This is a genomic window from Asticcacaulis currens (genome assembly GCF_028550395.1).
Classification (GTDB): Bacteria; Pseudomonadota; Alphaproteobacteria; order Caulobacterales; family Caulobacteraceae; genus Asticcacaulis; species Asticcacaulis currens.
In genome coordinates, this window is record NZ_JAQQKW010000001.1 from 1 (window position 1) to 115,343 (window position 115,343).

A 115,343-nucleotide genomic window follows, 5' to 3' on the forward strand; every position below is an offset into this window, starting at 1 on the left:
CCCGCATTCTTGCTGTCAAACGCCTGACTTGCGTTCGTTACGCTGTCAGAGCCCTTCAGACCCGTGACACTAACCGTGCCAGACGAGGCCGTCGTCGCATCATAGGTCTTTTGATCCGATCCCGCCGTCAGCGTCAGAGCCGCCTTATCGATCTGACCTGAAGCGGTCTGAGTGGTCACCGTGTAGTTGCCACCATTATTGCCGTCGTTCAGCGTATAGCCCGTCACGGTGAGTGTGCGGCCACCCGCATTCTTGCTGTCAAACGCCTGACTTGCGTTCGTTACGCTGTCAGAGCCCTTCAGACCCGTGACACTAACCGTGCCAGACGAGGCCGTCGTCGCATCATAGGTCTTTTGATCCGACCCCGCCGTCAGCGTCAGAGCCGCCTTATCGATCTGACCCGAAGCGGTCTGAGTGGTCACCGTGTAGTTGCCACCATTATTGCCGTCGTTCAGGGTGTAGCCCGTCACGGTGAGTGTGCGGCCACCCGCATTCTTGCTGTCAAACGCCTGACTTGCGTTCGTTACACTGTCAGAGCCCTTCAGACCCGTGACACTAACCGTGCCAGACGAGGCCGTCGTCGCATCATAGGTCTTTTGATCCGACCCCGCCGTCAGCGTCAGAGCCGCCTTATCGATCTGTCCGACTTGAGCCGTCGCCGTGGTTGCAATCAGTCTGTAGTTGTTGGGGTTCGAAGTGAGGGTTATCCCAGTGGCGGTCACCCCTTTCGAAACGCCGGCGTTCTGATCGTCAAATTCTGCGCCCGAGAAAGAGAGTGAGACCGTATCATTTTGCGAAAGAAGCGTGCCCCCGCTCACCGAAAGGTTCGAAATATCCGCCGCCACACCCGCGTCATAGGTTTTGCGAGCGCTACCGGAGAGCGTTGGGGTTAACGTGGCCTCATAGGCAAAAACAAAGTGGTTGCCCGTGGGGACGACGCTCGCAAATGTCGCCTGAGTAAAATCAAAGGCATCGTTATAATAGTTTACGGCGCTAAGGCCGTTGTAGGTGTTAATGGGCAATTGCCCTAAGCGATCCGATGGATCTTGGGTATAGACAATAAATGACGTGCCAGCAGACAGCGCTGACGCACCCGCGGTATTCAAAAGACGACCATTAGCGGCCAGCAGAATGGATTGCGTAGTCGAAATGGGAGCGTTCAGATTGATGTCGCCGTTGGTGGCGATCGCACGCACCTGGCTAAGCGGACTGATACCCCCTATCGGCGCATTTATTGTGAGGGCCGCTCCGCGAACGGTCAGACTGTGGGCGCCATCAATACGTCCGTTGAAGGTAAGCGTTCCCACGCCCGAATTAATCGAGGCGTCAGAGGCGAGCGTGATGGGACTGGAAAAGGTTGTGTCACCGTTTGCCACAACATCGCTCGCCACCGTAATGCCGGAGGATGCTAAAACGCTCAAGCCGCCGCCAAAAGAGCTGGCGGTATCGAAACGGAACGCGCCAGTTGATGTGATTTTCGTAAGGACGCCGTCGGTCTGGGTGACAGCCGGCGCATTTGCACCGAAGACGCTTTGAAGGAATGAGGACAGCCCGCTAAACGTCGTTTGGCTCGTTGTCAGATTGGAAACGCCGGCTTCAACACTTCCGCCTTGTACCCGATTTCCCGTAACCGAGGGGTTGGTCGTATAGGCATACCCCGTGGCCACCTGCTGACCGGCGCCAGACTGAGATAGCCCGAGAGCAGAAAGCCCGTTGAGCGATGAAGGGCTCACCTGTATATAGAACTGACCATCGGCACCTACCGAGCCGGAGCCCAGGATGTTTCCTCCGGCGAAGGCATTCACCGTCGAACCCTTAGCTCCCGCTGCGCCAGGAGTGCTTACAGACCCCGTGATTGCTTTCACGCCCGTCGGATTGAGCGAACGAAGGTAAGGATAAAGCCCGCTACCCGTCCCCCATACGGCTCCGTCGAAGCCTGAGAACAAAGCTCCACTTTGAAGCGTGCCTCGGTTGAGCCCCATAATAGCGATCATGCTCCAGGGATTGTAAGTCGCACCAATGGCCTGGTTCGTCCCGGAGTTCGTCACGTCCCAGTAGGAATCGACAATGCCAAGCGTGTTGTCGTAACTACCGAACAGGCCGCCCACCATATCGTTACCGGAAACATAACCGGTTGCGTAGACACCCTTGATAAAGCCAAATCCCCAGAATAAGTCACCGACCAGACCGCCTACTCGTGACGACCCAAACACGGCACCGGTGGCATAGGAGTTTGCCATTGGAATCCGGAAAATGCGACCGATCAGGCCGCCAACGGCGGATCCAGACGCATAGACAGAGCCTGTCGCGTAGGTTCGGTTTATGTCTGTGAAGCTCGAATAACCGATGAGGCCACCAACGTCGCTATTTGCGCCATAGATATTGCCTGTAGCAAAGCTGTCTTTGACTTCGCCTCCGTTTGTATAGCCTACCAAGCCACCAATCTGAACGCCGTTTGCGTTCGAGGTGACGCTACCGGTTGCATAGCTAAAACTCACCGCGCCGAAGGTGCTATATCCGGCTAATCCACCAAGCGTATGACGGCCAGTTACATTCCCGGAAGCGTGGGAGTAACCGATCCACCCGCCGTTACTTCCGACCAGTCCTCCCACACCGTCGAGACCAGTTACATCGATCGTGCTTGTCACCCCCCAAATGACCCCAGAATTTTGAGACACAAGGCTGCCCACTGTCGTCAGATCTGGCATGTAAATGCGGCCAGAGATGCTGAGATCGCGAATGACGCCTGTATTGACCTGGAATATCGCACGCGAATAGTTTTGGTCTGGAGAAAAGTTTATATTGTAAATAGAATGACCTAGGCCTGTGAGCACGCGATCGAATAGAAGGGCCCCGCCCGAAATATTTTCAAAATTTATATCCCTCGATAGCGCGCAGTAGCTGCAGTTCGAGGCCATCAGGTCTTGGGCATTATGGATAAGTGTATAAAGGTTCCCGTTGATGAAAATGTCTGCGCCATTGGGCGTTAGGGATTTTCCCTCGGAAAATAAATAATTTCCTCTGTTGTTGAAGCCACGGCTGACGGACTCTTCTACCTCAAGCGCGATGGTTGCCCCGCTCGTTCCCGCTACATTGGCATTGAACACGACCATCTTGTCCGAAGCCAGCTTGAGAGTGGTATGGCTGCCAATCGTGATATCACGGTCAATGGACAAGGTTCCGCCCGTAGCACCTATGGTTGCCACTCCACCGAGATTCGGTGTGGCGTCGATTGAGAAATCACCGAGGCCGAAAAGCGCGAAACCGTTGTACTGAAACGCCGATTGAACCGTTGCATCCAAGCTGCCAAATGCATCGGCCGAGCGGAAAAACATCGAGGTATCAACGTCAGAATAGCGGGCGGCTGAAGTAAAATATCTTAGTGAGCCGGCGCGCAGATTGAGACTTTTGGGCGAGATGGCGGATACGTCCACATCGGCAAAGCCCGCGGCGATCAAATTACCCGGATCGTTTAGATCCTCTTCGGTGACGCCGACACTGCCCGATAAGGAAGATTTTGCCAAAGCCATATAGTAATAGCCATTGGCGCCCGATAGGACGGAACCTGACGAGATGCCGGAGTTATAGAGGCTAATCTGACGCCCCGCCGACTTATCAGACGCAAAGCCCGCGACCACGATCTGTCCATTGGGAAAGAACGACTTCAGGTAGGGGTAGAGACCATCCTCAGCGGTGAAGTAGGTCATATCCATCGAGTTTGCGAAGCTCGCGGACTGCAGGCTTGATGTGTCGAGCGCGTAACCTATATCCGGGCTCAGCCCCGTTGTAGCTGGGTCATAAAAAGCGCCTGAAAAATAAACGTCGTCCGATCCCGAAATACCGCCAACATATTGAGCGCCTGTGACAAGACCTGTGACAACGGCATCATAAGTGCCCCCGCCATCCGTTCCGGAAACCCCGCCAACGCGCTCGCGGCCTTTAACAGGGGCTGAGACGACGACTGCGTGAATAGTCCCGTTATTGTTTCCTGCGAGGCCTCCTACCTGGTCGGCGAAAGATGCATTCACACGTCCGGCAGAAACGCTGTTATAAATCTCTCCGTTATTCTGACCGGCAAGCCCGCCAATGTACTGGCTTTGCCCTTCGACTGACGTCCTGGAGTAGACATTTTTAATGAGCCCATTGTTGATGCCTGCTACCGCACCCACGAAGCTGTCACCGCTCACGATACCTTCGTTGAAGACAAGATCGCGAAGGGTGCCTGAGGTCTCACTGACAAAGCCAACGGGCTGCGAGGTGTCAGCAATGTTGAGATTGTTGATAGAGTGTCCGAGGCCCGTCAACGTGCCAGAGAATGATTGAACTAAGGATTGCGACAGAGGACCCGACAGGGTGAGGTCATTGGCCAGAGCAAAAGCGTCACTCGAACCGTTCAGGTTAGAGAGATCAGCCACGTCATAAACGAGCGCGTAGTTCGTACCATTTATCGAAAGCCCGCCACCGTTGGCACCCGAATAGGTAAGCGATTTGCCAAGCGCAAAACTGTAATCTCCATATTGTGTGAGAAGCTCAAGAGCGCCGGCACCGTCTATGATGAGATTAGCGTTTATGCGGATGGCGTTAAATGCATCCAATGTGAGCGTGTTAGCGCTCCCCCACCTGATATCCGCGTCAACAATGATATCGCCTTGTCCCTCTCGCGCGACGCCAGGGCCACTGGCCGTGGAGGATGTCGTCTGGACAACGACATTTGTACTGAGAAGGTTTGCCTCGATAGTGGAGGCGGCATCTGCGTCTATGGTGATGTCTTCCGGGTCGATTAGCCAGGTCCCTGACTTTGCGCCTGCCGTGTCGATCAGGGCACCATTGTAGTTGACGCTGTGGCCGGAGGTTTCGATAAAGCCGCCCCTTTTCGCTCCGCGAGCGACCGCCTTGGCGTTAAAGCGCAGATCTCCGCCGTGCATGTCGGCAATGACCTTTATCTGCCCACCCTGCTCGACACCGGATGCCTCCAAAAGCGCCGTGTCGGACACGAGGATGGATTTGCCGGTGATATCAATTTGCCCCCCCGACGATTCTCCTGTGGCCGTCAAGGTCGTGTCTTTAATCTCAACCTGGCCGCCGGAGGCACTGAGGAAAATGCGTCCGTCGCGCTGGGTCACGCCGGTGGCGCGGATCAGGCCCTGGGTGTTCCCCGCCAAGGCATAAATGTTGCCGCCCTCCGATCGCAGTTCGGCCGTTACCGCTTCGATCAGACCCGTTTGCGAAACGGTCGTTTGGCTTCCCCCTGCAAGAACGAGGAAGCGCCCACCCGCAAGCTCGGTGTCGCGCATCAGTATCCGGCTGCCTGCAATTAAACCCGCATTGCCTTTGGGGGCGTTAAGGGAACCTTCGTTTCGAACCTGAGCGGCTAAGAGTGCAACATTCCCGCCGAGAGAGCCGACCTCACCGAGATTAATAACGGAGGCAAAGGTCTCGCCTGAAAAGGTCTTATCGCCCCCTGAAAGAAAATCCGAGTTCGAAATGCCAAGCGTGGAGGCAACAAAGTCACCGCCGACGCGTACGGTTCCGGATTTACCGATGATGACGCCATTGGGGTTGATCAGGTAAACAGAACCCGTCGACGATAAAAGCCCGTCTATGGTGGACAGGTTCGCCCCTGTCACCCGATTGAGGGTGGCCCCGGAGCCATTTTGGAAGTCGACCGATTTCCCCTCACCGATCGAAAAATCAGACCAGTTAATTATGGCTTTGTCGGTCGACTGGCGAACAACCATGGTCGGCCCCTGCGAGCTTATATCCGCAACGCCGGCAACTACGTCGCCGCCACTTGGCAGACTTTGGGCCAGAACCGGTATTGAAATGGCCTCGCCAACCGCAAAGACAGCGACCAGAAAGGTCGTGCCTGTGAGCCATCGTCTTAAGCTCGCGTTCTGGCGAGACGTGTTCGGACGGACGGAGAGGATCGATTCAGACATGGAATGCTCTTTTTCTAAAAGCTCAGGTCTGAAGGTATAAAGTTACGTACCTTTCTTTATAGTTAAGGAAAATTTCCCAAGTGTTTCAACGCGCTGTTAACCTGTTAAGAGCGCTCAAGCGCACGCAGCTATTGGCATTTTCTGGGTACCGGATATCGATGAGGGGCGCAACGCAGTGGGCAAGCGGGCCGTGTTGGATTTGCGGGCGCAGGTCGTTGGGGCCGCTTGAAAGATTTCCACCATGGGACGCGTCAGGCTGATTTGAAACCCATTGGCTTTTATTGAAACCTTGAAAGATGCCCGCCTCAGACGTTTCAAAGGTTCGGTGCATCGCTTGTCGGCGGGAATGAACCCGATGTCGGTCTGCCAGGACGAACAGGATCGGGTGCATCAAGGTTTGGGCCCATCATACCGCCAGTGCGTGAGACGTGCCGTGACGTTTTGGAAGCGTCAAACGTCACGTCCCGCCAGTTGAGGAGCTTTCTTTCAATTGTCTGTTTCTGACGGCTCGCCGAGAAGCGTGTCGACATAGTCAAGCAGCCCCATAAGCTTATCATCACAATTTGTCCTGCCCGCCTCTTTCGTAGTGGAGGCGGGAAGCTCCAGTAAGGAGCGCCAGCATTCGCCCCTTCCCTCGCACAAAGAATTTGACATCTTCACGCCGCTCTCTTCAGCCCTGGCAAGCTCATCTTCCTGCGCCCCCATGTGTTCGAGGGATACGCGCAACAATGTTTTGTACCCCTCATAGTGTTTTGGATCGAGCACAGTTTTGCAGGCTTCGTTGAGGCCAAGGCCTACGATTATTGTATCGTACGCCTCCTGAAAATCTTTATCACTGATGTGAGGGTTTGAGGTACGTGGGCTCGCCGCCGGTTGGGTGGGGGACTGCGCGTGCAGATGCAATGGCGCACTCATACACAAAAGCGCCAATGCAAGGGTGGATGCGATTGATCTCATGTCTGTCTCCCAGTGCTAAAGGCCAGACTTAAGCTTGGTCGTAGCGGCCCGCGAAACGCTCTTTAGCGCCACCGTCACGTCCCGTTCCCAGATGGTCGGATCCACCTTGACGGCAAAGGATTGCGATTTGCTCATGCCAACGCCAGTGAGAAGGCTGAGTGCATTACCTGCGATTTCCGAGCGCTTTTGACCGACCGTTTTATTGTCTTCAGCAGCCAAGATCGCGCGGCTGTCAATCATCAGTGGGGCCTGAAGCTCAAGACGCATGCGGTTTTGAGGATCCGTCATGGTTGCCTTCGCCTCGGGCGTGATCAGGAAGAGCTGGGTCGCCTGGGGTTTGATCAAAAGGCCAAACTCGGCTCCTGTTTTGGCTTTGGACGCGAACACACTCAGCCCCCGGCGATCGCTCGCTGACAGGGTTGCAAAATCAACAACCGCTCGAAGTCCAACGACCGCGGCGCCGGACTGGTTCAATAGATCGGCCTCCTTGCGCACAATTTGGGCATTGCCGGCAGCCGTCATTGAACCGCCGCCCGCCAGTTCGGGAAGCATGGTGGGCAAAAAGTAGAAGTTCATCCCTGTTGGGGAATAGAATTGTGAACGAACCGAGTTTAGCCCTTTGACCATCTGCCCCGATGGTTTGCCGGCAGCCATAATGTCATTGAAAGCGGGAAAGGATTTGGCAGCTTCCGGGCGGATAACTTCAAGGCCCGCTGCCTCAAGGTCGGCAATGAAGGCCGCAAACACCTCGTCGGTAATGGCCTGCATCTGTGCGTTCGTCGGCCCTTCTAGTTCGACAGAGGTACGTGAATGCGCGCCACCGCCTCCGGTGGCGTTTGCTTGGGCGTCCTGGACGAACTGAATCTGGAAGAAGGGTATGATGACCCTCTTTACACCTTTGGCGCCGTTGGTCGGGTTGACCCAGAACAAGGCATTGCCATCGATGGCCTCACTCGCATCAGGATCAAACATGACAGGCTTTTGCAGTGGTGCGACTTTTTCTCCTGAAGCAAACGCGGTTTGCGCCCCCCCCGCGACACCAAGGAGGAGGGCCAGGCCAAGGGCGGACAAATGCTTTCTATTCATATATAGGGTCTTTCTCGTCAGTTGAGGACGTCGTTCGCAGGGCGAGCAAAACTAAGTGGGGGCCAAGCGCACTGTCACCCTCTGAACGGAGGGTGTCCGTCAAATAAAGTACCGGTCTCGGGCCGGGTTGGGGGTTTACTTGCGGCAATGGGCTGAAGGGTGTTTCACCAAGGCGGGGCGCAAAAACGCTCTCAAGCTGGGGCTGATTTTAATCGCTGCGGTGATTGTAAGTGGCTTGAGCTTTCACATCGCGCTTCAGGGTAAGTCGATAGAAGGGGTGACACGCACCGAGGGTGGACTGACGCTGCAGAAAGGCGGCGAGGCGTTGCGCGTCCTTGCCCTACGCCATCCGAACCAGTCTGAGAGCTTCATCCTCTCACCCGCCGACTTCGTAACCCAAATTGAGGGCATCGAAACCTACAAGGCGCTCGATGCGTACCTGGCACGCCAAGGCGACATCAGCCGCATTCTTGAGGCACGTTCGATTTTCATGACGGTCAAGGCCGCTGACGGGCGGACCTTTGAAACCCAGTCCAGGGTCACGTCTTTACCGGTACAATCCTTTGCGGAAGGGTTCTGGATCGCGATGATCGTTGGCCTCCTCGCCTTCCTGGTTGGCGCTTCGGTCTGGACCCTCAAGCCGGACGAGCCAGCCACGCGCACTCTCGCTGTAAACGGGCTTTCCATGCTGCTCGCGGCAGTGTCGAGTTCGGCGGCCTTCTCCGAACCCGTGGCCGTCGATCCTTTGATCGCGTCGATAGGTCTGGGCGTCAATCACGTGGCGACCGTGATTTTCGGTTCAACGCTCCTGGGGCTCTTTCTTCATTTTCCGACCCGATTGGTGTCTGCGCGCACCTATAGCTATGTAATGGCGTCCGGGCTCGCTATATTTTTGCTGGATCAGTTCAGGCTTCTGGGTAGCCCCTCAGGCATGATGGTTTACTGCCTGGCAGTTCTCATCGGCGTTCTGATAATACTGATCATCCAGTTTCGCGCCACCAGGAGCTCAGCGCGTTCGCGTGCCGCCCTTTTATGGTTGGGCCTATCTGTCTTGGTCGGCGCAGGGTCATGGGGGGTAACGGTCCTCCTCTATCTGATCCAGGGCCAGTATCATCTAATGCCGGAAAGTTTTCTCTTTCTGAGCTTTCTATTGCTCTATTGCGGGATTGCTATTGGCGTTGCGCGCTTTCGCCTGTTTGAGGTGGCCGACTGGGCGTTTCGTATCTTCTTCTTCGGCGTGGCGGCCGTGCTTTTTCTGTTGCTCGATGCGTTGCTGATTTACGGGGTGAGGCTCGCGCCGTCATCATCGGTGGGCCTGGCACTACTCGCCGTCGCCTTCGGATATCTGCCGCTGCGCGATCTTTTGTGGCGACGTTTCGTGCACACACGGACGTTGAGTGAGAGCGAGATGATGAGCAGCGTGCTCGATATGGCTTTTGCGGCCGACCCGCTCCAGCGCAATGAACGCTGGCACGCGCTTGTCAATCGCCTATTCACCCCCACGGCGATCACATTGACCTCCGATGGTGCAGCTTGCCCCCAAATCGAAGAGGACGGTTTATTCCTCGACTTGCCAGCTTTCCTTGATATCCCGGCCTTGAGGCTTGCCAATCCGAGGTCCGGACGAGGATTGTTCGGACCGCGCGACGTCGAACTTATCGACCAGATCATTCGCTTATCGAACAAGGCCGCCGACGGCCTCAATGCCTATGAGCGGGGCGCTGCAGAGCAGCGAGTGAAACTGGCTAAAGATCTTCACGATACGGTTAGCGGCAAGCTCATCTCCGGGCTAGGAGTCGCCGATGAGGCGGCGCGTCCATTCATACACGGTGCACTTGATGATATTCGCGACATCGCATCGACCCTAGGTTCCAACAATGTGCCGATCGACCATATCATGGCCGACATCAGACATGAGGCCGCTCGACGGTGCGAAGCCGCCCATCTTGGACTTGACTGGCCCGTGTGGCCTGATGATTTACCCTTCATAACTTTGTCAGCGCTGCAGAATAAGGCTCTCAGCGCGTCGGTTCGGGAAATAGTTACAAACATCATCAAACACGCACAGGCGACCCGGGTTGTCGTTCGGCATAGCGTGAGCTCCACCCACCTGAACCTTGCCGTGTGGGACAACGGTTTAGGCTTTCCAACGTCCGTTTTAGAAGGTGTATGGAACGGACAAGGCCTGAAAAGTGTGTGTGAGCGATTGACGCAAGTGAACGGTCGTGTCCAGTTTACCAACGCAAACATGGGCGCCTCTGTGGAGATCGATCTGCCGCTGAAAGCCTTGGTTCCGGAGCGAGAGCGATGACTGATCAGCGCCAATGTCTTCTGGTCGAAGATCAGCTACCCCAACAGATTCATACAACCGAGGCTCTTCACGCGGCATTCCCTGGGATAGAGGTTGAAGTTGCCGCGAGCTTGAAGGAGGCACGGCGCTGGCTAAAAAGTGCGGCAAGGGCGCAAGGTTTTAGCCTTGCCGTCATAGATCTTGGCCTGCCCGATGGATCAGGCGTTGATCTGATAGCGGAAATCGCCACCGATTTTCCGGCGGTCACGTCGGTCGTGTCTAGCATTTATGACGACGACCATCACCTGTTCGACGCGCTGTCGGCCGGTGCCCGTGGCTATCTTCTTAAAGACCAGGTCAACGAGATGATGGTTCACTACCTGCGCCGGATCGACCAGGGTGAACCGCCGCTTTCTCCCTCTATTGCCCGGCGCCTTCTTAGCCATTTCCACATCCCATCGATGAGGGGGCAAGGTAGTACGGAGGTCGCATTGAGCGGGCGCGAGACAGAGACGCTCACCCTTCTCGCCAAGGGGCTTACTATCAACGAGGTCGCCGGCCTATTAAATCTGAGCCCTACGACCATTGCCGGCTACGTGCGTGTCATCTACCAGAAACTCGATGTATCCAGTCGGGCTCAAGCCGTACGCGAGGCCGTTAGGCGTGGTCTTGCCTGAATAACGCGCCCAGGAATCCCAAACACACAGGACGACCTCAAATTCCCGCTTGCGATCTTGTGGGTCAAGTTCGTTTGTACATTGGCGACAAAGGTAATGACAATTCAAGCGTATATGATACGTATGCGGATAAATCAAAAGCAAGTGAAAAACGGCTCATAATATTAGCAGGATAGTCGAGTTGAGACCAAGGCGCGTATATTCTAAATTTGCTGCCCGGCTGCCTCGTAACGAAACAGATGGAGAGAATAACACGCTCAATCTCAGCAATGACACGGAGTATGAGCGTTTAGTTCACGCTTTACCCCGACCCGTTGCGTCACAGTTACTACGTCCTGCGTAAAGACCTTTCGCATCGCCTTCTTCACTAAGACCATGAAGCTCAGGGTAAGACCCATCATTGACAAGACCATGAGAGCTTTACCGATATGACAGGACTCCTTACCTTGCTCGAGTTCACGCAGATAGCCCACCCCAACGCCCGATGTTGCAGCCAGCTGCTCTTGTGTTAGTCCTAGGATCTTACGCGCTCGGTGAACGCAATAGCCAATATCCTCGACCTTTCTGATAGGCGTCATCATCAACCCTTTCGGGACAATTGTTGGACCCAGTGAAAGAAATCAACCAATCATCCCGATCGGGATGATTAGGGTATAGAAAGCCGGATTTAAGGAAAAACATCCCGATCGGGTCGCTAGATAGAGGCGCAAGACATCTTTGCTGAGACGGGCAATTTTTCCCGTTGCCAAACGAGCGCGGAGAATACCAACTTTATTATCCGCACGTTTTGCGGAGATTAGCGAAGGCCCTTAGTTCGCTGCCTAACAGTCCTTTACCAAAACTCGGCGTACTGCCCGCCAATTTAGTGAAGTTGGCCAAGGAAGCCGCCGACAGGCGAAGATAACGCCTTGGCACCGACGACAAAGACGCCCCGATGGAGGCGTCTCACCACCCGAAGCTGCAGATTCCGAGATGATCGCGCCCACCATTCCGAAGTTATCCCGCCCAGTTGCGCGGTGATCTCGGGGCTCTCTTTCAGTGTTTAGATCGCTCCTTTCCAAGAGGGATCGATGCCGACGCAGATGTTAGCGATGCGCCGGGTGCGCCGCGACTGCAAAGATCCTCCCCCCGAAGAGTCCATTAATCGAAAAACAGGCGACCGCCATCAGCGGCGTCATAGCGTCCACATGTGCATCCATACGTTTTAACACCTCATCAGGAATGTTTACACGTTCGGACAGCGTCCACCAGCTGGCGTTGCCACGCCAGGCCGTCTCCGCGACGGCCTGCAGAACAGCGACTTTCGCAAGACGCGCACGATTGGCGAACGTCCTCCACCGGGCGGCGGTAATTGCTTTGAACGACCTTTCTCCACCCACTGAAAGCGCAAGATTATCCGCAGGAATGTAAGGCACGGTGGACAGTAGATCATAGACTGGCGCAAGCGCGGGAACAGCGCCATCCCTGGGATAGATCAGAGACCAGTTCTTGAGGTGCATGTCCCCGTTGCCAGTCATGACCGCCTTGGCAACACGCCGGACGAATTCAAGGGCGGGCGAGGTCGATCTGGCGATCGCCACTGCCCGGGCGATGTCTTGGTAAGCCGCCCCCACATACTTGCGGGCAGGATAGACGCCAAAGACCTGCGCCACGTCCTCGATGTGGATCCGCTCGTCATGGGTGCTGCGGTCGAACCGCCTGATCCGGAGGACCTTGCCGTCTGACAGCGTAGAGAACTCTTCCGGGATGCCTGCGAAGTCCGACTTCTCGACCAGTTCTCGCTCAGGGACCTCCATACCGATTGCTTCGGCCAGGGCCAGGTTGGCGTATTCGTTCTCCGCAACGCCCTGGAAAGCTGTTGACGGGAATTTGGCGATATATTGCCCCTCGCCGTCTCTCAGTGGCAAAGTCAGGCCGCCGCCCTTGCCGGTATTCTTCATTACCGACAGCTTCATCTGGACACCGGCGAGGGAAAATCGGGCCTTGGGAGCATCGACGCCTCCCGCAGGCGGATTCACCTGAGAGCCGTCGCTGGGCACCGCCCTGACCGCGCCTGGCAAGTCGGCCCCGATGGCCGCCAGGAGATCAAAGTCATTGCCGGGGCGCACGTCCTCTGCGTGATACTTCTCCATCGCTTCGCGCAACTTGTCTTCCGGCAGCAGGTTGGCGAAGAAGGCGGCAAAGCCTCGCTGTGCTGCCTGACAGAACCGGTTCACGAAGCTTCATCCGGTTGCGCAACGAAAGCGGGCAGGTCATCGTCATCAGGATGCCTCAGAAGGGCGTTAACGGCCGGAACCAGGCTTTGCGGCACCATCATCATTTCCAATCCGAGTGCCCGGGCGATGTTGATCAATGTGGTTGCGCGCGCCGCGGCGCTTCCGGCTTCGACTTCCCTGTACCGCGGGCGCGAGATACCGGCCAGACGCGCCACCTGCTCCTGCGTTAGGCCCGATGTCTGCCGGGCCTTTCGGAACATAGCGCCTATCTCCTGAAGGGATTCACACTGCATTCTAGACACCTATACAGATCATTTCTGAACAAATGATCCCTAAACATATCTTATCTCGGGCCTGCATACTATCGAAATGATCCCCTCCCGTATCACGCGACCAAAACATGATCCGCAAAGGGATCTTGCGTCGCTATGGTCGTGCATTATTGTCGCACCGATTGCCCTTATCTTTGATGCACTTCCCAAATCCGACACCCGGGCACGCTCGCGGCTCTTGCGTCCGCCATGTCACCTCCCAACTCCTAGGCTTTGGCCGATCACGCCGTCGAAACGGCGGCTACGTTCACGCCTTCGACCCGTGAAGCGCTGAACGGCCTGCCCAACGGCATAGCGGGACTGCTACAGCCGCCTCGCAGCCGTCAAACTGATCACAAAGAGAGGCTGAGCACTATGCCCAAACGATCTCCACACGTCCTAACATGGAGCCTGAAGCCGTGCCGGAGCGGCGTAGCAGGATCATTCCAAATACGGTATTGCCGTAGATGCTCACCCTGGAGGGATTTATTCGCAAATCATTGGATTTGAAAACAAAAAACCCGCCTTGCGGCGGGTTCTGTTACTGATTGGTGCCCAAGAGAGGACTCGAACCTCCACGACCGTTAAGCCACTGGTACCTGAAACCAGCGCGTCTACCAATTCCGCCACCTGGGCACATTCAATCAGGTTGCGTTCCGATCTTGCGAGCGGAGGCCGGTGAAATACAGAGAAGGTCGAAGCAGGTCAATGGTCTTTTTGAAAGTTTTTTACATTTCCACAGATGACTGCGTCGAAAATGGCAGAGCCAAGGGCCGTCAGGGATTGCGACGCACAAGCCCATGCGCTAATTGGGGTTTATGAAGGGGTGCCGCCCCACAGGCATCCGCGCATCCGAGGTTTCAACATGTCTAATCTATCCTCAAGACTGGTCACCGTATTCGGCGGGTCAGGCTTTGTCGGTAAGCAGGTCGTCCGGGCGCTGGCGCAAAAGGGGTGGCGTGTGCGCGTCGCCGTTCGCAAGCCAACCTATGCCTATGATCTCAAGCCGTTGGGGACCGTCGGACAGATTCAGATCGTGCGTTGCGATGTTCGCAAAGAGGCCGAGGTTCAGGCGGCACTCAATGGCGCGTCAGCGGTGGTCAACCTTGTGGGTATTCTGTATCAAACGCCCGGCGCCTCTTTCGATGCGGTACACCGTGCGGCCTCAAAGGCGATCGCCGAGGGTGCCGCCAAGCTCGGCATCAAGGACTTCGTGCAGATGTCGGCGCTTGGTGCCGATCCCAAATCCTCGTCGAAGTATGCCTCAACCAAAGGCAAGGCCGAAGAGGCTGTGCGCGCAGCTATTCCCTCGGCCGTAATCGTGCGCCCGTCAGTGATCTTCGGGCCGCAGGATGGCTTCTTTACGGGACTGGCCGAGCAGATCAAAGCCTTTCCGTTTATGCCCTCGATTGGCGGCGGCAAGACGAAGTTCCAGCCGGTCTATGTTGGAGACGTGGCGCGCGCTATTGCCGATACGCTTGGCAACCCGGCCTTTGCGGGTAAGACGTTTGAGATAGTAGGGCCGCAGACATTCACCTTCAATGAGCTCGTCCAGTATGTGGGAGAAGAGATTCAGTCTCCGCGCGCCCTGATCTGGATGCCATTTGCCGCTGCAAGCCTGATCGGTGTGGTGGGTGACATCAGCTCACTCCTGATCAAGCCGCTCCTGACCTCTGATCAGGTACTGCTGCTGCAGAAGGACAATGTGGCCTCAGGCAAGCTGCCGGGCCTGCGTGAGCTGGGTATTCTGCCGACGGCGGTGGAGTCGGTGGTGCCATCCTATCTCTGGCGCTTTCGCAAAAACGGACAGTTTGCTGAATATGCGGGCTGAGCCGGACACAGATTGCAAAAAAGCCCTCCAGATGTCTGGAGGGCCTTTTTGTATCTGAACGCTCGAACGATAAACTTCCATGTCAGCCGCTACAAATGGGTCAGGGCCGTGACTCGACGGGAGCGACCTTATCCAGCCAATCAACGGCCTTAACAAGCGTGTCGAAGGTCATGATCTGTCCGTTCGTGTAGGCCTCGTCAAACACCCTGGCACGCACCTCGAAGAGGACTTCGTTCGTAATCACGGCCACCTTATTACAGATGTCCATGCCCGCTGTCTCTCTATGCCACCACTCTAACAGACGCTCGACTTCCGCGTAATCGTAAAGACCGGTTGCGCGCCTGTAATCAAAGATGCGCCGAAACGTCCAGGCATTTCGGTGAGCCTTGTACTCCTCAATGATCCGATCGGTCAGCGCAACGCTGTCGATCTGACCCAGCACCTTGAAGGTCAGGAGTTTGCGCTCGGCATCTAACACAACATCAAGCACCGCGTGTCCTCGTCTGTTTTATAGGCCGTCCATCGGTTTCGATGTACCGACGGCGACAATTTGCGACAGAATGGACACAAAAACGTCGTTCGCAGCAAGTGTAATTTTCAGCACGCGCGCGACGCGCCAAAAACGTCTCTGGCTCAAAGAGCGAAAAAACAAAGGGTAAAACCCAACCCGTCCACCAATGGAGAGAGCCTGGGCAATGCCGGGCTAACACGCGGTTGGGTTTTGCGAGCGCCTTAGTGCCCCAGAGACAAAAGGATAAGGCCGATACCGCCAACAAGAATGCGCCAGATAGCGAAAACGCCATAGCCGTTTCTGGCTACGAAATTCAGCACTGAGCGCACGACTATGAGCGCTGTGATGAAGGCCGCGATAAAGCCCACAGCGACAAGTCCCATATCATTGAAATTCATCTGACTATGGGTCTTATAGACATCATAGGTGAAAGCGCCGAGCATGGTCGGCATGGCGAGGAAGAAGGAAAATTCCGCTGCCGCCTTCTTTTCGACCTTACACAGCATGGCCCCGATCAGGGTCGATCCAGAGCGCGACATGCCTGGGATCATCGCCAGACACTGAAAGACGCCGATGATGAGTGACGTCTTGAAATCGAGGCGAAACGGATCGGTCTTATTGGGGGTGGGCGCGTACTTATCGACCAGCCAGAGGATGATACCGCCGACGATCAGGCTGATGCAAATCAGGCGCGGGCTTTCGAAAAGGACGCTTTTGATAAAGTCGTGAGCCAGCACCCCGATGACCAGGGCCGGAAAGAAGGCGACCAGGATAGAGATGGCAAAGCCTCGCGATTGTGGCGAGGTCGGCAGGGTGATGACGACATTCCAAAGCTTGTTGAAATAAAGGCTGAGAAGCGCCAGCACGGCACCCAGCTGAATCAGCACCTCAAAGGTATTGCTGGGTGAGCTGAAGCCCAGAAAATGCGACAGAAGAAGAAGGTGGCCGGTCGAGGAAACCGGAATATATTCCGTCAGGCCTTCGACAAAGCCCAGAAACAAAGCAATTAAATAATCCATTGAAATAGTCCGGGGAAAAAGAGAGCGCGATTTTATATGCACCGCACCATGCGCTGTGAGAGTTTAGAGGTCAAGCGCGTGCCCCCTTTCGGGCGAGCGATCGGCCAGGAGATTCCTAAGGTCAGAGATTTGCGGCTAAAGGATGTTCGCCAATGTAGCGCAGCCTCACCCTGGGCGACAAACCGGTTTCGGTCTGTTCGATTGCGTGAGCGAGCCAACCCGCTGAGCGGCCCAGCCCCATCAGGGTAAAAGGGGCGTCCTTTGGCAGGTCGAGGTGGCGCCCGATAAGGGCCAGAGCCAGAGTAAAGCCCAGTGGCCGCCCCGTCAGCTCCTCGCCCACGGCACGGATGGTTTTGAGGTCTTCGCCAATATGAGGGGCGGCGGCCATCAGGGCCTCGGCTCGCAGCGCGTCGCAGGGTGATTGCTCCGTTTCGAAGCCGGGCAGCTCTACGCCCTGACGCAGGAAGGTTTCCGCCACGAGACGAGGATTACCCTGACGCCTGACCTGAGTGACATAGGCTTCCGCGCGTGACACCCGCCCGCCCATGGCCGGCCCCGTGAGGGTGGAAAAGCCGGCGAGAACAGGTGAGGATAAGGGCCCTTGCGACACCGCCGCGGCGCGCGCGGACAAGGTGGCGGCATCAAGCCCGTTATCAGCCGACAAGACGAGAGCCCGTCGGATCAGATCGACGTCGCGCTGATCATTCACCTTCCAGGCACGCGCCAGACGCTGGTGGAAATAAAGGCGTGGGCCTCCATTTGTTACCGCATCAATGAGTTCATTGAGGATGCCGGCCGCTTCAAGGCGGAGATTTCGGTCGGGGCTGAGCTCAGAGAGGGCGTCTTCGTCCAGTCGCCGCGACAACATTCCCCAGACGCGGGCACGCGGTCCGCCGGTGAAATTGACATCCGGTCGCGGTTTAAGGGGGCCGAAGGGGTTTGAGGAGTCGTCCTTCCACAACAGGGCGGCGACCGCCTCAAAATTTTCGGTCTCGCTAAGCTCCAGGCTGTCCCGCGTACGGTAAAAGGGACGATTGTCTATCGAAATGAAGATATCGGAGTCGATCGTCGCCTCACCGCGGACGGCCGACTTACCACTTAATGTCGGCAAGACAGGTGGGGCGTCCTCCGCGGGGCGAGGCGTGCGTTGAGTGAGACGCTCGATATCATCGAGGGCATAAAGTGAACGTCTTGGATTATTCGGATCGGTTCGCGCGGCAATGCGTTGACGACTGACGTACGCATAGAGGGTTTGTGGCTTGACATCCAGTCGCTGCAAGGCTTCGGCGCGGCTGATCCATTTGCGCGACATGGGCAAAACCCTCACATGCGGGGCTGACAATCAAGATTGATTGCACCCAAATTTAAACGCTCAGTCTGTTAAAATCCAGCTATGTTTAATAGGGGCTTAAAGTTTTTGTAGCGACGTGAATTCAGGCGTATAGAAAAGCCGTTTTCCGCAGTTTTCAGGCTACCTGTCATGGCCCTGCCCTTTACGCGCAACTTTAACCCGTTCAGCTTCAGCGGGCTGACACCCCAGGAAATGATCCTGCGCGTGTCGGCCTTGTCGGTATTTGTGGCTCTGACGCTGATCGGCCTTAAGACACTCGCCCTTTTGGCGTCAGGTTCGGTAGCGGTTCTGGCGTCGCTGACCGACTCAGGGCTTGATCTTCTGGCCTCTCTGATCACATTTTTTGCCGTACGGTTTGCGCGCACACCGCCCGACAAGGAGCACCCTTTCGGGCACGGCAAGGCAGAGGCGTTTTCAGCGCTGTTTCAGGCTGCCCTTGTGTTTTCTTCGGCGGCTCTGATCCTGCGCGATGCCTGGGATCATCTGCGCGCGCCGGAACCAGTCAGCGGGGGCCTGTTGTCCGTGGCGGTGATGATCGTCTCCCTCCTTCTGACAGGCCTTCTGATCGCGGCGCAAAATGCCGCTTTAAAGGCCTCTCAGTCTGTGGCTGTGTCGGCTGATCGCGCGCACTATCTGACCGACATTGCCGGCAACAGTATAGCACTTGTGGGCGTCGGCGCCGGAGCGCTCGGTGTGCCGCATATTGACGCTATTGCCGGCGGCGCGATTGCCCTATGGCTGCTATGGGGAGCGCTGCATGTTCTGAAAGATGCCGCCGACAGCCTGATGGATCGTGCGCTTACAGACGAGGCGCAGGCGCGCATCCACGATCTCGCCTCTGATGATCCTGAAGTTCTGAACATCCATCGTCTGCGCACCCGCATTTCGGGTCCACACGTGCTTATCCAGATGCACATGGCTTTGCGACCTGACCTGACCCTTGTCAGGGCCCATGAAATAATCGTAAGCGCTGAGAAACGCATATTGTCGGCGTATCCGAATGCCGACATCCTGATTCACCCCGACCCGGACGGCGCGTCGGAGCCGCATGGCGGCATCTTTGCCGAAGCGCACGACCGGGTACATCAGATCTGACATGACCCCACCACTGCGCACGCTTTATCATTTCGCCTTTGACCCCCATTCGAGGCTGGTCCGCCTGAGTTTGGGCGAAAAGAGACTGGCCTTTGAAGAGGCCCCGGTTAAGTACTGGGAGCCGACGGATGAGTTTCTGCGTCTCAATGTATCAGGCCTTTTGCCGGTGCTGGTGGAAACCTTTGACCATGGACGCACGGTCACGCTTTGTGAAAACCGCGCGATCCTTGAACATCTTGACGAGACGGCCTCGGAGGTACGGCTTTGGCCGACAGATCCGCAGGAGCGCGCTGAGGCTAGGCGTTTAGTAGGCTGGTTCGAGCGTAAGTTCGACTACGAAGTCAACGCCTTGTTGCTGCACGAAAAGATGGAAAAGCGCCTGTTGGGAATGGGCGCGCCTAATCTGTCGGCGCTGCGCGCAGGGCGCGATGCGCTGCGCGACCATCTGCTTTATTTCGAGAGCCTGCTTGAGGCCCGAAACTGGTTGTCGGGCCGGCACATGTCCTATGCTGATTTCGCTCTGGCTTCGCATCTCAGTGTCATTGACTATGTCGATGAAATGAACTGGGACCGCTATAAGCATCTTAAGACCTGGTACATGGTCATAAAATCGCGTCCGGCCTTTCGTCCTTTACTGGCCGACACGCTCCCGGGCGTTGCCCCTTCTGCACACTACCGGGATCTTGATTTCTGATGGAGACGTCGCCCGACACCCCCCTCAAACCAGAGGCGGAGGGACAGGGGGAGGCGTCCGCGCTGCATCAAAAACCTCCCTCGCCCGCCACCTTGCGGCCTCCCCTTTCCGTCGAGTCGGCAGACCTCAAAACCTTCATCACAAAAAAGGCTCTTGGCTTAGGATTTTCGACAATAGGCTTTACCCATCTGCCGCAGAGCTGGGACGCCGCGCAACGCCTGAAAGCCTTCATCTCGGCTGGCTATCATGGCGAAATGAAGTGGATGGAAGAGACGCTGGAACGGCGTCTTCACCCACAGAATATGTGGAACGGGGCGAAAAGCGCCATTGTACTTGGCTTTAACTACGGGCCAGACAGCGATCCCCTGCTGGGGCTTTCCGAGCGTGACCTCGCCAATATCAGCGTCTATGCCCGCGGCGACGACTATCACGACGTCATCAAGAAAAAGCTTAAGCAGCTCGCCACTGAAATCGTCACGGCTTACGGCTGCGAAGTGAAGGTGTTTGTCGATACGGCGCCGTTGATGGAAAAGCCGCTTGCGCAACTGGCGGGCCTAGGCTGGCAAGGCAAGCATACGAACCTTGTCTCTCGCGAGTTCGGCTCCTGGCTCTTTCTCGGCAGCATTCTGACCGACATGGAGATCCCCCAAAGCTCGACTGAGCGCGATCATTGCGGCTCGTGCCGGGCCTGCCTTGACGCCTGCCCTACCGATGCGTTCGTTGGACCTTATCAGCTTGATGCGCGCGAATGCCTGTCCTATCTGACCATCGAATTTCGCGGTCACTGGCCCGACCGCTTCCGCGCCGCCATGGGCAACCGCATCTATGGCTGCGACGACTGTCTGGCCGCCTGTCCGTGGAACAAGTTCGCCGTTGAGGCCTCCGAGGCCAAGCTGAGAGCGCGCGAGGGCTTCAATGCCCTGTCGCTCGTCGAGCTGGCGCAACTGGATGACGCGGCGTTCCGCACTCTGTTCAGCAAATCCCCTATCAAACGTATCGGTCTGGCGAGCTTCCTGCGTAATGTCCATTATGCTCTGGGCAACAGCTTTGATGACCTCGTTGATGACGCCAAGGTTCAGGTGCTGACACGAAACCTCACCCACGAGAGTCCTGTCGTTCGAGGGTCTGCCGTTTGGGCTTTGTCGCGCGGTCTGAGCGCACAGGACTTCCGCTCTTTGCGCGCGCAGCACCTGGCGCAGGAGGATGACCCGGACGTCTGGAGTGAATGGAGCCGGCATGTCACCTGATGTTACGCGCCCAAGGTTTTCACTTATCGTCTTATCCTATCAGAGCGGAGCCTATCTGGAGCGTTGCATCCAGGCGCTTCTCGATCAGAATACGGATGATTTTGAAATTCTTTTGGCCGACAACGGGTCAACCGACGGTGCGCCACAGGCGCTGACAGCGAAATTTCCTCAGATTCGCTTTATAGACAATGGCGGAAATCTGGGCTTCGCAGCGGGCAATAATGCCGCTGTTCGCCATGCCAGAGGAGACTGGCTTGGCTTCATAAACCCGGATGTGTTTGTACATGCCCACTGGCTTCACGAAATAGAGCGCGCCATAGCCAGTTATCCGGACACACACATTTTTACATCGCTGCAACTCGACCCCCAAGATCCGCGCGTGCTGGACGGGGCCGGAGATGGCATGAGCTTTTTTGGCTTTCCTTTTCGGATGGGGTATCGCACCTGTCGCCCTGAGCACATTCCGGTAAGTGAGGTGTTTTCGCCGTGTGGCGCGGCCTTTGTTATCAAACGCTCCCTGTTTGAGGCGCTCGGCGGATTCTATGAGCGCTTTTTCATATACTGCGAAGATGCTGATCTCGGCTACCGCGCACGGCTGAGGCGGGAGCGGACCTTGCTTATCCCGCACGCGCGCGTCGACCATATCGGTTCTGCCACGCTTGGGGCACGCTCTGATTTTGCCCTGTTCTACGGCTATCGCAACCGGCTTTGGATGTTCCTGAAGAACACCCCCTCCCCTCTGCTGTGGCTAATGCTCTTACCCCACCTTTTGTTTAGCTTGTCAGGGGCGCTGAAGGATGTATTGAAAGGACGCGGCCCGGTCGTCGGTCGCGCCCTGAGGGAAGCCTTGTCAGGCTTGGGCGCGGTGATGCGGGACCGCCGCCAATTACAAAGTACCCGTCTATTGCGTTCAACCGATTTGTTATCTCAATTTACCTGGGACTTGCGCCTGATCCTTCGGCGCGGCCTCGACCTACGGAGCCCGAAATGAGCCTTTCCGACGCTTTCACCGCCCTCAAAACCCAGGCTGCTATTGATGCCAAAACCCCAATCGTGGCGCACTTCGAATACGAAGCCGATCGGTTGGGTCACCAATCCCTATCGGTCGCCGGGCTCTATGTGGATGTTTCAAAGCAATCCTGGTCAGACGCGGGGTTCAAGGCCGCCCTGAAGCTGTTTGAAGCCGCCGATCTTCATGCGGCGCGGGAGCGGATGTGGACGGGCCAGGCGATCAACGTCTCGGAAAATCGCGCCGTCCTGCACGTGGCGCTGCGCGATTCTGACGTTGAAAATGCCCGCTTACGAGGCGCTGAGATCACTTCTGACGTCAAGACGGCGCGCGACGCCATGAAAGCCTATGCGGACGGCATTCGCAGCGGCCAGATTGTGGGCGCGACCGGTAAGCCGTTCAAGACCATTCTGCACATTGGCATCGGGGGTTCAGACCTCGGCCCACGCCTCGTCTGGCAGGCCCTGACACCCCTGAAACCACAGATCGATATCCGGTTTGTGGCGAATGTCGATGGTTCGGAACTGGCGCTCAACACCGCCGATCTTGATCCGGCCGAAACGCTGGTGATTGCGGTGTCGAAGACCTTCACGACACAGGAGACACTGGCCAACTTCCTTGCTGCGCGTGAGTGGCTGATCAAGGGCCTAGGCGAAGCGGCGGCCTCAAAACACCTTGCAGCCGTCTCTGCGGCCCCGGCTAAGACATCGGCCTATGGCATCCCCGAAGACCGCGTCTTCGGCTTTAAGGACTGGGTGGGCGGTCGCTATTCCCTGTGGTCGGCGGTGTCGCTGTCGGTCATCATAGCCGCCGGTTATGACGTATACGAACGGTTGCTGGCCGGCGCCTATGAAATGGATCAGCACTTCCTCACAGCGCCGTTCGAAAAGAACGCACCGCTGCTGCTGGCCGCCGCTCAGGTGTTCAACCGCATCGGCCTCGACCGCCCGTCGCGCGCCGTTATTCCGTATGCGCATCGTCTGCGCCGACTGGCCGCCTTCCTGCAACAGCTGGAGATGGAATCAAACGGCAAGCGCACCGACGGCTATGGCAAACTGCTGCCGACCAAAACCTGCCCGGTTGTCTTTGGCGACGAAGGCACCAATGCCCAGCACGCCTTCTTCCAGATGCTGCACCAGTCCGAAGACATCGTGCCACTGGAACTGATCGCGGTGAAGTCGAACCCCGAAGCGCCGCTCGACATGCAACAGAAACTTTTGTCGAACGTAATCGCTCAGGGTGAGGCCTTTATGGTCGGCAAGAGCCTTGAAACCGCCGAGGCCGAATGCCGGGCAGCCGGGTTCGACGCCGAAAAGACGGCCATCATCGCCCCTCAAAAGGTCTGCCCCGGCAACAAACCCTCTACCCTCGTCCTGCTCGACGCCCTGACGCCGGAAACGCTCGGCGCCCTCTTGGCACTCTATGAGCACAAGACCTTCGCCGAAGGGATCGTCATGGGCCTCAACAGCTTCGACCAGTGGGGCGTGGAACTGGGCAAGACGCTGGCCAATGCGGTGCTGGAAGACATCACAGGCAGCGCCATCAAGGCGCACGACCCGTCTACCACGGCGGCGATTTCGAAAGTGAAATAAGACGCAGGGGCACAGCCCCTGCACCAGTTAGTGGGAGTCAAAAAAGCCGCCTCTGCAAAGGGGCGGCTTTTCTTTTGCTCTCAGATAACCCGCTGTGAGGCGGCGAGTAGGCTTAGCGGACGAGCACCGGCGCGCAGACCGATGAGGCTTCGCAGCCCCTCACATGTAGGGTTATCACGCCACCGCGGCCGCCTTCTTCGCCTGAATGGCCAGTATCTCGTTCGGCATGACCTGAACGAAGGCCTTCAGCGCATTGTCCCAGTCGTCGAGGATGGTCTCGGCGCGCGGGGACTGCGTCTTTTCAAAGTGCTCGGCAATCAGGGCCTTAAGATCGGCCTGATCGCTTTCGGGGACCTCACGCAGCGTGATGCCTTCCGGGTTGATGTATTTGGCGAACGCCCCTTCGGTGTCCCAGACATAGGCGACACCGCCGGTCATGCCCGCGCCGAAATTGGCACCGGTTGAGCCAAGGATAACCACCTTGCCGCCGGTCATATACTCACAGGCGTGGGCCCCGGCCCCTTCGACCACGGTCACCGCACCGGAGTTACGCACGGCGAAGCGCTCGCCGACGCGGCCTGCCACGAACAGCTTGCCCGACGTGGCCCCATAGAGGTTGGTGTTGCCGGCCAGCATCTGGTTCGGCTGCCACTGCTTCGGACGCACGACAATGGTCGCGCCCGACAGGCCCTTGCCTACATAGTCATTGGACTCACCGACCAGGTCGATGAACAGCCCCTTGACGGCAAAGGCCCCCAGCGACTGACCCGCCGAACCGCGCAGTTGCAGCGTCAGGTGTCCGTCGGCCAGCGTGTCGCCGAAGTTCTTGACGAGCAGGTGCGAGGTGCGCGTACCCACCGCGCGCATGGTATTGCGCACGTCATAGGTCAGCGACATCTTCTCGCCGCGTTCGACCAGCGGCACGGCGTCCTTGACGATCTGAGCGTCCAGCGTGTCGGCCACCGCATTGATCTCATGCGGCAGGGTGACCGGCGCGGTCGGATCACTTTCGACGCGCACCAGCAGCGGGTTGAGGTCGAGGTCATCGAGGTGCGCCCCACCGCGCGATACCTGACGCAACAGATCGGTGCGGCCGACGGCCTCATCGAGAGAACGCAGACCCAGCGAGGCCAGGATTTCGCGCACTTCTTCGGCGATGAAGCTGAAGAGGTTGATGACCTTTTCCGGCGTGCCGGTGAACTTAGCCCGCAGACGCTCGTCCTGCACGCAGACACCGACCGGGCAGGTGTTCGACTGACACTGACGCACCATCAGACAGCCAATGGCCACCAGAGACGCCGTGCCGATGCCGAACTCTTCGGCCCCAAGCATAGCGGCGACCACGATGTCGCGCCCCGTGCGCATCCCGCCGTCAGAGCGCAGACGCACCTGACCGCGCAGATTGTTCATGGTCAGGACCTGATGCGCTTCGCTGAGGCCCAGTTCGAACGGCAGGCCGGCGAACTTGATCGAGGTGAGCGGCGATGCGCCCGTTCCCCCGACCTGACCCGACACGAGGATGGCATCGGCCTTGGCCTTGGCCACGCCCGCAGCCACCGTACCGATCCCCGACTGGGACACAAGCTTCACCGTGACGCGGCAGTTCGGATTGATCTGCTTGATGTCGTAGATGAGCTGCGCCAGGTCTTCGATCGAATAGATGTCGTGGTGCGGAGGCGGCGAAATCAGGCCCACGCCCGGCGTCGAATGGCGCATGCGAGCGATGAATTCCGTGACCTTGAAGCCCGGAAGCTGACCGCCCTCGCCGGGCTTGGCCCCTTGCGCCACCTTAATCTCGACTTCACGGCACTGGTTGAGGTATTCGGCCGTGACGCCGAACCGGCCCGACGCGATCTGCTTGATAGCCGAGTTGGGGTTATCACCATTCGGGCGACGGACATAGCGTTCGGGGTCTTCCCCCCCTTCGCCTGAAACCGACCGGGCGCCAATGCGGTTCATCGCGATGTTGAGCGTCTCGTGCGCTTCGGGGCTGAGGGCGCCGAGCGACATGCCGGGCGTCACGAAGCGCTTACGGATTTCGTTGACCGATTCGACTTCCTCGATATCGATGGGCTTTGACTTCGGCGCCCAGTCGAGAAGGTCACGCGGCGCGGTGGGTGCGTCCTTCGACATCTTGGCGACCAGACCCGAATAGGTCTTAAAGACCTTATAGTCCCCGCGCGTCGTCGCATCCTGAAGAAGATGGATCAGCTTCGGCTGATAATAGTGGGTCTCACCCGCCGCGCGCATCTTGTAGAAGCCGCCAATGGGGATGAGGGCGCGCTTGGACGCCCAGGCTTCGGCGTGCAGCGCGTGAAGCTTGGTTTCGATACCGGCCAGACCAATACCGGAGATGCGCGAGGTCACGCCGGGGAAGAACTCACCGACGAGCGCCCGCGACAGGCCCAGCGCTTCGAACTCATAGCCGCCGCGATAGGAGGAGATGACCGAGATGCCCTTCTTGGCGAGGATCTTCATCAGACCCGCCTCGATGGACTTCTTGTAGTTCATGAAGCACTTGTACGAGCTCTGGCTGCCATAGCGGCCTTTATCCAGACGCTCCTGCATCAGTTCGAGTGCCAGATAAGGATTGATGGCGGTTGCGCCTACGCCCACGAGTACCGCAAAGGCATGGCTATCCATGGCCTCAGCTGAGCGTACGATGATGGAGACGAAAGAGCGCAGACCTTCCTGCACCAGACGGGCATGGACGCCCGCGGCAGCGAGGATCATCGGCACGCCCATGCGCTCAGGACCCGACTTCTGATCGGTCAGGACGATCATGGCCGCCCCGTTCTTTACGGCAGCCACAGCCTCATCGCGCAAAGTGTCGAGTACAGCACGCAGGCCCGCCCCCGGCGCCGCACCTTCGGCGGGCAGCGGGAAGGAGCAATCAAGCTCGGCCACCTGCCCCACATTGCTCGTGGCCAGAAGCCGCTCATACATCCCCGTCGTCATGAAGGGGGAGTCCATCACGAGCACATTTGCCTGGGTTGCGTCTTCGGCCAGAATGTTGCCGAGGTTTTTGAAGCGCGTCTTGAGCGACATGCCGGCTTCTTCGCGCAACGGATCGATCGGCGGGTTGGTCACCTGCGCGAAGTTCTGACGGAAATAGTGCGACAGGGGCCGCCACTTTTCTGACAGCACGGCCAGAGGCGTATCGTCGCCCATCGAGCCGATGGCTTCCTTACCGTCCTTCACCATCGCATCGAGCACGGTGTCGAGGTCTTCGAGCGTGTGACCGGCGGCGATCTGACGCCGGTCCAGTTCCTCACCGAAATAGGCGCGCGGCTCCGGCCCCGGTTCGATGATCGAATCGACATCGACCATGTTTTCCAGCCACTTGGTGTAGTCGTGCTTGGAGGCGAGAGCGTCGAGGATTTCGTCCTCGCTGAAAAGCTTACCGGCTTCGAGGTCCACGGCGATCATGCGGCCCGGTGCGATGGTCATGCGGTGGGCCACACGGTCTTCGGCGACGCCCGTCATGCCTGCTTCCGAGCCAACGATCAGCAGACCATCCTGCGTCTGGGTGACGCGTAAGGGGCGCAGGCCGTTGCGGTCTTTCCCCGCGATGACCCAACGGCCATCGGTGGCGCAAACCGCAGCCGGGCCGTCCCACGGCTCCATCACGGCGTTGCAGTAGGCATAAAGTGCGCGGTGCGATTCCGGCATGGTCACGGCTTGCTTCGACCAGGCTTCGGGGATCAGAAGCGCCTTGGCCATCGGGGCCGAGCGCCCGGCGCGCACCAGAAGCTCGAACACGTTATCAAGGGCCGCAGAGTCAGATCCGCGCGGCTGGATCACCGGCTTTACGTCGCGGTCATTGTCACCAAAGGTCGCCGCCGCCATGCGGATTTCATGCGACTTCATCCAGTTGACGTTACCGCGCAGGGTATTGATTTCGCCGTTGTGCGCCAGCATACGGAAGGGCTGAGCCAGACGCCATTCCGGGAAAGTGTTGGTCGAGAAGCGCTGATGGAAGACCGCGACAGATGAGACAAAGCGCGGGTCCTTCAGGTCGAGATAAAAATCATCGACGAGCTCGGCGCGGAACATACCCTTATAGATGAGCGTCTTCGACGAGAAGGAGCACAGGTAGCAGTCGAGATTGGCCTCCTCGACCCGCTTTTCGATACGACGGCGGCAGAGGAACATGGCACGTTCCAGCGCCTCTTCCTCAAGGCCGTCGGGCGCCGCCAGCATGATCTGCTCAATTTCCGGGCGCGTGGAATTGGCGCGCGTGCCCAGTTGCGAGACATCGACCGGCGCCTGACGCCAGCCATAGAGGTAGAAGCCTGAGCGCAGGATTTCGGATTCAACGATCGTACGCGCGGCTTCCTGTGCGCCGAGGTCATTGCGCGGCAGGAAGACCTGGCCAACAAGGACAGGACCCGGGCGAGGTTCGTGGCCGATATTGCGCACCTGCTCGCGGAAAAAGTCCTGCGGCACATTGATCATGATGCCCGCGCCGTCGCCCGACTTGCCGTCGGCATCGACCGCGCCGCGGTGGAAGAGGGCCTTTAGCGCCTTTACCGCCAGTTCCACAACGTCACGGCGCGGCTGGCCATCAATGGAACAGACCACGCCGACGCCACAGGCGTCGAATTCCGTGCGCGGATCATAGGCGTCGGCCTCGATCAGGGCGTTACGGTTGCGGTGATAGAGTTCGTAAGACGAGGAGCCGGAAGAGATCATTGAGCGGCCTCCAGAGAAGCGGATACGTTTGACTGAATATAGTGGTGGATGTCGGCGGCGGCGTCCTGTCCTTCGCGGACGGCCCACACGACCAGCGACGCGCCGCGCACGATGTCGCCGGCGGCAAAGACGCCCGGTACAAAGGTCTGGAACTCACCGGCCTGCACCTTGATCGTGCCCCACTTGGTGACTTCAAGGCCCGGCTGATTGAACAGGACCGGGATGTTTTCCGGCTCAAAGCCCAGTGCCTCAATGACAATGTCGGCGGGTAGGTCGTTTTCGGCACCGGGGATGTCCTCGATGCCCTGTCTTCCTTGCGCGTCCGGCGTCGTCAGGCGCATACGCTGGATGCGCAGGCCCGACACGTGCTCGGCATCGCCCAGCACGGCCTTGGGGGCCGACAGCCATTCAAACTTGACGCCCTCTTCCTCCGCATTGGCCACTTCGCGGTCAGAGCCCGGCATATTGGCGCGGTCACGGCGGTAGACGCAGGTCACGGCCTTCGCGCCCTGACGGGTCGCGGTGCGCACACAGTCCATGGCGGTGTCGCCGCCGCCGATGACCACGACGGTCTTACCTTCGGCGTTCAGCGTGCCGTTGTCATAGGCCTCAACCGCATCGCCAAAGCCCTTGCGGTTGGAGGCGGTCAGGTAATCGAGCGCCGCCACGACGCCCTTTGAGCCGCAGCCCGGCACGCTCAGTCGGCGCACCTTATAGACGCCGGTGGCGATCAGAATGGCGTCGTGCTTCTGACGCAGCTCCTCAAACGACACATCATTGCCGATATCGCAGTTGAGGACGAATTCGACACCGGAATCGGCCAGACGCTGGGTACGGCGCAGAACGACGTCCTTTTCCAGCTTGAACGACGGAATGCCGTAGGTCAGAAGCCCACCGGGGCGATCGTAGCGATCATAAATCGTGACCTTGTAACCGAGCGTGCGCAGACGATCGGCTGCAGCGATACCGGCTGGCCCCGCCCCGATGATGCCGACGCTTTCACCTCGTTCAAGTGCGGGTACGATGGGCTCGATCCAGCCCTCTTCGAAGGCCATGTCGTTGACGTAGCGTTCGACCGCGCCGATGGTGACGTTTTCCCAGCCTGACTGCTCCAGTACGCACGAACCTTCACACAGACGATCCTGCGGGCAGATGCGACCGCAGATTTCCGGCAGGGTCGAGGTCGCCGAGGACAGGCGGAAGGCCTCCTCAAAGCGCCCTTCGGCGGTCATGCGCAGCCAGTCGGGGATATTATTCTGCAGCGGGCAGCCCGACTGACAGAAGGGCACACCGCACTGCGCGCAGCGCGAGGCCTGCGCATTGGCCTGCTCCGGTTTGAAATCGGAGTAGATTTCATTGAAATTTGTGATGCGGGTCTTCGCTTCGGCCTTAGGCGGCGTCTTCTTGTATTCAACGACGAAGCGGTTCGTCTCGTAGGTCATAGGCCCAACCTCACAACTCGGTGCAAAACCTTCCGTTTCCGGAAGGAAAATTTAGCTTGTTACAGCACGCTAAAACGCCCTAAAGCGCAAAAGCCCGCTGAGTTAAAGCGGAAAATGATGTTTTCCGGCGTTTCCCGCCAAAATCGCGACCAAAAACCGAGGTCGTGGGATTTTTGCCGGGGTAGTTACAAATCGTACTATTTCACATGCCTTTTTTCCGGTTTTATCACCCCGTTTCCGGAGCGTAAACCGAAGGTCCAGACATAAGAACCCCCCAGTGTCTGCCGGGGCAATCCCGGCAAATCCTGAGGGGCGTTTCCGTTCCGGTTTTTAAGTCCTTGCCGCTCTTATCGGGCGGGGCTGTCCTTGACCGGTTCCGGTTCAGCCCCTTGTCCCTTTGATGGGCGTCCGGGCTATCCGTGCTGGGTCTCTCCGTGCTGTGTCGCGTCAAGACCCTCGATCTCCTGCTCCTCGTCCACACGCAGGCCTGTGGTGAATTTGCAGATCATCAGAATGAGGAAGGTGACCACCGCGCTCCAGCCGATCACGACCACGAGGCCCAGCACCTGTTTAAGTACGGTGGCGTCCTTGGCCAGCGCATTGATGCTTTGATTAGCGAAGACCGCCGTCAACACCGCACCCACAAGACCGCCGACGCCGTGCACGCCAAAGGCGTCCAGACTATCATCGTACTTGAAGGCTTTTTTGAGAGCCGTCGCCCCGAAGAAGCAGGCGATGCCGCCGATAAAGCCGATGGCCAGCGCGCCCTTAGGATCGACAAAGCCCGCCGCCGGCGTAATGGCGACAAGGCCCGCCACAATGCCCGAAATCATGCCGAGCAGGGTCGGTTGCTTGCGCTCAAACCACTCGACGATCGTCCAGCCGACGGCGCCCGTCATGGCGGCAACGATGGTGTTGAGCACGGCAACTGAGGCCAGCGCATCCGCCGTCCAGGCCGACCCGCCGTTAAAGCCGAGCCAGCCGACCAGCAGCAGCGACGCGCCGATCATGGTAAAGGCCAGATTGTGCGGCGGCATATAGTCGCGCGGGAAGCCCCGGCGCGGCCCGAGAACGAGCGCGCAGACAAGGCCCGCAATACCCGAATTGACGTGCACCACCGCCCCGCCGGCGAAATCAAGTACGCCCATGCTGCCGAGGAAACCGCCGCCCCACACCCAGTGACACACCGGCGCATAGACCAGCAGAGTCCAAAGGGCCGTAAACAGCAGGAAGGCCGAAAACTTCAGACGCTCGGCAAAGGCCCCGGCGATCAGAGCCGGGGTGATGATGGCAAAGGTCATCTGATAGGCGACCCACAGAAACTCCGGCAGTTGCGGCGCCAGACCGAACGCCGTCTGCATGGTCACGCCGTTGAGCAGCACCGCATCGAACGAGCCGATAAAGCGGTTCAGCCCTTCATTGCCATTGAGGCCGAACGACAGCGAATAGCCTGCCACGATCCACAGGACCGAGACGACAACGGCGGCGGCCACCGACTGCGCCATCGTCGCCAGCACGTTCTTCTTGCGGACCATGCCGCCATAGAACAGGGCCAGACCCGGCAGGGTCATCAACAGCACCAGCGCCGTGGAGACGATGATCCACGACGTGTGACCGCTATCAAGCGCCAAAACCGCCTGATGCTTGAGAAGCGCCGGTGCTGCCGTCGCTGCTGCTGCCACTGATCCCGTCGTCATACCGCCTGAACCCCGATCACACTCTGAAAAGGTTTGGAAAACTCGCATCTGCACACATCGCCCAGCCCTCAGGCTTGACGTTGCGCGTCACAGTTTTTCCGACATTTTTGCTCTTTGCGCGAAATTTTACCGAAAAGCGAGCAAATTTTGCGTCATCTGGCAAAAAAATTCACAAACCGCGTTTCCGACTGTTGCAGAGCGGTAGAAAGGGTCGCTTACGTCATTTCTGATAGTGGCTTGCTTAAGCCCCCTACCGGACCTTGGTCTTTTCCGGCGGCGTATCTGGGCATGTCGGCCAGCGCCCAATCATAGGCGTTACGGATTTAAGCCTGACTGAACCCCTGATCCCAAAGCTCCGTCATCAGAGTATTCAGAACATGCTCCAGAGCGCTTTCGCTGACCGATACGTCCATCTCGCGCAGATGCCGACACCTGACCCGCCGACTGGGCCGCCAGATCATAGGCACCAAAGAGTCCTGTCTCTTCGCTCGTCAGGTCATTATCGATGATAAAACCTTTCTTATAGAAGCGGGACGGCCCTACTTGAACGCCTTTACCGCCGCGACGATCTGGCTTTGCGTTTCGGCTGTGAGATAGGGGCTGAACGGCAGGCTGATCACCGTCTTCGACTTGGCTTCCGACACGCTCAGATCGCCCGTGCCGGATTTGAACATCGCATAGCCCGGCTGCTGATGCAGGGGGATGGGGTAATAGACCGCCGTCGGGATGCCTTTTTCACGAAGAAAAACTTGCAGGCCGTCGCGGTTTTCATGCTCGATCGTATATTGCGCCCAGGTCGAGACGTAGCCGTCCTTCACATAGGGCACGCTGGTCACATAGCCCTCCAGCGCCTCATTATAGCGTTTGGCCACGGCCTGACGCAGGTCAATCTCTTCGGCAAAGATGGCCAGCTTTTCGATCAGTACGGCGGCCTGAATCGTATCAAGGCGCGAATTCATGCCGATGCGCACGTTCAGATATTTCGCCTCATGGGTGTAGTTCATGGTCGCGGCGTCAGTCGGCGTCGCACCGCCGTGCACCCGGAACGAGATCAGGCGTTCAAGAAGCGCATCGTCATTGAGGACCACCGCGCCGCCGTCGCCATAGCAACCCAGCGGCTTGGCCGGATAGAAGCTTGTCGAGGTCGCGTTTGCCCATTCCAGTGGCTGCTTTCCGTCGATGGTGCAGCCAAAGCCCTGAGCCGAGTCGGCAATCAGGAACAGATCATGTGCCTTCGTGATCCTGGAAATCGCCGGATAGTCAGCTGCCTGGCCAAACAGATCAACAGCGATGACAGCTGCGGGTTTCAGACGCCCTTCGGCCTTCACCGCAGCAATAGCGGCCTCAAGCTTCACCGGGTCCATATTGTAGGTTTTTGGATCGATATCGACAAAGACCGGCTCAGCCCCGGTCATCGGCACGACTTCCGCGGTCGCAACGAAGGTAAAGGCCGGAACAAAGACGGCATCGCCCTTGCCCACACCCAGGCCAAGCAGAACCAATTCGATCGCATCGGTGCCGTTGGCGCATGACAGAGCATGACGGGCGCCGGCAAATTTCGCGAGATCGCTTTCAAAGGTGCGAACCTCCGGCCCCATGATGTAAGCGCCATGCGCCAGAACCTTTTTGATCCCGTCTTCGATCGACGCTCCGATGCGTTCACGCTGCGCACCGAGATCAATAAAAGGAATAGCCATGGAGACACCTGCACAGAAGCCAACGAAAGTTGAGGCAGAGACTTATCACCCCTCACGTCCAGTGCACCTCAAAAGGCATTACCTATCGTTTCATCTGCGCCCTATCGTCGCGGCCTGAGACGACAAAGGTTCAGATACCGTATACGCGCTCACTTGTCGGACATTTACCTGAGCAAGCCGCCGTGCTAAGGCGGCGACAGAAGTGATCCGAACGCTTCGGATTTCGCTTGAGCCCGCGGCGGCTTTTGCGCATAAGAGCCGCGTGTGAGCGCTAACATTTTTTTACCGGAGGCAGTTTGGCCCTTGCGCCGGGCGGTCTGCGGGATCATTTCCGTCGCACAGGCAAACGCCTTATTCCTTCAGGGAGACTTACCTTGACCACCTACGGCAATCTGATCAACGGCGAATGGGTCGTTACCGGCACCACCTTCAACAATATCAATCCGTCTGACACCAATGACATCATTGGCGTCTATTCGACCGCTGGTGAGCCGGAAGTTAAGGCCGCCATCGCCGCTGCGCGTACGGCGTTCGAGACCTGGCAATATTCCACCCCGCAACAGCGTTTCGACATCCTCGACGCCGCTGGCACCGAAATCCTGGCGCGTAAGGCGGAGCTCGGAGCGCTGTTGTCGCGAGAAGAAGGTAAGACCCTGCCCGAGGGTATCGGCGAAGTGACCCGTGCGGGTCATATCTTCAAGTATTTCGCCGGTGAAGCCCTGCGCGCTCACGGCGAGGTGCTCGACTCCGTACGTCCGGGTATCAAGGTGGAAATCACGCGTGAGCCTGTTGGTGTCATCGGTCTGATCTGCCCGTGGAACTTCCCCATCGCTATCCCGGCGTGGAAAATGGCCCCGGCCATCGCCTTCGGGAACACGGTGGTTTGCAAGCCTGCTGAACTGACGCCTGGCTGCGCGTGGGCGCTGGCTGATATCCTGACGCGTGCCGGCCTGCCCAAGGGCGTGCTGAACGTTGTCTTCGCTCGCGGTTCGGTCGCTGGTCCGCTTCTGATCGACGGCTGCGACGCCATCACCTTCACGGGCTCTGTGCCGACCGGCACCCGGGTGCGTGACGCCGCCGTGGCCAAGGGCAAGCGCATCCAGTGCGAAATGGGTGGCAAGAACCCGGTCATCGTGCTGGACGACGCGGATCTGAACATTGCCGTTAACTCCGTGCTGAACTCGTCCTTCTTCTCTTCGGGTCACCGCTGCACCGCCTCTTCGCGGATTATCGTGACTGAAGGCATCGCCGACAAGTTTGTCTCGGCACTCGCCGACGCGGCCAAGGCCATCAAGGTCGGCGACAGCCGCGCCGACGGCGTTCAGATGGGCCCGATCGCCTCCCAGGAACAGCTCAAAATCGCGCAGGACGCCGTCGCTACGGCAAAGGCGCAAGGCGGCGTTGTGGTCGCTGGCGGCGAAGACCTCACCTTTGGGACGCCGGGCTACTATTACGCACCGACCCTGATCGACAAGACGACCCCGGATATGGCTATCAACAAGGAAGAGGTCTTCGGGCCGGTCGCCTCGGTCATCCGCGTCAAGGATCTGGAAGAAGCCATCAAGGTCGCCAACGACACCGAAATGGGGCTGTCGGCGGGCATCTGTACGTCGTCGCTGAAGGCCGCTGAGACCTTTAAGCGCAAGGCGCAGGCCGGCATGGTTATGGTAAACCTGCCGACTGCGGGCGTCGATTACCACGTGCCGTTTGGTGGCCGTAAAGCCTCGTCTTATGGCCCGCGCGAACAAGGCGCCTATGCCAAAGAGTTCTACACGATCGTCAAGACGGCCTACACCTTCGCAGGCTAAGGTCTGTTCATTCAGACCAGATGTGGGGTCTTAGCCCCACGTCTCTAACGGAAAAGCGCCCTCGTTGACGAGGGCGCTTTTTTTACTGCCAAGAGAGGTTGCGTCTAGCGGCTGGCCAGACCGGTGCTGCGCGTCATCGCGGCCAGTTCCGTGCTGGCGCGGTAATATTCGATCGAGTCGATCTGATCATTGACGCCCTTGGCGTGGCCTTCGACCCACACAAGCTTTCCGCTTTCAAGGACAGCCTTCACCCTAAAGCGGGTGTCAAAATGGATACTGCCCCCTTCGCAACGGTCAAGCTCAACGACCGCCCTTTTCATGGGGCCGGCCAGTTCCTCGCCCTCACCTCTTACCGAATCGACAATCGCCTTACCCACCATCTGCTCCTGCTTAACGTCGCACTCGGCAAAGGCCGGGACGGCAAGGGTCAGAAGGGCTGCGGCCGCAGCGGTTCCAAAAATCGATTTCATCATGATCTGTTCACTCCGTTTTTTTCTTGTTTTTGGGCGAGTGCCTTGTTCAAGGGCGCAACCGTAACCCACGGGACTGCCCGTAAAGAATGCGCCAATTCAGAGCTTTGACAAGGGAAATTATTCCGAACCCTGACCAAAATCACAGATTTTTTACCGGTGCATATTAATATGTATACGGATTATTTTGACTCATAATGCTGTGAAATAAAAGAAATTTGGCACAAAATGCAAAAAAAGAGGCCCGGCTCAGAGGCCGGGCTTTACGGGAAAAAAACTTCAACAATCAACCAATCTGGGACGGATCGTCCCTCTCGAGCGGGTCGGCGAGGGCCTGTCCTTCGGGTACAAAATCCATTGCAACGGAGTTGAGGCAATAGCGAAGGCCGGTCGGCCGGGGGCCATCCTCAAAAACGTGACCGAGGTGCGAGTCACAGCGACCGCAGCGGATTTCAGTGCGGACCATGCCGTGTGAGGCATCCCGTAAGTAACGGATGTGCCCTTCGGCCACGCCCTGATAGAAGCTGGGCCATCCCGAACCTGAATGGAATTTAGCCCGCGAAGAGAAGAGCGGTAGGGCACAAAGCGCACATGTATAGATACCCTCCGCCTCATACTCATCGAACTTGCCACAGAATGGCGGCTCGGTGCCGTGGTCAAGCAGGATGCGCCGCGCTTCAGGATCGAGCTTTTCAGCGAGCAGACGCAGCTTTTCCTGCGAAGGCGGGGTGAGGTCGAAGCCGAGTTCGGAACGGGCCATGCGGATGTCCTTTCAAGATCAGCCTCTCATATAAGCACGTCTTTGCGGTCTTCACAGGGTCAGTGAAGCTATGGCCGATAGTACACGCTCACAGCCGCGCCCGTCGATCTGCGCATGCGCGCGCATGGCGATGCTTGAGCGTACATCGGGGCGATCCAGCAAGGTGCAAACGGTGGCCTCAAACCCCTCCGGCCAGCCGTCACGCGCATCCAGCATGGGAAAAGGCGAGGACAGGAGCCAGCTGGCCTGATTGTCGGCAACAACGAGGCCCAAAGCGCAGAGTTTCATAGCCGCCACCTCATTGAGGCTGCCGCCTGCCGCCGTTACCACTAAGGTGGCACCGCTAAGGACCTCGGCCACATTGTCAGGCGAAAGATAAAGGCGACATTCCTCGCGCCGGGCACATAATGCGCGCAGGGAATCGACGTCATTATGGGCCGGGCCCACAATCAGACGGATCTCTGCTGCGCCCATATCCGCAAGGGCCTCAGCGCAGCGGGCGGTAAAGCCATAGGGGTCGGAACCGCCGAATATGACGCTGACATGTCCTCGGGGCGGCAGAGGATAGGTCTGGCGAAACTCGTGACGTATGAGGGCATAGGCGGGTCCGAGGCATTTGACAGCGTAAGGTGCGATCTGATCATAGGGTCGCGTCTCGGCTGAAGGCGCGGCATTTATCAGGAGATGGACATTGAGTGGGCGCACCACGGCCAGGTCGTCCATCGCGACGAGAATATAATCCGTATAAAGATCATTATAATAGTCGGGCCCGATGGCATAGGAGTCGCTTACGATCACCTCGCCTGGCGCAATCACGGCGCGCAGAGCCGCCACGTCTTGCGGGGTTCCGATGGAGGTGTCTAGGTGCCGGCAGCGAATGCCCAGATTGAGCAGTCGCTGAATTGCGGCCTCGGCTATGTCATTGATCAGGAAGACGACCTCATGCCCCTGCATCCGCGCCGCTTCGGCAAGGGCATAGCAGCGCATGAAATGCCCCAGACCAATGCGGGTCGAGGCTTCAGTGCGAACCCATATGCGCATGTCCCCTCCACTGCGACAGTCCGCCCCATGGTGTGCGCCATCAGGGTTAGCAGATTGTTAAAGGGTGGTCCCTAGCCTTTTATCGTCATCCCTGCGGAGCGCCCGACCATGGCCAGTTTGACCGAGACCTTTATCGAAGACGGCTTTGCCGATCTGGGTGTCTTGATGCCGGAAGAGGCCTGCCGCGAGCTGATGCAGGCCGTGCGCGCCAGCCGCAATTTCGGCCCCGACATATTCCTCGATCAGGCGACTTTTGAGGCCAATCCGCAATATCGCGGCACCAATCCCATGCCGGGACGCAACCTGTTTGAGGCCCTGTCGCCAAAGTCCGACTTTATTCTGGCCGAACCGCGCCTCAAAAGCGCTTTAAGCGAGCTTCTGGGGGCAGATTATACCGTGCTGGATCAAAAACTCGTTTGTGGCGTGCCTGATCGCTGGTTGCCTGACTGGTTGAAGCCTCGCATCATCGGCAATCCGGTCAATAATCTGGGGCCCTATATTCGACCCGCCTACCGCGACATCACCTACTTTTACGGCATCGATTTTCACCAGGACATCATCGACTGGAAAAGCCGCTATTCTGACCTGATCACGGTTTATGTCTATATCCACCCGGTGACGGCGGGCGACGCGCCTCTTTATGTCCTGCCCAGGAGCCATAAATTAGGGGCGTGCATGTTCCCGCACGACCTGACGAAACAGTCCGACGGGCGCTGGCTCTATCGCAACGGCACGGGCGGCGAAATGCCCCTTGATGAACGGATGCTGGTGGGTGAAACGGGCTATGTCGCCTGCTGGCATGCCTGCACGCTGCATGGCACGATGCCTGTGTCATCGGATGCCGAGCGCTTTTCCGCCCGCTTCCTGATTTCGCGCGGTCAGGCAGCCCAAGCAGGGCTTGACGCCGTCAATGCCTCCATCCCCTATCCGCTGTCGCTCGAAGATACGCGCCGCGATCTGGGCGCCGCGGGCGAAGCCCGGATTAAGGGCAATATTATCACCGGTCGCCCGGTGGCCGAGCGCTAGTCCTTAGGGCCGCCACGGACTGGCAAGGCATAACTTGCCGAAACATGAACCGTCCGAAAGAAAAATAAACCACCACTCCAGCGAGCAATAAGGGGGATTTCCAAGGACTTCGGGCAACCAACTGAGGGCGGCCTTTTTGACCGCCGCACGCGATTGCTTTTTCAGGTACATAGCCGATAGGTTGATTTCGACCCTACCTTAAGCTTGCAACCTCACGGGGAGGTTCTCTTCGTCAATGCGACCGTTACAGACGAAAAAAGCTCGCCTAAGCGAGCTTTTCCCGTTAATCGTATGACGATGAGGGTGGTGTTATCCCGCGTCCTCACGCGCCTTTGCATGTCACAACACCATTTTTACCCTTCGGCGTCAAGACAAACTTGTTTCTGTCTCAAGGTAGCATCCGGCCAATGACTTTTAGTCGTGACGAAATTACCCATCTGCCAAAGGTCCTGTCGGCGCCACGCTTTGCAACCTATCTGGCGGAAAAGAATGGCGACAAAGAGAAGGCACTCGCGCTTTACCAGTGGAATTTGGAAACATCAGCCGCATTCCTTGTTCCGTTGCAGATATGTGAAGTCAGTGTACGGAATTCAATAGTGACCGCTATAGAGACCGTTTATGGCTCGAACTGGCCGTTTGAAAAAGGTTTCGAAATTACGCTTAGAGACCCAAAAAAGGCCTACAGTCAGCGAAAAAACTTAACGGCTCTAAGATATTTAGGCACCAGCGGAAAGATAGTCGCCGAACTCAAATTTGTCTTCTGGCAAAAGATGCTAACTTTTTCGCATGACGCCGATCTGTGGAACACGCATTTCCGGGCAATATTTCCCAACACGGACACCAACAAGACAGTCCAAGAACTGCGCTCTACCGGCTACGACCACCTTGAGAAAATACGTAGCCTGAGAAACCGCATTGCGCATCATGAACCGATTTTTCGTCGTAATATTCAAGACGAATATGACCGCATCCGTGAGGTCATATTCTGGACGGACGTTACGGCGGCAGGATGGGTTGATAAAATCGAGACAGTCACGGGTATGATCGCAACCAAGCCCTAGCGCATCGTATATGCCGGATTGCTTTGCAATCCATCGCTAAGACTGCTTTACAGAACCCCTTTAACACGTATCTATGCTCCGCTGCCTGAGCCGAAAGCCTCAAACCGCGTACCCGTGCTTTAGAAGCCTTGTGCGGCAGTCTTCGCGCACGGCTGCCCAGTCGGCCCGCAAAAGCCCCAGCCCGATCACATCGTGCGGCCCGTCCGACTTAACGACATGGCGGCGCAAGTGCGCTTCCTTCTGAAACCCGAAAGACAGGTGCAGCTTCCAAACGGCCGCATTGCTTTCCAGCACCTCGCACCATAGTTTCTCAAGCAACAAAACACCGAAGGCGTGTTCGATCATCTGATACTCTACCCACGCCCCGAGCCCTTTTCCGCGTGCCGCCGGCTCAGCCAGATAAAAGGCCCAGGCCGCTTTTTGGGCGTGACGGTCGATGTCGACGAAATTGGCAAGCCCAACGGGTTCTTCGTCCCATTCGATGATAAAATATCGCCTTGTCTCGTTAGTGCTCAGGCTGTCGAACCACGCATCGTGGCGCTCGCGCGGAATGAGGGTATCGGTGTACATGTAACGGCGCACCTCGTCCTGATTACGCCAGACGAACAGACGGTCGCGATCATCGGGAGTTAAAGGCCTCAGGCCAGCTGGGCGTGACGACGCTGACATTTTACTCTCACCTAAATGCGCGGGCGCCTCTTGAGGACGCACCCACCGGAGGCATTAAGCCTTTTTTTGATCAGGCCGGTTAATATCCCGTTGTCAACCGATTATCCGGAGCTGCCCATGTCCGCTCGTCGCATCGCCGTCATCCCTGCGCGGGGCGGGTCAAAGCGCATCCCTCACAAAAATATCAAACCGTTCTTCGGCCAGCCGTTGCTTAGCTACTCGATCCGCGCGGCCAGGGACTGCGGACTGTTCGATCATGTGATTGTTTCAACCGATGACGAAGAGATCGCTCTTGCGGCACGCAGGTTCGGAGCCGAGGTGCCCTTTATCAGACCGCCGGAACTGTCCGGCGATCATATCGGCACCAATGCCGTAATAATCCACGCCATTGACTGGTTTACTGAGGTTGCAGAGGCGCCCGATGCCGTCTGCTGTATCTACGCCACGGCACCATTTTTGACGGCGGCCCGCCTGAGCGAGGGGTGGCAGGCGTTGCAAGGCAAGCGTTTTGCGTTTTCGGCCACCTCTTACGCGTTCGCCATTCAGCGTGCCCTTTATCTCACCGAAACGGGCGGCGTTTGCATGTTTCAGCCCGAACACCGACTGACCCGCTCTCAGGATCTGACACCCGCCTTTCACGATGCCGCGCAGTTTTACTGGGGCTGGGCCGAAGCCTTTAAAAACGGTGAGGAAATCTTTGCCCCGCACTCTGCCCCCGTTATACTGCCGCGCACAGAGGTCGTAGATATCGACACCCCCGAAGACTGGGCCGTGGCAGAGCAGATGTATGCGGCCCTACGACACCCACAGGCGCTTTAGCCGCCCTAAACCCACCCTGTACAAAGCATCGCTTTCATTCGCAGCGGGCTGGGACTAAAAGCCGATCCAAGACGGTCCGCCCGTCGAAGTCCTGGATCTGCCCTAATGCTCGCACTGCCGCTCTCCTGGCCGCTCGAAGGCCGGCGCGTCGTCCTGATCGGGACGGGCGACTGGCTTGCGCGCAAGCTGACCCTTCTGCGCCGGACCCCGGCGAGGTTGAGCGTCTTTACGCCGGATGACGAGGCGGAATACGAAGGCATTACGCCCGAACGGCGGTGGCCCACGGTCGAAGAGCTTAGTGACGCCTCCTTTGTTATCGTAGCGTTCGAAGACCGCGTGCTGGCGGAACGGGGGACCGAACTGGTTCGCGCCGCACACAGGCCGCTGAATGTCGTCGATAATCCGGACCTCGGGGATTTCCATATTCCCGCTATTATCGATCGCGGCCCCCTGTCGATCGGCGTTGCAACTGGAGGCACGGCCCCGGTTCTCGCCCGCGAAACCCGCCGAAGAATTGAAGCCGCGATACCCCCGTCTGAGACACAGCTCGCAGACTTTGCCCTGCGACTTAGTCCCCACCTGCGCGCCCTTCTCCCCAATGTTGATGAGCGGCGCCGCTTCTGGGAGGGCGTACTCGATTCTGAGGCGGCCAGTCTGGCGCGTCAGGGGCGCATCGATGAGGCCTTAGAGATCGCCCTTGCCCATGCCCGCGAGCCCGGACCGCGCAGGGGCGTTGTGCATCTGGTGGGTGCAGGTCCGGGGGATCCGGAACTTCTCACGCTTAAGGCTTTGCGCCTTCTCAGCGAAGCTGACGTCATTGTTTACGACCGTTTGGTCGGAGACAGCATCATGGACCTGGCGCGCCGCGATGCGGAACGCTTTTACGTCGGAAAGGCGCGCTCCAACCACTCCGTGCCGCAAGATCAGATCCACGCCCTTCTGGTCGAACAGGCGCGTTTGGGAAAACGCGTGGTGCGCCTTAAAGGTGGCGACCCGTTTGTCTTCGGGCGCGGGGGCGAGGAGGTTGAAGCGCTGAAGGCCGCCGGCATTGAGGTGCACATTACGCCAGGCATTACAGCCGCCCTTGGCTGCGCCGCCTCAACGGCGGTGCCACTGACCCATCGCGATCATGCCCAAAGCGTCTCCTTTATTACGGGCCACGCGAAAGACGGTGATTTTGAGCATAATCCCCTTGCGCTCGACTGGCAGCGACTGGCCGCGCAAAACCATACGCTCGTGGTCTATATGGGCATTCATACTGCGCAGACTATTTCTGACAAACTGACTGAGCATGGTCGCGCACCCGATACACCCGTACTGGTGGTTGAAAACGGTACACGGCCTGATGAGTCCAGAACACTGACCTGTCTGTCTGAATTGCCACAGACACTGCGCAGCCTTCCGCCTAAGGGACCGGCCCTTCTAATTATTGGCGAAGTCGCCGCCCTTTATCAGACGACGCACACGCACCGCGCCGTCGCAGACCTAATGAGGATCGCATGAAACTCCTGACCGCCAACCGCCTGACCGATGGTCTGGTGCTGTGGTATGTGGAAGGCTCAGACCTGTCGGGCTGGACCGAAGATGCGGCGTTAGCCACACGCCTTGAGGATGAGGCGGCGGCGCTGCTTTTGGACGAGTGGAAGGCGCGCGAAACCGAAGTGGTCGCGCCCTACCTTGTACCGCTCATCGATGAAAATACCCTGGTTAAGCGGGAATATGTGCGTGAGCACGTGCGCGCCAATGGCCCTACCGCGGGTCAGACCGCCTTTGACACCGCCCGACAGCACCAGCGCGGAGAGGTTTTCTAACATGTATCAGTATGACCAGTTCGACCACGCAATGGTTGCCGCGCGCAATGCCGAGTTCAAAGATCAGGTCGAACGCCGCCTGAAGGGTGAGCTGAGCGAGGATCAGTTCAAGCCGTTACGGCTGATGAACGGCCTCTATCTCCAGCTGCACGCCTATATGCTGCGCATTGCCGTTCCCTATGGCGTGTTGTCATCGCGTCAGATGCGCACTTTCGCCCATATTGCGCGTACCTATGACCGTGATTTCGGTCATTTCACGACGCGCCAGAACATTCAGTTCAACTGGATTAAACTGGCCGATACCCCGCAGATCCTCGAAGACCTGGCCGCGGTTGAGATGCACGCCATCCAGACCTCCGGGAACTGCATTCGCAATACCACCACCGATCAGTTTGCCGGAGCGGCAAAGGATGAAATCGACGATCCGCGTCCGTTTGCGGAGCTGATCCGCCAGTGGTCTACCTTCCACCCGGAATTCACCTTCCTGCCGCGTAAGTTTAAGATTGCGATCACGGGGGCCACGCGCGACCGCGCCGCTATTCGCGTGCACGATATCGGGCTGCAACTGACCGATAAGGGATTTGATGTATATGTGGGTGGCGGCATGGGTCGCACCCCGCACCTGGGGCATTTGATCAAGTCGGGCCTGCCTGGCGACAAGCTGCTAAGCTACCTCGAAGCCGCGCTTCGCGTTTATAACCGGTATGGCCGCAGAGATAATATTTACAAGGCGCGTATCAAAATCCTGGTCTCGGCGTTAGGCCCGCAGGAATATGCGCGTCAGGTGGAAGAGGAATGGGCGACACTTGATCAGGCGCAGATCGACGCGCCGCACGCTGAAATCGCGCGCATCAAGAGCTTCTTCCCGCAACCCGCCTATGCCGAAAAGCCGTTTGATGTGGCCTCGCTTGAGCGCGCCAAGGCGGCAGATGCCGGTTTTGCCCGCTGGGTGCGTAACAATACACTCGCCCACCGCCGCGACGACCACGTATCAGTGACGATTTCGCTCAAGCCTACAGGCCTTCCGCCAGGCGATGCGTCGTCAGCGCAGATGGACGCGATGGCGGATGCCGCCGATCGGTTTGGCTATGGCGAATTGCGCGTGAGCCATGAGCAGAATGTCATCCTGCCGCATGTGGCGAAGGCGGACCTTTACGAGCTCTACCGTCTTTTGGATCAGAACGGTCTGTCTTCTGCCAATGTCGGAAAGATAACCGACATGATCGCCTGCCCCGGTCTCGATTACTGCTCGCTGGCGAATGCCCGTTCCATCCCGCTGGCGCAGGATATTTCGCAGCGCTTTGCCGATGCTGAACTGACGGACAAGATTGGCGATCTGCAGATCAAGATTTCGGGCTGTATCAATGCCTGTGGCCATCACCATGTCGGTCACATCGGCATTTTGGGCGTCGATAAGCAGGGTGAGGAGTTTTATCAGATCCTGCTTGGCGGTCGTGCGGATGAACAGGCGGCACTTGGCGTCATTACCGGCAAGGGCTTAAGTGCCGAAGCGGTACCGGGCGCACTTGAACGTCTGATTAAACTCTATCTTGAACTGCGAACGGACGAGACCGAGCGCTTTATTGACACCGTAGGCCGCCTTGGCCGTGAAGCCTTTGCCGGAGCCTTGCATGAGCCTGCTTAATTCCTCACACGCGCCGCAACTGGTCAGCGATCAGGGCGAGGTAAACGTCAATGGGTGGACGCTGCTGGCCGACGACGACGCGCTCGGCGTTGACCAGGCGGTATTAAGCTTTGGGCGCGCGATTAACGAACTTGACGGGTTGAACGGCCGCTATGGGGTGCGCGTCGCCCCGGGCGATGACGTTCGAAAACTGGCTCCGTTTCTATCGAAGGTGGCCCTGATCGAGGTCGCCTTTCCAGGCTATCGCGATGGGCGCGGCTATTCCACCGCGCGTATTTTGCGGCAGGATTTGGGTTTTGACGGTGAACTGCGTGCCGTCGGTGATGTGCTGCGCGATCAGCTTTTCTGGATGATGCGCTGCGGCTTTAACAGCTTCCTTTTGAAGGATGCTGATCCGGCGGGCGCCATCCGACACGCGCGCTCATTATACACACACGCCTATCAGTCCGCCGCCGACGGTCTGAAACCTGTTTGGGCCCTGCGCCATCCGGCGTGAGGGCAGGAATCTCCGCAATGACTGTGCTGATAAACAATCTGGTGGCCGATACGCCCGACCACGAACGCGCGCGCAAACTGTCTGCCAGATATGAGGGCTGGAACGCAGAGTCGATTCTGGCTGACGTCATCGGGCAGGAATTTGTGGGCAGTATCGCGCTCACCTCGTCCTTCGGGGCCGATGCGGTTGCGCTTTTGCACCTGGTCTCAAAAATCGACCGCACGACACCGGTCATCTTTCTGGATACGGACCGCCACTTCTTTCAGACGCTGCAGTATCGCGACGAAGTGATAAGCGCGCTCGGTCTCACAAACCTCACTAATCTGCGCCCGGCGCTGGAAGATATCCGTGCCCTTGATCCGAAAAACACCCTTTTTCAGAACGACCCGGACGCGTGCTGCGATTTTCGAAAGACCAGGCCTCTGGCCGCGGTAACAAAGGACTACGCCGCATGGATTTCGGGCCGTAAGCGCCATCAGGCCGCGACCCGCGCCAACCTGTCCGTTGTCGAGTTTGACGGGCGCAATTTCAAGATCAATCCTCTGGCAAACTGGACCGCGCAGGACGTGGCTGACTATATTCGTGCCCACAATCTGCCCGAACACCCTCTGGTGGCTCAAGGCTATCCATCGATTGGCTGCTTTACCTGCACGAAGCCTGTCGAAGAGGGCCAGGATGCGCGCTCGGGTCGCTGGGCCGGGCAGGATAAGACTGAGTGCGGCATCCATTTAAATGTCTATGACGGCGGCGAGGGGATCTAAACCCGCCACGTTGCGTAGATGTGTCACCCACGGCCTCGCGTCAGTGACACCTCGGCCGCCTGAAGTCGAAGCGTTCAGGATGATCATCCGGGGGCAGGCGCCTTCGCGACACGCCCACCATGAAGGCTAACCTGGGCTCCCTTCAACAGAGAAAGCGCCCTTCCAGCCCCTTTATATATGTGCGCGCCCCTGCCCTATGCAGCGCGAGCCCTTTCTGATCTGGTGACGTGCTAGGAGCCGCCCAACAGCGGCAACCGCTCTCTTTGCATCAACGCATAGGGCGTGCTCATAAGGCGTGTGATATCCTGTCAAAGCGCAAGATCGGTCGCGCGGATTAAAGCGATCAATGTCTAGATAGTGCCGCTACGGAGCAAGGGACGATGACGGCGGCGATTGAAAACTATCAGGCTCGAATGCGACGCGTTCTGGACTATATCGACCGGCAGACTGAGGAAGAGCTCAGTCTGGATGTGTTGAGCGGTGTTGCGGCCTTTTCAAAATTTCACTTCCATCGGCAGTTCGTGGCAACCTTCGGCTTGTCTGTCCATCGCTATGTCCACCTCGCCCGAATGAAGCGCGCTTCATTCCGGCTGGCCTATCACGAGGCCCAAAGCGTCACGGACATAGCATTGGATGCCGGATATGATTCACCCGATGCCTTTGCCCGCGCCTTTCGACAACGCTTTGGACAATCACCCTCGTCGTTTCGCAAGTCACCCGACTGGGAGCCGTGGCTGGCCGCTTTTGGCCCTCTCGATGCTGCAAGGAGCAAGCTCATGCAAAAGACCTTTACCGCCGACGACGTGACGATCCGCGACGTGGTTGCAACCCCTGTGGCCATTATGGAGCATCGGGGCGCCCCCTCCTCAATTGGCGAAACGATCAAGCGCTTTATCGCGTGGCGCAAAGCCACGGGTCTGACCCCAAAAACAAGCCCGACCTTTAACATCTTCCATTGCGATCCGCATACGACGCCAGACACTGAATACCGGATGGACCTGTGTGTCGGCACCGATCGTTTGCTTGGCGAACAGGACAAGCCCATGAAGGCGGGCCTGATCCCAGCGGGTCGCTGTGCGGTACTGAGGGTTATTGGCCACACCGATAATCTGGAGGCCGCCGCCCTTTACCTATATCAGACGTGGCTTCCCGCCAGCGGCGAAGAAACCCGCGATTTCCCGATCTATTGCCAGCGTCTGAGCTTCTTCCCGGACGTGCCGGAGTCTGAGGCGGTGGCTGAACTCTTTTTGCCGCTGAAATAGACTATTTCGGCAATGGCAGCTTCCCTGATGCGGGGTCGTGGGGTGTCTCCTGACTGGCAGGATAGACGCTGCCGGCACAGGCACAGGGAAGCAAAGGCCTTAATAGTCCTCGAGAGGATAACGGTTACGGCGCCACGAAGAAGGTCTTGGAGCAGTATTCGCAGGTAATATGCACCTGACCGTCCGCTTCAAGCATGTCTGACTGCTCATCCACCGAGAAGGAGCGGACAAGTTCTTCGACGCGGGTTTGCGAGCAGCGGCAAAGCTTCGCGATGGGCTTAGGCGGCGACAGACGCACGCCGTCCTCGTGAAAGAGACGAAAGAGCAGGCGATCAGCTTCAAGCTCGAAGTCAGTAAGCTCTTCTTCGCCGAGCGTCGCAAACAAGGCCCGCACGTGATCGAAGGCTTCACGCGTATCGCCACGCGCATCATCGCCGGCCAGGGCCTGGATCATCGCCCCGGCCGCGCGCCAGCGTTCACCGTCAGGCGTCGTTTCGCGAGAAACGGCGAGCTTGATCTGCGTCGGGATCTGTTCGGACTGTGCGAAATAGTGCTCGGCGCACAAGGACAGGCTATCGCCTTCGATGGGGGTTACCCCCTGATAGCGATCACCCATACCATCGGGCTCAAGCGTCATTATGAAGGTCCCCTGCCCCAGAAGCTGCTGCGCGCCCAGGGACTGGAACTTTCCGACATTTTCCGCTTCCAGAGCTTTAAGTTCTTCGGGATCGAAGCGACAAAAACCGCGCAGGGAGCCGCGTGTATCGTAGTCGGCCACGACATAGCGCACCACGCCCTGTCCCTGAGCCTGCATGATCAGACGTCCCTCAAACTTCAGCGCAGAGCCGACCATGACCGCCAGCACACAGGCCTCGCCCAGAAGGGTCGCAATCGCATCCGGATAGGCGTGGGCATCAAGAATCGCATTCAGCGTTTCGTCGAGGCGCACCAGACGCCCGTGCACGGGAAGCGTGTCCAGCACAAAGCGGGCGGCATAGTCCTGCGACGGCAAAGGATAGGAGGTCATCAGAAAATCACACAAAAAGGGACAGGAGCGGCGGAGATAGTTTCAGCCTTGACCGGTTTCAAGGCATTACTGCGGCAATACTGACACCTTAACCGATCCGGCCGGTCAAAAAAAGCCAAGCAGAGCGGATTTACTGACAAAGGCGGTTGTCTTGCAGGGGCTTTTGTCCTAATTCCGCGCATTAATTTCGTGCCTTAAGGCGCGCTCCTCTCCCCTTCGGATGCGAACATGCACATGGCTCCCGCAAGCGTAAATCTCGCCACGCTCGTTCTCGATTTTGACTCAACCTTCACCAAGGTTGAAGCCCTCGATGTTCTGGCCGAGCAGCTCTTTTCGAGCGATCCCGCACGCCTGACGGACCTGAAGTCGATTAAGGAGCTGACAGACCTCGCCATGTCGGGAGAAATCGGCTTCGGCGAGGCGCTGCAACGTCGTATCAGCATTCTTAAGCCTTCGCGCGCTGATATCGAGGCGCTGGCGGAGGCCTTGAAGGCACAAGTGTCGGCGTCGATCGCCCGCAATCGCAAGGTGTTTGAGGAAAATCCCGGTAAGATCCGCATCATCTCCGGTGGATTTCACGAATTCATCGATCCGGTCGTAGCCGAGTTTGGGATCAAGCCCGAGCACGTGTTGGCCAATCGCCTGATCTTCGACGAGGCGGGCGTGGCCACGGGCGTTGACCAGGACAATCCCTTGTCTAAGGATGGCGGAAAGATCGTCGCGCTCAGAAGCTGGGCTGACCTCACCGGCGCCATTGTCATGGTAGGCGACGGATGGACCGATTATGAGGTGTTTCAGGGCGGCGCCGCCGATCGCTTTTACGCCTTCACTGAAAACGTCAGCCGCGAAAAGGTCGTGGCCGCAACGACCGCCAGCGAGGCGACGCAGGTTGTTGCCTCTTTCGATGAGGTCTTACACAACGAAGGGTATGAAGGGCGCTACTCCTTCCCGCGTTCGCGCATGAAGATGCTTCTTCTGGAAAACGTTCATCCGGTCGCCATTCAGCATTTTCGCGATGAAGGCTATGACGTCTCCACGTTGAAGGGCGCACTTGATGAAGAGGCTTTGATTGAGGCCATCCAGGGCGTGCACGTTCTGGGCATCCGCTCCAAGACCAATGTGACGCGCAAGGTCCTCGACGCCGCCGACAAGCTCATGGCGATCGGGGCGTTTTGTATCGGGACTAACCAGATTGATCTGAAAGCCGCCTCCGAAAAGGGCGTGGCGGTCTTCAATGCGCCCTATTCCAACACGCGTTCGGTGGTGGAAATGGTGATGGGGCTCACGGTTATTCTGACGCGCAACATTTATGACAAGTCCATCCAGATGCACACGGGTAAGTGGGACAAGTCGGCGACCGGTGCGCACGAAGTTCGTAATAAGACGCTCGGCATCATCGGCTATGGCGCGATCGGGTCGCAGCTTTCGGTACTGGCCGAAGCCTTTGGCATGCGCGTTATCTATTATGACGTTGCCGAAAAACTCACCTTGGGGAATGCCCGACGTTATCGGACGATGGACGCCGTCTTAGCGGAAGCCGATGTGTTGTCACTGCACGTTGATGGGCGGGCCGAGAACAAGAACATCTTCGGCAAGGCCCAGTTTGCCAAAATGAAAGACGGAGCCCTGTTCATCAATCTTTCGCGCGGCCATATCGTCGACATTGAGGCTCTGGCGGAGGCTGTTCGCACGAAGAAGATCTATGGCGCGGCCGTCGATGTTTTCCCCGAAGAGCCGCGCACCAATGACGATCCGTTTGAAAGCGCCCTCATGGGGCTGCCAAACGTCATTCTGACGCCGCATATTGGCGGGTCTACAGAAGAAGCGCAGGAAGCCATTGGTGAGTTTGCGTCGGAACGGCTTTTGAACTTCATCAGCCGCGGCGACACGACCTTCTCGGTCAATATGCCAAACGTTCAGCTGTCGGAAGTCGAGGGGCGTCACCGCTTCCTGCACATCCACCAAAACGTCCCTGGTGTTATGGCGGCGATCAACAACGTCATCGCGAAGTATAATCTCAACATCCTTGCTCAGCACCTGAAGACAAACGAGCAACTGGGTTACGTGATCGTTGACGTCGACCGCGGCTATTCGCGCGAGGCCCTTGATGAACTGAAAGCGGTCACAGGCACGCTCAAATTCCGCTCGCTCGTCTAAGACCGGCGCTCACCATAAAGGTTTAAGTCTGCCTTGTTTGAAGGACCGCATTGCGCCGGGCCTGCATAAAAGGCGCACGAGAATAGCATCGAGTCGCCCCTGGCGAGATCCTTGGCGGGCCTGAAGTGGAAGCCGGCGCCGATCTGACGGAGCGATCTGCGCACCTTGATCGGCATCAGAGCCCATTGAGCTCCAAGCGCAAACCGCTGCCCTGGCCGGCGAGACAAAAAGACATCGTTATCTCAATTGCCCTTGTTGCCGCGCGCGTGCTAGGCTCTCTCTTTTCGAGGAGGGATAGGATGAGAGCGCTTAAGGGAAGACCTGTGAGGGGAACGCAGAGAGCGCCCCATAGCGCAAAAGCCTTTTTGGCTGGCGTGCTCTTTTCAGGGCTTGTTTTTTTGACAGGCGGAGCGGCGGCGGCTCAGACGGCCGATCCGGTAAAGGACGCTATTACGTCGATCGTGGAGCGCTTTGTGACGCGCGCGAATGCCTGTGGCGCCAAACTGCCCTACACACCGGGCGTGGTCGTCGACAGTCACCCGACGCTGATCTCGTTCTACTTTGAGGATAAGAGCGTTCACGCCTCCAGATGGTCTGAAATGCCGCCGGAGATTCAAGGCATGCTGTCTATGTGGGCGGCGAAGGGTAAGCTCGGTCTGGACGCGAAAGGACAGTTTGGTGAGGTTTTCAATTCTCTCCTTGTCCCGCACGAGCTTGGTCATTTCGCCTCCGACTTCAATGGTCGTTCCAAGGGCCAGAGCTTCTGGGATGGGGAAGTCTATGCCAACCGGGTGGCAATCGCTTTCTGGCGCGCTGAAATCGGAGACAAGGCGCTCGCTGCCCGGCTTGATAATTATAACCGCTTTCTGGATGAGCTCCCCAATCCCGTGCCCGCCGGCAAGGAACCGAGGGCGTGGTTTGAAGCCAATTATGAGGCATTGGGCAATGATGCGCAGGCCTACGGCTGGTATCAGGGCTTATTCATGAGAGAAGCGCGGTCACTCTCCAAGACGGATGAGTTTTGCACCATCATTGCACCGGCCTCACCTGAGGCGTAAGGTCGTCGACGATCTCTAAGCGTCTCAGTCCGGTGTTTTGGAAATTCCAGGATTCCGGATAGGGCGTGTACCGAGAAATAAGGAGGCGTTACCTTGCTTCGGGACTTTCCCGTCCTTTTCGAAACGCTCAAGGCGCTGATGCTTGAGGCGGCGCCAGATATGACGGTTACGCAGGCATCGGACTGCTGTCTTACCGTCAAAACGCGTTGGATCGAAGCGCGGACGGGAGAGCCCGCCTGGTTTGGCTGGATTGCGATCAAGGCCTCCTATGTGGCCTACCATCTCCTGCCACTCTACAGTCTGCCGGAATTAAACGCGCTCGTTCCGGCCAGTTTAGAGAGGAAACGCCAGGGAAAAACCTGCTTTGCTTTCAAATCAGCGGATGAGGCCCTGCTTGAAGATTTGCGCCTCTTAACGGAACGCCTGGCGGCCAAAGAAGCCGACCTTCGAGCGGCTATTGGCCAGACCCGCGGATAGTGTGGCGATTGTCGTCGTCATTTTGTCCGTGAGGTCGCCTGAACTGGCCCCCTGAGTCCCCCCTTGAGTACAAAAAAGGGCCGTAGGAAATCCGGCCCTGTTGCATCTGTTTTAATCCAGAAAAAAGACATCTTCCTGCGGCGGCGGCAAATCGAGCCCGGCCAGTCGACGCCAGGCCTTCCATACCCCCACAGGCACCCTGTTCGGACGCTCGCCATTAGGATCGAGTTTGTGCGCGAAGGTAAAACGTAACCCCATCTTGTGCGGCTGGGTCCATGCGGGGGATCCAAACTTCACCATCTGGCCGGGCACATCGAGGAGCCAGAGATCTCCGGGGGAATGGGGCATATCTTTGACCAGAACCTGCGCCCCTGAAGCACTTTGGTTGACGATTTCGCAGGGCACTTCCGTGCCACTCGGTAGCAAAAGAAGCGTGCCCGTCGACTTACAGTCAAATCGCGGCTCGGAACGACGGTTCGTGAACTGCTGGTACGGCTGGATCACTTCCACCCCCGCCTGCGGGGAAGTCACGGTAGGCGAAGACGGGCGTCCGCTTGGACCGGGCATATCGTTCGGCGTCCTTAGGGGTGAAGCGCTGGTGTGAAGGTAATGCACAGGCATTTATAAAAGGTTCTTTTTGCGAATGCGCTCAGACGCACGTGCGCAAGCGCACGGGTCAGGCTGCGGTTTAAAGAAAAGCACACTAATTCGAAAACGCTTGGAATCGGCCCTTTAGAGCCGGGTACTGAACGCCGTTAGGCAACGCACCAAATCGTGCGCGAACTATGACGGTCTTCGGTGAAGACTTCCTTTACGGGGTTGACTTTTCCACCGCTGCATCGCATATGCCGTTTTGCTGCGGCGCAATGCTGCACCTGACTGGCCGCGTGAGGTCGGGCGACTACCCAGTCCCGACAAGCCAGTTTTAACGGATGACAGATGCGCGAACGCCGTTTGCGCTTGATAATCTTTAAAAATGAACCCGAGAGCTAAGACACGCGCTGGCCTCATCCTAAACCGCCCGCCACGCCAAAGAGCGCGTACGGGCCGAAGGATGGTGTGCGCCGGTCTTTTCCGGGTGTACGCGCATCCCAATTGAAAGCGCAGTGTCTTGACGACCTTTAAAGATCTCGGCCTCTCGGCCAGCCTCCTCGCCACGCTGGAAAAAGAGGGTTATCACACCCCTACCCCTATCCAGTCGCAGGCCATACCGATCCTTTTGGATAAGCACGACCTTCTGGGTATCGCCCAGACCGGAACGGGCAAGACGGCAGCGTTCGCCCTGCCGATCCTCCACCACATCCTCAGCAATCGCATCATCCCGGCGCCGCGTTCGTGCCGCGTTCTGGTCTTGTCGCCGACGCGCGAACTCGCGACCCAGATCGCTGATAGCTTCAAGACCTATTCCAAGGGTCTGGGCCTTCAGATCGCCACCATCTTCGGCGGCGTGAAATACGGCCCGCAATATAAGGCGCTCCAGGGCGGCATCGACATCCTCGTTGCGACGCCGGGCCGCCTGATCGACCATATCGAACAGAAGACCATTGACCTGAAGGCCGTGGAACACCTCGTCCTCGACGAAGCCGACCAGATGCTCGACATGGGCTTTATCAAGCCGATCCGTCAGGTTGCCTCGCGCCTGCCGGCCCAGCGTCAAAATCTGTTCTTCTCGGCTACCATGCCGAAGGAAATCGCGGGTCTGGCCAACGAACTGCTGACCAATCCGAAGAAGGTTGAGATCACCCCGGAAGCCACGACGGCCGAACGCGTCACCCAACAGGTCATCTTCATCGAGCAGCAGCGCAAGCGTGCCCTGTTGTCGGAGCTTTATGCCGACGAGAAGCTCGCCCGCACCTTGATCTTTACGCGCACCAAGCGTGGCGCCGACCGCGTGGCGGCCTATCTTCAGGCCGGCGGCGTCGAAGCTGCGGCCATTCACGGCGATAAAAATCAGTCTCAGCGCGAGCGCGCGCTTCAGGCCTTCAAGGCCGGGCGAGTCCGTGCCCTTGTTGCGACTGACATTGCCGCGCGCGGTATTGACGTCGATAACGTCACCCACGTCATCAACTATGAGCTGCCGTTTGTCTCTGAAGCCTATGTGCACCGCATCGGCCGTACCGCGCGCGCGGGCAAGGAAGGTCACTCGATCACCCTTGTTGCCGATGATGAGCGCAAGCTTCTGAAAGATATTGAGCGCATCACGCGCCAGCGCATCCCGTCGTGGGATCGCCGAAAGGACCAGGCGCTGAAACTTCTCGATGAAGCGATCCTCGCCTCGGGGCAGACCGAAAAGCCGAAGACGCCGGATCGCGTGGTTGAAAAGACCGCGCGTCACCTCGACCCGGACGCCGAGCGCGTGCATAAGCGTTCGCGTAACCGTCCCAATCGCGACGAGCGCCGCGGCAATGGCCGCGATGGCGACAACAGCCGCGGTGAGCGCACCTTTGGCAAGAAGGACGCTTTCGGTAACCGCGCCGAGCGCCAGGCTCGCAATGAGCGTCCGGAACGCACCGAGCGTTACGACCCGCTGGCCGCCGAACGCGCGCCGACCCGGGCCGCCCGCGATTTCCCCGTCGAAAAGACGTTCGCTGAGAAGCCGCGCGGCGAAAAGCCCCGCTTCGACAAGCCAAAGGGCGAGCGTCCGTTCAAGAAGCGTGATGATGCCCGTGGTGAAACCCGCGCTTTCGAAGACCGTCCGGCGCGCCCGGCAGCGGAACGCGGCAATGAACGCCCCACCGGTGAACGCCGCGTCGACGAGCGCAAGAAGAAGCCGTTTGGTAAGTCAGCCAGTGGCAAGCTCGGTGGTCGCAAGACCAACACAAAGCCGCGCGCCCACCACAATGAGCCGGTCAATCGTTCCGAAGGCGCACAGCTGAAGCGTCGCTCACGTAACGGCTGATAGGGTTGGGGTCGATGCACGCGTCGCACCTGACACTTTATCATTGTTAAGGCGGCGCATTTCCGCTTTAAATCGACTTCATGGTACCCCCTGAAACATTTTCAGGGGGTACTGTCATATGGAGTTGGGACATGCGGACTAAGGGTTTTGCGCCGGATCGGCGCACGACGATCGGCCTGATGGCGGCCTTGATGGGCACGACCTTTCTGACGGGGTGCGAGCCGAAGGTAGAGGCGGCATCTGAGGATTCAGCCCCCCTCGCCCTTGTCAGAAGCGCTAAGGATGTCCACTCCTACGCCGAACCCAATGTGGCGCGCGTTCGCCACGTCGATCTCGACCTCACGGCCGATTTCCGCGCTAAGGTTCTTAAAGGCACCGCGGCATTGACGCTTGAAACCGCACCAACAGCCAAACAGGTCATACTGGATGTCAAGGCCCTCGATATTGAGGGCGTCACAGATGCTTCGGGAGAACCTCTTAAATATTCGCTCGGCGCGGCCAACCCCATCCTAGGCGCGCCACTAACCATCGAACTGCCGCAAGGCGCGCAGAAGGTGGTGGTGAAGTATAAGACGACTGCGAACACACAGGCCCTGCAGTGGCTCGATCCATCGCAAACGGAGGGCAAGAAGTACCCCTTCCTCCTGTCTCAGGGGCAATCCATCCTGACGCGCACGTGGATTCCGACGCAGGATTCCCCGATGGTACGCCAGACCTATAACGCGATCATTCGTGTGCCTAGCCCACTTAAAGCCGTTATGAGTGCTGAAATGCTGACGCCGGATGGCGAGGCCGTACCCGGTAACGCCAGCCTGCGTGCTTTCCGCTTTAAGATGGAGCAGGCCATTGCGCCTTATCTGATTGCGTTGGCGATCGGCGATATCGGATTTCGGCCGACCGGCGATCGCACGGGCGTTTACGCTGAGAAGGCGACCGTTGCGCGCGCGGCGAGCGAGCTTGAGGATCTGGAAAAGTTTGTCGCCGCTGCCGAGAAGCTCTACGGCCCCTATCGCTGGGGTCGCTATGATGTTCTGGTGCTTCCGCCATCCTTCCCCTTCGGCGGCATGGAAAATCCGCGCCTGACTTTTGCCACCCCGACCATTCTGGCCGGTGACAAATCGCTGGTATCACTGATTGCCCATGAACTGGCGCATTCCTGGTCTGGCAACCTCGTCACCAATGCCACCTGGGATGACTTCTGGCTCAATGAAGGTTTTACGGTTTATTTTGAGAGCCGCATCATGGAGGAGATGTACGGCAAGGACCGCGCGCTCATGCTGCAAAGTCTCGGCTATTCGAGCCTTCAGGCGGAACTCGCGCGCATAAAGGAGCCCGGGCTCACCCAACTGCATACCGACCTTAAGGGACGCGATCCCGATGACGGGTTCTCGGAAATCCCCTATGAGAAGGGGGCCGCCCTTTTAACCTTACTTGAGCAGACCTATGGTCGCAAAAAGTTTGATGCCTGGCTTAAAGGCTACTTCACACGCTATGCCTTTAAGAGCATGACGACAGCCGGCTTTGTCGAAGACCTTCGTGAGACCCTCTTGAAAGGTGATCCGGGGGCAGAAGATCGTCTGAAGCTAAACGAATGGCTCTATAAGCCCGGCCTGCCTTCCAATGCTATCAAACCGCAATCGGAGGCCTTTGCTAAGGTCGAGGCGCAGGTGGACGCCTTCACCAAGGGGACTGCGGCCAAGTCACTGATGACGGAAGGCTGGGTAACGCAGCAATGGCAGCATTTCCTCGAATCCCTGCCACAGACGCTTACGACGGAGCAGATGAAGGACCTTGACGCGGCCTTCAGCTTTACGACCTCGCACAATGCGGAGATATTGTTTGCCTGGCTGAAACTGGCAATTGATCATCGTTATGAACCAGCCCTGCCCGCCCTTGAGGCCTTCCTGACCGCACAGGGCCGACGCAAATTCATAAGCCCGCTCTATACGGCGCTGATGGCCCAAAAGGGCTGGGGTGTTGATATGGCCAAGCGTGTTTATGCTAAGGCTCGCCCGCTCTATCACTCGGTGACGCGCGCGACCGTAGATGAGATTGTGAAGTAGAACCCTCCTTAAGGTTTTTCCTCTAAAGTGTACGGAGATTTGTTTATTTCCGTACACGTACCATGTCGTTACCCGAAGCTCGTACCGTCCTGATTGTTGATGACCACGAGGTCAATCGCCGGCTGGCCTCTCTGTTCCTGCAACCGCTCGGCTGGCGGGCGGTAATGGCTGCCAATGGCAATCAGGCGCTGGAGATCGCGGCGATCCAGAGGGTCGATCTGATCCTCATGGACATGATTATGCCCGGCCTCAACGGACTTGAGACAACGGCGGCCTTGCGTCAGGCAGATGGCCCCAATCGTGACACGCCGGTTATCGCGGTAACCGGCACCGAAGACAACCTTAGAGAATGGGCAGCGCTTGGGGTGACCCAGCGCGTGCTGAAGCCCGTCGATCCTGATCGCCTGATCGAGGCCGTGGCTGAAGCCACCCGAAGAAACCCCGGATCGTCGTGGCGTATCAGCGCCTGACGTCGAACCCGTCATTGCTGAGGAAGGCGTCAAGCTCCGCGACGGTGGCCAGCGCAAAATCCCCCGGCATGGCGTGCTTGAGGCAGCCCCCGGCAATACCGTAATTCAGGGCGTCCTGGTCGCTCCTGCCGCTCAGAATGCCGTGCAGCACACCGGCGGCGAAGGCATCACCGCCGCCGATGCGGTCGATGATGCGCGCAATGTCATAGGTCTCGGTCTCCAGGGTTTCCTTTGGCGTGTACATCAGACCGGCCAGACGATTGTGATCGACATTAATCTGTTCACGTCGCGTACAGATAAGACGCTTCAGGTCGGGGAAGGCGCTGAAGGCGTGGTCAGCAGCGGCGCGGCTGCGTACGTGGCTGCCCGCCTCACCGGCAAAGGTCGTCTTAAAGACCAGTTCGATATCGCGATAGCCACCGAAGATGAGGTCGGCCTGCGCCATCAGCTGCGGGATAAGGCTGGGCGCATCGCCGCCCCAGGCCTCCCAGAGTTTTGGGCGATAATTGCAGTCAAACGATACCTTGATACCGAGCGTGCGCGCCACCTGCATGGCCTTCAACGCGCCCTGAAAGGCATTATGGCCCAGCGCCGCCGTGACGCCTGAGACATGCAGCCACTGCGAGCCCTCCAGCAACTGCGCCCAGTCAAACGCCGAGAAATCTGCGGTGGCGAAGGCCGAGCCCGCGCGGTCATATAGGATGTCTGAGGGGCGATGAATGCCGCCGGTCGTGAGGAAATAGAGGCCCATGCGCCCCGGGGCGGTCGTGACGCGCGTGGCATCAACGCCGAAATAGCGAAGCTGGCCTGCTGCGGCGTGTCCCAGATCGTTATCCGGCACCACGCTGATCATGCGCGTCGAATGACCAAGGCGGGCAAGCCCAACCGCCACATTAGCTTCCGCCCCCCCCACATAGGGGGTCAGTTCCGGCAGGGTAAAGAGCGGATCACGTCCGGCGGTGGACAGGCGGATCAGCAGTTCCCCGAAACAGGTAAAGGCTTTGGTCATGGCAGTCTTCCGTTGGCTTTTTCTGATTGTAGGGAAGGCTTTAGAGCCCATCCTGAAAACTGTGAAGCGGTTTTTAGCCCAATGCCCGCATTGGGTCCTGGGAGCCAGATACATGCGCTTCAAAAAAAGGGCGCCGGATAACCGGCGCCCACAGTGCGGAAGCTAAAGTTTACGCTCATTCGTACTGATTCAGTCGCCGTCTCAGTACTTATAACGGAAGCCCATATAGTACTGGCGTCCGGGGTGAGAATAGTCCTGAAGCAGGTTGCTGGCGGTGTTGCCCTGAGCTGTGTTGTAGGCAATGTATCGATCGTCGTACTCGTCGGTGAGGTTGATGCCTTCGAGCACCACCGTAAAGTTCTTGTTGATCTTGTAGGTGATCTGCGTGTCGATGTTCAGCGTCTCGTTCTTACCCACAAAGTCTGCGCCCGAGCCTGGATTGAGCTGGTTCAGATAACCCGCTCTGTAGGCTGTAGCGACACGCCCGGACAGCTTGTCATCTTCATAATAAAGGGTGACGTTCCACGACTCCGGCGACAGCCCGAGAAGGTTCTCGCGACGGTAGGTCGTAGATGTCAGGCTTGAAGCGACGACGTAGTCGATCTTTGACTCAACATGCGTGTAGTTGAAGATACCGCCCGTGTGCTGGAGGAAGCCCGGGAGAAACTTGAACGGCAGTTGCACATTCAGCTCATACCCTGTGAGCTTGCCGCCCGGTGTGTTGATAGGCTGGGTGACGGTGTAGAGGGTTGACCCTGTCTGCCCTGTTCCATCGAGGAGGCTCAGATCAAAGCCCAACTCCTGGAAGGGGACCTGCTTGGTCAGCGTTTGGATAAAGTTTTTGATATCCTTCTGGAAGAGACCAAGGCTGATCAGCGTGTCTCGATCAGCGTACCATTCGAAGCTCAGGTCCTTCGTATTGGCGCGATAGGGATCAAGGTAGGGATTACCCGTAGTAAAGGTTTGCGAGGAGGTCGTGATGGAGCCTCCCGGCGACAGGCTAGCAAGCGTCGGGCGCGCCATGGCTTTGGAGGCGGCGGCGCGAATGAAGAAGTTCTCAAACGGCGACAGGCTCACATTGATCGACGGCAGCGTGTCAGAGTAGCTGCGCTCGATTTGCGTGTAAACCGAGCTCGTCCCTCGGCCGATATAACCGGCCACCCATTGCTTTGTGTCCGCCTTACGCACGCCGATGTTCCCACGGAATGGCATCGAACCGATAGCCGTTGAGAAATCAACCTGGACATAGGCCGTTGTGTCATCTTCTTTGGCCAGGCGGTTATTGGCCCGTGACGATGAGTTGGTGTTGTTAACCGTAAAGACCCCATACTGGTTCACGCACCGACAGTCGTAATTGAAATCGCTGCGGAACTTGTCGAGGTTTGGTATCAGGTAGGTGTTGCCACCGACGCTGACGGTCTGGGCATAGCTGGCAAGGTTTGCCTGCACGGCATTGACGAGCCCGGTCGCTTGACCCGTTGTCGCATTGACGCGGTTGGCCGCTTCATCGCGCGTTTGAACGGCTGTTGTGTAACGACCATATTCAGTGCTGGTGAAGTCATAGTGCTTGCTCGACCCGCCAAACTTTACCGTAAAGATATCGTTCAGCTCATAGTTAAAGTCGATTTTGGTCGTATTGAACTTGTTTTCGACGCTTTGGGGACGGATGCGGATGAGAGAGGCATCGCCACGGCTACCCGTGGAGCCACCTTCGGCCGCAGTTGGGGTCGCCAGGGCGTTCGGCGCATAAGACCAGTAAGCGGCCTGATCGAGGTTAGCGCCATTTGAACTGCCGTAGTTGAAGACAGGTGCCTTCATATTGGTAAAGTCGTACGAATAGCCCTGAACATCATAGGCATCAAAGGTGAAGGTGGTTTGCTCAGGGTTGTCCTGAAGCGAATTTGACGCCCCCACCAACAGACGCATCTTGAGCTTGTCGGTGATGTTCTGATCCCAGGTCAGGTTCAGCTGGGAGAAGGTCGTCTTCAGTTCGTCAAAGCGATGTTCCGAGCGAATATCGACATTGTTAAACTTGGCCTTAACGAGCGTGCCTTCGTTATCTATGGTGTAGTCATAAACCTGCGTGCGCGGCAGGCCCGCACCCGAGCGGCTGAAAGAAATGGCTTCGACTTCCCACTCGTCGCGGTTAGCGGAAAATTCGGCCAAGAGACCGTCGAGCGTAATCAGGGTGCCTTCAAACGGGCGCATCTGGAAGGAGCCGGTGATCCCAAGGCGCTTCTGGTCGGTTTCAAGACGCGCGTAACGCGGGATGCGCGGGTGAAGCGCGTTTGTGAGCTTAATGGCTTCGGGGTCAGTCAGAGTGCCAGACTGGGCAATCGAGGTGAAGCTCGTACCGCCGTTGGTCGAATATCCACCAAAGCGACCGGCGGTGCCGGGCGACGACGAGTTCTCCCAACGCGTGGTGTTAGGCCCTTCTTCGACGGCAAGACGCTCGCCGTAGGCAATCGACAAAAGCGCACCGAGCTTACCATCGGCCCAGCGATTTGAGATCAGGAAGGTGCCGCGAGGCGAGGTGTCCTTTGACAGGTCGTTGTAGCCGAGCTGGCCGGAGCCGGCCATGGTAAAGCCCTTATAATCAAACGGGCGGGCAGTGCGCAGATCAACAACGGCGCCAAGAGATCCCTCTTCGACTTCTGCGGAGATGGACTTACGGACGGTGAGCGAGTTGAAGAGCTCGGCGGCAAAGACGTTGAAGTCAAAGCCGCGACCCCGGTTAGCGCCGCCGGACACATCCTTACCGCCGGCAGTAGCCAGGGCTTCCAGGTCATTGAGACGCACGCGGGTAAATTCAGAGTTCAGACCCCGAACGGTGATCGAGCGCCCTTCCCCGCCGTCGCGGTCAATGGCCACGCCCGGAACGCGCTGTAGCGATTCTGCGAGGTTTAAGTCCGGAAACTGCGCGATATCGTCTGCCTTGATGACATCGACGATGTCGTTCGACTTCTTCTTTTCACTGATTGAAGTCTGAAGACTGTTGCGGAAACCCGTAACGACAACGGTATCCACCTCGTCCTGAGCGCTAGGCGCGGCTTCCTGCGCCATTGCACCCGTGGCCATAAGGGCCAGAGCGGAGACGCCATACCAGGTGATCGCAGACGCAGTTCGGCTGTTAATTGACTTTGTTTTCATCTTGTAACTCCCCGTTCAGCCCGGTGCGTGCTCTGACGGCGCGATACTCAGGCAATGGACGCCCTTAAGCGGGCATTTTTAGTGTTGAAATGATACCGGTGTCACAAACGCATGGTAACCGGTGTCAGTGGTCTTAGCTAGACACAACCGTGTCTAAAAGACAAGCGGCTTCCTTCAGGTTGATTAAAAGGGTGACAAATCTGCCATAGGTCTTCCTCCCGATCGACGAGCGCTCTTGCGGCGCTTAGCCCGAGTGTGGGCATTGTCTTTTAAGAAAGGCTGAACGAAGACACCGGGGCGCTGAGGAGAGCCCCGCCCTGCCGGTCCGTTGCAATCTTATCAGCCGATTTCCGGTCGGTTCTCGGTCAGGGCGACGGTCTTCAGATGAATTTCGGCGGCCGCGTGATGAGGGCCTTCATAGGAGACGACCGAGGTTTGTCCGGGAAGGATGTCATGAATGCCGGTCGTCGCACCTGACGAGATCAACTGGCCCTTTTTGAGGGGCCGTCCGCGCGCGGCCAGATGTCCGGCGAGCCACCCTATGGCCTTAAGAGGTCCGCCAGGCATGGTGAAAAGGCCGCCCTCCCCCACAATCTCCCCGTCGATCCTTGTGGTCGCGCCATAGCCCTTCACAACCGCCTCGCTCAGGTCTTCGGGCGAGCTCGTTTCATCGAAACTCGCGAGCTTCGCTCCCAGAATAAGCCCGAAATTATTGCCAAAATCGGACGCCACCACGGTCGGCCCCAGCTTGTTGATCGTCGGCAAGGGCGAGCCCGCCATCTCAATCCCGGCAAACAGGGCGTCGATCAGACGCAGAGCCTCGACCTCGGTATAGTCGGTCTTACCCGGCTCAGCATCGACGCCGATACGGAAGACAAACTCAGCCTCAACCGCCGCAAAACCGTTTTCAAAGACCGGGATTTCGACCTCGCCTTCGGAGGGTTTAAAGACGGTCTCAAAGATGGGACCGGCCAGACGCTCAGTGCCGTGTTCGGCCTGACGTTCCGGCGCCAGGCGCCCGATTTTCCAGCCGACGACCGGACGATCCCAAAGTCTGATCGCCTCTTCCTGAATGGCGTAGGAGTCACTTAAGCCAGCCGGAATCTGGCCCGGATAATCGCTGAGCGCACGGGCCGAACGGCGGGCGGAGACAAGGTTCTGGGCAATCTCTTTGAGGCTCATTGGGTGTCCTTTGTACGTATCCCTTCGGACAGGGCCCACATCAGGGCCCCCACGCCCTTAGGATCATTGGGGGTGATTTTTTCGGAGAGGTAGTAGGCGTAAGAGCCGTCGCGATAAGGCACATTGCCAAGGCCAGCTACGCCACAAACACCGTTTAGCGCGCCAGGCGTCACAAAGCGCGCAAAGACGGCTTTCAGCGACTCGACGCCGGTGCGGCCTGCACTTTGCGGCATGATGTCCAGACGCGCCGCCTTCATCAGGCCATAGGCCACCATCAAGGAGGCCGAGGCCTCCTCGTAATTGCCTTCGCGCGCGCCCTGATCGACGACCTGATACCACAGGCCGTTTTCCGACCGGAACTTCAACAACGCCTCAAGCGTGCGGCGGGTGATGTCGGCAATGTCGGCGCGCAGGGCCTCGCTGAACCCTTCGGACGCCTCATAGACATCGACCAGCGCCCCGATCCACCAGCCCATGGCCCGACCCCAGACATTTAAAGACAGACCAGTCTGTTTATCGGCCCATCGCTCAGACCGGCTTTCGTCCCAGCCGTGCGCATAAAGGCCATTGTCTATCTGCAGGGTCTGATCGACAAAGCGAAACTGCGCCACCGTATCGGCAAACAGGCCTTCATCCTGCGTGATGCGGGCGTATTCGGCCTGGAAGGGCTGCGCCATAAAGAGGCCGTCCAGCCACACCTGATGCGGATAAATTTGCTTATGCCAGTAGTTGCCGGACTGTGTGCGCGGATGGTTTTTAAGCTGAGCAAACTGCACATCCATCGCCGTGCGAAAGCGGGGCTCGCCCGTAATGGCGTAAAGCGGAAACAGAATCTTCCCGCCATTAACATTGTCGATATTATATTCCTGCGGATGGAAAGTCGGCATGGCGCCGTCGGACAGGACACGGCTCTGCATCTCGGTCAGGATATAGTCGAGAAACACACGATCCTGCGTCACCTGATAGAGGTCAAGGGCCCCCTTCCAGACCACGCCGTCTTCATAGTTCCAGTGCGGGCGATAGGGTTCCCAGGTGCGGAAATAGCCGGTGATGAAGGCGGGGACGGCATCGCCAAAGCGCGCCAGAGACGCGGAAGTCTGCGGCGACAGATCGAACGCGCGCTGCGTCGGTGCGATGCTGACATCGACGGGGATATTGTGTTTCAGGTCAAGCATGTGACGTTTTCCAGAGTGAGGGTTTCGCCCTTCTGGCCCTCTATGTCGAGCATGTGGGTATACAGATTTTTGACGTTGGCGATCAGGCCGCCCAGTCTCGCCACGGGCGCAATCGAGGCCGCCATATCAGGTTCACCGGGCTGCGCGTCCCTGTCGAAGCGCAGACGGATATGGTCGAGCGTCAGGCCCTCCACCGGCTGCTCCGGTAGGCCCAGCACATAGAGCCCGGCATGGCGTACACCTTTGGCGTCGATATGGCTCAGATGGATGTCGCCGATAGAGGGCGTACCGTCATCAACCGGGCGTGGGTTGCGATCGGCCACACAGTCCGTTTTTCCATCCGGATCGCACCAGTAGAAGCTGTTGATCACAAACGCAGTCCCAACGCCTTCCATGCGCAGATGGCGACAGTCAAGACCTCTGACCACGGCGTCGCGGCCACGGCCGCGGCGCGTTTTAAGCCGTATACCCCGGTCGGTGTTTATAAACAGACAGTTCTGTACGGTGACGTCATAGATACCGCACGCCATCTCCGATCCGATGACCACGGCCCCATGGCCGTCCTTCATCCGACAGTTGGAAATGCGAACACGCCGTGTCGGACGCACGTTTCGCCTGGCCATGCTGATTTTCCCGGACTTTAAAGCGATGCAATCGTCGCCCACGGAAAAGTCGACGCCACTGATGACAATATCCGTGCTGCTTTCCGGATTGAGGCCATCCGTATTGGGGCTGTCTGACGGGGCTTCAATAGAGAGGTCAGCGAAGGTCAGGCCGCGCGAAAACAAGGGATGGACGGTCCAGGATGGACTGTTTTTCAGGGTTATACCCTGAAGTATGACCTGCTCGCATTCGACCATAAAGACGAGACGAGGGCGCCAGCCTGTAAAGCGGGCCTTGGGCCTTGCCCACCATGTGTCAAAACCCGCCTGACCATCGACCACGCCTCGCCCGTAAAGCTGCACATTGTGGACGAAGAGGAAATTTAGGAGGGCGGCATGACAGGGCTCAGCCTCGCCCTCCCACGACCCCAGACACGTACGGTCAACCCCGTCGCTATCAGGCAGTAGACCCGGCAATACCGGCCAGCGTGAGATCTCGCGATGACCGAGGAGTTCTGCGCCCTCACCCAGCTCGACCGCTATGTCGCTCTTCAGGAACAGGGGCGCGGTGAGGTACTGACCGGCGGATATGCGCACGAGGCCACCTGGTGGGCAGGCCGAAAGGGCCGCCTGGAGAGCGGATGTGTCGTCGCTAATGCCATCCCCTTTGGCACCGAAGGCCCGCGGATCGAGCACGGCTTTGCAGGCGGCGGTACGGACCACCAGTCGCTCGCTCCCCACGCGGACCTCATAGACGCTGTCCGGTTTCAGGTCATAAAGCGAAAAGACATTTCTGTCTGTCTGCAGGGCAAGACGTTCGTTTACAAAGATGTCGCGCGCGGCATCGGCAGCGAAGATGCCGGCCTCATCAAGCTCAAGGCAGAGAGCTGTGGGCAGGACGGCGAGGCAGCACAACCGCGTCATCGCACGACGCGGTGCAGGATGGCGTTGATGTCGTCGTAGAGGCGATCGCCAGCCTCGCGTTCGCTCAGTCGGCCATAGCCCATCGCCTCCAGAATATCCTGAAAGCCGTCGCGCACCCGCGGGTGTTCGAACCAGGGGCTTTCCACCACGTTGATTTGTGCGGCGGCGAGCTGCGCCTCGCTCTGCTGCTGGATGGGCGTGATCAGCCCTTCCTTGTTGAGCAGGGAGCGCGCCGCTTTGGACACCGGCACACCGCGCCTCAACCCCATGGCGCGGATGCCGTCGGGGTCATTAAGCAGAAACTCGATCAACAACGCCGATTCGTCCGGATACGGCGTTTTGGCGTTGACCGCGAACATCATGGCGGGACGATACATCATTCCAGCGTCCTTCGCCCCCGGCCGCAACAGATAGGGTGCCAGCGCCAGTGTCTGTTTTGCAGCCAGCGTATCGCTATATTTGTCGATCGAGCTGTTCCATTGGAAGGTTCCGGCGAACTGGCCATTGATCCACGGTCGCATCTCCTGCTGCGCCACATTGCCATAGGAGGCGCGCACCTGCGCACTGGGCCAGACGTGGTCGCGCGTCATGCGGGCATAAAGACCCGCAAAGTCGTACATGTCGGCCCGTGTACAGTTGAGCGATTTCGTCTCGGCATTGATAAGAGGCTTACCCGTGCCCTGGACCACATAGGTGCGCGCCAGAGCGATGAACTCCAGAAAGAGACCATCCAGCGGATAATAACCCTGACCGAGCCTCGTCTTAAACTGCGGCCCGCGCGCAAACAACTCGTCCCAGGTCGTGGGCAAGCTGAGGCCCGCCTTCTGATAGGTGGTCTGGTTGAGATAAAAGAGGCGCGCGGCGTTCGACACGGCAATGGCGTTCAGCACGCCCTTATTGGTGCCCATGCTAAGCGTGCGGGCATCAAACTGGCTGAGATCGAGCTTGTCCCTGAGTTTGCTCAGATCGTAAAATCCCGTGCCGTCGCGCGAAAACAGGGTCTGCCAGTACCAGTTAATCTGCATAACATCCGGTGCCGTGCCCCCGGCGATCTGGGTCGTCAGACGTTCCAGATGCCCGGCAAAGCCCGTATATTCGCCCCGCACGCGGATACCATGCTTCTCTTCGAAGAGGCGCAAGGCCTCAAGCGTGGCCTTGTGCGCGGACGATCCGCCCCACCAGCTCATACGGAGCTCGCGCCCTGACGTTGGGGCGGGGCGCGGTTTCAAACAGGCGGAAAGCGCCGCGGCAGAGGCGCCCAGAAGAATGAAACGGCGGTGAAGTCTGTAAGCGTTCATATCCTACCCCTTCACCGCACCGGACGTGACGCCTTCAACGAAGTATTTCTGCGCCACAAAGAACAGGATCAGCGACGGGGCGAGTGCGATGGTGGACATCGCCAGGATCTCGTTCCACGAGGTCGCTTCGGTGACATCAATCGACATCTTCAGTGCCAGAGCCACCGGATATTTTTCGACCGAAGACAGGTAGATCAGCGGCTGAAGAAAGTCGTTCATCGACCACATAAACTGAAAAAGGGCGACCGAAATAATGGCGGGGAGAATGACCGGACAGACGATCAGGGTCAGGACCTGAAACGAATTGCAGCCATCCATCACGGCCGCCTCTTCCATATCAAGCGGCAGAGAGCGCATGAACTGGATGATCATGAAGACGAAGAAGCCCTCTGTGGCAAAGGCCTGAGGCGCATAAAGGGGCAGGTAGGTATCAAGCCAGCCAAATTCGCGGAACATCAGGTATTGCGGTATCAACAGCACTGACTTCGGCAACAAGACCGTGGCCATCAAAAGGGCGAAAAGCCATTTGCGGCCGGGTATGGCAAAGCGCGCAAATCCATAGGCAACGATCACTGACGAAATAACCGTGACGATGACCTTCGGTACCACGATCTTCATAGTGTTGAGGAGGTAGGTGGCAAAGGAGTACTCGGTCGAGGTCTTCCAGCCGTTGATGAAGCCGTCCGTTGTCGGAGCTTTTGGAATAAAGCCAACGGAAGAGAAGATTTCCGCGTTGTTTTTGAACGCCCCCCCAATCATCCACAACAGAGGATAGATCATAAGGAAGCCCACCAGAATAAGCAGGCCGTAGCGCACGAACGCATTGACCAGCGGCAGGTGTTTGCGCCAGCCATGATCGACAGGATTAAGCGAAGACGCCATCTCAGTGCCCTCCCTTGTCATCGCGGTCTTGCGCATAAAAGACCCAGTGCTTTTGCGACCAAAAGGCCACTGCCGTAAAGAGCGCGATGATGATGAACAGCACCCAGGACAGGGCGGAGGAATAGCCGAGATTGAAGTATTTGAAGGCTTCCTCGTAGATCATCAACGGCAGGAGATAGCTCGATTTAAGCGGCCCGCCGGCCGTGATGATGTAGGGACCGTTGAACTCCTGAAAGGCCTGCACAATCTGCATAATGAAGTTGAAGAACAAAACCGGCGTCAGAAGAGGCAGGGTGATCAGGAAGAACTGCTTGAGACGCGACGCACCATCGAGATCAGCGGCTTCATAGAGGTCTTCGGGGATGGCCTTCAGTCCAGCCAGAAACACGACCATGGCCGAGCCAAACTGCCAAAGACGCAGGAGCACGATCGAGAACATGGCCGTGGTGGGCTCGCCCAGCCAGTTCACGCTCCCGATACCGATGCCTGAAAGGGCCTGATTGAGAAGTCCATCGCCGGCGAAGACGAAACGCCAGACAACGGCAATGGCGACGCTGCCGCCGAGGATCGAGGGAAGATAGAAGGCGGTACGAAAAAGGCCTATGCCTTTGAGCTTAAAATTCAGCACCACGGCGATGAACAGGGCAAAGGCGAGCTTCAGCGGTACGGTGATAAAGACGTAGGCGAACGTCACGCCCAGTGACTGGCGAAAGGTCGAGTCAGCGGCCATTTCTGAGTAGTTTGACAGGCCGACAAAGTTGGCCGCCCCCAGCTGGTCCTGAAGGCGGGCGTCCGTCAGGCTCAGGAGGAATGAGGCGACAAACGGAAACGCCGTAAAAAGCAGAAAGCCTATCACAAACGGGGTGACATAGAGACTGCCGATCCATTTATTGCTATACATGGACGGACCCGTCTGTCTGATGGGCAAAATCCGGAGACACGCCGATTGCCTGACCGTCTTCAGAGAAAAGATGCGCACGGTTAAGGTCGATCTTTAGCCCCACCGCCTGGTGGTTATGCAAAGAGACCTCCCCATCAAGCTTCATGATCAGGGGATCGCCTTCTTGGTCTTTCAAGGCGACATAGGCGAAGGTTTCCCCGCCAAGACGCTCAATTAAGATCACATAGCCATTGAGGTGGGCGTCCTCGTCTTCAGTCGCCAGATGAAGGTTTTCAGGTCGCACCCCGAGGGTGACGCTGGCGCCCTGGGGCACCTCAGCGCTTTGACGCGGGACGGACAAGATGGTCTGAGGCAGATCAAGCTTCACCGCATCTGCGGACACATCCCTGACCCTGGCTTTGAGGGTATTCATACGGGGCGATCCGATGAAGCCCGCTACAAACAGGTTTGCGGGCTTGCGGTAGAGGTCAAGGGGTGAGCCCACCTGTTCGATCCGCCCGGCGTTGAGCACGACAATCTTGTCGGCTAGCGTCATCGCCTCGACCTGATCATGGGTCACATAGACTGAGGTCGCATTGAGCTTGGTATGAAGGCGCGCGATCTCTACGCGCATCTGACCGCGCAGCGCCGCATCGAGATTGGAGAGAGGTTCGTCGAACAAAAAAACATCGGGCTCACGCACAATGGCGCGGCCGATGGCAACGCGCTGACGCTGACCGCCGGACAACGCTTTTGGGCGCCGCCTTAGGAGGTGCGTCAGTTGCAGCGTTTCGGCCGCGGCATTGACCTTATGCGTGATCTCGTCCTTTGGCAGGCCCTGAATTTTCAGGGCGAAGGCAATGTTATCGAAGACCGTCATATGCGGGTAGAGGGCGTAGGACTGAAAGACCATCGCTACGCCGCGCTTTGAGGGGTGCGCATAGGTTACATCGCGCCCGGATATATCAATCTGACCAGAGGTGGGGGTCTCAAGGCCCGCAATCAGGCGCAGCAGGGTCGATTTCCCGCAGCCCGACGGCCCCACGAAGACCACCAGCTCGCCTTTTTTGACCTCCAGCGAGACGCCCTTTATAACCTCATGGCCATTGAACGTCTTGCGCACATCCGTAAGTCTGACACTGTCAATCGACACGTTTCCCCACTTTTGTTCTGCTTGTTTTTGATTACCCATCTGTGTAAGGGAAACCGGTGTCATTTTCAACGGCGATTATGCATCGAGCGGAATTTCCTGTTATCGGCGGGACAGCCGCCGGATAAATCAACGAGGCCTGGAACCAAACCTCGCTTTTTAGGTCCCTCTTCGCTTAGCAGCTTGCTGCCAGAGATATAGACCGCTATTGAAGCACTCACGCGCACATTCACGCAACATCACGCAGGACACCCTTATGAAGATCGCTCTGATCAACGAAAACAGCCAGGCGGCTAAGAACGGCATCATTTACGACGCGCTGAAGACGGTTGCGGAGCCGCTCGGCCACACGGTCTTTAACTATGGTATGTATAGCGCCGACGACCAGGCCTCACTGACCTACGTCATGAACGGTCTACTGGCCGGCATTCTTCTGAATTCGAAGGCTGCGGATTTCGTGGTCACCGGTTGCGGCACGGGTATGGGGGCGATGCTCGCCTGTAACGCGATGCCCGGCGTCTTCTGTGGCCTCGTCATCGACCCGACTGATGCCTTCCTTTTTGGTCAGATCAATGACGGGAATGCCATCTCCATGCCCTACGCCAAGGGCTTTGGCTGGGCGGCCGAACTGAACCTGCAGGACGTCTATCGTAAGCTCTTCGACGGCGAGCGCGGTCTGGGCTATCCCAAGGAGCGCGCGCAGATCATGGCGAAGAACCGTGGCATTCTGAAGGATCTGAAGGCGGCGTCCTGCAAGGACATGCTGACGGTTCTGAAGAGCGTTGATCAGGACCTCCTGAAAGCCGCCGTCGCCGGTGAAAAGTTCTCGGAATATTTCTTTGCCAATGCGCAGGACGAAGACATCAAGGCCTATATCAAGGGCATTGTTGGCTAAGCCGGATTGGCGGCGCCTTACAAGAAACCCCTTCCGTGCAAACGGAAGGGGTTTTTTATTTAAGGGCAGTAAGCGGGGCTTAACGCGCCAGCCAGCCCCCATCCACCGGGATGATGGCGCCGTTCACATAGTCTGACGCCGGTGCGGCGAGGAAGACGGCGGCGCCTCCGAGGTCAGACGGCTCACCCCAGCGGCCCGCCGGAATGCGGTCAAGAATGGCCTTGTTGCGCTCGGCATCGGCGCGCAGCTGGGCGGTATTGTCAGTCGCCATATAGCCAGGCGCGATCGCGTTTACCGTGATGCCCTTGCCCGCCCATTCGTTGGCCAGAAGACGGGTGATACCGGCAATACCGGACTTGGATGCCGTATAGGACGGAACGCGGATGCCGCCCTGGAAGGACAACATGGAGGCGATGTTGATGATCTTGCCATAGCCCTGAGCGATGAAGTGGCGGCCGACGGCCTGCGCCATAAAGAAGGCACCCTTAATGTTCACGTTCATGACATCGTCCCAGTCTTTTTCTGAGAAGTCGACGGCATCGGCACGGCGGATCAGGCCGGCATTGTTGACCAGGATATGCAGGCCGCCAAGCTCCCCGAGCGCGGTCTTTACGACCCGTTCGATAGGCTCAAGCGTGCCGAGGTTCGCGTCGATGTTGACGAACTTGCGGCCCAGAGCCTTGACCTTCTCAGCGGTTTCATCGGCCGGCACAATGCCTGCGGCCGCGATGTCCGCACCGGCTTCGGCCAGGGCAAGCGCGATGCCCTGCCCCAGACCCGTATTGGCGCCGGTGACAAGCGCAACCTTGCCGGTCAAATCAAATGGATGGCTCATGAATATCTCCCTTCAGTCTAAATCTATCTCCCTCATAACGAACATGAACGAGGAAGGTGGCGGGGTCTCCCGCCTCAAGGACTTCGATGCTTAGGTCGCAGCAAAGCCCCGTGGAAACCGTGGTTTCACCTCACCAGGGCCTTGGCCGGCCAGGGTTCAGGCATGACCCGGAAAGGCGAGGACGCGGTCAGGCCAACTGGCAGATGTCCAGCACGTTCATGTCCGTGTAGTCGAGGTTTTCACCGCCCATGGCCCAGATAAAGGCGTAGTTGGAGGTGCCTGCCCCCATGTGGATCGACCAGGGCGGAGACACGACGGCCTCATTATTCTGGATGACGATATGGCGCGCGGCGTCCGGTTGCCCCATAAAGTGGAAGACCCGGTCGTTTTCACCGAGGTCGAAATAGAAATAGACCTCTGAGCGGCGATCGTGCAGGTGCGGGGGCATGGTGTTCCACACCGAACCGGGCGCCAGAATGGTCAGGCCCAGCAAGAGCTGGCAGGATTTCGCCGTGGTCGGCACGATATATTGATAGATGACGCGCTGGTTTGACTGCTCAAGCGACCCCCGCTCCAGCGGCACGGCCTGATCTATCGAGATCTTCACCGTCTCGTAGCGGGCATGGGCAGGCGTCGAGGTCAGGTAGTAGAGGGCTGGAGACTGCGCATCGTTCGACGAAAACACCACTTCCCTTGTACCCATGGGAATATAGAGGCCGTCTTTCTGGCCGAGCTCATAGCTCACACCATCAACACTCACGACACCTGCGCCGCTGCCGACGTTGATAACACCAAGCTCGCGGCGCTCCAGAAAGGGATGACCGGCCGCTGACGCCGGCTCAGTCTGGTCTGGCAGGCGCAGGCTCTGCGCGACCGGAGCGACACCGCCCACCACAAAGCGCTCGAAATGCGTATAGTTGAGGACCACCGCGTCCGCTGCGAACAGGCCCTGCATCAGATACTTGTCACGCAGATCATCCGTATCGGCATAGGCCATCATATCCGGGTGGGTGGCGTGATAGATCTTTGCGTAAAGCGATGTCTGGCACATGGTGGCGGCTCCGGTTTTCTATATCAGCCCCGACCCAAGGCAGCGGCGCGGCTTTTCCCTGCGCGACGAAATCCCGGTTTACGGGATGCTTCGCCACATAATGAGACTTCATATAGCGGCAAATGAAAAGGAAGGAAACCGGTTTCCTTCCTTTTCTGTCAAGGATTTTACTGCAGATTGACGAAGGCCCCGCCGTCGACCAGAAGGGAGGCGCCCGTCACATATCCGGCCATTTCTTCGCAAGCGAGGAAGATGACGGGTCCGGCCAGATCTTCAGGCTGGCCCAGACGGCCCAGCGGAATGCGACCTTCCATGTAGCTGCGCTTCTTTTCGTCAGCCAGATCGTCCTTATTGATGTCGGTCAGTATGGTGCCTGGTAAGACCGCGTTGCAGCGGATGCCGTGCTTGCCAAGCGCAATCGCGGTCGACTGCATCAGGGACAAAACACCGGCCTTGGTCGGCGTGTAATGGGTCTGAAACTCACCGCCGACGAGGGCCGAGATGGAGGAGACGGCGACAATGGAGCCTGCAAACCCGTTGGCCTTCTTACCCTGGCTGACCATCTGGTTAGCGGCGGCCTGACACATATAGTAGGCGCCATTCAGGTTGACCTTGATGGTACGATCGACCACGTCTACGGGCATATCGAGGAAGCCGTGGAAGGGGCAGATCCCCGCATTGTTGACGAAGGTGTCGATGCGGCCATAGGCCTCAACGGCGGCATTGACGAAGGCCGGCGCCGAGGCAGGATCAGCAACGTCGCCCCGCAAGGCAAAGGCTTCGCCCCCGAGCGCGCGGATTTCCTTCACCGCAGACTCTGCCGCGGATTCGTCGCCCGCATAGTTGATGCCGACCTTAGCCCCCTGGCGCGCCGCCTGAACGGCAATGGCGCGACCTATTCCCTTTGAACCGCCGGTGACCAGCAGCACCTTGTCTTTGAGCAACATCTTCTGTCTCTTCTTTCTGACCGGAAGCGTGAAACGCCCCCCGTTTCCTTCCGTTTCGAGCGCGATCTGAGAAGGTGGGCACCACGCTTCCCGTAATCGGCGCAACTCTCCAAAACCCTTGTGCGAAGGTGCGGTCTTTTGATCGCACCCGCCTTATGAATTGATCGCCTGTTGCGACAGACGGATAAATTTGGGGCCCAGCCGGTAACCCCCGCCACTATTGTCTCGCGGCGCAACGCTCAGATAGCCCTGCTCGACGAGGGTCGAGGCGAGACGGTAAGCGGTAGAGCGCGCAAGACCTGCCGTTTCAGCGATCTCGCTCAAACTCCCCCGTCCAGACGCCACCGCCTCAACGATCATCAGCCCGCGGACAAGAGTCTGGCTACCGCCGTGCTTGTCGCCCTTGGTTTCGGTTGGCGTGGTGTTTGCGTTCATGCCCGGTTTCGACGTTTCTGCGTTCAAGCGTGACGTTTTTTGCTTGATAAGCCTTGGCTTAATTTCATATATTGGAATAAATAGATTGGCAATCGCATTTATGCTCATTATTGAGCATTTTCACCATGAACCGATCATTTTCGGGCCTCGTGGAACCGGATTCGACACGCAGGGTTAAAAAGGCTTCAATTATGGGTTACCCCAAGATCAAGCAGGTGCGCGCATACGTCATTAAAGGTGGCGAGGGCGGCGGCGGCGCCGATTACCACGATCAGGGCGAAGGCCACTGGATCGACAATCACATTGCGACCTCGATGGGGCGCTATCCGGAATATCGCCAGAGCCGCAAGAGCTTCGGCATCAATGTGCTGGGCACGCTGGTCGTTGAAATCGAAGCCGATGACGGCACGGTCGGCTTTGCGGTGACGACCGGCGGTGAGCCCGCCTGCTATATGGTCGAAAAGCACTTTGCCCGCTTCCTCGAAGGCCGCAATCCGTTTGAGTATGAGCGCATCTGGGATCAGATGTATTTCGGCTCGCAATACTATGGCCGTAAGGGGATTGTCGTAAATGCGATTTCCGGCGTCGATCTGGCCCTGTGGGACCTGATGGGCAAGCTGCGTCAGGAGCCGGTCTATCACATGCTGGGCGGCGCGGTGCGCGACGAACTGCAATTCTATGCGACGGGCGCGCGCCCGGACCTCGCCAAGGAGATGGGCTTTATCGGCGGCAAGCTGCCGCTCTATCACGGCCCCATCGAAGGCGATGAAGGCCTCAAAAAGAATGTCGAGCTGATCGCCGATATGCGCTCGCGCGTCGGCGAAGACTTCTGGCTGATGTACGATTGCTGGATGGCGCTCGACGTCAACTACGCAACGAAGCTCGCGCACAAATGCCATGAGTACGGTCTGAAGTGGATCGAGGAAGCGATCAATCCGGACGACTACTGGGGCTATCAGCAACTGAAAAAGAACGTCCCGGCCGGGATGCTGGTCACCACGGGTGAGCACGAATCGACCCGATGGGGCTTTAAGATGCTTCTGGAAATGGGCTGCTGCGACATCATCCAGCCGGATGTGGGCTGGTGCGGTGGTGTGACCGAGCTTTTAAAGATCTCGGCCCTGGCCGATGCGCACGGCGCGCTGGTCGTGCCGCATGGGTCCTCGGTCTATAGCTATCACTTCGTCATTACGCGTCACAACTCGCCGTTTGCCGAGTTCCTGATGATGGCGCCGAAGGCCGATCACGTGGCACCCATGTTCCATCCGCAACTGCTCAATGAGCCGATCCCGGACAAGGGCCGCCTGAAGGTCACGGCACTCGATAAGCCGGGCTTTGGGGTGGACCTGAACCCCGAAGTGAAGCTCTATCGCCCCTACGAACATTAATGAAACTCACCCCTGAAGGCCTTGCCTTCAGGGGTGGTCCATATCGTCAGATCAAAGCCAGAGACGGCTCGTCGCTTCGATCTGGCTTTATTTTTGAGGAAAGCTTTATGAAACTCGTTCGTTTTGGCCCCAAGGGTCAGGAAAAGCCCGGCGTGATCGACGCCGACGGCAAACTACGTGATCTGTCATCGGTCGTCGCCGACATCACCCCCGAAGAGGTGCGTCTGTCCAAGCTTTCGGGCCTTAAGGCCACCGACGTCTCGGCCCTGCCCGTCGTCGAAGGCGACGTGCGTTATGGCGTGCCGGTCAACAAGATCGGCAAGATCATTGCGGTGGGCCTCAACTATGCCGACCACGCCGCCGAATCGAACCTGCCCGTGCCGCCGGAGCCCATCTTCTTCACCAAGGCCGTGACCTCGCTCACTGGCCCTAATGACGAGGTGATGAAGCCGCGCGATGCGACCAAGATGGACTGGGAAGTCGAACTCGGCCTGATCATCGGCAAGACCTGCCGCTACGTCGAAGAAGCCGATGCGCTCAGCCACGTTGCGGGCTATGTGCTGGTCAATGACATTTCCGAACGTGCCTTCCAGAAGGAGCGCGGCACGCAGTGGGTGAAGGGCAAGGGCTGCGATACCTTCTGCCCGACCGGCCCGTGGCTGGTGACGCCGGAAGAGATTGGCGACGTGCATAATCTCGACATGTTCCTCAACGTCAATGAAGAGCGCATGCAGACCGGCAATACCAAGACCCTGATCTTCAACGTCGCCCACTGCATCAGCTACGTTTCACGCTTCATCACCCTGCAACCGGGCGATCTGGTCATCACCGGCACGCCGCCGGGCGTCGGCGAAGGCAAGAAGCCGAACCCCATCTATCTCAATGCGGGCGACACCATGCACCTCGGCATTACCGGCCTCGGCGAACAGCGCCAGACCGTCGTGCCCTTCTCGCTCGAACATCAGGAGATCATCGGCTAATGAATTACGCTGGACGTTTTAATGATCGCTGCGCCGTCATTACCGGTGCCGCCGGGGGTTTGGGCAAGGCCGCTGCGAAACGCATCATCTCTGAGGGTGGCAAGGTCGTCCTGTGGGACCTGAATGCCGAGATGTTAGAAGCCACCGCTACGGAAATCGGCGCGGCCGGTTTTGTGGCTCTGGACGTTTCGAAGCTCGAAGAGGTTTCGGCCGCGGCTAAAAGGTCGGCCGAGATCTTAGGCAAGATCGACATTCTGGTCGCTTCGGCGGGCATCACGGGCGCGACCGTGCCGGTGTGGGAGTTCCCGGTCGAGTCTTGGCTGAAGGTCATGGACATCAATCTGAATGGTCTCTTCTACTGCAACCGTGAGATCATCCCCTTCATGCTCGAAAACGGCTATGGCCGCATCGTCAATGTCGCTTCGGTCGCCGGCAAGGAAGGTAATCCCAACGCCTCGGCCTATTCGGCCTCCAAGGCGGGCGTGATCGGCTTCACCAAGAGCCTCGGCAAGGAACTGGCCACCAAGGGCGTCATCGTCAACGCCCTGACCCCGGCCACGTTTGAATCGCCCATTCTGGCGCAACTGCCGCAAAGCCAGGTCGATTATATGCGCTCGAAAATCCCGATGGGGCGCCTGGGTATTGTCGATGAATCGGCCGCCATGGTCTGTTTCATGGCTTCTGAAGAGTGCTCCTTCACGACCGCCTCAGTGTTTGACACATCGGGTGGCCGCACGACGTTCTGATAAACCTCTGCAGACCGGGCGAGAGGTGGCGGAAACGGCCTCGGAAAGGCTTAGTCAATGACGAAGGTGAAGAGGCCTTAAGGCCTAGCCATTCGTTGAGGACAGGGCCTTGGCGAAAATCTGACACCTGCCCCCAGTTTTGCCCGCACTGAGACACACAGGAGAGGCCAATGACCCTTCCCTTCATCGACGCCCATATCCATCTTTGGGATCTCGATCATCTGCGCTACGCATGGCTCAGTGCGCCCTTTGACGATACGGGGGTCAATGGCTCGACGCAGGCAATAGCCTCAACCTATCTGCCTTCACATTATAGAGTCGATGCCGCCGGTTTTGACGTGCGCGGGACCGTTCATATTGATGCGGGTGCCCACCCGGATGATGCCCTCGCCGAGACCGAGTGGCTGCAAAAGCTGCACGAACAGACCGGTCTGCCTACGGCGATTGTCGCCTTTGCCGGTCTAAACGACGTGAAGGTTGAAGCCCTTCTATACGCCCATTCGCAACATTCGGCTGTACGGGGCATACGCCATATCCTGAACTGGCATTCGAACCCTTATTTCAGTTACACACCTGCCAATCTCCTGGAAGACCCGCAGTGGCGTGCCGGCTATGCAAAGCTTGCCAGGTACGGGTTATCGTTCGATCTGCAAATCTACGAAAACCAGATGGCCTCGGCCGCGGCACTGGCGGCCAGGCACCCCGACATTCCGGTCATGCTCAACCACGCCGGCATGCCTGTAAATGATGGCGACGGGTATCTGGAGCGCTGGACGAAAGGCCTTAAGGCTTTGGCCGACGTGCCCCATGTCTCTGTTAAGATCTCCGGGATGGGGTTTTCCAATCGCCACTGGACAACAGACACGATCCGCCCCCTTGTTCTGAGCGTCATCGATATCTTCGGTACAGACCGCGTGATGTTCGCCTCAGATGTGCCGACCGATAAACTCTTTTCCGACTACAAAACGATAATGACGTCGTTTGAAGAAGTGACCAAGGCCTTCTCGGAAGACGAGCGCCGCGCCATGTTTGCCGGCAATGCCAACCGCCTTTATCGCCTAAATTTACCCCTCTGAGCCGCCATAACATGGTTAACAGTTCCTTCACCGGCGCGGCCTAACCTTTCACGGATAGACCCTTCGCGGGTGGAGGCCCCAAATGAGTACTGTAGATCCCGCCGTCCTGGAGCGGGTGACGTACCTGTTCAATCAGGGCAAGGCAGCGCTGTCCTGTCAGGACGGTTTTTCGGCGTTACAGAGCTTTCGCACGCTGACGGACGAAAACCCGCATTCGTTTGAGGCCTGGTACTGGCTATATAGCGCGGCCCTTTGCGCGGGCGATGGTGAGACGGCGCGCACCGCTTTGGATACGGCGACGCTTTTACACGGTCTCGAGCTGATGCCCGACATCGAGGTCGATCTTGCCCGCTTTGACACTGACGGGGCTTATGACGAGCAGCTCTTTGAAACCTGTTATGCCAGTCATTACATTGGGCTTGCCTCCGTCTTCGGGCAACGCGCCCGCGACCTTGGGGTTCGCACACCGACCATGCTCTCACGCTATGGACTGTCCCTGCAGCATCAGGGGCGCACGCTGGAGGCGAACGAAGCCTTCGCCGCCGCGTTCACCGCCTATCCGCTGGCCTGGATAGCCCAGTTCTACCTTTATTCCCTCTTCTACGTCCCAGACGGCGTGTCCCGCTACGCCTCTGAGGCGCGCGCCTGGGCGAGCCGGTTTGCCTATGTAGAAAATCCGATCCACCTGACACCCCCTCCGCTTGAGGGGAGGCGCCTGAAGATAGGCTATGTCGCCCCAAATTTCTCGCGCACCCAGCTTCACCAGTTTATCTTGCCGATCCTCAAAAACCACGACCCCGCTAAGGTTGAGGTAACGCTCTATACCGCCGACGCGAGCGCGGAAGCGCCCTTGCCCTGCGAGCGGATGGTCTCGATCGGTGACATGGATGACGAAGCGGCAACCGCGCTCATCCGCAAGGATGCGCCCGACATTCTGATCGACACCTGGGGTCATACTGTAGGCAGCCGGATTGGGATTTTTGCGCGCCGCGCGGCGCCCGTGCAAGTTTCGTGGATCAACTTTCAGCAAACCACCGGCCTGTCGCAGATGGACTACGTCCTGCACTCTGATTCAATGGCTGCACCGGGCACTCAGGATCTCTTCACCGAAACTGTCTGGTCAATGGGGGATATCACCGTCCCCTATCGCCCCACCATGCAGCGATTGCCAGATGTGCCTCCACCGGCGCTTACAAACGGCTTTGTGACCTTCGGCTCTTTCAATCACCCCGCTAAGATCAGTACCGAGACAATCAAGGCCTGGTCCGCGATTTTGAGCGGCGTTCCAGATTCTGTGCTTCTCATGAAGTATAACTACTTCATTGACCCACTCGTTCAGCGGCAGTTTCGTGCCCGCTTTGCGGCGCACGGGATTGACGGTGAGCGACTTCTCTTTGAAGGGCACTCGAAAGGCATTGAATACGCAGAAGCTTTTCGAAAGGTCGACCTGATGCTCGACCCCTCCCCCTGTCCGGGTGGGACGACCAGTTGCGACGCCATAGCGAATGGTGTGCCGGTACTCACCCTTGCAGGTAAAGACTTTTATGCACGCATCGGGATTCAGTTGGTGGCGGTTAGCGGTCTGACAGAGCTTGTAGCCGAAACCTGGGGAGATTATGTCCGGTGCGCAGTCGGCCTGGCTCAGAACATGAAGGCCCTGTCCGAGGTGCGAGCCCGCACCCGTCCGGGTTTTGAAGCCTCGGCTCTTCGGGACGAAAATGGTTTTACCCGGAAGCTCGAGGAGGCCTTCCATCAAATGCTTAAAAAGGCTTACTTACGTGGGATCGATAGTCTGGCGTCATGAGCAATACATTCCGTTTGTAAGGCTACGTCTGATTCTAAGGTCGTGGCGGCGCCTTTGCGAATCGGAGGTTCGCCAAACTCATTATTCTCGATAATGCGTCCACATAACGAATAGAGCTCGGCGTCCCGGAGCGTCTCTAAGCTGCCTCTCGCAGTCGCTGGGATCAGGCATCGCCTTTAGCGGATCAATGTCTACAAAATAGGGCGTAAAACCCGCGGCAAGAACCAGGTGGGCGCTCACCACGAAGGTCCAAGACGGCAGGGCGGAGATGCCCCCCCTGAGCAGTCGAGCGCCATTAGGGCCAGCACAAGTGCCGAGGTGCCGCTCGATGCGGTCACCGCATGGGCGTCAGGACCGAGACGCTCCTCCAGCCGGTTTTCCAGTTCGCACACCAGCGGGCCGAATTTTGAGTACTGGCGCGAGGCATCTATTCGCTCAAGGTAGGGTAAGATGGCGTCCGCTGAAGGCATATGCGGTCGGGCAACAGGCAGCCACTCGGGCGCGAAAACAGGAGTTTGATCAAATACGCTCGCAGTACGCACCATGGCCTAGCCCTCGCCGAAGGCTTCGGAGTCTTTCAAAACATGGTTAACAAACCGTATTTGCTAAAAGGCCGGCTTTCGCCACACATGGTATAGACTGAAACGAACCCCGCTTTTTCATAAGCTTAGCAAGCAAATCCCGCCCTTTGTCTGGGAATTTTATTGACGAAGCCAGGACCAGGTTATAGCTGAGCCATGGCCGAGCGTATCTATCTTTATGACTCCACCCTGCGTGACGGATCGCAGGCGCAGGGAATTGACTTCACCGTTGCCGATAAGCTGGCAATTGCCAGTGCCCTCGATGCCTTTGGCATCGACTATATCGAAGGCGGCTGGCCGGGTGCCAATCCGACAGACGACGCCTTTTTCGCACGCGTGCCGCAGACACGCTTTGCGAAGGTATCTGCGTTTGGCATGACAAGACGCGCTGGCCGCTCTGCGTCTAATGATCCGGGGCTTCAGGACATTCTCAATGCCAACACATCAGCCGTCTGTCTGGTGGGTAAGAGCTGGGACTGGCAGGTTGAAACGGCGCTGAAGGTATCGATCAGTGAAAACCTGAAGATGATCAGCGACTCGCTTTCGCACGTCTTAGATCAGGGTCGCGAAGCGCATTTCGACGCTGAGCATTTCTTTGACGGCTATAAGGCGAACAGAGCCTATGCGCTTGAGGCGCTTAAGGCCGCCCATGAGGCGGGTGCTTCGTGGATCATTCTTTGCGATACAAACGGTGGGTCAATGCCATCGGAGGTCTACCGTATCGTCAGCGACGTAAAGTCGATGTTACCAGACGCAAATCTCGGCATTCACTGTCATAATGACACCGAGCAGGCCGTTGCCAATTCGCTGGCGGCAGTTGAGGCGGGTGTCCGCCAGATTCAGGGCACGATCAATGGCATTGGTGAGCGGTGCGGTAATGCTAATCTGATCGCCCTTATTCCTACTTTGATGCTCAAAATGGGTTTTGAGACCGGCGTCTCGATGGAGCAACTCAAAGAAATAGGCTCACTCTCACGCCTGATCGATGATCGGCTCAACCGCGTCCCAAACCGCCATGCCGCCTATGTTGGCAAAAGTGCCTTTGCTCACAAGGGGGGGCTTCATGTCAGTGCCATGGCACGAGACAGCCGTTCCTATGAGCATATTGACCCTGCCCTGGTCGGGAACACGCGCCTCATTCTCGTCTCTGACAAGGCGGGCCGTGCTAATGTGCTCAACCGCCTCGAACAGATGGGCATTGAGGTTGCGGCCGATGATGAGCGCGTGACAGAGCTTGTGAAGATCGTGAAGGAGCGCGAAGCGCTCGGCTACGCCTATGAAGACGCGAGCGCTTCTTTTGAGCTGTTAGCACGCGGTCTTTTGGGGCAACTGCCGCGTTTTTACGATCTTCTGAGCTATCGGGCACTCAACGAGTGTCGGATGGACGCCAAGGGACACGCCGACACGCTTGCGGAGGCGACCGTGAAGCTGTCTGTGGCCGGATCCACCGTTATGACGGTCGCCGAGGGCAATGGTCCGGTCAATGCGCTCGATCAGGCGCTCAGAAAGGCGCTGACACCCCACTATCCCGTACTCGAGGCCATGCACCTGAGCGATTACAAGGTGCGCATTCTGACGCCCTCAGACGCGACTGCCGCCCTGACGCGGGTGGTTATTGAAAGTCGCGATTCGGATGGCCATGCCTGGCATACGCTCGGCGTCAGCGCCAACGTCATCGATGCGTCCAACGATGCGCTCTTTGATGCCCTGACGTGGTTTCTGATGAAAAGGGGCGTGGCCGCGCAAAAATAGGGCTTAGCCTCGGGCTGGCCCTTACCCAAAGACTGTTGCGCAATCATCCGGAAGAAGCGCAAAGCGTGGGCCGTCTGACTGCAACACGTCAGCGTCGGAAAGCGCAGTCCGACCACGTCGAAATCGTGCACACACTTAAGCAGGTTGTGTGCGTGAAGGGCTAATAAGAGACGCTATCAGAATGGGTGAGCGGGGTTGCCGTCTTCGGCCTTCGTCTATCGATAAAGATAGCGTCTCTTTGACTTTTTGCGCTGTCGCTTGTCCCGCTTTGAAAAAAGCGCGAGCCCTTGCGACATCCACTTAATGAAAAAAAGCACGATAACGATCCGATACAGGTAAGCTCAACACTCCCGGCAGCGTGCATAAAATATGCCAGTACACTGCGGGCTGCCTCACTTAACGTCGCATCGGAAAGAAGTCCACTCTAAAACGGGATCGCCCAAATTAAGGTCTTGGTTTTAAAGAGGGCTTTGTCGCCGCGCTGCTGCATGGAAGTGCCAAAACGCAAAAGCGGCGGATCCCGGAAGGGACCGATTTCGGGATGAAACCCATGGCGCCTTCTCGTACTCGTATCAAAGAAGACCAGCCATTAATCATGTTTTCAGCGCCTGTTGATAGCCTAGGCGGATGAAAACGACTCTGACGGTAATCGGTTCACTTCTCTGCGCGACCCCTGTCGTCGCGGCAGACCTGCGTGTCTCAATTACGGACACATCGGGAAAGCCCGTCAGAGATGCGGTCGTAACCTATGAGCCGGCGGCAGGCAGTGCGCCTGTCGGCATCAAAGCGCCCTATGTCATGGCACAGCGTGACATGAACTTCACACCCTACGTTCTGGTGGTACCGGCCGGGGCAACCGTTTCGTTTCCTAATCAGGACGCTGTAAGCCACCACGTCTATTCGTTTTCCCCGGCGCGCAAATTTCAGCTGCCGCTTTATGGCGGCGGGCTATCTCGCAGCCTCACCTTCCCGACCGCCGGGACGGTTGCTATTGGCTGCAATATCCACGACTCAATGCAAGCCTATATCCGGGTGATCGACACAGCGTTTTATGCCCAAACCGATGACAAGGGCGTGGTCACCCTGACTAATCTCCCTAACGGTGCTGGCGATCTCGTTATCTGGCATCCCATGAGTAGTGCCAAGGGCGGGGAAACCCACCTTCCCCTTAGCGTTCAGGGCCCCATAAAGCCGATCAGCGTTCAGCTTAAGATCCGCCGCATGGCTCACGCCGGGGGCGGGTACTGATGGTTCGAAAGCTCAGTACACGCCTGACGGTGGTCTATGGCGGGCTCTTTGGGCTCGCTCTGTGCCTGATAGGCCCCCTCACCTACACGGCGGTCCGCTCCTATGCCCGCGAGAGCGTGCAAAACGAAATGAGCGCGACGGCGGCGGTTTTTGACCGGCTGTGGAAGGTCAAGTCTGACACGCTGCAAACCAATGCCGAGCTATTGTCGCGCGACTTTGGCTTCATCTCTGCCATGGCCACCGATGACCGCTCAACCGTCGCCTCGGCCTTTGCCAATCTACGCCAGCGCGTCAACGCGGACACGGGCCTTGTGCTGACCTCCGACGGCCAGCTTCTGGCGGGCGATGACACCTTAGCAAAAGGCGTCGAAGCCCTTCTTGCCGAGAGCGACACGCTTGACACCCAAACGGGTGTCGTTGCCCTTGGCGATGGTTTCTATAACGTTGTGGCTGCCCCGGTGCTCGCCCCGGATCTTAAGGGATGGATCGTTTTTGCCTCGCGCCTTGACCGCAAGGCCATGGCTGATCTTGAAGCGCTTTCCGCTATCCCCCTGCACGCAATGGTGTCAGCCGGTGACGCGGAGGAAGCAGCTCAGACGATCACCGCGAATACGCCCCTTCCGACCCTTGATACCCGCCATCAGGTGGTGTTGCGTCTTTCCTATCCTGTAGCGAAGGCGCTCGACGCCTATAAGCCTCTTCTCAATCTTCTGTTGGCCATCGGCGTTTTAAGCCTCATGGCGGTCGTTGCTGCCAGTCTCGTTCTGGCGCGTCATCTGACAAAGCCTGTGACCGCACTTATTGAGGCAACGGCCGCGCTGCGCGACGGACGCGCCACTCAGGTGCAGGTTAAGGGCGAGGACGAAATGGCCCAGCTCGCGGCGACCTTCAACGATATGGCGGTGTCAATTGAAGAGCGGGAAAGCGATATCCGTCACCTTGCCACTCACGAGATTGCCACAGGCATGCCGAACTCGAAAGCGGCAGAGGCCTATCTGAGTGAGACCTCTCCGGCCATTCTGATCTGCGTTGGTCTGCAACACTATGGGCACCTGCGCGCCGTGTGGGGCGCAGGGCCCGCCCATGCCGCCATGCGGGCCTTAAGTCACGCCGTGACCACAAACCTACCCGAGGCGTTCGTGGCCAGAACCGGGCCTGACGAGCTTTTAATCGTGAGCCAGAGCGAGATTGACCTCAACGCGCTCCTAAAAGACCTCAATCGTCGCCATGAAATTGGCGAGCAAAGTCTTGATCTGATCGCAAGGCTCGGCCTCTATTATCCGCACACTGACGTTCTGCCACCGACAGCGGCTATAGAGCGTGCCCGCATCGCCCTTGACCAGGCCAGAAGCGGCAAACAGCCTTTTGCGGTCTACTCCCCCGAAACCCATGCCGACATGGCCGATGCGCTTCGCCTGACTGACGAGTTGCACAGTGCCATCACAGCCGGGGTATTGAGCGTCCACTACCAGCCAAAATACAATTATCGCACCCAGACCCTGTCTGGCCTTGAAGCGCTTGTTCGCTGGAACCATCCGCAAAGGGGCATGGTGTCGCCCCAGCGTTTTGTAACGCTCGCCGAAGAAGCGGGATACATTCCGGATCTCACGCGCCATGTCTTGAAAACGGTTCTGGCGGATCAGAAGACGCTTTGCGCAAACGGCTTTGACGTCGATATCAGCGTGAACTACTCCGGACGACTTTTAAGCGACGACGCCTTTAACGCCGAAACCCTTTCCATGTGTCAGGCGCATCCTGGCCGTATCTGTCTTGAGATCACCGAAACGGCCGTTATCGAAGATCCGGATACGGGCCTTAAGGCCATTGATCGCTTCTGCGCGGCAGGTATTGAGATCTCAATTGACGACTTTGGCACGGGTCTGTCTTCTTTATCCTATCTGAAAATGATCCCGGCGCACGAGCTGAAGATTGATCGGGCGTTTATTAGCGAAATTGAACAGGGACAACGCGACGCGCTTCTTGTCCGCTCAACGATCGAGCTTGCCCACAGTCTGGGGATGAAAGTCACGGCGGAGGGGGTTGAAACCCCGACCTCACTGGCCGTTCTGGCGGCTATGGGTTGCGATATGGCGCAAGGTTATGGCATCGCCCGCCCCATGCCTCTGGACGCGCTTCTTGCGCACCTGGCAAGCTTTGACGCGCGTTCGCTTGGCGAACCCAAAATGGAATTGCGTGCTTCATGAAGCGTCTCCTTTTTGCTTGCCTGTGCCTTTTTCCAGGACTGGCGAACGCCCAGACGACCCTCTTCTCGGCTGAAACGCTCAAAGGCTGGGTGAATGTGCGTGCGGTCGCGACAAACGGCGAGACGAGCTGGCTACACGAGCGCGCGTACGGAAAGACCCGCTATGGGGGTGAGACGAAGGGCCGGCTCGCCGAAGCGGCCCTTATCTGGACGCCGCGCTTCAGTGAGACCGTAACCGGCTATATTCAGGTCGTCCACGTCCCTGAGCTTGGTCACGAGACGGGGATCAATGAAGCCTATCTGAAATGGCGCCCGGTACCAAAATCGGCATTGCGTCTTTCCGCACGCCTTGGCCAGATGTACCCGCCCGTCTCCATGGAACATGAGGGCGTGGGGTGGACGACCACTCACACGGTGACGCCCTCGGCGATTAATAGCTGGATTGCCGAAGAGGTTCTCGTCCAGGGCCTCGAGTTAAGCCTTAAGCAAAGCTATTCCCAGCAGCAGGTGGGTGCCACACTGGGCGTCTTCAGAGGCAACGATACCTCCGGCACCTTATTGTCTTATCGCGGCTGGGCCCTGCACGATATTCGCTCAACGACGACGGCTAAACTGCCCCTTCCCCGCGGCAATGCTGGCTGGTCACGCATTTTCCGGTCACAAGCACCCTTTACGAAGCCCGCCAAGGAGATTGACGACCGACAGGGCTATTATGCACGCCTCGACTGGCGCCCGTCTGTGCCCCTGGCCTTGAATGCCACCTACTACAACACGCACGGAAACCCGACGGATTTTGATAACGGGCAGTATGGGTGGGCAACGCGCTTCTTCAATTTTGGTGCAAAGTACGAACCCAGCGCGCGGATCGAGATCCTGTCCCAGCTGATGGTTGGAAACACAAAATGGGGACGCATGCGCGCCGATGGTGTGCGCGCTGTCGATATGGATTTTCGTTCCGCCTATCTCATGGCGTCACACATATCGCCAAAGGGAAGGCGTCTGACTGCGCGCTTTGAGCACTTTGAAACTGAAGATTATTCCAATCCCCTCATCGATAACAACAACGAGACGGGGCAGGCTCTGACGCTCGCCTGGATGCGCCCGATAAACGCGCATCTCGACCTTAATCTCGAATGGTTAGCGGTCAGCTCAAAGCGGCCATCGCGCCTTTACCAGGGACTTGACCCGCAATCCTCTCAGAGCCAGCTGCAGCTCGATCTGAAGATCAAGTACTGAGGATAGAGGGCCGCCTGCCCGCCCGCCGTCAAGGTTTGACTACGCCTTCCCCCAAAAAAGTGCCACGGATTTAGGCCACCCACCGAGGGGACCGCGAGTGCGGCGAGGTGACGTCGTGTCTGCCGAAAAGCGGCTATGCACGATCGCAGCGAGCAGCTGTCATTTCCGGATACTGGATTTAACCCGCTCCAAAATCCATTGACGCCCCCTCTAAAAGTGATATCACTTTGATATAGCTCCAGAGGGTATGATGACCGATGAAGAGCGCCCCGTAAGTGCCCTTGTTTCGCAAGGCTGGGAAGTTGTGAGCTATTCGACGAGTGTGGAGGGGGCTGAGGGCAGCATGCAGTCTGTCCTTCTGCGCAAGCAAAAGCAGCACAAGATCATCCGGTTTCGACCGAAGATGATGGGTAAGGGATACGTCGTTAAAGAGATGGACGTTTAGGAGGAAGAGACATGGATACCGGACAAGCGATTAATCGGACGCAGGATAAGATGGGCGGCGGCAATGGCGGCTGGAGCTGGCTTCTGCTCGTCTTTCTCCTCACGCTCGGTGCTATTGCGGCGATCGTTACCCTTGGACGCGCAGGTCTGATCGTTACCATCCCCTGTGCCGTCATAGCGGCTCTCATTCTCTGCGGGTTTTATACATTGCAGCCCAATCAGGCGGCGGTTGTTATCCTCTTTGGTGATTATAAGGGGACTGATCGGGTCACGGGATTGCGCTGGGTTCCATTTTGGTATGAGCGCAAGAAGGTTTCGCTTCGGGTCAGAAACGTGACCAGTGAGGCCCTGAAGGTGAACGACCAGCGGGGAAATCCCATTGAGATTGCCGCCAATGTGGTCTGGCGGGTGTCTGACTCTGCACGCGCCCTGTTCGACGTCGATGACTATGCGGTGTTCGTAAACATTCAGATTGAAACCGCACTTAGAGAAACGGCTCGCCAATATGCCTATGACCATGGCGAGGATGGCCAGCCTACGCTGCGCGATGATGCGGAGATTGTCGGACAAAGACTGCGCTCAGATCTTCAGTCCCGCGTCGACGTCGCCGGCGTCACGATCGACGAGACCCATCTTATGCACCTCGCCTATGCCCCGGAAATTGCGGGCTCTATGCTGAAGCGTCAGCAAGCCGAGGCCGTCATTGCTGCCCGTCAGAAGATCGTAGCCGGTGCTGTTGGCATGGTGGAGCAGGCGCTTGACCAGCTGTCTTCGCGTGGGGTGGTGGACTTAGATGAAGAGCGAAAGGCCGCGATGGTCTCTAACCTTCTGGTTGTTCTGTGTGCGGATCGTGAAGCACAGCCCGTCGTTAACACGGGCACGCTTTACTAGCCGTGGCGTCACCTTCGAAAAAATCATATCTCTTGCGCGTACCGCCGGACGTTATGGATGCCGTCGAGCGATTGGCGGCGGCCGAGCTTCGCTCAACCAATGCCCAGCTTGAGGTCCTCATTCGCGAGGCGCTGGGCAAACGGGGCATTAAGCTCGACGCTGCCAAAAGACGCGGGGGAAAGGCGAGCGCGCTTTCGAGGGATGATGGGGCTTCGGACTGACCTTAAGGGATGCACGTGCGCGCGCTCTTTCACCGACAGCAAAAACCCCCGCCTCACAAAGGCGGGGGTTTTCCTTAAGCCTTCTTCCTTTTTACGGGCTTGCGGCCCCAAAGATTCTCAAACTTGAAGCCCGTCAGGTTTTCAACCACACGACGGCTTTCCTCTGATTCCGGCTCGGTTTCCCCAGCGCGCAAACGCTCGACCTCGTGGACAAGGATGCCGTGTGATTTGACGTTAAGGCCAAAACTCCAGGAGATGATCATACCCAGCACCATCACGGCGATCGGACCGGCAATCAATACCAGCACAATCGTGTGGATGGCTTCCGGAGACTGCTGGATGACAACGGTCGAGTCCTTCGGTGCCGCCAGATAACCGCCCTGATTGATGATCCAGCCGGTCGCCACGATGGCCGCAGACTGCGCCATCTTGCGCACCAGCGTCATTACTCCGGCGAAGATACCTTCGCGGCGCTGACCGGTCACCGCTTCATCGATATCAGGCAGGTAGTTGTAAACTGACCAGGGCACAAAGTTCAGCGTACCGCGTCCGAGGCCTGCCAGAATGATCGGCACGATCAGCCAGAAGGCAACGCCGAAATTAGAGTGGCTGAAAGCGGCAAACAGGTTGCCATTAAGGCTTTCAAGGCCCGCCGCAATGCCTGCGGGCTGGGTGAAATAGAAGGCCAGGAACAGCAAGAGCGCGGCGCCCACAAAGCTGATGGCGATGCGATAAGCGAGCGTCGGGCCGGTTTTGATCACCACCTGAATGGCGATCATCACCGAAGCGAGCTGCGCCATATACATCAGCGTCATCATGCCGGAAATGAGCGTGGTGGTCTCACCCTTACTCAGCGTCGCTCCGGCCGCCAGAACGGTCGCCACAAACAGCGGGAAGGCGGTGTTGAAGATGTCCTGCGACAGGTACCCGCCCAGATAGATTGAAAGGTGTTGGCGAAACGCGCGCAGCTTAAGCGTTGAGAACAGATCACGGAACATGTTGACCGGGATCATCAGCGCGGCGGCGGCATTGAAGGGCTGCGGCTGAATGCGCTTTTCTTCCTCAGTGTAGGGTCGCTCCCAAGAGAAAACGACCACCAGAATGACCACCAGCGAGAACAGAAGGCCAAAAATGGTCGCCATAATCAGGAAGGTGTCTGGCGAATCCTTGCCGCCAAAATTGTCGATAATGAAGGTCGGCAGGTAGGAGGCGAGGATGGCAGAAGACTGCGCAATGATCATGCGCGCGCCGGCGAACTTGGCTTTCTCCTTGTAATCCTTGGTCATTTCCGCGGCGAGGGTTTCCCACGGAATGAGGAACATGGTGTAGAGCAGTTCAAAGAAGATGAAGACGAACAGATAGTACCAGAAGGTCTGCCCCGTTACGAACAACAGCGCGAAGGACGGCAGCAGCGGTATGGTGATAAGCAGGAAGATCTTGCGTCGCCCGATTTTACGCCCCACCCAGGTATGGCGTAGATTATCGGAGATGTAGCCGATCAGCGGGCAGGTAATGGCTTCGAGCAGGCGTGGCAGGCCGAGGATAAACCCGGCATCAATGGCGCTCAGACCGCAGAAGTTGGTGAAGAAATAAAACAGCCAGCCGGTGATGACGGCCTGGGCCCCGGCACCGAGCATATCACCCGATCCCCAACCCCAGTAGTTGATCCAGATTGGCTTACGCACCTGAGCCACTTCGGCCATATCGTTTCACTCCCAAAATCCGCCCCCCCGGCAAAACGGGGGAGGTGTCGCCGTCTCGACGGCGACGGAGGGGGTCGTCATGCTGACCTTAACCCCACCGTTTTTTTGGCTCACGCCAAAGACATCCGCCTCCCCTCTATCGGGAGGTGCACGTTAGATAAATCTGTACAGGAACTCGCCCATGGTCAGCAGCGCCATCGCCTGGCCAAACGGCATAGAGGTGAGCGGAATGTCTTTATATTCCTGAATGGTATTGAAGACCGGCGTTCCAAAGGAGACCTGGGTCAGCTCGCCCGCGATATTGATGTGAGCGCGCACCGCCTTGGCACCGGCGATCCCCACGGCCTCGTATTCACGAGAAATATAGCCCTTGCGCACGGCCTTTAAGATGCCATAGGCAAAACCGGCGGAGGCGGCTGCCTCTTCGTAAGAGGTCTCGTCATCGAGAATGGTGCGCCAAAGGCCCGACGGGGCCTGCAGCTTAGCGAGCGCCTTGACCTGAGCTTCCAGCGTCTCGATCAGGAACATGCGGAAGGCGTCGTCCTTCGGCAGGTTCAGAAGTTCGATAAATTCCGGAATAACGATCGTCACCCAGGAGTTACCGCGCCCCCAAAGCGCGTTTGCGAAGTTATGTCGCCCGTCAAAGGTCCAGCCGTGGAACCATAGGCCCGTCTTTCGATCGGTCAGATACTTGATGTGGATGAGAAACTGACGTTTGGCTTCCTCAACGTAATGCGGACGGTTGAGAAGAAGTCCGATCTTGGCCAGTGGCACGACTGACATCATGAGGGTGTCGTCCCACAGCTGCTGGTTATTGACGCTGTTATAGACGATGTGCTGGAAGCCGCCTTCTTCCGTACGCGGAAGATCGTTATAAACCCACTCGGCCCAGACATCGAGATAGGGCAGATAGCGACGATCGCCGGTTCGCTCAAAAAGATAGGCGAGCGTCAGGAAGGGCGCGACCGTATTGATATTGCGCGACGGCGAGCCTTCTTTAAACCGGTCCTCGAACCAGTTGATCATGATGTCCCAGGCTTTTTTATCGCCCGTCATCTCCCAGACCTTATACATGCCGTAAAGACCGATGCCCTGGGTCCATTCAAAGCCGTGCCAGGCCTTGGTATCGATGACGCGGCCATCGGTGAGACGCAGCAAAAACTCGCCCGAGGTGTCTTCAATATGGATGAGATTATCGATCAAAAGATCGATGGCCCGGCGATAGTCATCACGGTCGGCGTCAAGTGCGGCTGACTGATGCTGCAAAAGCGGATCGATGTTGAACGGATCGGTCGGCTTTAAAATCTGATTATTCGTATTAACGGGCTTTTTGAAGATTTGAGCGGTCATAGGGCGTAACTCTGAAAGGATACTTAGCGTTGGAGTTTATTGGGCGCTGGCATAATTTCCAATGGAACGCCGCCACGGCTTGTACGCAGGTTGACAAGCTGGACGGGCTCCAGCGCATTTTCCGGCTTCCCATCGGTCGTCACCGCGAGCGCGATGGTGTTTTCACCGTTAGGATTGAGGATCCCCGGCGGGATAACGAAGGTTCTCTGCGGACCAATGTGCGCGATAAACTGGCCCATGTTCCAGCCATTGACGAAGATCAGGGCGCGGTTTTCACGGTCAGAGCGGGGGGTGGTTGTATCGCCGAAGGCAAGGCCTAACTGAACATCATGTCCCTTCGGCAGATCAAGCCTGAACTGCGTGCGAAGCCAGTAGGTCCCAGGTGCCGGTGGCGCATCCGTCTGGCGCGCATCTTGCCAGCCGTCCAGCTTCCCGGGCAGATACCAGCCTTCGCGCTCACCATAAAGGCCGCCATTGTTCATGGGGCCGCGCACGAGGTCGGCGATCTGTTCGCCCCCCTTGTTGCCCTGTAGGCGCCATTCGATCGGCACAGCAAAGCGTCGACCGGCGCGCGTGGTCAGGGAGGCCGAGATCAGGCCCCTGGCTTCGCGATGGGCGTCATCGGCCATCAGATCCCAGTTATGGGAGTTGTTGCGGACCATGACCGAGATCACGTGCTCACCAGGGGTTAGCTTATCGAGCTTGAATTTGACGCTGTCCGTCGTTTCAGGAAACTGGCGGCCCGTGTCGTGCTCGTGCTGACCGATGTATTTGCCATCGACCCAGACCTGAATCATTCCGGCGCCACCGGCTCCGTAGAAGAGTTCAAGCTGATCCGCGGTCTGATCGGTGATCTGAACACGCCCACGATACCAGACATCACCGTGATGGAACCCGTAGTCGCTCATGCTGAGCGTGGGCTGGCCGCGCTCGGTTGTTGTCCAGGTCTGGGCGGCTGTGGGGCGATTATCGGCCTTGATCCACTGGCTGTCATCAAAGCCGGGGTTGGCTTCAGCACTGTCTGCACGGCGCGTCCACTGCAGGGACGCCAGGTCGGGCAGGGTGACCTTTTCTGGGCGCGGCAGAGGCTGTTCGCTGAACAGGCTGCCGTCACTTTGCGGGCTTACGGCGACGACCTCTCCGTTGAACCTGACGGACTTAATGGATTTGGGCCCCCAGATGGTGAGCGCTGATTCCGTCTGGGTATCGCCGGTCAGATTAAGCTCACCTGCAGCCATCCTTGCCTCGCGCACGAGGGCCGCCGTCATTTGCAGGACCGGCCCCTCCGAGGTCTCCTGACGCCAGAAGTTAAAGCTCGTGGGCTCGTCTGCGATCAAGAGCAAAAGTGGCGCACGACCGCCTTCGCTGATCCGCAGGCGAATGAGGCCACTATGGGTATAGCTGAGTTTCAGGTCGCCTGTTTTCGCATCAAAGGTCGAGGAGACCTGGCCGGAAAGAACCTCGACCTTTGGCGCTTTCGAAAAACGCAGCACCGTCTCTGCGGCTTCACCCACGCGGCCCTGCAGCAGCGCTATGTCTTCGGCTTCATTGCGAAGGTGCGTCTGAAGCTCTGAACTGGAATAGACGAGGTGCTGGCGCTCCATGTCATAGGCGGCCAGAAGCATCTTGGCGTCCTGGCCGTTGACGCGAACGGGGATCTTATAGGTGCCATCCTTCGTCGTCAGTTCAAAGGTTGCACTGTCATCGCTTAACGCATCTGAAGGATTGTGGACGGCGAACAGAATATGGGTTTTCAGCGACGGATTGACGTTGTGATAGATCTTGATCTTGTCGTTCGAGCTTTTGAGAGGATCGCCCTTGTCCATTTCTGCGAGCACCGCTTCGGCCGCCTGGACAAACATACCCTGCTGCTTCAGCGCATAGGCTTTCTCGCGGAGGCCCCGGTCTTCGGAAATAGCCGCTCCGTAGTCGTAGGAGGTATAGACCACAGGCCCCGCCAGCCAGCCCCACGACGTACCCCCGAAGGTCATATAGATATTGTGGATCGTGATGCGGTTAATCAGGTTCGTGCCGTAAAAGACGCGCTGATACCCCTTCCCCTGACGCTTAGCCGTGCATTCGTAGGTGCCGTTCGATCCCCAGTAGTCAAACCAGCCACCGCCGAGCTCTGCGGCAAAGCCGGGCGTTTTGGGCGAAGACAATGACCCGATCTTGGGCGGCGTCGTTCCATATATGCCCCAGTCCGGCGCCTTATTGGGACCTGAGGGGTCGGCATGAACATTACATGTGCCGCCGGGATAGCCATCAAAGGCATAGAGGTCTGTCGGTCCGGGATTCGCCCACGGCGCGGTCGAATCCTTTGGAGTCCAGTCGGGAAGGCGACCCGCCGCATTGTGGAAGAAGGGCACGCTGATACCGTCTGCGCGCGCTTTTCTGGCCAGATGCTCCATCTGACGCACGTGCTTGGGCTCGACCTTACCGAGCTCGTTTTCAAGCTGATAGGCGATGACCGTGCCCGTGCCATTGGTAATCTGATGGCGAGCGATGATGGCATTAATCTGGGTCATCCACTCATCTGTGGCCGCCAGAAACAGCGGGTCGTCCGTACGAGCCTCGGCGCGCTGACGCAACAGCCAGCCGGGGAACCCTCCCCCGGTCAGTTCCGCATTCACATAGGGCCCGGTTCGGGCGATGACGTACATGCCCTCTTCTTCGGCGATCTCAAGGGCGCGTTCGATATTGCGCACGCCGGTAAAATCGTAAACGCCAGGTGCGGGCGAGTGGTATCCCCAGTCAAAGTAGAAGGCGACGCCATTAAAGCCCGCGGCCTTCATCTTCTGGAGCACATCGCGCCACAGGGAGGGATTTGGCAAACGGAACGGGTGGACTTCGCCTGACCAGACCATGATACGCTTGCCGTCTACCATCAGGGAGTGTTCGTCCCAGGTCACAGACTTAGGCGATGCCTTGGGCTTTGTCGCTTGCGCGAAAGCCTTTGGGTCTTCGGAGAGGACAGTGAAGTGACGAACGACACCTGAGACGCCGCCCACTTCCTTTTTTAGCGTCCAGGTTTTGAAGGCGTCGCGGCTGTCGGAATACCAGTAGCGCTTGGTTATGTAGTCGTCGAAATAGATACGCCAGCCCCCATCGGGCAGCTTTACAAGCGCCTGGCCCTCGCGCCAGTTCCCCCAGCCCGCCCAGTCGCCCTTCTTTTCAATCTTCCAGGGCCCGTAAAGAGACTTCGATGTCGCCAGTTCAATAAACTTCGTCGTCTCGTTCTTGACGAAGGCACTGTATCCGCGCTCGGTCGACACAATAAAGGTATCTATGAAATTACCCTGCAGTCCCTGCAAAGGCTTCGGCGCGGACCATTGCGAGAAATCCGCGTTGGGCTCCAGGATATAGGCGCCAAACGGGCCTTTGGTGCCGCCTTTTGACAGGGAGACAACGATCTTAAGGCTCCCATCCTTGTCGCGGAACCACTCCGGCGCCCAGGTATTGGTGACACCCTCAAGAGAGACTTTAACCTCAGACACCAGCTCCCAGCTTTTCAGGTCCTTTGAGCGGGTGATACCAAACGTGTCTCCGTCCCAGTTGGTCGTATAGACAACGTAATAGTAGCCATCACTGTGGCGGATGATCGAGGGATCGCGCAACAAACCTTTTGAGGGGGTGTAGACCTCCGAGCCCAGGGTTTTAAAGGTGACCCCATCCGACGAGGTAAAGAGGCTGAGCGTATTTTGCGATGTGGCCATAAAGGCCGACATGAGGAAAACGTTCTGAGATTTTGCCGCTTCACCGGCCGCCTGAGCCTGACGCTGTGCATCCGAGCCCTGAGGTATACCGAGCTCCTGCGCAGAGGCGCCCGCCGCGAAACCGAGCGAGGCAGCGGCTAAAAGACCGATGTGCGAAACACGCGAAAGGGCTGCCATGCGGAGGGGGTTCCGGCGCAGCGGTTTCTGGTTGGGCATATGGGGTCCTCTGTTGGGGTTCCTCTGTAACAGTAAGGCGGCCGCGATCTTCGGATCGGCAGGTCTTAATCGCCCGCGCAACGACGGCCAGCCTCGGCTGGTGCGTTAAGATGACATTGACGGGGGGCCATATCAATGAAAAAATATCACAAACGAGCACATAAGGGCCAGTTATGATCAGGAAAAACGCCATTATGATCAAAATCGATCAGAGAAATGAGACTCGCGCCCGCGTGAGCGCGCTAGCTGCCGGGGTCACCCTTCTGCTCGCGACCTTTCCCGTTTACGCCCAAAGCCCGGCCCCGGAGACGATATTGCCCCCTCTGCCCCATCGCTTTCTCCTGACCCCTGGTCTTCAGCCAAGCGAGGGCAGTGTCGCTGTAACGCCTGACATGACCTATGAGGCGAGCCGCGGCTATGGCTTCACTAACACGCCAAACGGCAATGAGACGGCGCTCGCGGTCAGAGCGGGGCCGGGGGATTATCGAGTACGCGTGACGCTTGGTTCAAAGATTGCGGCGAGCCGCACGAGCCTGTGGGCGGAGGACCGCCGCCTGATGCTGGCGCCCGTGGTCCTCAAAAAAGGCGAGATAAGGACGGTTGAGTTTACCGTAAACGTCCGCGATGCCTCGGTGGTTACGTCGGAACAGGATGCAAAGGGTAAGGCCCCGAAAGTGGGTTTGAGAGGCGACGAAGACATTGGACGCACCTGGGATGAGCGTCTGACGATTGCCTTTTCCGGTCCCGCCCCTTCCGTGCAAAGCGTTGAGGTCACAAAGGTCTCAGCGCGGCGCGTTCTGATTGCGGGGGATTCCACCGTAACGGATCAGGCCGGCACCGACTACGCCTCGTGGGGACAGATGCTGCCGCGCTTTTTGTCAAATGACATATCGGTCGCCAACCACGCCCGTTCCGGTGAGACCATGAAGTCGTTCGTCACCAGCCTGCGCTGGGATAAGCTCTTAAGCGACCTGCGCGCGGGCGACGTCGTTCTGATGCAGTTTGGTCATAACGACCAGAAAAAACAGTGGCCGCGCACCTATGTGGATGCCGAGAAAGCCTATCCGGCCTGGCTTAAGGCTTTTGCGGCCGATGTGGAGGCAAAAGGCGCAAAGGTCGTCCTTATCTCCCCGGTCTCTCGCCGCTCATTTGAGGGGGGCAAGATTACCAACACGCTCGCCGGGTATGATGACGCTGTGCGTAAGGTGGCGGGCGAACTTGGTGTTCCCTTCATAGACCTGACGGCGCGGACAAGGACGCTTTATGAGGCCCTGGGCCCTGATCTTAGTCCGCTCGCCTTCGGTAACAGCGGACAGGATAAAACGCATCACAATGCCTACGGCGCCTATCAGATTGCAAACTATGTGGCGCAAGTCCTGACGAACCCGCAATCAGGTCTCGGACTTCGGCCCGCCGCCGACTTTAAGGCGTTTGATCCGTCTCATCCGCCCGACCCCAGAGCCTACGACCTCACCCCCGCCGATTGGCCGATTATGCGCGAAGCCCCGGCAAAGATTTCAGGCAATTAAGGAAACACCATGACGCAGATACATGCCTTCAAGATGCAGCTAAAACCCGGGTTTGAAGCCGAATATCAAAAGCGACACGACGAGATCTGGCCGGAACTGTCTGACCTTCTGCATGAGGCGGGCGTATCCGATTACTCCATCTTCCTTGACACAGAGACGCTGACCCTGTTTGGGGTTCTGCGTCGCACAGACACTCACAAAATGGACGACCTGCCAAAGCACCCGGTGATGCAGAAATGGTGGGCCTTTATGGCCGACATCATGGAGTCAAACCCCGACAATTCGCCGGTGGCAAAGGATCTTAAGCCCGTCTTCTATATGGCCTGACCTGAAGCTTAGGCATTCCTCACCCATGTGAGTCTTCGAAGTCATAAAGGATTTACATGGGTGAAACCAAAAGATCTGGCTTGAGGCAAACGCGTTGGCCACCATAGGTATCATTACGGTGGTCACGACAAAGCATACAATCACAATCCGCAGAAGACGACACGTCTACGCGCTTTGGGCCATGCTGCCCAACCTCCCTCGCGAGATCTTCGGCGCACAGGGTCTTGAAGACATCTGAAAATCTTACGCTCATCTCACACGTCCTGACGGCCACCCAATGCAGACAAAAGACTGTGAACCGGAGCGGAACCACTTAAATCCAGAACAAACGCATCGCTGAATGTCGGATAAAGATAAAGGGCCCTGACCAAAAGGGAGAATAATCGGCATTGATGAAATCTGAAGGTTAGGTTGAAAGCATAATGATCAAATAAGATCATTATAATTGCAAATGCCCGATCTATGGCTCATATATGAACAATGCTAAAGACCGCAGAAGAATTGAGGATCGAGCTCGCTCACCGGATCAGGGACCGGCGGCTGGCCCTTGGCTGGACACAGAAAGATACCGCTACACGTTCTGGCATCGCCTACATGACCTGGCGGCGGCTCGAAACGGAGGGAAACGCCTCGATTTCGGATCTCGTCAGGGCTGCCATTGCGTTGCGCTGTGAAGACGAACTGGAGCGCCTCTTCCCTATCCCTGCAGCATCCTCCATGGACGCCCTTCTCGCCAGGCAGGCCAAAGCAGAGCCCGCTAAGCGCCGCCGGGCCCCCAATCGGAAGAAGGCGCCATGACCCTTTCCCCGGGTACGCCTCTCGATGTCAGATTCCGCTTTGATGAAGAGAGCGAAGCTTTGCCAGTCGCCCGCCTCGCGATGGCAGATGGCCGCGCACAGCTTGAATGGGCACAGGCGCTGCTCGTAAGTGGTCTTGCGCCCTCTCCTTTGCTTTACCCTCCCTCGCCCGGTTTACATGCCGCCCGAAGCCGTGAGTTTGAGGGGCTGCACGGTTTTCTTGCCGAAAGCCTGCCCGAAGACTGGGGTCAGCTTGTGTTGCGACGGCGTCTGGCGCGTCTTGGCGTCCGTTTCGAAACCCTAAGCAGTCCTGATCGCCTGGCCCTCGTCGGAGACAGTGGTCGGGGCGCTCTGACCTACCGGCCCGCAACCACGCCACCGGCCGAACAAATGAATCTTGATCTTGACCGGCTACAGGCGGAAGCCACCGCCGTGATCCTCGGAGAGGACACGGACCTTATAGACACGCTGGCCGCACTTGCGGGAGGCTCCGGCGGGGCAAGACCCAAGGTACACGTGGGCTTTGGCGCGGACGGTCGAATTTCGGTTTCTGACAGTGAGACCGCCGCGGGACATGAGGCCTGGATCGTCAAGTTTCGCGCGCCACAGGACCCTGTTGATATCGGCCCCATTGAAGCCGCCTATGCCGACATGGCCATTCAGGCAGGTCTAACAATGAGCGCGCACCGCCTGTTGCCGGCACGGCAAGGACCGGGTTATTTCGCTACCCGCCGTTTTGACCGGCCGCAGGCCGGACAGCGACTTCATATGATATCTCTTGGCGGGGCGCTCGAAATTCCCTGGCGCACCCCTTCGAGCTACGACACCCTTCTGCGCGCCACTCTTGCCATCACCCGTCATGCCAGCGATGTGGAAAGCGCCTTTCGCCGCATGGTCTTCAACATTCTGGCCTGCAATCGCGACGACCACGTTCGTCAGCACAGCTTCCTCATGGATAGACATGGGCAGTGGCGCCTGTCGCCCGCTTATGACCTGACATTCTCTACGGGGCCCGGCGGCGAACACTATCTCGATGTCGAAGGCAAAGGCCGCAACCCAAATCGCCGTCACGTAATGGCCCTTGGCAAACGGCATGGCTTCTCCACTACCGCTACCTCCCGCCTCATTGATGAGGTGAGATGCGCTATAGCCGACTGGCCGCTTCATGCAGCGCAAGCCGGCGTGACAAGGGCATCAAAAACGGAAATCACCGCCGCGCATAAAGCCGTGGAGGCTTGTTTCTTTGCGACCTGAAGGTACAGAAGGCCGTATCGCCCGCCTCCGAAAACTGCGTTACATTTCGATTGTGCCCGGCCCTTTGAAAGGTTAGCTATACGCCCAGACCAGAAATGATTTGGGGTGGGATTTATGAGGCGTTCGGGGCGTCTTGACGGCTGGAAGTCTATTGCCGCCCACTTTGGGCGTGATCGGACGACCGTCATGCGCTGGGCGCAACAGCGTGGGTTACCCGTCAAGCGAATACCCGGCGGCAAGGTCGGCACCGTCTACGCCCTGGCCGAGGAGCTTGATGCGTGGGCGGCAAGCCAGGGAAGGCTTGAAGATGACCCTCAGGCGAGCGCCCCCGAGGGGCTCGCGTCAGAAAAGGGGTCTGCGCCCGCATTCTCCCCGAAGTGGGTGCTTGCGGGTGTCCTGGCTTTGATTGTTATCCTCACGGCACTCACCTACGGCGTCCTGAGTTTCAGCTCGGATAAGACCTCAGCGGCACTCAAGCTGCCCGCTGATCCGGCTCTCGCCCAAACCTATCTGGATGCGAGGGATTCCTGGGCACAACGCACACCGCAATCTCTTGAGCGGGCCCAGACACTTCTGCAGACCCTCACGCAAAAAGAACCGAGCTTTGCCCCGGCCTGGTCGGCGCTAGCCGATGTTTATCTGTTGCGGCATGAGTTTGGCGGGCTTGACGAAAAAAGTGCTTTTGAAAAGGCTGAAATCGCAGCCCTTGAGGCCAGACGCCTTGACGCGTCACTGGCGGCGGCACATCGCGCGATCGGATTTGTTCAGTACTGGTGGCACGATGATCCGGCTTCCGCCGGAAAATCGTTCCGCGAGGCGCTGCGGTTGTCACCAGATGACCCGCAAACGCATTTCTGGTTCGGGACATTGCTTTCCGACAATGGACAACATGTGGAAGCGATCCGTGAACTGAAAAAAGCCCGCCTTTTAGAGCCTGGATCGCGCGCCATTCAAACGGAGATGGCGTGGGCCCAATGGGCGGCCGGCAATGACACCCAGGCCCGCCAGGACCTCGGCAAGCTGTTAGAAGAAAATGCGACCTTCGCCTTGATCTATGACTGCACGAGCGAGGTCAAACTCGCCGATGGCGACTACTTGGGTTACGTCAATGATCTGACTGAATTTGCCCGGCTGACCGAGGATCAGGCCCTGATGAGCCATGCGCAACGCCTGCGCACCGCCTCAAAGAGCGGTATTCAGGCCGTGCAGACTGAAATGATGGCCGCGGCCGTGGGTGAGCTTAAAGGCGGGGACAGGCGAAAGCACGTCTGGGCCGTGTTTCTCGCCTCTGTCGCGCAAGACCGCGCCCAGACGGTGAGCCTTTTAAGGGAGGCGACGCGCCGAAAAGAGTCGTGGGGGGATGCGGCTCGAACCGGACGCATTTTGAGGCTTTGGGCAGGGGATGCGCAGATCACGGCGCTCGTTGAGCGCCTTACCGCCAGACCCGACGCCTAAACTCCAAATTACAACGCTCTCGCACGGCACATTTCAGCCGTTTGCAACAGTTTGCGACATCGTCAAATCAAGGCACTTGCGCCTTACTTCTTCCTGTTTACGCCTGACGCCAAAAAGCGGCACAGACGGGGGATGACGGGGAGAACAGCAGTGCGAGCGATCTGGACGCGCCGAAATATCTTAAGCCTTGGCGCGCTTTTCTTAAGCTCGCAGACGCCTGCCTATGGTGGCGTCACTTCAGGAGGCGCCTCCCAGGTCAAAGCGTTTCTAAACGCAAGACAGAGCGGCATCGTGCGCCTGGCCACCTTTACCGAAACAGAGATTCTGCTTCTGATAATCAACGGCCAACCGATTGATGTGCACGCAAGACAGAACGGTCTTTACATATCTAAAAGCCCTGGGTCTGCGCGCTCTGTTAAGGCGATTGCGCCCGTTGATTTCGGTCGTCTTCTCACAGCTGCTGGCGGAACAGACAAGGGGGTGAACGGGACGGATAGGGCCAGAGACTTCAACAGCCTCTATGGGTCATTGACGTCGGTGCCCCTGGCACCGCTGACCTGCCCCGCTGACTTTGCGCAAAAGTCGACGGAGGAAAAGGCACTGATCCGTCGCCAGATTCGCCAGCCTCATTATTCACGCTATGGCCCCTGTCTGATGCCGGATCAGCCACTCATCCGCCAGGCGTTCGCTGACGACCCGTTTTTTGACGCCTGGACTTTCACTCACGACGCTAACGATCGCTACCTCGGCCTGTCCTTGCCAGGCATTCGCGCTTTCTGGTCATTGGAGATCTAGCACATGACACGCAACCTTTATGTAAATGCGTCTCTTCTGACGCTGGCCCTATTAGGCCTAACGGCCTGCGCCAGTGTTCCGCAGAAGGTAGGGAGTGAAACACCTCAGGCATCGACATCCATCGCCGCTGAGGCATTGCTGAGAGGGGATGTCGAACTGGCCCGCAAAGGCTTTGGCGATGCGGCGGCGAAGTCGCCATCAGATCCCGCGAGACAGACCCTTCTGGGCATGACCTACCAATCCCAGGCGAACGGCGATCCCGAACAACTTGATCTCGCGATGGCAGGCTATGATCTCGCGCTTCGCAGTGGCCAGGATGCATTCTGGGCCGCAGCACTCGCCGGCAAGGCCGCCTTCGACCTTGGTCAGTTTCAAAAGGCACAGGGCTATTATGCGAAAGCCGTCATCCAGAAACCAGATGATGCCCGCGCCCTCTTAGGCCTATCCATGAGCGCCTATATGGGCGGAGACCCTGCCCTGGCCGCGCTGAGTGCGCAGCAGGCTCTGACTTTATCATCGGATCAGGCGCTTACTCAGGCGGCCTTACGCATGGCGGCGTTGTCTAACAGCGCCAATGGAAGGAGCGAGGCCGCACGGCTCTATCAGCAACAGCTCGCCAAGACCGCACCCGAGGAGGGTCAGCGCGTTCTGATCCGGATGACCGAGCTTGAACGCACGAGCCCGTCCGATGCGACCCAGCCGGAAGCCCCCGTTACTGAGGAGCGTTCAGCCGCTGCACCTGATCAGGTTTCCGTGGATGTGGCCATCATCCTGTCTCAGAATGCGCAGCGGGATTCCGTTGGCGTAAATCTTCTCGATGGTCTGCAATTGCAGTATGGCCGGCAAGACCAGCAGAACCATGCCGGTAGTGACACCGGAGTGACCCGGACGATTACGGACACGATCACCCTGCCGCAACTCACCTATAATCTCAATCTTTTCAATAGATTTGGTCAGTACTACCAGGTGGTTGCCCGCCCGATGCTCACCGCCTATCGCGGTGAGCCTTCAGACTTCTTCGTAGGCCGTTCAACCAAGGTCGCGGTTAAGGGCGTGAACTTCTCCCAGCTTGAAAACATAGATATTGGCACGCAGGTTAAGGTCACGCCGGTTGAAATAACGAACGATCGCACCCGCCTTCGCATTGAGGTCACCCGCTCCTTCTTGTCGGGTGAACCAGCCGGAAACTTCAACGAGGCCCTAAATACGTGGCGCCAGACGGTCTCAACCACCGTAGAGGTTCGCTTCGGCACGACCCTGATCCTTTCGGGTCTGTCGGAGAGCGTGAGAGACAGTTCGGTTACGAAGACACCCGTGATCGGTGATGCGCCTCTCATTGGTTCGGGCTTTAACCGTCGCGTGACCAATAACCGCCGTGACGCCGTACTGGTCCTTGTGACCCCTTCACCAGCGCGCGCTATCGAGAGCCGCAGCTGGGGCCGCCAGGCCGATGTGGAGCGTCTGATCAAGCTTTGGGGAACAACCATCGCGCCGGGGTCTGACCTTCAGGCGATTACCGAAAACCTTTCGCACTCCCGTTTGTTTGGCCGGGCAAGACAAGCCGATGCCCCCTTAACCTGGCCCAATCTTCCCCATGATCAAGGTGAGATCTTAAAGGCGCTGATCTTGCCCTGAACTCAGGGTCCATTCGCCCGCCTCTAACCCCGGATTACTAACCCCGTAAGGCATGCTTCGGCATGAATGGCGAAGCCATGCCTGACCTTCTACTTTGAGGAATTCACCTATGCCGCCTTTCAAGCCAGAATACCTGCTACCTGCCGCCGCTGCATTCCTTTGCCTGACCGGCGAGGCCGCGGCTCAATGTCCCTCCACGCAGAATGCAGCGCACCGACCGCCCGGCACGCCCCTTCTTCCGGCCGTCACGCGCATCGAAATTGAGAATCCATCGGCACCGTCAAAGCCATACCCGGCGATACCCGGAAGCCCTGTCGATCGGGCACAAACCACAGGCGGGGTTGTTGGGAAGTCGAGTCTGACGCTCATTGTGACCTTATCGAGCGACGTGGCGAGTGGGTGTGAGCTGCCGTTTTCGATCTTTGATGCAGCAGGTCCGATCGTAAACAGTGTACAGGAACAGTCGGTAGCCGTCTTTCCAGCTCTGGAAACTTTTACCAGGCCCTATCTGACCGTTGTTGCCAATGGCAGCAACAAAGTCAAAATAACCCTGCCCGTGGCGATCCGGCTCGGGTCAAGTCGAATCCATCGACACCGTCTCGGACTAAGCTCGGTTTACAGTAACCAAACCCCTGAGACACCGCTCCCGTTTGAGTTTCAGAACAACCCCGTGCGCATAGGTTCGATCTATCGGGTCGGCACGAACACTGGGCCGGCACGAGCAGGTGAGCGCGTTGAAATTGCTGTTACCACAGTGGAGCCAATTGATCCCGCATCTGTGTACTATAACATTTTTGGTGGTCAGACCGTCAAGTCAAACGCCCTGAAGGTTCGCTACGGCCTGTCTCCAACAAACCTGGCTCAGTTCCCATCGCTGAGCAACGGCTCTGTCGCTGCCTTCGCGCCAAACTTTGCCGACGGCAGTAGTCGTCTGCCGATCATCATCAGCACCCCCACCCAGGCAAACGTCACCCTGAAGTCACCCACAAATCTCACGCAAATCCCAAGAGTGCCGACGAGGCCACAATTGACTACCAGGCCCGTCGCACCTGCGGCAAATGATGCGCCCCAAAGCGTGGTGGTGAGCGCTCAGCTCTATACCGAGAGTACGGGCGAAGGCGGAGAAACGCTCTCGTTAGAAATGCCCATCAACTAGGTCGCGTACGCACTTGGGCGATCTATTGTCGGCACGGCAACGCCTTAAGTGCGTCCGATGGAGTAAAGCGTCACCCTACGTCCATAAGCTTTACGATCAATCCAAAGGACTGGTTATGTTAAAAAAAACTCTTTCCAATCGCACTGGGAGGCTTGCTCTCCTTGTGCTTTGCCACCCCAAGTCTGGCGGCGGTTGAGTCCGCTAACTATCGCCGCGCCGAAAATGCGAGATGCTCGGCGGTTCACGAAGTTGGAGGCGTGTGGCGACCATCCAAGGGCCCCATAAACCTATCGGGCAAAGGCTTTTTCACGATGGAACTCTACGGCAACGGGATTGATCTTCTGGACCCGTCACAGTTTCAATTAAAGGGGCAGATCAGTGGCACCCTTTTCATTTGACGGGGCGCATAGTGGACCAGATAACGCGGTCGCCGGCTGCGGTTCTATCGGTTCAAGGGTCGTTGTCCTGAAACTTGATGGTTCGCCAACGCGACAAACTGGCAGTCTGAAGGTGGGATCGGAGGAAATACCTCTGACCCTCATACCGGGCTATATCAATCGCCTGGAGTGGTCGTCCGACAACGAACCTCGCGAAGCCTCACAGTCCCCGGTATCGAACCTTACGGAGGCCCAAAAGCGTGCACTTGACGCCCCAATTATTGCCGAAGCGGTACGCACCTGTCTGACCAACATGGCGAACCGTTCGTCGCCTTCGTCAAGTGGCGTCTCCTATTCCTACGGTCCGCAATCCGATTGTCGTAGCGGGACGGGGTATTACCTGTTTTCGAGCGCGCAAGATGCGTGTACCCAGATCCAGGCCTATGGCTATAGCTGTTCGACGGCGTTCAACTTCGGAACGGGGGGGAGCCATAGGGTCTCAACACTCGGCGCCTGCCTTGCCCGCAATGGCGGCAGTGCTTACCTCTCGGGCGATACCCTTACCCTGATTGTACCGGCGCGCTCAACGAATACCAGCCTTGGAACTTGCTTCACCAAGCCGAGTTTCATGGCGTTTGACGCCCTTCCAACGCTGGGTAGTTCAGTTCACTTTGTCGGTCGCGCGACTCCGGTTATAGGTGTGCAAATAGACCGAACGCCAGGAGCACCCGCGCTCAGCTACGATCAACAGACGGGCGAAGATGAAGGCGGCTTCCTTAATTTCGCCCCCGCTTCGCTTAGAGAGGTTGTCGGCGTTCATACCTATACCTTGCGTCCCTCCGGAACAGGATCTCGCCCTCTTACTTTGATACTTATGAGCGATCCGGCGAATGCCGTGAAAGCGCTAGACGCACCGCTTACTGGCGCCGCCCGCTTCAGCTCGATTGCGAGGTTTAAAGCCACGCCGTTTCAGGCGGTGCGCGCAGGCCAGCTCTTTGAGGTCTCGCTTTTAACGTCAGAGGCAAGCAGTTGCTTCGAACAACCTGTCGTTCAAGTCTCTCCACAGGCGGGGGTCACTTCCTTCGACGTTGACTTCAAATTCACCGAGTCGGCTGGCTGTGTCGGAAAGTCGGCAAGCTTCGTTGCAAAAGCAAGCGGCTACGACGCCTTGCCCGCGACCGCGACCGCGACCTTCACAATCGTGCCTTTGGACACCCCGCGAAATCTGCCGCCGTCCTCGTCTGTGACAAAGGTCAGAAACAGCGCCTTAAACCAAAATTGAGGAGCCGGGCCCTGGCGTATAGTCGCCAGGGCCCTTTTCTTTCAGCGATAGGCAGAAAACCCGGTTGACAGAGAATGATCCGAAGACTGACAATAACTTCGACCAGGTCATTTGCATGGCATCCGCGCTGAGGTCACGCAAAGATGTTAAACGGCTGAAAACAGTCGCAGGCAAGGGCGAGCGCGGAGTGAGTGCGGGTCAGAGGTTAATCGACGGGTATGAGATCTAAAGGTTAGACGACCTCGGAGGCTTTGCGATCATCAGCTGTGACCTGTGCAATGCGAACTTCGATGCCTGCATGCTCAAGCCATTCGCGGGCGGGGTCAGAGATCCCCTCATCGGTAATCACCACATCAATGGCGGTTAAGGGGCATACGGACAATGATGCCGGTGCATCGATTTTTGAAGAGTCGGCGAGCACAATCACCTGATCTGCGCGCTCCATCAGGCGGCGCTCTGACTGCACGAGGAGCGTGTCAGACTGCATGAGGCCGTTACGCGTCAGGGCCTGACATCCGATGAACATCTTGGCAGCTGAGAAGTTCTGCAGCATCCCGTCTTCATAAGGGTTCAGAATGATGCGCTGTTCGCGGAAAAGCTCCCCGCCAGGCAGGGTGACCTTCACCTTGGAGCGGTCAAGCAGACACTGCAGAATGGGGATAGAGGTCGTGAGCACGTGGTAGGGCTCATTGGCCATCATATTGGCCATGGTGTAGGTGGTTGAGCCGCCATCGATAATCATCGAGATGCCAGGCTTTAAGAAATCGAGCGCAGCGCGTGCAATAGCGCGCTTAACGGGCGCATTGACGATGGTTGACGCCAGAAAGCTCGATTGCCCCGTCAGGCTTGCGGCCTGAAATTCGGGCGTTTTGGGTTCGGCCTTATTGGTAAAGTGCTTGCCCTCAATGCGCATCGCCCCACCGCGAACACGCAATAAATGACCGAGTTCATGCAGTTCATTCAGATCGCGGCGAATGGTGGCCGGCGAAACCTCCAGACGTGCCGTAAGCTCATCGACCGAGGTGACACGGTCGGGATTGAGTTCGTCGATGATGAGCTTCCAACGGTCCTGGAGGTGCATATAAATCCGCCCTGTGTGCCTGTGCGATAATCCTGATACGCGCCACGGGTTTACGCCCTTCGCATATCATGATCGAACATGATTGATTCTTATAGGGCGCATTCCACATACTGGGAAGCACCTTTTTTGGGTATGCCCGTGCGACAAAATCAGTCGTTTTCCATCGCCTTTAGCCACGCCCCGCGATAGGCTCTGATCTCGCTGACGCGTTGCGGCTCCACAGGGCGGTAAGAGGGGACTGGGGGTTGGTGCTCGGTGAAAAAGGCCATGGCGCCGGCCCCTCGCGTCACACCTGATGAGGTTTCGCAGACGAGCACAGGTCCGTCGCGCATAGCCGCAAGAAGCGCACAAAACGCCTCATTGTGGGCAGCGGGCCCTTCGATCAAAAGCGGGCGATCAGACGGCGCGATCATATCAAGTGAGGTGGCCGCAATCAGGGCGACGTAGATGAGGCCAAGGGCTGCGCGTGTTTGGGGCGTGTCTGTTTCAAGACCCACGATTTCGCCGCGCCGTCCTGGGAAGGGACCACCGGCGTCAACGAAACTCGGCAATGCCATGGCCCCTGATCGGATAACCTCTGCCACAGTTTCAAGCGTGACAGGCACGTCCACGTGACCATTGGTTATAAGTTCAAGCGCCCGCCCCCCCATAAAGCGGGCGCAGGGCACCGCCCGGCCATAGACATCAATGTTCACCAGGCAATCGCGGTCAGGGCGTAAGCTCTCTGACACCGCCGCCGGCGTAATACCCGGAGCCATGGCGACGTACCAGGTGCCGGTCGTCAGAATGACGGGCAAAACCGCCGTCTCGTCATGCTGGTGACGGGCGATGACAAGCGCCAGGGCGGCGTTAGAGTCATGAAGCCCCACATGGACCTGGCAGTCTGCAGGAAGGCCAGCCGCCTCAGCAATTTCTGGCCGTAAGGGTCCCGCCTTCTCCCACGCCGAGCGCAGAGGGGCAAAACGCTCCGCCCATCCTTCTGAGACTGCGAGACTGGAAAATGTGCCTTTGGCGGGATTCCACAGATCCGTGTGGCATCCGAGCGATGTCACCTCAGAACAGAGGACACCCGATAGGCGCCAGGTCCAGTACTGGGCATAGGTCAGAATGTGGCGCACCCGCTCGAAAAACTTTGGGTCGCGACGGGCGTGCCAGAAGATTTGGGCGCCAAGGTTTAAGCCATTGGGCAAAAGTGGCGACAGTGTCTCTTCAAAGGCCGGTCGCACGCGCTCATATGCGCGTTCATAAGGCAGAGGGATCGAGGCCTCATAATCCTGAATGGGTTGCAGAAGCGTTTCATCTGCACTCAGAAAGGCGCAGGCCGCACCGTGAGCGACAGGCATGATGCTTCTGATATGATAGGTCTGTGATAAGCGCCTTAGTTCACTCAGAAACCACATGAACAACGCATCGACATCGAACGCCGCATAGAGGCGCGTATGCAGATGGGGGATGCGCAACGCAGAGCGGCTGAGGATTTGCCCCTCCTGATCGATCACACTGACCTTGGCGTTTGTCTTGCCGACATCAAAGACAACGCAAACCCCGCTCGGGCTCGCCTGCGTCCTCAGGGATGAAGGCGTGCGATCCTCATGGATGCGCTGAGGCGAAGGTGTGGCTTCACCGTCGTTTGCGCCTCGAGGCACGTCTTTCAGAGTCCGCTCCACATCCACTCCCACCGCCGGCCGCAACAATGAGCGGTTCGATAAAAGCAAACCATGCCCAAACCGAACCGATGCCGATCATTATTGATCGAAAATAAGCGGCAAAGATTGATACCGGCCGCATTTTCCGTTAGACTGAAAACATAAAGGAAAAGTGTGGTCTCGCACACTAAAAACAAGGGCGGACGCTTTCAGCGGACGCGGATGATCCGATCGTTGTGGCTTTGTCACAGGCGCGCCGTCTCTGGCGCCACGGCCTGTTGAGTTGACTTTGCCCAGAAGGTAACTCTAACTGGAGGTCCCCGTGCTGAAGGAATGGACACCCCGAATGGGTTATGTCGCCGTCAAAAAGACTATGTCTGCCATACCGCAGGACATCATCGACCAGGAAAACGCGAAGCTTATGGCGGCGCACCAGGCCGATTACGATGCGCTTGGGGTGAGGCTTGCGCGTGTCGGCATAGATATCGAGCATATTGTCGACCGGCTGATGACGCTTGAGGTCGGGATACCAAGCTGGGGCATGGTCTCCGGGGGTACGCGCTTCGCGCGTTTTCCTATGCCGGGTGAACCGACCCATATTCTGGAAAAGATTGAAGACTGTGCCGCTGTTCATCAGGTGAGCGGCCTCACGCCTCGCATTTCGTTGCATTTTCCGTGGGACAAGGCCAACGATATCGATGAGGTTCGCGATTACGCGCACGCACACGGCATGGGTTTTGACGCGGTCAATTCCAATACTTTTCAGGATCAGCCCGGACAGCGCCTTTCTTATAAGTACGGCTCTCTCACCCACTCAGACCCGGCGACACGGGCGCAGGCGATTGAACATAATCTCGAGTGCATCGAGATAGGCGATCGCCTCTGTGCTAAGGGCCTTACCGTGTGGATTGGCGATGGATCAAATTTTGCCGGTCAAAATGAATTTGCCGACACGCTTGATCGCTATCTTGAGAGCATGAAGGCGATCTATGCGGCCCTGCCGCACGACTGGCGTCTGTTTATCGAGCATAAGCTCTATGAGCCGGCCTTCTACGCGACGGTCATTCAGGATTGGGGCACGTCTATCCTTTGCGCCCAGCAACTTGGGCCCAAGGCCCAGTGTCTGGTTGATCTCGGCCACCACGCACCGAGCGTGAACATCGAACTGATCGTTGCGCGGCTTGCACAGTTTGGGAAGCTGGGCGGGTTTCACTTCAATGATTCCAAGTATGGCGACGACGACCTCGACGCAGGCTCCCTAAACCCCTTCCAGCTCTTTTTGATTTTCAATGAGCTCGTCTATGCCGAGACGCGCGCCAGGGGTCAGTTTAATCCGGCCTATATGATGGACCAGTCGCACAATGTGACAGACCCCATCGAAAGCCTCCTGAATTCGGCCCGTGCCATCGCCGGCGCCTATGTCAAAGCGCTGATTGTCGACCGTAAGGCGCTCAGAGAGTATCAGAGCAGCAATGACGTCATGATGGCGCATCATTGCCTGCGCATGGCCTATGAGACCGACGTGCGCCCGGCGCTCGCCATGGCGCGTCTTCGCAAGGGCGGCGCGATCGATCCGATGATGACGTTCCGCGCGAGCGGTTACCGCGCGCAGAAGGCCAGGGTTCGTAAATCCCGGCCGGCCATCGGCGGCGGAATAATCTGATCCGCCCGTTCAAAGTCTGAACTGAGCACAGGACCCCATCATGACCCTTTCGCGACGCCAGTGGCTTGCCACGAGCCTTTCGGCCTGCGCCCTGCCCTCAGGCCTGTTTGCCACTGAGGCGGAAGAGGTGATTTATCAAAATCCGCTGCGCTCTGAGGCAGATGTCGCCCGCTTTAAGATGGAGGGAGACGCAAAGGTCGCCTTTCCCAACAATCGGATGCAATTGAGCGCGCTCAGGGATGCGTCCGAGGGGCAGGCATCGAACTTCGTTTATTGGTGCCCCGAGGTCTTCCCTGACCATGTTGAGATCAGCTGGAACTTCTGGCCACTCAGGGAGCCTGGTCTGTGCATCCTCTTTTTTGCCGCACAAGGCCTCAACGGCGAGCATGTTTTATCGCCAACCCTCAAGCCGCGGGCGGGCATCTACGACCAGTACACAAAGAGCGATATTGAGGCGCTGCAGATCTCGTACTTCAGGCGCCGATGGGAAGAGGAGCGTGCCTTTCACCTCGCAAACCTTCGCTATGCGCCCGGTTTTGAGCTTCTCGCCCAAGGGGCAGACCCCCTTCCCGATGTCGAAGATGCAAGACCGCCTTACCGTATCAGGATCCGAAAATCCGCGGCGTCAGTGGCCTTTACGATCAATGATCTCCCGGTGGTGTCCTGGACCGGCGCATCAAAGCGCAAGTGGCCCGGAAAAGGCAGCGTTGGGTTTCGTCAGATGGCGCCACTTATAGCGGAATATGCCGATCTGGAAGTAAGACGACTAGCTCCCCTCCGCTGACTGAGGGGCGAAAATGCAAGTGCATGTTCCTCTCAGTCGCCGGAAGACCAGCTTTTGCGATGCAGGTGAGTAACCCTACTCTTCGTATATTTGGTCTTCGGGGAGGACGCTGCGAAACCATTCAGCATATTCGGCGTTTACAAACTCGATGCATGTCGCGACGATTTCCGGCACCTCGTAACTATGGAGCGCCTTGACCGAGGCTTCCAGCGCGTCGAGCTTGCTTTCGAGCGTCTTGGCGACGAGCAGGACTTCATCGGCCTCCTCGAGCTTCTCCTGCCACATATAGAAGGAGCGGATGGGGTGCACCTGAACACAGGCCGCGAGGCGGTCTTCAACCAGCCGACGCGCCACGCGCTCGGCCTCTTCCAGGTTGGCACAACTTATGGATACGGTGAATAGTGAGGTCATTGGACCATACTACACCTTTACGTGCGTTTGATAAAGAGCACACGCATGTGACTTCAAGACCATTGCAGCCGGAGTCCGGGACACATATAGATAGAGAACACTTCTGGAACGAACCATGCTGCCCGACGCCCTTGATCACCTGCCAGATTCCAAACGCCGCGAGCTTGAGCACGTGGTGAAGGTGCTCTTCGACAGCTTTGAGGGCGCAACGCAGACCAAACTGTCTGAAAAGCGCAAAAGCGGCCGCATCCTCAAGCTCATCCTGTTCGGATCCTACGCGCGGGGGGACTGGGTCGAGGATCATTTGTCAGGCTATCGCTCGGACTACGATCTTTTGGTGGTCGTCAACACTCAGGAATTTACCGATCTTCAGGAATACTGGAGTGAGGCAGATGACCGCTTTACCCGCGAATACACCCTTACCCATGAGCTTAAGACGCCCGTGAGCTTTATCGTTCACAGCCTTGCCGACGTGAACGATCAGCTCGCCCGCGGTCGTCCCTTCTTCTCCGACATCGTCAAAGACGGCGTTATGCTCTACGAGGCCGAGGGCCATCCGCTCGCGAAGGCAAAAAACCTGATACCTTCAGAGATCGTTGATGAAGCAAAGGGCTATTACGACCAATGGATATCGAGCGCCGAGCGGCGGATAGAAAATGCGAGCTACCTAATTGAGCGTGCGACTAAGGAGTCCAACTGGGGAAATGATGCTGCGTTTATTCTCCATCAATCCGCAGAGGCACTTTACCACTGCGTTCTACTGACACTCACTCTCTACAGCCCAAAGTCTCATCGATTGACCTTCCTCCGGTCACAAGCCGAAGGTCTCGATCAAACGCTTCGAACCGTTTGGCCGGAGAACGACAGGTTCGCGAGGCGCTGTTTTGCAAAGCTGCAGCGCGCCTATGTCGAGGCCCGGTATTCGGCCGAATACCAAATAGACCTTGCCGAGCTCACCTGGCTTAAAGAGCGGATCGAAACCCTAAAAGGAGTTGTGAAAGCCATCTGCGAGAAGAAGGTAGAGATACGGGCGTAAGGGTACGACCTCATGTAATCGCCGTGGCCTCTTGGGCACGGGATCAAAGGTCGTGTTCATTGCTCAGGCGGTCGCCTCAGGCAAACAAGGTCTCGATATCGTCATCTGAGAGGAGTTCAACGACGTCGGCGGCTTCATCAAAAAGCGCGTTAGAAAGCGCGCGCTTACGGGCCTTCATATCATCCATCTTGTCTTCAATCGTGCCTTCCGCACAAAGTCTGTAGACGAAGACGGGCTTGTCCTGACCGATCCGGTAGGCCCGATCGATCGCCTGAGCCTCAACCGCCGGGTTCCACCAGGGGTCATAGAGGATGACCGTATCGGCAGCCGTGAGATTAAGACCAGTACCACCGGCCTTAAGGCTGATGAGAAAGATGGGACTGTCACCTGACTGGAATGCGTCGACCTCTCCCTTTCGGTCGTGAGTCTTGCCGGTAAGCATGCCGAATTTCAGACTGGCTTTTGAAAGCCGCGCTGCAATCAGGTCGAGCATGCTCGTAAACTGCGAGAAGATGATAATGCGGCGCCCCTCTTCGACGAGCTCCGTCACCATATCCATCAGGCGCTCAAGCTTTGCTGATGGCGCATCTTCGCTTCCCGCCAGCTTCAGCAAAGACGGATCACAGCAGACCTGGCGGAGTTTCAGCAAGGCATCGAGCACGATTATATGGCTCTTCGCGAGGCCTCTCTCAGAAATAGCTTTTCGCACCTGCTTGTGAAGGCTGAGGCGCACGGTGTCATAGAGGTCGCGCTGTTTACCCGTAAGCACGATCCGCTCCACGATTTCCGATTTCGGCGGCAACTCTTTGGCGACATCAAGCTTTGTTCGCCGCAAAAGAAACGGCCGGACACGGCGAACGAGGAGCCTTTTCACTTCGTCGTTTCGCCCTTTTTCTATGGGCGTGCGAAACTCCCGCGTAAAGCGCGAGTTGTCACCGAGAAAAGCCGGATTGACGAAATCCATTAACGACCAGAGTTCACCGAGATGGTTCTCCATGGGGGTGCCACTGAGACAAAAACGATGAGGCGCCTCAAGTGCTCTGATATGCCGCGTGGTGGCTGCATTCGCGTTCTTAATCGCCTGAGCCTCGTCCAGGATGACCGCATACCAGAGCCTTGTTTTCAGCCATTCGTGGTCTCGGACGACAAGGGGATAAGTGGTTATGACGACATCGCTTTGAGAGGCCTGATCAAGCCGTTCCTGGCGGGCCTTGCCGTGTAAAACCGTAATGGACAGGTCAGGGGCAAAGCGTGCTGCCTCTGCCGTCCAGTTGGCCACAAGGCTCGTCGGCATGATGATGAGGGCCGGCCGCGTGAGTCGGCCCTGTGCCTTTTCACGGGTCAAAAAGGCCAGGACCTGGATAGTCTTCCCGAGGCCCATATCATCGGCCAGGATGCCCCCAAGTCCCGCTTCACGCAGGGCATTTAACCAGGCAACCCCCGTTTCCTGGTACGGTCGCAAGCTGGCCTTAAACGTGTCTGGCAGGCTTAAGGCTTTAAGTGTCGAAGGCTCAGACAGGGCACGATACGATGCTTTTGCAGCGTGAACAGCGCTTTGAGCGGGCGCCGTATCTGATCCAAGATCAAGAAAAACGCTTGCGGCCTTTGCCAGTCTGAGTTTCCCGTCTTTTGCCAGTTCGAAGGCGCCCAGACGCAGTTCGTGTAACGACAGGATAAGGGGCAACAGCCGGCTGACAGCGACACTGAAGTAGCGACCCGCCGCATTTTTGAAATAGATGGGCTCATCACCCTCTGAGAGTGCCTTCAGGTCTTCGATGCGGAAGGCGGGATTTTTGATGAGGTCGGCAAGCAGGGGTGCCAGATCAACCTTTTCGCCGTCGACGTCGATGCCCGCATGAAGCTCAAGCCAGTCAATGCCCGATCCCTCGGTAAGACCAATGGAGAGGTCACCACGGGACGTCGCAAGCTGGTACGGAAAATCCTCATCGAAGCGGATATCGATACCCAGTTTTTTGAGTTTCGGCAGATCGAAATCCAGAAAACGCAGCCAGTCATCCGCTGTGATAAAGCCATAATGGGCATCAAAGCTTGCGCTGAGATCTGGATAGAGGTCAGGTGCGAGGTCCGCACCGGTTGCTTCCACGGCCTCTATCAGGGCCGTCTCTAATTCCCGATAGCGCTTCGCACGAAAAAACCGCCCGTCCTTTACAATCTCAAGGGTGTTGGCGGGATCAAACTTCAGGCTTCGCCAGGCCCTGATGATCTCTCCATACTGAAATGAAATTTCCAGAAGCGGGATATTGTCAGCCCACGGAAACGGGCTCCATCCCCTTGATTTCAGTTTTGTCGTTGTGAAATAAAACCTCGCTTTAGGCGGGGCATCGCTTTCAACCGGCTCTAAAGGCGGTTGCGGTACCAAGGTCAGGGCTTGAGGCAGCACCTTGTGAAGCGCTTTGGTAACAAGCGCTGCATGTTCGGGTTTGAGCGGCGGCGCGCTGAGAAAGGCCCTTGCCTGCGCCGGATTCAGCGGCAAATCAATGCGCCCAACCAGTGCATTTTCGATATCAACATAGATCGGCGGCTCCGCGTCAAACGCCAACGCCTGATCGACATAAAGCCTCGGGTGCAGGTGCTTATCGGAGGCACTCAGCTCCCAGTCGATGCCTCCGGTGCGTGGCTCGCCTATGGCAAGGGCCGGGCCGGGCGTCTCCCAGAAAAGGCGACCTGTATCGACGAGCCGCTGCAAAACGGCAAGGTCTTGGACCCTTAACGAAAGGGTTGAGTAGGCGTAGGTATGGCTGTGGGTGGCCTGATTAAGCGTCTCATAAAGCCTGACGTCGGATTCCAGTATGTAAGCGGGTCGGCGCCAGTTGGCCGCGCGGTCAAAATTGGCCCGCTCGAGCCGAGTTGAAAACGCGCCGGACTTGTTTAAACGCGCGGACTTAATGGAGACCCTCAGTTCCGGTGTCCTGACATTGCCGCCGTGGACCGCTAGGAGATAGACCACTCGCTGGTTGACATTCTCCGGGTAGGTATCGGGGGAATCGA

89 protein-coding genes and 1 tRNA gene (1 of these 90 running past the window's edge) are annotated in these 115,343 nt (G+C 57.8%); 48 read left to right on the forward strand and 42 right to left on the reverse strand.

Translation table 11 applies throughout. From position 1 onward, the window contains the following. The 3 genes from PQU94_RS00005 to PQU94_RS00015 form a co-directional block, all read right to left on the reverse strand. A partial coding sequence (locus PQU94_RS00005; RefSeq protein WP_272739428.1) for a two-partner secretion domain-containing protein occupies positions 1–5,939 on the reverse strand: 5,939 nt, incomplete at its 3' end. A 486-nt stretch (positions 5,940–6,425) separates the two neighbouring features. Continuing rightward, complete coding sequence (locus tag PQU94_RS00010) at positions 6,426–6,896, reverse strand: hypothetical protein (RefSeq protein ID WP_272739429.1); 471 nt, start codon at positions 6,894–6,896, stop codon at positions 6,426–6,428. 15 nt (positions 6,897–6,911) lie between these two features. Further along, the gene (locus tag PQU94_RS00015) at positions 6,912–7,982 is read right to left on the reverse strand and encodes a hypothetical protein (RefSeq protein ID WP_272739430.1); all 1,071 of its coding nucleotides are present in this window, start codon (positions 7,980–7,982) and stop codon (positions 6,912–6,914) included. 139 nt (positions 7,983–8,121) lie between these two features. Between PQU94_RS00015 and PQU94_RS00020 the strand changes: the two genes are divergently transcribed. Together PQU94_RS00020 and PQU94_RS00025 are read left to right on the forward strand one after the other, a co-directional pair. Beyond that, positions 8,122–10,293 carry a sensor histidine kinase gene (locus tag PQU94_RS00020; RefSeq protein WP_272739431.1) on the forward strand — a complete coding sequence of 724 codons (2,172 nt, stop codon included), beginning with the start codon at positions 8,122–8,124 and terminating at the stop codon, positions 10,291–10,293. Next, a complete protein-coding gene (locus tag PQU94_RS00025) occupies positions 10,290–10,949 on the forward strand; it encodes a LuxR C-terminal-related transcriptional regulator (protein ID WP_272739432.1) in 660 nt (219 codons plus the stop codon). Before PQU94_RS00020 ends, PQU94_RS00025 begins: the two co-directional genes overlap by 4 nt. A gap of 263 nt (positions 10,950–11,212) precedes the next feature. On the opposite strand, the gene PQU94_RS18095 is transcribed toward PQU94_RS00025, so the two are convergent. The 4 genes from PQU94_RS18095 to PQU94_RS00040 form a co-directional block, all read right to left on the reverse strand. Further along, the gene (locus PQU94_RS18095; protein WP_368407047.1) at positions 11,213–11,530 is read right to left on the reverse strand and encodes a helix-turn-helix domain-containing protein; all 318 of its coding nucleotides are present in this window, start codon (positions 11,528–11,530) and stop codon (positions 11,213–11,215) included. Positions 11,531–12,034: 504 nt separating this feature from the next. Continuing rightward, the gene (locus tag PQU94_RS00030; RefSeq protein WP_272739434.1) at positions 12,035–13,165 is read right to left on the reverse strand and encodes a type II toxin-antitoxin system HipA family toxin; all 1,131 of its coding nucleotides are present in this window, start codon (positions 13,163–13,165) and stop codon (positions 12,035–12,037) included. Then, the gene (locus tag PQU94_RS00035) at positions 13,162–13,425 is read right to left on the reverse strand and encodes a helix-turn-helix domain-containing protein (RefSeq protein WP_272739435.1); all 264 of its coding nucleotides are present in this window, start codon (positions 13,423–13,425) and stop codon (positions 13,162–13,164) included. The genes PQU94_RS00030 and PQU94_RS00035 overlap by 4 nt, the downstream gene beginning before the upstream one ends. A 600-nt stretch (positions 13,426–14,025) precedes the next feature. Continuing rightward, positions 14,026–14,112: transfer RNA gene (locus PQU94_RS00040), tRNA-Leu, on the reverse strand. Between the two features lie 229 nt (positions 14,113–14,341). On the opposite strand from PQU94_RS00040, the gene PQU94_RS00045 reads away from it, so the two are divergent. Next, a complete protein-coding gene (locus PQU94_RS00045) occupies positions 14,342–15,307 on the forward strand; it encodes a complex I NDUFA9 subunit family protein (RefSeq protein WP_272739436.1) in 966 nt (321 codons plus the stop codon). Positions 15,308–15,407: 100 nt separating this feature from the next. Here PQU94_RS00045 and PQU94_RS00050 read toward each other — a convergent pair whose 3' ends face one another. The 3 genes from PQU94_RS00050 to PQU94_RS00060 all read right to left on the reverse strand — a co-directional run bounded on the left by PQU94_RS00050 (position 15,408) and on the right by PQU94_RS00060 (position 18,149). Further along, complete coding sequence (locus PQU94_RS00050; RefSeq protein WP_272739437.1) at positions 15,408–15,797, reverse strand: hypothetical protein; 390 nt, start codon at positions 15,795–15,797, stop codon at positions 15,408–15,410. A gap of 242 nt (positions 15,798–16,039) precedes the next feature. After that, positions 16,040–16,837 (reverse strand): undecaprenyl-diphosphate phosphatase, encoded by a 798-nt coding sequence (locus PQU94_RS00055; protein WP_272739438.1) that lies wholly within the window; start codon positions 16,835–16,837, stop codon positions 16,040–16,042. Positions 16,838–16,958: 121 nt separating this feature from the next. Beyond that, entirely contained in the window at positions 16,959–18,149 is a 1,191-nt protein-coding gene (locus PQU94_RS00060; protein ID WP_272739439.1) for a citrate/2-methylcitrate synthase, read from the reverse strand. Between the two features lie 168 nt (positions 18,150–18,317). Here PQU94_RS00060 and PQU94_RS00065 point away from each other — a divergent pair, with 168 nt between their 5' ends. From PQU94_RS00065 to pgi, 5 genes are read left to right on the forward strand one after another with little or no spacing between them, the layout of a single operon-like run. Then, positions 18,318–19,283, forward strand: a complete 966-nt coding sequence (locus PQU94_RS00065; protein ID WP_272739440.1) for a cation diffusion facilitator family transporter — start codon at positions 18,318–18,320, stop codon at positions 19,281–19,283. A gap of 1 nt (position 19,284) precedes the next feature. Further along, positions 19,285–19,977 carry an FtsZ-binding protein FzlA gene (fzlA, locus tag PQU94_RS00070; protein WP_272739441.1) on the forward strand — a complete coding sequence of 231 codons (693 nt, stop codon included), beginning with the start codon at positions 19,285–19,287 and terminating at the stop codon, positions 19,975–19,977. Beyond that, positions 19,977–21,224 carry a tRNA epoxyqueuosine(34) reductase QueG gene (queG, locus tag PQU94_RS00075; protein ID WP_272739442.1) on the forward strand — a complete coding sequence of 416 codons (1,248 nt, stop codon included), beginning with the start codon at positions 19,977–19,979 and terminating at the stop codon, positions 21,222–21,224. Before fzlA ends, queG begins: the two co-directional genes overlap by 1 nt. Next, positions 21,214–22,215 (forward strand): glycosyltransferase family 2 protein, encoded by a 1,002-nt coding sequence (locus PQU94_RS00080; protein ID WP_272739443.1) that lies wholly within the window; start codon positions 21,214–21,216, stop codon positions 22,213–22,215. The genes queG and PQU94_RS00080 overlap by 11 nt, the downstream gene beginning before the upstream one ends. After that, positions 22,212–23,825, forward strand: coding sequence for a glucose-6-phosphate isomerase (gene pgi, locus PQU94_RS00085; protein WP_272739444.1), 1,614 nt, complete (start codon positions 22,212–22,214; stop codon positions 23,823–23,825). The genes PQU94_RS00080 and pgi overlap by 4 nt, the downstream gene beginning before the upstream one ends. Positions 23,826–23,999: 174 nt before the next feature. Here pgi and gltB read toward each other — a convergent pair whose 3' ends face one another. The 4 genes from gltB to PQU94_RS00105 all read right to left on the reverse strand — a co-directional run bounded on the left by gltB (position 24,000) and on the right by PQU94_RS00105 (position 33,356). Further along, positions 24,000–28,520 (reverse strand): glutamate synthase large subunit, encoded by a 4,521-nt coding sequence (gene gltB, locus PQU94_RS00090; protein ID WP_272739445.1) that lies wholly within the window; start codon positions 28,518–28,520, stop codon positions 24,000–24,002. After that, complete coding sequence (locus PQU94_RS00095; protein WP_272739446.1) at positions 28,517–29,962, reverse strand: NAD(P)-dependent oxidoreductase; 1,446 nt, start codon at positions 29,960–29,962, stop codon at positions 28,517–28,519. Before PQU94_RS00095 ends, gltB begins: the two co-directional genes overlap by 4 nt. Positions 29,963–30,375: 413 nt before the next feature. Then, the gene (locus PQU94_RS00100) at positions 30,376–31,659 is read right to left on the reverse strand and encodes an ammonium transporter (protein WP_272739447.1); all 1,284 of its coding nucleotides are present in this window, start codon (positions 31,657–31,659) and stop codon (positions 30,376–30,378) included. A 539-nt stretch (positions 31,660–32,198) separates the two neighbouring features. Next, complete coding sequence (locus PQU94_RS00105) at positions 32,199–33,356, reverse strand: DegT/DnrJ/EryC1/StrS family aminotransferase (protein WP_272739448.1); 1,158 nt, start codon at positions 33,354–33,356, stop codon at positions 32,199–32,201. Positions 33,357–33,730: 374 nt separating this feature from the next. Here PQU94_RS00105 and PQU94_RS00110 point away from each other — a divergent pair, with 374 nt between their 5' ends. After that, positions 33,731–35,164: an aldehyde dehydrogenase family protein gene (locus tag PQU94_RS00110; RefSeq protein WP_272739449.1), complete on the forward strand. Its 1,434-nt coding sequence runs from the start codon at positions 33,731–33,733 to the stop codon at positions 35,162–35,164. A 104-nt stretch (positions 35,165–35,268) separates the two neighbouring features. Here the strand turns inward: PQU94_RS00110 and PQU94_RS00115 are convergent, their stop codons facing one another. From PQU94_RS00115 to pseG, 3 genes are all read right to left on the reverse strand, one after another. Beyond that, positions 35,269–35,637, reverse strand: coding sequence for a hypothetical protein (locus tag PQU94_RS00115; protein ID WP_272739450.1), 369 nt, complete (start codon positions 35,635–35,637; stop codon positions 35,269–35,271). Positions 35,638–35,920: 283 nt separating this feature from the next. After that, positions 35,921–36,394, reverse strand: coding sequence for a peptide-methionine (R)-S-oxide reductase MsrB (gene msrB / locus PQU94_RS00120; protein ID WP_272739451.1), 474 nt, complete (start codon positions 36,392–36,394; stop codon positions 35,921–35,923). 51 nt (positions 36,395–36,445) lie between these two features. Continuing rightward, on the reverse strand, positions 36,446–37,435 hold the full coding sequence (pseG, locus tag PQU94_RS00125) for a UDP-2,4-diacetamido-2,4,6-trideoxy-beta-L-altropyranose hydrolase (RefSeq protein WP_272739452.1): 990 nt from the start codon (positions 37,433–37,435) through the stop codon (positions 36,446–36,448). A 108-nt stretch (positions 37,436–37,543) separates the two neighbouring features. Here pseG and PQU94_RS00130 point away from each other — a divergent pair, with 108 nt between their 5' ends. Then, positions 37,544–38,461: a phytanoyl-CoA dioxygenase family protein gene (locus PQU94_RS00130; RefSeq protein ID WP_272739453.1), complete on the forward strand. Its 918-nt coding sequence runs from the start codon at positions 37,544–37,546 to the stop codon at positions 38,459–38,461. A gap of 407 nt (positions 38,462–38,868) precedes the next feature. Then, on the forward strand, positions 38,869–39,522 hold the full coding sequence (locus PQU94_RS00135) for a hypothetical protein (protein ID WP_272739454.1): 654 nt from the start codon (positions 38,869–38,871) through the stop codon (positions 39,520–39,522). 99 nt (positions 39,523–39,621) lie between these two features. Here PQU94_RS00135 and pseH read toward each other — a convergent pair whose 3' ends face one another. Continuing rightward, entirely contained in the window at positions 39,622–40,191 is a 570-nt protein-coding gene (gene pseH / locus PQU94_RS00140; RefSeq protein WP_272739455.1) for a UDP-4-amino-4,6-dideoxy-N-acetyl-beta-L-altrosamine N-acetyltransferase, read from the reverse strand. Positions 40,192–40,308: 117 nt separating this feature from the next. Here pseH and pseF point away from each other — a divergent pair, with 117 nt between their 5' ends. From pseF to PQU94_RS00175, 7 genes are all read left to right on the forward strand, one after another. Continuing rightward, complete coding sequence (gene pseF, locus PQU94_RS00145; protein WP_272739456.1) at positions 40,309–41,010, forward strand: pseudaminic acid cytidylyltransferase; 702 nt, start codon at positions 40,309–40,311, stop codon at positions 41,008–41,010. 105 nt (positions 41,011–41,115) lie between these two features. Further along, positions 41,116–42,513 (forward strand): siroheme synthase CysG, encoded by a 1,398-nt coding sequence (cysG, locus tag PQU94_RS00150; RefSeq protein WP_272739457.1) that lies wholly within the window; start codon positions 41,116–41,118, stop codon positions 42,511–42,513. Next, entirely contained in the window at positions 42,510–42,821 is a 312-nt protein-coding gene (locus tag PQU94_RS00155; RefSeq protein ID WP_272739458.1) for a DUF2849 domain-containing protein, read from the forward strand. The genes cysG and PQU94_RS00155 overlap by 4 nt, the downstream gene beginning before the upstream one ends. Before the next feature lies 1 nt (position 42,822). Beyond that, positions 42,823–44,466, forward strand: coding sequence for a nitrite/sulfite reductase (locus tag PQU94_RS00160; RefSeq protein ID WP_272739459.1), 1,644 nt, complete (start codon positions 42,823–42,825; stop codon positions 44,464–44,466). Continuing rightward, positions 44,453–44,962 (forward strand): DUF934 domain-containing protein, encoded by a 510-nt coding sequence (locus PQU94_RS00165; RefSeq protein ID WP_272739460.1) that lies wholly within the window; start codon positions 44,453–44,455, stop codon positions 44,960–44,962. The genes PQU94_RS00160 and PQU94_RS00165 overlap by 14 nt, the downstream gene beginning before the upstream one ends. A gap of 17 nt (positions 44,963–44,979) precedes the next feature. After that, complete coding sequence (locus PQU94_RS00170) at positions 44,980–45,723, forward strand: phosphoadenylyl-sulfate reductase (protein WP_272739461.1); 744 nt, start codon at positions 44,980–44,982, stop codon at positions 45,721–45,723. Positions 45,724–46,103: 380 nt separating this feature from the next. Next, a complete protein-coding gene (locus tag PQU94_RS00175; RefSeq protein WP_272739462.1) occupies positions 46,104–46,985 on the forward strand; it encodes an AraC family transcriptional regulator in 882 nt (293 codons plus the stop codon). 124 nt (positions 46,986–47,109) lie between these two features. Here PQU94_RS00175 and PQU94_RS00180 read toward each other — a convergent pair whose 3' ends face one another. Further along, positions 47,110–48,012 (reverse strand): Hsp33 family molecular chaperone HslO, encoded by a 903-nt coding sequence (locus PQU94_RS00180; RefSeq protein ID WP_272739463.1) that lies wholly within the window; start codon positions 48,010–48,012, stop codon positions 47,110–47,112. 228 nt (positions 48,013–48,240) lie between these two features. On the opposite strand from PQU94_RS00180, the gene serA reads away from it, so the two are divergent. From serA to PQU94_RS00195, 3 genes are all read left to right on the forward strand, one after another. Then, on the forward strand, positions 48,241–50,169 hold the full coding sequence (gene serA, locus PQU94_RS18270; protein ID WP_272739464.1) for a phosphoglycerate dehydrogenase: 1,929 nt from the start codon (positions 48,241–48,243) through the stop codon (positions 50,167–50,169). Positions 50,170–50,468: 299 nt separating this feature from the next. After that, positions 50,469–51,227 carry a hypothetical protein gene (locus tag PQU94_RS00190; RefSeq protein ID WP_272739465.1) on the forward strand — a complete coding sequence of 253 codons (759 nt, stop codon included), beginning with the start codon at positions 50,469–50,471 and terminating at the stop codon, positions 51,225–51,227. Between the two features lie 93 nt (positions 51,228–51,320). Continuing rightward, a complete protein-coding gene (locus tag PQU94_RS00195; protein WP_272739466.1) occupies positions 51,321–51,704 on the forward strand; it encodes a hypothetical protein in 384 nt (127 codons plus the stop codon). A gap of 111 nt (positions 51,705–51,815) precedes the next feature. On the opposite strand, the gene PQU94_RS00200 is transcribed toward PQU94_RS00195, so the two are convergent. After that, a complete protein-coding gene (locus tag PQU94_RS00200) occupies positions 51,816–52,208 on the reverse strand; it encodes a PilZ domain-containing protein (RefSeq protein WP_272739467.1) in 393 nt (130 codons plus the stop codon). A gap of 607 nt (positions 52,209–52,815) precedes the next feature. On the opposite strand from PQU94_RS00200, the gene PQU94_RS00205 reads away from it, so the two are divergent. The 3 genes from PQU94_RS00205 (at position 52,816) to PQU94_RS00215 (ending at position 57,136) form a co-directional block, all read left to right on the forward strand. Beyond that, entirely contained in the window at positions 52,816–54,603 is a 1,788-nt protein-coding gene (locus PQU94_RS00205; protein ID WP_272739468.1) for a DEAD/DEAH box helicase, read from the forward strand. Positions 54,604–54,734: 131 nt separating this feature from the next. After that, positions 54,735–56,666: a M1 family metallopeptidase gene (locus PQU94_RS00210; RefSeq protein ID WP_272739469.1), complete on the forward strand. Its 1,932-nt coding sequence runs from the start codon at positions 54,735–54,737 to the stop codon at positions 56,664–56,666. Between the two features lie 62 nt (positions 56,667–56,728). Then, positions 56,729–57,136, forward strand: a complete 408-nt coding sequence (locus PQU94_RS00215; RefSeq protein ID WP_272739470.1) for a response regulator — start codon at positions 56,729–56,731, stop codon at positions 57,134–57,136. Here PQU94_RS00215 and PQU94_RS00220 read toward each other — a convergent pair. From PQU94_RS00220 to PQU94_RS00260, 9 genes are all read right to left on the reverse strand, one after another. Then, the gene (locus tag PQU94_RS00220) at positions 57,126–58,145 is read right to left on the reverse strand and encodes a sugar kinase (RefSeq protein ID WP_272739471.1); all 1,020 of its coding nucleotides are present in this window, start codon (positions 58,143–58,145) and stop codon (positions 57,126–57,128) included. The genes PQU94_RS00215 and PQU94_RS00220 overlap by 11 nt on opposite strands. Before the next feature lie 201 nt (positions 58,146–58,346). Continuing rightward, entirely contained in the window at positions 58,347–61,295 is a 2,949-nt protein-coding gene (locus PQU94_RS00225) for a TonB-dependent receptor (protein ID WP_272739472.1), read from the reverse strand. Positions 61,296–61,634: 339 nt separating this feature from the next. Beyond that, positions 61,635–62,477, reverse strand: a complete 843-nt coding sequence (locus PQU94_RS00230) for a 2-keto-4-pentenoate hydratase (RefSeq protein WP_272739473.1) — start codon at positions 62,475–62,477, stop codon at positions 61,635–61,637. Beyond that, entirely contained in the window at positions 62,474–63,652 is a 1,179-nt protein-coding gene (locus tag PQU94_RS00235; protein WP_272739474.1) for a glycoside hydrolase family 88/105 protein, read from the reverse strand. Before PQU94_RS00235 ends, PQU94_RS00230 begins: the two co-directional genes overlap by 4 nt. Continuing rightward, positions 63,640–65,178: a glycoside hydrolase family 28 protein gene (locus PQU94_RS00240; protein ID WP_272739475.1), complete on the reverse strand. Its 1,539-nt coding sequence runs from the start codon at positions 65,176–65,178 to the stop codon at positions 63,640–63,642. The genes PQU94_RS00235 and PQU94_RS00240 overlap by 13 nt, the downstream gene beginning before the upstream one ends. Continuing rightward, a complete protein-coding gene (locus tag PQU94_RS00245) occupies positions 65,175–66,476 on the reverse strand; it encodes an ABC transporter substrate-binding protein (RefSeq protein ID WP_272739476.1) in 1,302 nt (433 codons plus the stop codon). Before PQU94_RS00245 ends, PQU94_RS00240 begins: the two co-directional genes overlap by 4 nt. Positions 66,477–66,479: 3 nt before the next feature. Next, complete coding sequence (locus PQU94_RS00250) at positions 66,480–67,358, reverse strand: carbohydrate ABC transporter permease (protein WP_272739477.1); 879 nt, start codon at positions 67,356–67,358, stop codon at positions 66,480–66,482. A 1-nt stretch (position 67,359) separates the two neighbouring features. After that, complete coding sequence (locus PQU94_RS00255; protein WP_272739478.1) at positions 67,360–68,259, reverse strand: carbohydrate ABC transporter permease; 900 nt, start codon at positions 68,257–68,259, stop codon at positions 67,360–67,362. After that, positions 68,252–69,391 (reverse strand): ABC transporter ATP-binding protein, encoded by a 1,140-nt coding sequence (locus PQU94_RS00260; protein ID WP_272739479.1) that lies wholly within the window; start codon positions 69,389–69,391, stop codon positions 68,252–68,254. Before PQU94_RS00260 ends, PQU94_RS00255 begins: the two co-directional genes overlap by 8 nt. Before the next feature lie 253 nt (positions 69,392–69,644). On the opposite strand from PQU94_RS00260, the gene PQU94_RS00265 reads away from it, so the two are divergent. After that, complete coding sequence (locus PQU94_RS00265; protein WP_272739480.1) at positions 69,645–70,283, forward strand: RpiB/LacA/LacB family sugar-phosphate isomerase; 639 nt, start codon at positions 69,645–69,647, stop codon at positions 70,281–70,283. Positions 70,284–70,362: 79 nt separating this feature from the next. Here PQU94_RS00265 and kduD read toward each other — a convergent pair whose 3' ends face one another. The 4 genes from kduD to PQU94_RS00285 form a co-directional block, all read right to left on the reverse strand. Continuing rightward, a complete protein-coding gene (gene kduD, locus PQU94_RS00270; RefSeq protein ID WP_272739481.1) occupies positions 70,363–71,118 on the reverse strand; it encodes a 2-dehydro-3-deoxy-D-gluconate 5-dehydrogenase KduD in 756 nt (251 codons plus the stop codon). A gap of 187 nt (positions 71,119–71,305) precedes the next feature. After that, positions 71,306–72,169: a 5-dehydro-4-deoxy-D-glucuronate isomerase gene (gene kduI / locus PQU94_RS00275; protein ID WP_272739483.1), complete on the reverse strand. Its 864-nt coding sequence runs from the start codon at positions 72,167–72,169 to the stop codon at positions 71,306–71,308. A 167-nt stretch (positions 72,170–72,336) separates the two neighbouring features. Then, complete coding sequence (gene lra1 / locus PQU94_RS00280; RefSeq protein WP_272739484.1) at positions 72,337–73,116, reverse strand: L-rhamnose 1-dehydrogenase Lra1; 780 nt, start codon at positions 73,114–73,116, stop codon at positions 72,337–72,339. A gap of 153 nt (positions 73,117–73,269) precedes the next feature. Beyond that, the gene (locus PQU94_RS00285) at positions 73,270–73,551 is read right to left on the reverse strand and encodes a helix-turn-helix domain-containing protein (RefSeq protein ID WP_272739485.1); all 282 of its coding nucleotides are present in this window, start codon (positions 73,549–73,551) and stop codon (positions 73,270–73,272) included. Between the two features lie 191 nt (positions 73,552–73,742). On the opposite strand from PQU94_RS00285, the gene rhmD reads away from it, so the two are divergent. From rhmD to PQU94_RS00310, 5 genes are all read left to right on the forward strand, one after another. Beyond that, complete coding sequence (rhmD, locus tag PQU94_RS00290) at positions 73,743–74,939, forward strand: L-rhamnonate dehydratase (RefSeq protein WP_272739487.1); 1,197 nt, start codon at positions 73,743–73,745, stop codon at positions 74,937–74,939. Between the two features lie 107 nt (positions 74,940–75,046). Next, positions 75,047–75,919: a 2,4-didehydro-3-deoxy-L-rhamnonate hydrolase gene (locus PQU94_RS00295; protein WP_272739488.1), complete on the forward strand. Its 873-nt coding sequence runs from the start codon at positions 75,047–75,049 to the stop codon at positions 75,917–75,919. Beyond that, positions 75,919–76,665, forward strand: coding sequence for an SDR family NAD(P)-dependent oxidoreductase (locus tag PQU94_RS00300; RefSeq protein WP_272739490.1), 747 nt, complete (start codon positions 75,919–75,921; stop codon positions 76,663–76,665). Before PQU94_RS00295 ends, PQU94_RS00300 begins: the two co-directional genes overlap by 1 nt. 170 nt (positions 76,666–76,835) lie before the next feature. Further along, the gene (locus PQU94_RS00305) at positions 76,836–77,741 is read left to right on the forward strand and encodes an amidohydrolase family protein (protein WP_272739491.1); all 906 of its coding nucleotides are present in this window, start codon (positions 76,836–76,838) and stop codon (positions 77,739–77,741) included. A gap of 82 nt (positions 77,742–77,823) precedes the next feature. Next, positions 77,824–79,545, forward strand: coding sequence for an O-linked N-acetylglucosamine transferase, SPINDLY family protein (locus tag PQU94_RS00310; RefSeq protein WP_272739493.1), 1,722 nt, complete (start codon positions 77,824–77,826; stop codon positions 79,543–79,545). Between the two features lie 81 nt (positions 79,546–79,626). Here the strand turns inward: PQU94_RS00310 and PQU94_RS18110 are convergent, their stop codons facing one another. Both PQU94_RS18110 and PQU94_RS00315 read right to left on the reverse strand, forming a co-directional pair. Then, positions 79,627–79,788, reverse strand: coding sequence for a hypothetical protein (locus tag PQU94_RS18110; RefSeq protein ID WP_368407048.1), 162 nt, complete (start codon positions 79,786–79,788; stop codon positions 79,627–79,629). Continuing rightward, complete coding sequence (locus tag PQU94_RS00315; RefSeq protein WP_272739494.1) at positions 79,782–80,015, reverse strand: DegT/DnrJ/EryC1/StrS family aminotransferase; 234 nt, start codon at positions 80,013–80,015, stop codon at positions 79,782–79,784. Before PQU94_RS00315 ends, PQU94_RS18110 begins: the two co-directional genes overlap by 7 nt. Before the next feature lie 267 nt (positions 80,016–80,282). Here PQU94_RS00315 and cimA point away from each other — a divergent pair, with 267 nt between their 5' ends. From cimA to PQU94_RS00345, 6 genes are all read left to right on the forward strand, one after another. After that, complete coding sequence (gene cimA / locus PQU94_RS00320) at positions 80,283–81,878, forward strand: citramalate synthase (RefSeq protein WP_272739495.1); 1,596 nt, start codon at positions 80,283–80,285, stop codon at positions 81,876–81,878. Between the two features lie 627 nt (positions 81,879–82,505). After that, positions 82,506–83,126, forward strand: coding sequence for a cupredoxin domain-containing protein (locus tag PQU94_RS00325; protein ID WP_272739496.1), 621 nt, complete (start codon positions 82,506–82,508; stop codon positions 83,124–83,126). After that, on the forward strand, positions 83,126–85,330 hold the full coding sequence (locus PQU94_RS00330) for a putative bifunctional diguanylate cyclase/phosphodiesterase (protein ID WP_272739497.1): 2,205 nt from the start codon (positions 83,126–83,128) through the stop codon (positions 85,328–85,330). Before PQU94_RS00325 ends, PQU94_RS00330 begins: the two co-directional genes overlap by 1 nt. Next, complete coding sequence (locus PQU94_RS00335; RefSeq protein WP_272739498.1) at positions 85,327–86,565, forward strand: hypothetical protein; 1,239 nt, start codon at positions 85,327–85,329, stop codon at positions 86,563–86,565. Before PQU94_RS00330 ends, PQU94_RS00335 begins: the two co-directional genes overlap by 4 nt. 250 nt (positions 86,566–86,815) lie before the next feature. Continuing rightward, complete coding sequence (locus PQU94_RS00340) at positions 86,816–87,010, forward strand: hypothetical protein (protein ID WP_272739500.1); 195 nt, start codon at positions 86,816–86,818, stop codon at positions 87,008–87,010. 11 nt (positions 87,011–87,021) lie between these two features. Beyond that, positions 87,022–87,900, forward strand: coding sequence for an SPFH domain-containing protein (locus PQU94_RS00345; RefSeq protein WP_272739501.1), 879 nt, complete (start codon positions 87,022–87,024; stop codon positions 87,898–87,900). Between the two features lie 295 nt (positions 87,901–88,195). On the opposite strand, the gene PQU94_RS00350 is transcribed toward PQU94_RS00345, so the two are convergent. The 3 genes from PQU94_RS00350 to PQU94_RS00360 all read right to left on the reverse strand — a co-directional run bounded on the left by PQU94_RS00350 (position 88,196) and on the right by PQU94_RS00360 (position 95,067). Then, the gene (locus PQU94_RS00350) at positions 88,196–89,824 is read right to left on the reverse strand and encodes an MFS transporter (RefSeq protein ID WP_272739502.1); all 1,629 of its coding nucleotides are present in this window, start codon (positions 89,822–89,824) and stop codon (positions 88,196–88,198) included. A gap of 153 nt (positions 89,825–89,977) precedes the next feature. Further along, a complete protein-coding gene (gene bglB, locus PQU94_RS00355) occupies positions 89,978–91,174 on the reverse strand; it encodes a beta-galactosidase BglB (protein ID WP_272739503.1) in 1,197 nt (398 codons plus the stop codon). 23 nt (positions 91,175–91,197) lie between these two features. Continuing rightward, entirely contained in the window at positions 91,198–95,067 is a 3,870-nt protein-coding gene (locus PQU94_RS00360) for a beta-galactosidase (protein WP_272739504.1), read from the reverse strand. A 353-nt stretch (positions 95,068–95,420) separates the two neighbouring features. Here PQU94_RS00360 and PQU94_RS00365 point away from each other — a divergent pair, with 353 nt between their 5' ends. The 9 genes from PQU94_RS00365 to PQU94_RS00405 all read left to right on the forward strand — a co-directional run bounded on the left by PQU94_RS00365 (position 95,421) and on the right by PQU94_RS00405 (position 105,713). Beyond that, a complete protein-coding gene (locus PQU94_RS00365; protein WP_272739505.1) occupies positions 95,421–96,635 on the forward strand; it encodes a rhamnogalacturonan acetylesterase in 1,215 nt (404 codons plus the stop codon). A gap of 9 nt (positions 96,636–96,644) precedes the next feature. Beyond that, on the forward strand, positions 96,645–96,962 hold the full coding sequence (gene rhaM / locus PQU94_RS00370; protein ID WP_272739506.1) for an L-rhamnose mutarotase: 318 nt from the start codon (positions 96,645–96,647) through the stop codon (positions 96,960–96,962). Between the two features lie 480 nt (positions 96,963–97,442). Next, on the forward strand, positions 97,443–97,760 hold the full coding sequence (locus PQU94_RS00375; protein WP_272739507.1) for a helix-turn-helix domain-containing protein: 318 nt from the start codon (positions 97,443–97,445) through the stop codon (positions 97,758–97,760). Beyond that, the gene (locus tag PQU94_RS00380) at positions 97,757–99,013 is read left to right on the forward strand and encodes a type II toxin-antitoxin system HipA family toxin (protein ID WP_272739508.1); all 1,257 of its coding nucleotides are present in this window, start codon (positions 97,757–97,759) and stop codon (positions 99,011–99,013) included. Before PQU94_RS00375 ends, PQU94_RS00380 begins: the two co-directional genes overlap by 4 nt. 186 nt (positions 99,014–99,199) lie before the next feature. Continuing rightward, positions 99,200–100,468, forward strand: coding sequence for a tetratricopeptide repeat protein (locus tag PQU94_RS00385; protein ID WP_272739509.1), 1,269 nt, complete (start codon positions 99,200–99,202; stop codon positions 100,466–100,468). A 150-nt stretch (positions 100,469–100,618) separates the two neighbouring features. Then, positions 100,619–101,263 carry a hypothetical protein gene (locus PQU94_RS00390; RefSeq protein WP_272739510.1) on the forward strand — a complete coding sequence of 215 codons (645 nt, stop codon included), beginning with the start codon at positions 100,619–100,621 and terminating at the stop codon, positions 101,261–101,263. 3 nt (positions 101,264–101,266) lie between these two features. Further along, on the forward strand, positions 101,267–102,898 hold the full coding sequence (locus PQU94_RS00395; RefSeq protein ID WP_272739511.1) for a secretin GspD/PilQ domain-containing protein: 1,632 nt from the start codon (positions 101,267–101,269) through the stop codon (positions 102,896–102,898). A 109-nt stretch (positions 102,899–103,007) separates the two neighbouring features. Beyond that, on the forward strand, positions 103,008–104,054 hold the full coding sequence (locus PQU94_RS00400) for a hypothetical protein (protein ID WP_272739512.1): 1,047 nt from the start codon (positions 103,008–103,010) through the stop codon (positions 104,052–104,054). A gap of 378 nt (positions 104,055–104,432) precedes the next feature. Continuing rightward, positions 104,433–105,713, forward strand: a complete 1,281-nt coding sequence (locus tag PQU94_RS00405) for a hypothetical protein (protein ID WP_272739513.1) — start codon at positions 104,433–104,435, stop codon at positions 105,711–105,713. A gap of 232 nt (positions 105,714–105,945) precedes the next feature. On the opposite strand, the gene PQU94_RS00410 is transcribed toward PQU94_RS00405, so the two are convergent. Both PQU94_RS00410 and PQU94_RS00415 read right to left on the reverse strand, forming a co-directional pair. Next, positions 105,946–106,794 (reverse strand): DeoR/GlpR family DNA-binding transcription regulator, encoded by an 849-nt coding sequence (locus tag PQU94_RS00410; protein WP_272739514.1) that lies wholly within the window; start codon positions 106,792–106,794, stop codon positions 105,946–105,948. Positions 106,795–106,943: 149 nt separating this feature from the next. Beyond that, on the reverse strand, positions 106,944–108,461 hold the full coding sequence (locus PQU94_RS00415) for an FGGY-family carbohydrate kinase (protein ID WP_272739515.1): 1,518 nt from the start codon (positions 108,459–108,461) through the stop codon (positions 106,944–106,946). A 325-nt stretch (positions 108,462–108,786) separates the two neighbouring features. Between PQU94_RS00415 and rhaI the strand changes: the two genes are divergently transcribed. Beyond that, on the forward strand, positions 108,787–110,103 hold the full coding sequence (rhaI, locus tag PQU94_RS00420) for an L-rhamnose catabolism isomerase (RefSeq protein ID WP_272739516.1): 1,317 nt from the start codon (positions 108,787–108,789) through the stop codon (positions 110,101–110,103). 40 nt (positions 110,104–110,143) lie between these two features. Next, the gene (locus PQU94_RS00425; protein WP_272739517.1) at positions 110,144–110,887 is read left to right on the forward strand and encodes a DUF1961 family protein; all 744 of its coding nucleotides are present in this window, start codon (positions 110,144–110,146) and stop codon (positions 110,885–110,887) included. Between the two features lie 75 nt (positions 110,888–110,962). On the opposite strand, the gene cutA is transcribed toward PQU94_RS00425, so the two are convergent. After that, entirely contained in the window at positions 110,963–111,298 is a 336-nt protein-coding gene (cutA, locus tag PQU94_RS00430; protein ID WP_272739518.1) for a divalent-cation tolerance protein CutA, read from the reverse strand. 115 nt (positions 111,299–111,413) lie between these two features. Between cutA and PQU94_RS00435 the strand changes: the two genes are divergently transcribed. Beyond that, positions 111,414–112,334, forward strand: a complete 921-nt coding sequence (locus tag PQU94_RS00435) for a HEPN domain-containing protein (RefSeq protein ID WP_272739519.1) — start codon at positions 111,414–111,416, stop codon at positions 112,332–112,334. Between the two features lie 76 nt (positions 112,335–112,410). Here PQU94_RS00435 and PQU94_RS00440 read toward each other — a convergent pair whose 3' ends face one another. Continuing rightward, on the reverse strand, positions 112,411–115,343 hold the 3' portion of the coding sequence (locus PQU94_RS00440; RefSeq protein ID WP_272739520.1) for a DEAD/DEAH box helicase. Its footprint extends 391 nt past the window's final position; only the last 2,933 of its 3,324 coding nucleotides appear in the window; its start codon lies off the right edge, out of view — the gene reads right to left on this strand; the stop codon is at positions 112,411–112,413.

What these genes read in the sequence shown, in the direction of transcription:
- PQU94_RS00010 (WP_272739429.1), bottom strand. Translation starts at nt 6,896, where the DNA reads ATGAGATCAATCGCATCCACCCTTGCATTGGCGCTTTTGTGTATGAGT.
- PQU94_RS00015 (WP_272739430.1), bottom strand. Translation starts at nt 7,982, where the DNA reads ATGAATAGAAAGCATTTGTCCGCCCTTGGCCTGGCCCTCCTCCTTGGT.
- PQU94_RS00025 (WP_272739432.1), top strand. Translation starts at nt 10,290, where the DNA reads ATGACTGATCAGCGCCAATGTCTTCTGGTCGAAGATCAGCTACCCCAA.
- PQU94_RS18095 (WP_368407047.1), bottom strand. Translation starts at nt 11,530, where the DNA reads ATGATGACGCCTATCAGAAAGGTCGAGGATATTGGCTATTGCGTTCAC.
- PQU94_RS00035 (WP_272739435.1), bottom strand. Translation starts at nt 13,425, where the DNA reads ATGTTCCGAAAGGCCCGGCAGACATCGGGCCTAACGCAGGAGCAGGTG.
- PQU94_RS00045 (WP_272739436.1), top strand. Translation starts at nt 14,342, where the DNA reads ATGTCTAATCTATCCTCAAGACTGGTCACCGTATTCGGCGGGTCAGGC.
- PQU94_RS00055 (WP_272739438.1), bottom strand. Translation starts at nt 16,837, where the DNA reads ATGGATTATTTAATTGCTTTGTTTCTGGGCTTTGTCGAAGGCCTGACG.
- PQU94_RS00060 (WP_272739439.1), bottom strand. Translation starts at nt 18,149, where the DNA reads ATGTCGCGCAAATGGATCAGCCGCGCCGAAGCCTTGCAGCGACTGGAT.
- PQU94_RS00065 (WP_272739440.1), top strand. Translation starts at nt 18,318, where the DNA reads ATGGCCCTGCCCTTTACGCGCAACTTTAACCCGTTCAGCTTCAGCGGG.
- fzlA (WP_272739441.1), top strand. Translation starts at nt 19,285, where the DNA reads ATGACCCCACCACTGCGCACGCTTTATCATTTCGCCTTTGACCCCCAT.
- queG (WP_272739442.1), top strand. Translation starts at nt 19,977, where the DNA reads ATGGAGACGTCGCCCGACACCCCCCTCAAACCAGAGGCGGAGGGACAG.
- PQU94_RS00080 (WP_272739443.1), top strand. Translation starts at nt 21,214, where the DNA reads ATGTCACCTGATGTTACGCGCCCAAGGTTTTCACTTATCGTCTTATCC.
- pgi (WP_272739444.1), top strand. Translation starts at nt 22,212, where the DNA reads ATGAGCCTTTCCGACGCTTTCACCGCCCTCAAAACCCAGGCTGCTATT.
- gltB (WP_272739445.1), bottom strand. Translation starts at nt 28,520, where the DNA reads ATGATCTCTTCCGGCTCCTCGTCTTACGAACTCTATCACCGCAACCGT.
- PQU94_RS00095 (WP_272739446.1), bottom strand. Translation starts at nt 29,962, where the DNA reads ATGACCTACGAGACGAACCGCTTCGTCGTTGAATACAAGAAGACGCCG.
- PQU94_RS00100 (WP_272739447.1), bottom strand. Translation starts at nt 31,659, where the DNA reads ATGACGACGGGATCAGTGGCAGCAGCAGCGACGGCAGCACCGGCGCTT.
- PQU94_RS00105 (WP_272739448.1), bottom strand. Translation starts at nt 33,356, where the DNA reads ATGGCTATTCCTTTTATTGATCTCGGTGCGCAGCGTGAACGCATCGGA.
- PQU94_RS00115 (WP_272739450.1), bottom strand. Translation starts at nt 35,637, where the DNA reads ATGATGAAATCGATTTTTGGAACCGCTGCGGCCGCAGCCCTTCTGACC.
- msrB (WP_272739451.1), bottom strand. Translation starts at nt 36,394, where the DNA reads ATGGCCCGTTCCGAACTCGGCTTCGACCTCACCCCGCCTTCGCAGGAA.
- pseG (WP_272739452.1), bottom strand. Translation starts at nt 37,435, where the DNA reads ATGCGCATATGGGTTCGCACTGAAGCCTCGACCCGCATTGGTCTGGGG.
- PQU94_RS00130 (WP_272739453.1), top strand. Translation starts at nt 37,544, where the DNA reads ATGGCCAGTTTGACCGAGACCTTTATCGAAGACGGCTTTGCCGATCTG.
- PQU94_RS00135 (WP_272739454.1), top strand. Translation starts at nt 38,869, where the DNA reads ATGACTTTTAGTCGTGACGAAATTACCCATCTGCCAAAGGTCCTGTCG.
- pseH (WP_272739455.1), bottom strand. Translation starts at nt 40,191, where the DNA reads ATGTCAGCGTCGTCACGCCCAGCTGGCCTGAGGCCTTTAACTCCCGAT.
- pseF (WP_272739456.1), top strand. Translation starts at nt 40,309, where the DNA reads ATGTCCGCTCGTCGCATCGCCGTCATCCCTGCGCGGGGCGGGTCAAAG.
- cysG (WP_272739457.1), top strand. Translation starts at nt 41,116, where the DNA reads ATGCTCGCACTGCCGCTCTCCTGGCCGCTCGAAGGCCGGCGCGTCGTC.
- PQU94_RS00155 (WP_272739458.1), top strand. Translation starts at nt 42,510, where the DNA reads ATGAAACTCCTGACCGCCAACCGCCTGACCGATGGTCTGGTGCTGTGG.
- PQU94_RS00160 (WP_272739459.1), top strand. Translation starts at nt 42,823, where the DNA reads ATGTATCAGTATGACCAGTTCGACCACGCAATGGTTGCCGCGCGCAAT.
- PQU94_RS00165 (WP_272739460.1), top strand. Translation starts at nt 44,453, where the DNA reads ATGAGCCTGCTTAATTCCTCACACGCGCCGCAACTGGTCAGCGATCAG.
- PQU94_RS00170 (WP_272739461.1), top strand. Translation starts at nt 44,980, where the DNA reads ATGACTGTGCTGATAAACAATCTGGTGGCCGATACGCCCGACCACGAA.
- PQU94_RS00175 (WP_272739462.1), top strand. Translation starts at nt 46,104, where the DNA reads ATGACGGCGGCGATTGAAAACTATCAGGCTCGAATGCGACGCGTTCTG.
- PQU94_RS00180 (WP_272739463.1), bottom strand. Translation starts at nt 48,012, where the DNA reads ATGACCTCCTATCCTTTGCCGTCGCAGGACTATGCCGCCCGCTTTGTG.
- serA (WP_272739464.1), top strand. Translation starts at nt 48,241, where the DNA reads ATGCACATGGCTCCCGCAAGCGTAAATCTCGCCACGCTCGTTCTCGAT.
- PQU94_RS00190 (WP_272739465.1), top strand. Translation starts at nt 50,469, where the DNA reads ATGAGAGCGCTTAAGGGAAGACCTGTGAGGGGAACGCAGAGAGCGCCC.
- PQU94_RS00210 (WP_272739469.1), top strand. Translation starts at nt 54,735, where the DNA reads ATGCGGACTAAGGGTTTTGCGCCGGATCGGCGCACGACGATCGGCCTG.
- PQU94_RS00215 (WP_272739470.1), top strand. Translation starts at nt 56,729, where the DNA reads ATGTCGTTACCCGAAGCTCGTACCGTCCTGATTGTTGATGACCACGAG.
- PQU94_RS00220 (WP_272739471.1), bottom strand. Translation starts at nt 58,145, where the DNA reads ATGACCAAAGCCTTTACCTGTTTCGGGGAACTGCTGATCCGCCTGTCC.
- PQU94_RS00225 (WP_272739472.1), bottom strand. Translation starts at nt 61,295, where the DNA reads ATGAAAACAAAGTCAATTAACAGCCGAACTGCGTCTGCGATCACCTGG.
- PQU94_RS00230 (WP_272739473.1), bottom strand. Translation starts at nt 62,477, where the DNA reads ATGAGCCTCAAAGAGATTGCCCAGAACCTTGTCTCCGCCCGCCGTTCG.
- PQU94_RS00235 (WP_272739474.1), bottom strand. Translation starts at nt 63,652, where the DNA reads ATGCTTGACCTGAAACACAATATCCCCGTCGATGTCAGCATCGCACCG.
- PQU94_RS00240 (WP_272739475.1), bottom strand. Translation starts at nt 65,178, where the DNA reads ATGACGCGGTTGTGCTGCCTCGCCGTCCTGCCCACAGCTCTCTGCCTT.
- PQU94_RS00245 (WP_272739476.1), bottom strand. Translation starts at nt 66,476, where the DNA reads ATGAACGCTTACAGACTTCACCGCCGTTTCATTCTTCTGGGCGCCTCT.
- PQU94_RS00250 (WP_272739477.1), bottom strand. Translation starts at nt 67,358, where the DNA reads ATGGCGTCTTCGCTTAATCCTGTCGATCATGGCTGGCGCAAACACCTG.
- PQU94_RS00255 (WP_272739478.1), bottom strand. Translation starts at nt 68,259, where the DNA reads ATGTATAGCAATAAATGGATCGGCAGTCTCTATGTCACCCCGTTTGTG.
- PQU94_RS00265 (WP_272739480.1), top strand. Translation starts at nt 69,645, where the DNA reads ATGAAGATCGCTCTGATCAACGAAAACAGCCAGGCGGCTAAGAACGGC.
- kduD (WP_272739481.1), bottom strand. Translation starts at nt 71,118, where the DNA reads ATGAGCCATCCATTTGATTTGACCGGCAAGGTTGCGCTTGTCACCGGC.
- kduI (WP_272739483.1), bottom strand. Translation starts at nt 72,169, where the DNA reads ATGTGCCAGACATCGCTTTACGCAAAGATCTATCACGCCACCCACCCG.
- lra1 (WP_272739484.1), bottom strand. Translation starts at nt 73,116, where the DNA reads ATGTTGCTCAAAGACAAGGTGCTGCTGGTCACCGGCGGTTCAAAGGGA.
- PQU94_RS00285 (WP_272739485.1), bottom strand. Translation starts at nt 73,551, where the DNA reads ATGAACGCAAACACCACGCCAACCGAAACCAAGGGCGACAAGCACGGC.
- rhmD (WP_272739487.1), top strand. Translation starts at nt 73,743, where the DNA reads ATGGGTTACCCCAAGATCAAGCAGGTGCGCGCATACGTCATTAAAGGT.
- PQU94_RS00295 (WP_272739488.1), top strand. Translation starts at nt 75,047, where the DNA reads ATGAAACTCGTTCGTTTTGGCCCCAAGGGTCAGGAAAAGCCCGGCGTG.
- PQU94_RS00300 (WP_272739490.1), top strand. Translation starts at nt 75,919, where the DNA reads ATGAATTACGCTGGACGTTTTAATGATCGCTGCGCCGTCATTACCGGT.
- PQU94_RS00305 (WP_272739491.1), top strand. Translation starts at nt 76,836, where the DNA reads ATGACCCTTCCCTTCATCGACGCCCATATCCATCTTTGGGATCTCGAT.
- PQU94_RS00310 (WP_272739493.1), top strand. Translation starts at nt 77,824, where the DNA reads ATGAGTACTGTAGATCCCGCCGTCCTGGAGCGGGTGACGTACCTGTTC.
- PQU94_RS00315 (WP_272739494.1), bottom strand. Translation starts at nt 80,015, where the DNA reads ATGCCTTCAGCGGACGCCATCTTACCCTACCTTGAGCGAATAGATGCC.
- cimA (WP_272739495.1), top strand. Translation starts at nt 80,283, where the DNA reads ATGGCCGAGCGTATCTATCTTTATGACTCCACCCTGCGTGACGGATCG.
- PQU94_RS00325 (WP_272739496.1), top strand. Translation starts at nt 82,506, where the DNA reads ATGAAAACGACTCTGACGGTAATCGGTTCACTTCTCTGCGCGACCCCT.
- PQU94_RS00330 (WP_272739497.1), top strand. Translation starts at nt 83,126, where the DNA reads ATGGTTCGAAAGCTCAGTACACGCCTGACGGTGGTCTATGGCGGGCTC.
- PQU94_RS00335 (WP_272739498.1), top strand. Translation starts at nt 85,327, where the DNA reads ATGAAGCGTCTCCTTTTTGCTTGCCTGTGCCTTTTTCCAGGACTGGCG.
- PQU94_RS00340 (WP_272739500.1), top strand. Translation starts at nt 86,816, where the DNA reads ATGACCGATGAAGAGCGCCCCGTAAGTGCCCTTGTTTCGCAAGGCTGG.
- PQU94_RS00345 (WP_272739501.1), top strand. Translation starts at nt 87,022, where the DNA reads ATGGATACCGGACAAGCGATTAATCGGACGCAGGATAAGATGGGCGGC.
- PQU94_RS00350 (WP_272739502.1), bottom strand. Translation starts at nt 89,824, where the DNA reads ATGGCCGAAGTGGCTCAGGTGCGTAAGCCAATCTGGATCAACTACTGG.
- bglB (WP_272739503.1), bottom strand. Translation starts at nt 91,174, where the DNA reads ATGACCGCTCAAATCTTCAAAAAGCCCGTTAATACGAATAATCAGATT.
- PQU94_RS00360 (WP_272739504.1), bottom strand. Translation starts at nt 95,067, where the DNA reads ATGGCAGCCCTTTCGCGTGTTTCGCACATCGGTCTTTTAGCCGCTGCC.
- rhaM (WP_272739506.1), top strand. Translation starts at nt 96,645, where the DNA reads ATGACGCAGATACATGCCTTCAAGATGCAGCTAAAACCCGGGTTTGAA.
- PQU94_RS00375 (WP_272739507.1), top strand. Translation starts at nt 97,443, where the DNA reads ATGCTAAAGACCGCAGAAGAATTGAGGATCGAGCTCGCTCACCGGATC.
- PQU94_RS00380 (WP_272739508.1), top strand. Translation starts at nt 97,757, where the DNA reads ATGACCCTTTCCCCGGGTACGCCTCTCGATGTCAGATTCCGCTTTGAT.
- PQU94_RS00385 (WP_272739509.1), top strand. Translation starts at nt 99,200, where the DNA reads ATGCGCTGGGCGCAACAGCGTGGGTTACCCGTCAAGCGAATACCCGGC.
- PQU94_RS00395 (WP_272739511.1), top strand. Translation starts at nt 101,267, where the DNA reads ATGACACGCAACCTTTATGTAAATGCGTCTCTTCTGACGCTGGCCCTA.
- PQU94_RS00400 (WP_272739512.1), top strand. Translation starts at nt 103,008, where the DNA reads ATGCCGCCTTTCAAGCCAGAATACCTGCTACCTGCCGCCGCTGCATTC.
- PQU94_RS00410 (WP_272739514.1), bottom strand. Translation starts at nt 106,794, where the DNA reads ATGCACCTCCAGGACCGTTGGAAGCTCATCATCGACGAACTCAATCCC.
- rhaI (WP_272739516.1), top strand. Translation starts at nt 108,787, where the DNA reads ATGGGTTATGTCGCCGTCAAAAAGACTATGTCTGCCATACCGCAGGAC.
- PQU94_RS00425 (WP_272739517.1), top strand. Translation starts at nt 110,144, where the DNA reads ATGACCCTTTCGCGACGCCAGTGGCTTGCCACGAGCCTTTCGGCCTGC.
- cutA (WP_272739518.1), bottom strand. Translation starts at nt 111,298, where the DNA reads ATGACCTCACTATTCACCGTATCCATAAGTTGTGCCAACCTGGAAGAG.
- PQU94_RS00435 (WP_272739519.1), top strand. Translation starts at nt 111,414, where the DNA reads ATGCTGCCCGACGCCCTTGATCACCTGCCAGATTCCAAACGCCGCGAG.